The 108,435-nt window shown below is 30.7% G+C and carries 105 protein-coding genes and 1 tRNA gene; 50 read left to right on the forward strand and 56 right to left on the reverse strand.

Going from position 1 to position 108,435, the window contains the following annotated elements; translation table 11 throughout:
• Positions 1 to 239: 239 nt before the first annotated feature.
• Both ABD771_RS13780 and ABD771_RS13785 read right to left on the reverse strand, forming a co-directional pair.
• On the reverse strand, positions 240 to 761 hold the full coding sequence (locus ABD771_RS13780; RefSeq protein WP_345095594.1) for a hypothetical protein: 522 nt from the start codon (positions 759 to 761) through the stop codon (positions 240 to 242).
• Between the two features lie 4 nt (positions 762 to 765).
• Complete coding sequence (locus tag ABD771_RS13785) at positions 766 to 1,278, reverse strand: hypothetical protein (protein ID WP_345095596.1); 513 nt, start codon at positions 1,276 to 1,278, stop codon at positions 766 to 768.
• 480 nt (positions 1,279 to 1,758) lie between these two features.
• On the opposite strand from ABD771_RS13785, the gene ABD771_RS13790 reads away from it, so the two are divergent.
• Positions 1,759 to 3,126: a hypothetical protein gene (locus tag ABD771_RS13790; RefSeq protein ID WP_345095598.1), complete on the forward strand. Its 1,368-nt coding sequence runs from the start codon at positions 1,759 to 1,761 to the stop codon at positions 3,124 to 3,126.
• A 23-nt stretch (positions 3,127 to 3,149) separates the two neighbouring features.
• Here the strand turns inward: ABD771_RS13790 and ABD771_RS13795 are convergent, their stop codons facing one another.
• From ABD771_RS13795 to ABD771_RS13815, 5 genes are all read right to left on the reverse strand, one after another.
• The gene (locus tag ABD771_RS13795; RefSeq protein ID WP_345095600.1) at positions 3,150 to 3,614 is read right to left on the reverse strand and encodes a hypothetical protein; all 465 of its coding nucleotides are present in this window, start codon (positions 3,612 to 3,614) and stop codon (positions 3,150 to 3,152) included.
• A 239-nt stretch (positions 3,615 to 3,853) separates the two neighbouring features.
• Positions 3,854 to 4,045: a hypothetical protein gene (locus ABD771_RS13800; protein ID WP_345095602.1), complete on the reverse strand. Its 192-nt coding sequence runs from the start codon at positions 4,043 to 4,045 to the stop codon at positions 3,854 to 3,856.
• A 120-nt stretch (positions 4,046 to 4,165) separates the two neighbouring features.
• Positions 4,166 to 4,558, reverse strand: coding sequence for a hypothetical protein (locus ABD771_RS13805; RefSeq protein WP_345095604.1), 393 nt, complete (start codon positions 4,556 to 4,558; stop codon positions 4,166 to 4,168).
• A gap of 315 nt (positions 4,559 to 4,873) precedes the next feature.
• The gene (locus tag ABD771_RS13810) at positions 4,874 to 5,242 is read right to left on the reverse strand and encodes a hypothetical protein (protein ID WP_345095606.1); all 369 of its coding nucleotides are present in this window, start codon (positions 5,240 to 5,242) and stop codon (positions 4,874 to 4,876) included.
• 138 nt (positions 5,243 to 5,380) lie between these two features.
• The gene (locus tag ABD771_RS13815; protein ID WP_345095608.1) at positions 5,381 to 7,159 is read right to left on the reverse strand and encodes an AMP-dependent synthetase/ligase; all 1,779 of its coding nucleotides are present in this window, start codon (positions 7,157 to 7,159) and stop codon (positions 5,381 to 5,383) included.
• 107 nt (positions 7,160 to 7,266) lie between these two features.
• Here ABD771_RS13815 and ABD771_RS13820 point away from each other — a divergent pair, with 107 nt between their 5' ends.
• From ABD771_RS13820 to ABD771_RS13890, 15 genes are all read left to right on the forward strand, one after another.
• Entirely contained in the window at positions 7,267 to 9,195 is a 1,929-nt protein-coding gene (locus ABD771_RS13820) for an LTA synthase family protein (RefSeq protein ID WP_345095610.1), read from the forward strand.
• Position 9,196: 1 nt separating this feature from the next.
• On the forward strand, positions 9,197 to 9,784 hold the full coding sequence (locus tag ABD771_RS13825) for a dual specificity protein phosphatase family protein (RefSeq protein ID WP_345095612.1): 588 nt from the start codon (positions 9,197 to 9,199) through the stop codon (positions 9,782 to 9,784).
• Between the two features lie 339 nt (positions 9,785 to 10,123).
• The gene (locus tag ABD771_RS13830; protein WP_345095614.1) at positions 10,124 to 10,477 is read left to right on the forward strand and encodes a cupin domain-containing protein; all 354 of its coding nucleotides are present in this window, start codon (positions 10,124 to 10,126) and stop codon (positions 10,475 to 10,477) included.
• Positions 10,478 to 10,537: 60 nt separating this feature from the next.
• Complete coding sequence (locus tag ABD771_RS13835; RefSeq protein WP_345095616.1) at positions 10,538 to 11,098, forward strand: helix-turn-helix domain-containing protein; 561 nt, start codon at positions 10,538 to 10,540, stop codon at positions 11,096 to 11,098.
• A 3-nt stretch (positions 11,099 to 11,101) separates the two neighbouring features.
• Complete coding sequence (locus ABD771_RS13840) at positions 11,102 to 13,858, forward strand: PAS domain-containing hybrid sensor histidine kinase/response regulator (protein ID WP_345095619.1); 2,757 nt, start codon at positions 11,102 to 11,104, stop codon at positions 13,856 to 13,858.
• On the forward strand, positions 13,858 to 14,292 hold the full coding sequence (locus ABD771_RS13845) for a response regulator (RefSeq protein ID WP_344816735.1): 435 nt from the start codon (positions 13,858 to 13,860) through the stop codon (positions 14,290 to 14,292). Before ABD771_RS13840 ends, ABD771_RS13845 begins: the two co-directional genes overlap by 1 nt.
• Positions 14,293 to 14,810: 518 nt before the next feature.
• Positions 14,811 to 15,839, forward strand: coding sequence for a glycoside hydrolase family 130 protein (locus tag ABD771_RS13850; RefSeq protein WP_345095622.1), 1,029 nt, complete (start codon positions 14,811 to 14,813; stop codon positions 15,837 to 15,839).
• Positions 15,836 to 18,220, forward strand: coding sequence for a glycosyltransferase (locus ABD771_RS13855; protein WP_345095626.1), 2,385 nt, complete (start codon positions 15,836 to 15,838; stop codon positions 18,218 to 18,220). Before ABD771_RS13850 ends, ABD771_RS13855 begins: the two co-directional genes overlap by 4 nt.
• A 31-nt stretch (positions 18,221 to 18,251) precedes the next feature.
• A complete protein-coding gene (locus ABD771_RS13860; RefSeq protein ID WP_345095628.1) occupies positions 18,252 to 18,722 on the forward strand; it encodes a Dps family protein in 471 nt (156 codons plus the stop codon).
• Positions 18,723 to 18,741: 19 nt separating this feature from the next.
• On the forward strand, positions 18,742 to 19,215 hold the full coding sequence (locus ABD771_RS13865; protein WP_345095629.1) for a universal stress protein: 474 nt from the start codon (positions 18,742 to 18,744) through the stop codon (positions 19,213 to 19,215).
• A gap of 113 nt (positions 19,216 to 19,328) precedes the next feature.
• A complete protein-coding gene (locus ABD771_RS13870) occupies positions 19,329 to 19,484 on the forward strand; it encodes a lmo0937 family membrane protein (protein ID WP_345095630.1) in 156 nt (51 codons plus the stop codon).
• A gap of 38 nt (positions 19,485 to 19,522) precedes the next feature.
• Complete coding sequence (locus tag ABD771_RS13875; protein ID WP_345095631.1) at positions 19,523 to 20,164, forward strand: porin family protein; 642 nt, start codon at positions 19,523 to 19,525, stop codon at positions 20,162 to 20,164.
• 11 nt (positions 20,165 to 20,175) lie between these two features.
• Positions 20,176 to 20,514 carry a YtxH domain-containing protein gene (locus ABD771_RS13880; protein WP_344816727.1) on the forward strand — a complete coding sequence of 113 codons (339 nt, stop codon included), beginning with the start codon at positions 20,176 to 20,178 and terminating at the stop codon, positions 20,512 to 20,514.
• Between the two features lie 67 nt (positions 20,515 to 20,581).
• On the forward strand, positions 20,582 to 21,040 hold the full coding sequence (locus tag ABD771_RS13885; protein WP_345095632.1) for a sll1863 family stress response protein: 459 nt from the start codon (positions 20,582 to 20,584) through the stop codon (positions 21,038 to 21,040).
• Between the two features lie 5 nt (positions 21,041 to 21,045).
• On the forward strand, positions 21,046 to 21,471 hold the full coding sequence (locus ABD771_RS13890) for a hypothetical protein (RefSeq protein WP_345095633.1): 426 nt from the start codon (positions 21,046 to 21,048) through the stop codon (positions 21,469 to 21,471).
• Between the two features lie 143 nt (positions 21,472 to 21,614).
• On the opposite strand, the gene ABD771_RS13895 is transcribed toward ABD771_RS13890, so the two are convergent.
• The 7 genes from ABD771_RS13895 to ABD771_RS13925 form a co-directional block, all read right to left on the reverse strand.
• Positions 21,615 to 22,256, reverse strand: coding sequence for a hypothetical protein (locus ABD771_RS13895; protein WP_345095634.1), 642 nt, complete (start codon positions 22,254 to 22,256; stop codon positions 21,615 to 21,617).
• A 47-nt stretch (positions 22,257 to 22,303) separates the two neighbouring features.
• Positions 22,304 to 22,693: a hypothetical protein gene (locus ABD771_RS13900; protein WP_345095636.1), complete on the reverse strand. Its 390-nt coding sequence runs from the start codon at positions 22,691 to 22,693 to the stop codon at positions 22,304 to 22,306.
• Positions 22,694 to 22,871: 178 nt separating this feature from the next.
• On the reverse strand, positions 22,872 to 23,354 hold the full coding sequence (locus ABD771_RS13905; protein ID WP_345095640.1) for a hypothetical protein: 483 nt from the start codon (positions 23,352 to 23,354) through the stop codon (positions 22,872 to 22,874).
• A 669-nt stretch (positions 23,355 to 24,023) separates the two neighbouring features.
• Positions 24,024 to 25,472 carry a hypothetical protein gene (locus ABD771_RS13910; protein WP_345095643.1) on the reverse strand — a complete coding sequence of 483 codons (1,449 nt, stop codon included), beginning with the start codon at positions 25,470 to 25,472 and terminating at the stop codon, positions 24,024 to 24,026.
• Between the two features lie 446 nt (positions 25,473 to 25,918).
• A complete protein-coding gene (locus ABD771_RS13915) occupies positions 25,919 to 26,362 on the reverse strand; it encodes a hypothetical protein (RefSeq protein ID WP_345095645.1) in 444 nt (147 codons plus the stop codon).
• 235 nt (positions 26,363 to 26,597) lie between these two features.
• On the reverse strand, positions 26,598 to 30,287 hold the full coding sequence (gene purL, locus ABD771_RS13920; RefSeq protein WP_345095647.1) for a phosphoribosylformylglycinamidine synthase: 3,690 nt from the start codon (positions 30,285 to 30,287) through the stop codon (positions 26,598 to 26,600).
• Between the two features lie 195 nt (positions 30,288 to 30,482).
• Positions 30,483 to 32,090 (reverse strand): hypothetical protein, encoded by a 1,608-nt coding sequence (locus tag ABD771_RS13925; protein ID WP_345095649.1) that lies wholly within the window; start codon positions 32,088 to 32,090, stop codon positions 30,483 to 30,485.
• 131 nt (positions 32,091 to 32,221) lie between these two features.
• Between ABD771_RS13925 and ABD771_RS13930 the strand changes: the two genes are divergently transcribed.
• From ABD771_RS13930 to ABD771_RS13945, 4 genes are all read left to right on the forward strand, one after another.
• Positions 32,222 to 32,650 (forward strand): hotdog fold thioesterase, encoded by a 429-nt coding sequence (locus ABD771_RS13930; RefSeq protein WP_345095651.1) that lies wholly within the window; start codon positions 32,222 to 32,224, stop codon positions 32,648 to 32,650.
• Positions 32,647 to 33,705 (forward strand): isochorismate synthase, encoded by a 1,059-nt coding sequence (locus ABD771_RS13935; protein WP_345095653.1) that lies wholly within the window; start codon positions 32,647 to 32,649, stop codon positions 33,703 to 33,705. The genes ABD771_RS13930 and ABD771_RS13935 overlap by 4 nt, the downstream gene beginning before the upstream one ends.
• Before the next feature lie 29 nt (positions 33,706 to 33,734).
• Entirely contained in the window at positions 33,735 to 34,451 is a 717-nt protein-coding gene (bshB1, locus tag ABD771_RS13940) for a bacillithiol biosynthesis deacetylase BshB1 (protein WP_345095656.1), read from the forward strand.
• Between the two features lie 62 nt (positions 34,452 to 34,513).
• Positions 34,514 to 34,587, forward strand: a tRNA-His gene (locus tag ABD771_RS13945).
• Between the two features lie 61 nt (positions 34,588 to 34,648).
• On the opposite strand, the gene lpxD is transcribed toward ABD771_RS13945, so the two are convergent.
• Positions 34,649 to 35,638 (reverse strand): UDP-3-O-(3-hydroxymyristoyl)glucosamine N-acyltransferase, encoded by a 990-nt coding sequence (lpxD, locus tag ABD771_RS13950; RefSeq protein ID WP_345095658.1) that lies wholly within the window; start codon positions 35,636 to 35,638, stop codon positions 34,649 to 34,651.
• A gap of 120 nt (positions 35,639 to 35,758) precedes the next feature.
• Between lpxD and ABD771_RS13955 the strand changes: the two genes are divergently transcribed.
• Positions 35,759 to 36,220 (forward strand): hypothetical protein, encoded by a 462-nt coding sequence (locus ABD771_RS13955; RefSeq protein ID WP_345095660.1) that lies wholly within the window; start codon positions 35,759 to 35,761, stop codon positions 36,218 to 36,220.
• A 43-nt stretch (positions 36,221 to 36,263) separates the two neighbouring features.
• Here the strand turns inward: ABD771_RS13955 and ABD771_RS13960 are convergent, their stop codons facing one another.
• Complete coding sequence (locus ABD771_RS13960) at positions 36,264 to 37,295, reverse strand: M28 family metallopeptidase (RefSeq protein WP_345095662.1); 1,032 nt, start codon at positions 37,293 to 37,295, stop codon at positions 36,264 to 36,266.
• 3 nt (positions 37,296 to 37,298) lie between these two features.
• The gene (locus ABD771_RS13965) at positions 37,299 to 38,414 is read right to left on the reverse strand and encodes a DUF3667 domain-containing protein (protein ID WP_345095664.1); all 1,116 of its coding nucleotides are present in this window, start codon (positions 38,412 to 38,414) and stop codon (positions 37,299 to 37,301) included.
• A 108-nt stretch (positions 38,415 to 38,522) separates the two neighbouring features.
• On the opposite strand from ABD771_RS13965, the gene ABD771_RS13970 reads away from it, so the two are divergent.
• The 18 genes from ABD771_RS13970 (at position 38,523) to ABD771_RS14055 (ending at position 53,596) form a co-directional block, all read left to right on the forward strand.
• Positions 38,523 to 38,978: a DUF1801 domain-containing protein gene (locus ABD771_RS13970; protein ID WP_345095666.1), complete on the forward strand. Its 456-nt coding sequence runs from the start codon at positions 38,523 to 38,525 to the stop codon at positions 38,976 to 38,978.
• 2 nt (positions 38,979 to 38,980) lie between these two features.
• On the forward strand, positions 38,981 to 39,610 hold the full coding sequence (locus ABD771_RS13975) for a Crp/Fnr family transcriptional regulator (RefSeq protein WP_345095668.1): 630 nt from the start codon (positions 38,981 to 38,983) through the stop codon (positions 39,608 to 39,610).
• Between the two features lie 64 nt (positions 39,611 to 39,674).
• Entirely contained in the window at positions 39,675 to 40,484 is an 810-nt protein-coding gene (locus ABD771_RS13980; protein ID WP_345095670.1) for a sulfite exporter TauE/SafE family protein, read from the forward strand.
• Positions 40,485 to 40,540: 56 nt separating this feature from the next.
• Positions 40,541 to 41,959: an MBL fold metallo-hydrolase gene (locus tag ABD771_RS13985; RefSeq protein ID WP_345095672.1), complete on the forward strand. Its 1,419-nt coding sequence runs from the start codon at positions 40,541 to 40,543 to the stop codon at positions 41,957 to 41,959.
• A gap of 133 nt (positions 41,960 to 42,092) precedes the next feature.
• On the forward strand, positions 42,093 to 43,499 hold the full coding sequence (locus tag ABD771_RS13990) for an MBL fold metallo-hydrolase (RefSeq protein ID WP_345095674.1): 1,407 nt from the start codon (positions 42,093 to 42,095) through the stop codon (positions 43,497 to 43,499).
• A 10-nt stretch (positions 43,500 to 43,509) separates the two neighbouring features.
• Complete coding sequence (locus ABD771_RS13995; RefSeq protein WP_345095676.1) at positions 43,510 to 43,707, forward strand: hypothetical protein; 198 nt, start codon at positions 43,510 to 43,512, stop codon at positions 43,705 to 43,707.
• Positions 43,708 to 43,709: 2 nt separating this feature from the next.
• Positions 43,710 to 44,012 (forward strand): thioredoxin, encoded by a 303-nt coding sequence (gene trxA, locus ABD771_RS14000; RefSeq protein ID WP_345095678.1) that lies wholly within the window; start codon positions 43,710 to 43,712, stop codon positions 44,010 to 44,012.
• Between the two features lie 9 nt (positions 44,013 to 44,021).
• Positions 44,022 to 44,288, forward strand: a complete 267-nt coding sequence (locus ABD771_RS14005) for a heavy-metal-associated domain-containing protein (RefSeq protein WP_345095680.1) — start codon at positions 44,022 to 44,024, stop codon at positions 44,286 to 44,288.
• Position 44,289: 1 nt separating this feature from the next.
• A complete protein-coding gene (locus ABD771_RS14010) occupies positions 44,290 to 44,487 on the forward strand; it encodes a DUF6132 family protein (RefSeq protein ID WP_345095682.1) in 198 nt (65 codons plus the stop codon).
• A gap of 97 nt (positions 44,488 to 44,584) precedes the next feature.
• Positions 44,585 to 44,770, forward strand: coding sequence for a hypothetical protein (locus ABD771_RS14015; RefSeq protein ID WP_345095684.1), 186 nt, complete (start codon positions 44,585 to 44,587; stop codon positions 44,768 to 44,770).
• 101 nt (positions 44,771 to 44,871) lie between these two features.
• A complete protein-coding gene (locus tag ABD771_RS14020; protein WP_345095687.1) occupies positions 44,872 to 45,207 on the forward strand; it encodes a hypothetical protein in 336 nt (111 codons plus the stop codon).
• A gap of 56 nt (positions 45,208 to 45,263) precedes the next feature.
• Positions 45,264 to 45,464 carry a hypothetical protein gene (locus ABD771_RS14025; RefSeq protein WP_345095689.1) on the forward strand — a complete coding sequence of 67 codons (201 nt, stop codon included), beginning with the start codon at positions 45,264 to 45,266 and terminating at the stop codon, positions 45,462 to 45,464.
• Between the two features lie 80 nt (positions 45,465 to 45,544).
• Positions 45,545 to 47,143: a hypothetical protein gene (locus ABD771_RS14030; RefSeq protein WP_345095691.1), complete on the forward strand. Its 1,599-nt coding sequence runs from the start codon at positions 45,545 to 45,547 to the stop codon at positions 47,141 to 47,143.
• A gap of 136 nt (positions 47,144 to 47,279) precedes the next feature.
• The gene (locus tag ABD771_RS14035; RefSeq protein WP_345095693.1) at positions 47,280 to 48,593 is read left to right on the forward strand and encodes a TolC family protein; all 1,314 of its coding nucleotides are present in this window, start codon (positions 47,280 to 47,282) and stop codon (positions 48,591 to 48,593) included.
• Between the two features lie 64 nt (positions 48,594 to 48,657).
• On the forward strand, positions 48,658 to 49,746 hold the full coding sequence (locus tag ABD771_RS14040) for an efflux RND transporter periplasmic adaptor subunit (RefSeq protein ID WP_345095695.1): 1,089 nt from the start codon (positions 48,658 to 48,660) through the stop codon (positions 49,744 to 49,746).
• 57 nt (positions 49,747 to 49,803) lie between these two features.
• On the forward strand, positions 49,804 to 53,034 hold the full coding sequence (locus ABD771_RS14045; RefSeq protein WP_345095697.1) for an efflux RND transporter permease subunit: 3,231 nt from the start codon (positions 49,804 to 49,806) through the stop codon (positions 53,032 to 53,034).
• Positions 53,035 to 53,039: 5 nt separating this feature from the next.
• Positions 53,040 to 53,345 carry a hypothetical protein gene (locus ABD771_RS14050; protein WP_345095699.1) on the forward strand — a complete coding sequence of 102 codons (306 nt, stop codon included), beginning with the start codon at positions 53,040 to 53,042 and terminating at the stop codon, positions 53,343 to 53,345.
• A gap of 59 nt (positions 53,346 to 53,404) precedes the next feature.
• Positions 53,405 to 53,596 (forward strand): YgaP family membrane protein, encoded by a 192-nt coding sequence (locus ABD771_RS14055; protein WP_344816746.1) that lies wholly within the window; start codon positions 53,405 to 53,407, stop codon positions 53,594 to 53,596.
• 53 nt (positions 53,597 to 53,649) lie between these two features.
• On the opposite strand, the gene ABD771_RS14060 is transcribed toward ABD771_RS14055, so the two are convergent.
• Positions 53,650 to 54,258, reverse strand: a complete 609-nt coding sequence (locus ABD771_RS14060; RefSeq protein WP_345095700.1) for an RDD family protein — start codon at positions 54,256 to 54,258, stop codon at positions 53,650 to 53,652.
• Between the two features lie 118 nt (positions 54,259 to 54,376).
• Between ABD771_RS14060 and ABD771_RS14065 the strand changes: the two genes are divergently transcribed.
• Entirely contained in the window at positions 54,377 to 54,658 is a 282-nt protein-coding gene (locus ABD771_RS14065; RefSeq protein ID WP_345095701.1) for a hypothetical protein, read from the forward strand.
• Between the two features lie 243 nt (positions 54,659 to 54,901).
• Here the strand turns inward: ABD771_RS14065 and ABD771_RS14070 are convergent, their stop codons facing one another.
• Positions 54,902 to 56,524 carry a hypothetical protein gene (locus ABD771_RS14070; protein WP_345095702.1) on the reverse strand — a complete coding sequence of 541 codons (1,623 nt, stop codon included), beginning with the start codon at positions 56,522 to 56,524 and terminating at the stop codon, positions 54,902 to 54,904.
• A 133-nt stretch (positions 56,525 to 56,657) separates the two neighbouring features.
• Between ABD771_RS14070 and ABD771_RS14075 the strand changes: the two genes are divergently transcribed.
• Positions 56,658 to 57,356 carry a DUF1826 domain-containing protein gene (locus ABD771_RS14075; protein ID WP_345095704.1) on the forward strand — a complete coding sequence of 233 codons (699 nt, stop codon included), beginning with the start codon at positions 56,658 to 56,660 and terminating at the stop codon, positions 57,354 to 57,356.
• 43 nt (positions 57,357 to 57,399) lie between these two features.
• Positions 57,400 to 58,380 carry an HNH endonuclease gene (locus tag ABD771_RS14080; RefSeq protein ID WP_345095706.1) on the forward strand — a complete coding sequence of 327 codons (981 nt, stop codon included), beginning with the start codon at positions 57,400 to 57,402 and terminating at the stop codon, positions 58,378 to 58,380.
• Between the two features lie 50 nt (positions 58,381 to 58,430).
• On the opposite strand, the gene ABD771_RS14085 is transcribed toward ABD771_RS14080, so the two are convergent.
• From ABD771_RS14085 to ABD771_RS14110, 6 genes are read right to left on the reverse strand one after another with little or no spacing between them, the layout of a single operon-like run.
• Entirely contained in the window at positions 58,431 to 60,479 is a 2,049-nt protein-coding gene (locus ABD771_RS14085; protein WP_345095708.1) for a beta-L-arabinofuranosidase domain-containing protein, read from the reverse strand.
• Positions 60,480 to 60,484: 5 nt separating this feature from the next.
• Positions 60,485 to 61,405: an alpha/beta hydrolase gene (locus tag ABD771_RS14090; protein ID WP_345095710.1), complete on the reverse strand. Its 921-nt coding sequence runs from the start codon at positions 61,403 to 61,405 to the stop codon at positions 60,485 to 60,487.
• A gap of 3 nt (positions 61,406 to 61,408) precedes the next feature.
• Positions 61,409 to 63,562, reverse strand: coding sequence for a GH92 family glycosyl hydrolase (locus ABD771_RS14095; RefSeq protein ID WP_345095713.1), 2,154 nt, complete (start codon positions 63,560 to 63,562; stop codon positions 61,409 to 61,411).
• Positions 63,553 to 64,917 (reverse strand): sugar porter family MFS transporter, encoded by a 1,365-nt coding sequence (locus ABD771_RS14100; protein ID WP_345095715.1) that lies wholly within the window; start codon positions 64,915 to 64,917, stop codon positions 63,553 to 63,555. Before ABD771_RS14100 ends, ABD771_RS14095 begins: the two co-directional genes overlap by 10 nt.
• Positions 64,910 to 65,803: a TIM barrel protein gene (locus ABD771_RS14105; RefSeq protein WP_345095718.1), complete on the reverse strand. Its 894-nt coding sequence runs from the start codon at positions 65,801 to 65,803 to the stop codon at positions 64,910 to 64,912. The genes ABD771_RS14100 and ABD771_RS14105 overlap by 8 nt, the downstream gene beginning before the upstream one ends.
• The gene (locus ABD771_RS14110) at positions 65,754 to 66,581 is read right to left on the reverse strand and encodes a phytanoyl-CoA dioxygenase family protein (protein WP_345095720.1); all 828 of its coding nucleotides are present in this window, start codon (positions 66,579 to 66,581) and stop codon (positions 65,754 to 65,756) included. Before ABD771_RS14110 ends, ABD771_RS14105 begins: the two co-directional genes overlap by 50 nt.
• A gap of 254 nt (positions 66,582 to 66,835) precedes the next feature.
• Between ABD771_RS14110 and ABD771_RS14115 the strand changes: the two genes are divergently transcribed.
• Positions 66,836 to 67,678 (forward strand): AraC family transcriptional regulator, encoded by an 843-nt coding sequence (locus tag ABD771_RS14115; protein WP_345095722.1) that lies wholly within the window; start codon positions 66,836 to 66,838, stop codon positions 67,676 to 67,678.
• 210 nt (positions 67,679 to 67,888) lie between these two features.
• Here the strand turns inward: ABD771_RS14115 and ABD771_RS14120 are convergent, their stop codons facing one another.
• The 3 genes from ABD771_RS14120 to ABD771_RS14130 form a co-directional block, all read right to left on the reverse strand.
• On the reverse strand, positions 67,889 to 68,227 hold the full coding sequence (locus tag ABD771_RS14120; RefSeq protein ID WP_345095724.1) for a 7(1) septoil knot domain-containing protein: 339 nt from the start codon (positions 68,225 to 68,227) through the stop codon (positions 67,889 to 67,891).
• Between the two features lie 5 nt (positions 68,228 to 68,232).
• The gene (locus ABD771_RS14125) at positions 68,233 to 69,042 is read right to left on the reverse strand and encodes a YqiA/YcfP family alpha/beta fold hydrolase (RefSeq protein ID WP_345095726.1); all 810 of its coding nucleotides are present in this window, start codon (positions 69,040 to 69,042) and stop codon (positions 68,233 to 68,235) included.
• Between the two features lie 74 nt (positions 69,043 to 69,116).
• Complete coding sequence (locus tag ABD771_RS14130) at positions 69,117 to 70,202, reverse strand: AAA family ATPase (RefSeq protein WP_345095728.1); 1,086 nt, start codon at positions 70,200 to 70,202, stop codon at positions 69,117 to 69,119.
• A gap of 321 nt (positions 70,203 to 70,523) precedes the next feature.
• On the opposite strand from ABD771_RS14130, the gene ABD771_RS14135 reads away from it, so the two are divergent.
• Positions 70,524 to 71,522, forward strand: coding sequence for a helix-turn-helix transcriptional regulator (locus tag ABD771_RS14135; RefSeq protein WP_345095730.1), 999 nt, complete (start codon positions 70,524 to 70,526; stop codon positions 71,520 to 71,522).
• A gap of 152 nt (positions 71,523 to 71,674) precedes the next feature.
• Here ABD771_RS14135 and ABD771_RS14140 read toward each other — a convergent pair whose 3' ends face one another.
• Genes ABD771_RS14140 through ABD771_RS14150 form a run of 3 tightly spaced genes read right to left on the reverse strand, consistent with a single transcriptional unit; the run spans position 71,675 to position 73,472 of the window.
• On the reverse strand, positions 71,675 to 72,445 hold the full coding sequence (locus ABD771_RS14140) for a hypothetical protein (protein ID WP_345095732.1): 771 nt from the start codon (positions 72,443 to 72,445) through the stop codon (positions 71,675 to 71,677).
• Positions 72,446 to 72,451: 6 nt separating this feature from the next.
• Entirely contained in the window at positions 72,452 to 73,039 is a 588-nt protein-coding gene (locus tag ABD771_RS14145) for a GIY-YIG domain-containing protein (protein WP_345095734.1), read from the reverse strand.
• Position 73,040: 1 nt separating this feature from the next.
• Positions 73,041 to 73,472 carry a hypothetical protein gene (locus ABD771_RS14150; RefSeq protein ID WP_345095736.1) on the reverse strand — a complete coding sequence of 144 codons (432 nt, stop codon included), beginning with the start codon at positions 73,470 to 73,472 and terminating at the stop codon, positions 73,041 to 73,043.
• A 97-nt stretch (positions 73,473 to 73,569) separates the two neighbouring features.
• On the opposite strand from ABD771_RS14150, the gene ABD771_RS14155 reads away from it, so the two are divergent.
• Genes ABD771_RS14155 through ABD771_RS14175 form a run of 5 tightly spaced genes read left to right on the forward strand, consistent with a single transcriptional unit; the run spans position 73,570 to position 76,217 of the window.
• Positions 73,570 to 74,190 (forward strand): hypothetical protein, encoded by a 621-nt coding sequence (locus ABD771_RS14155; RefSeq protein WP_345095738.1) that lies wholly within the window; start codon positions 73,570 to 73,572, stop codon positions 74,188 to 74,190.
• A 3-nt stretch (positions 74,191 to 74,193) separates the two neighbouring features.
• Positions 74,194 to 74,676, forward strand: a complete 483-nt coding sequence (locus tag ABD771_RS14160) for a GNAT family N-acetyltransferase (protein ID WP_345095740.1) — start codon at positions 74,194 to 74,196, stop codon at positions 74,674 to 74,676.
• A 22-nt stretch (positions 74,677 to 74,698) separates the two neighbouring features.
• Positions 74,699 to 75,082, forward strand: coding sequence for a hypothetical protein (locus tag ABD771_RS14165; protein ID WP_345095742.1), 384 nt, complete (start codon positions 74,699 to 74,701; stop codon positions 75,080 to 75,082).
• An 18-nt stretch (positions 75,083 to 75,100) separates the two neighbouring features.
• Positions 75,101 to 75,301, forward strand: coding sequence for a hypothetical protein (locus ABD771_RS14170; RefSeq protein WP_345095744.1), 201 nt, complete (start codon positions 75,101 to 75,103; stop codon positions 75,299 to 75,301).
• Complete coding sequence (locus tag ABD771_RS14175) at positions 75,291 to 76,217, forward strand: ADP-ribosylglycohydrolase family protein (RefSeq protein WP_345095746.1); 927 nt, start codon at positions 75,291 to 75,293, stop codon at positions 76,215 to 76,217. The genes ABD771_RS14170 and ABD771_RS14175 overlap by 11 nt, the downstream gene beginning before the upstream one ends.
• 51 nt (positions 76,218 to 76,268) lie before the next feature.
• Here ABD771_RS14175 and ABD771_RS14180 read toward each other — a convergent pair whose 3' ends face one another.
• The 8 genes from ABD771_RS14180 to ABD771_RS14215 all read right to left on the reverse strand — a co-directional run bounded on the left by ABD771_RS14180 (position 76,269) and on the right by ABD771_RS14215 (position 87,386).
• The gene (locus tag ABD771_RS14180) at positions 76,269 to 77,483 is read right to left on the reverse strand and encodes a hypothetical protein (protein WP_345095748.1); all 1,215 of its coding nucleotides are present in this window, start codon (positions 77,481 to 77,483) and stop codon (positions 76,269 to 76,271) included.
• A 20-nt stretch (positions 77,484 to 77,503) separates the two neighbouring features.
• Positions 77,504 to 79,507 (reverse strand): penicillin-binding protein, encoded by a 2,004-nt coding sequence (locus ABD771_RS14185; protein WP_345095751.1) that lies wholly within the window; start codon positions 79,505 to 79,507, stop codon positions 77,504 to 77,506.
• 44 nt (positions 79,508 to 79,551) lie between these two features.
• A complete protein-coding gene (locus ABD771_RS14190) occupies positions 79,552 to 79,893 on the reverse strand; it encodes a DUF3127 domain-containing protein (RefSeq protein WP_345095752.1) in 342 nt (113 codons plus the stop codon).
• A gap of 64 nt (positions 79,894 to 79,957) precedes the next feature.
• Positions 79,958 to 81,046, reverse strand: a complete 1,089-nt coding sequence (locus ABD771_RS14195) for a reverse transcriptase family protein (RefSeq protein ID WP_345095754.1) — start codon at positions 81,044 to 81,046, stop codon at positions 79,958 to 79,960.
• Positions 81,047 to 81,212: 166 nt separating this feature from the next.
• The gene (locus ABD771_RS14200) at positions 81,213 to 82,184 is read right to left on the reverse strand and encodes a DnaB-like helicase C-terminal domain-containing protein (RefSeq protein ID WP_345095757.1); all 972 of its coding nucleotides are present in this window, start codon (positions 82,182 to 82,184) and stop codon (positions 81,213 to 81,215) included.
• 71 nt (positions 82,185 to 82,255) lie between these two features.
• On the reverse strand, positions 82,256 to 85,264 hold the full coding sequence (locus ABD771_RS14205) for a hypothetical protein (protein ID WP_345095759.1): 3,009 nt from the start codon (positions 85,262 to 85,264) through the stop codon (positions 82,256 to 82,258).
• 9 nt (positions 85,265 to 85,273) lie between these two features.
• Positions 85,274 to 86,056, reverse strand: coding sequence for a hypothetical protein (locus ABD771_RS14210; RefSeq protein WP_345095761.1), 783 nt, complete (start codon positions 86,054 to 86,056; stop codon positions 85,274 to 85,276).
• Position 86,057: 1 nt separating this feature from the next.
• On the reverse strand, positions 86,058 to 87,386 hold the full coding sequence (locus tag ABD771_RS14215; RefSeq protein ID WP_345095763.1) for a reverse transcriptase family protein: 1,329 nt from the start codon (positions 87,384 to 87,386) through the stop codon (positions 86,058 to 86,060).
• Positions 87,387 to 87,765: 379 nt separating this feature from the next.
• Here ABD771_RS14215 and ABD771_RS14220 point away from each other — a divergent pair, with 379 nt between their 5' ends.
• The gene (locus ABD771_RS14220; protein ID WP_345095765.1) at positions 87,766 to 88,782 is read left to right on the forward strand and encodes a helix-turn-helix transcriptional regulator; all 1,017 of its coding nucleotides are present in this window, start codon (positions 87,766 to 87,768) and stop codon (positions 88,780 to 88,782) included.
• Here ABD771_RS14220 and ABD771_RS14225 read toward each other — a convergent pair.
• The 17 genes from ABD771_RS14225 to ABD771_RS14305 all read right to left on the reverse strand — a co-directional run bounded on the left by ABD771_RS14225 (position 88,771) and on the right by ABD771_RS14305 (position 108,325).
• Positions 88,771 to 89,706 (reverse strand): DNA-processing protein DprA, encoded by a 936-nt coding sequence (locus tag ABD771_RS14225; RefSeq protein WP_345095767.1) that lies wholly within the window; start codon positions 89,704 to 89,706, stop codon positions 88,771 to 88,773. The two genes, ABD771_RS14220 and ABD771_RS14225, sit on opposite strands and share 12 nt — an antisense overlap.
• Entirely contained in the window at positions 89,706 to 90,962 is a 1,257-nt protein-coding gene (locus tag ABD771_RS14230; RefSeq protein ID WP_345095769.1) for a hypothetical protein, read from the reverse strand. The genes ABD771_RS14225 and ABD771_RS14230 overlap by 1 nt, the downstream gene beginning before the upstream one ends.
• A gap of 5 nt (positions 90,963 to 90,967) precedes the next feature.
• Positions 90,968 to 93,946 (reverse strand): type I restriction endonuclease subunit R, encoded by a 2,979-nt coding sequence (locus ABD771_RS14235; RefSeq protein ID WP_345095771.1) that lies wholly within the window; start codon positions 93,944 to 93,946, stop codon positions 90,968 to 90,970.
• 4 nt (positions 93,947 to 93,950) lie between these two features.
• Positions 93,951 to 94,406 (reverse strand): hypothetical protein, encoded by a 456-nt coding sequence (locus ABD771_RS14240; RefSeq protein WP_345095773.1) that lies wholly within the window; start codon positions 94,404 to 94,406, stop codon positions 93,951 to 93,953.
• A 70-nt stretch (positions 94,407 to 94,476) separates the two neighbouring features.
• On the reverse strand, positions 94,477 to 94,734 hold the full coding sequence (locus tag ABD771_RS14245; protein ID WP_345095775.1) for a hypothetical protein: 258 nt from the start codon (positions 94,732 to 94,734) through the stop codon (positions 94,477 to 94,479).
• A gap of 9 nt (positions 94,735 to 94,743) precedes the next feature.
• Positions 94,744 to 96,072, reverse strand: coding sequence for a restriction endonuclease subunit S (locus ABD771_RS14250; protein WP_345095778.1), 1,329 nt, complete (start codon positions 96,070 to 96,072; stop codon positions 94,744 to 94,746).
• Positions 96,072 to 97,814: a type I restriction-modification system subunit M gene (locus ABD771_RS14255; RefSeq protein ID WP_345095781.1), complete on the reverse strand. Its 1,743-nt coding sequence runs from the start codon at positions 97,812 to 97,814 to the stop codon at positions 96,072 to 96,074. Before ABD771_RS14255 ends, ABD771_RS14250 begins: the two co-directional genes overlap by 1 nt.
• 58 nt (positions 97,815 to 97,872) lie before the next feature.
• Positions 97,873 to 98,862 (reverse strand): hypothetical protein, encoded by a 990-nt coding sequence (locus tag ABD771_RS14260; RefSeq protein ID WP_345095783.1) that lies wholly within the window; start codon positions 98,860 to 98,862, stop codon positions 97,873 to 97,875.
• A complete protein-coding gene (locus ABD771_RS14265) occupies positions 98,862 to 100,514 on the reverse strand; it encodes an AAA family ATPase (protein ID WP_345095785.1) in 1,653 nt (550 codons plus the stop codon). Before ABD771_RS14265 ends, ABD771_RS14260 begins: the two co-directional genes overlap by 1 nt.
• Positions 100,515 to 100,646: 132 nt before the next feature.
• Positions 100,647 to 101,204 carry a hypothetical protein gene (locus ABD771_RS14270; RefSeq protein WP_345095787.1) on the reverse strand — a complete coding sequence of 186 codons (558 nt, stop codon included), beginning with the start codon at positions 101,202 to 101,204 and terminating at the stop codon, positions 100,647 to 100,649.
• A 69-nt stretch (positions 101,205 to 101,273) separates the two neighbouring features.
• Positions 101,274 to 102,002: a vWA domain-containing protein gene (locus ABD771_RS14275; RefSeq protein WP_345095789.1), complete on the reverse strand. Its 729-nt coding sequence runs from the start codon at positions 102,000 to 102,002 to the stop codon at positions 101,274 to 101,276.
• Positions 102,003 to 102,021: 19 nt separating this feature from the next.
• The gene (locus ABD771_RS14280) at positions 102,022 to 103,371 is read right to left on the reverse strand and encodes an ATP-dependent DNA helicase (RefSeq protein WP_345095791.1); all 1,350 of its coding nucleotides are present in this window, start codon (positions 103,369 to 103,371) and stop codon (positions 102,022 to 102,024) included.
• A 102-nt stretch (positions 103,372 to 103,473) separates the two neighbouring features.
• A complete protein-coding gene (locus tag ABD771_RS14285) occupies positions 103,474 to 104,604 on the reverse strand; it encodes a hypothetical protein (protein WP_345095793.1) in 1,131 nt (376 codons plus the stop codon).
• A gap of 2 nt (positions 104,605 to 104,606) precedes the next feature.
• Entirely contained in the window at positions 104,607 to 106,229 is a 1,623-nt protein-coding gene (locus tag ABD771_RS14290; protein ID WP_345095795.1) for a DUF3696 domain-containing protein, read from the reverse strand.
• A gap of 217 nt (positions 106,230 to 106,446) precedes the next feature.
• Positions 106,447 to 107,601, reverse strand: coding sequence for a hypothetical protein (locus ABD771_RS14295; protein WP_345095797.1), 1,155 nt, complete (start codon positions 107,599 to 107,601; stop codon positions 106,447 to 106,449).
• A gap of 55 nt (positions 107,602 to 107,656) precedes the next feature.
• Complete coding sequence (locus tag ABD771_RS14300) at positions 107,657 to 107,986, reverse strand: DUF6717 family protein (protein ID WP_345095799.1); 330 nt, start codon at positions 107,984 to 107,986, stop codon at positions 107,657 to 107,659.
• 15 nt (positions 107,987 to 108,001) lie between these two features.
• The gene (locus ABD771_RS14305) at positions 108,002 to 108,325 is read right to left on the reverse strand and encodes a hypothetical protein (protein ID WP_345095801.1); all 324 of its coding nucleotides are present in this window, start codon (positions 108,323 to 108,325) and stop codon (positions 108,002 to 108,004) included.
• Positions 108,326 to 108,435 lie beyond the last annotated feature (110 nt).

The raw sequence follows: 108,435 nt of genomic DNA on the forward strand, positions 1-108,435 counted from the left end.
AAACCAAAATAAATCAAAAATTAACTTAGCTTAAATCGAAGTAATATAAGTTGTGTGTTTTGATTTTAAAATGAAAAAAGAGTTTTTTCACAGCCTGACGTTCCGCCGCTTGGCGAGGTTGCGAATTTCGTAACCGTTTATTTTCCAATAAGATAAAATTTCTTGCAGAACGCAAACGTGAATTTACCACTAAATTCGCAATCTTGCCAAACGGCTGTTGTGAGTTCGTTGTTCTTTGATTATGTGGAAATTTTCAATTCGTTTGATTCGATATCACCATATTTATTTGTGTTAATTATGAAACTTACATAATTAACATTTTTATTTTTTATTTCATTTAAGATGATTTTATCTTTTAAAATATATTTTCCGCAAAAATTATGTTTAAAATTCATTTTTTCATTTTGAACATAGAACCTGCCAGTTTTTCCATAAATACCTTCACCAAGTGTTGGATTTGATGGAACATTACCTTTAATGTTTTCAGGTATTTTGAAATAAATATAATTAATAGACATTTCGTCACTATTAGTACAATTTATTTCGAAATTGAAAACAATTTTTTCTACTAAACCCTCTCCTGATAATTGTTTTGCATCGATTTTTAAGAAAACTTTAAATTCTTGAGTTAAATAATTTCTCCAATTAAAACGATGAGTAAATAAAAATCCAATAGTTGAGATAAAAATTCCAGAAATAATACCCAAAATTATTTTTAAAGTCCCCCAACTACCTTCGTTATCATTAATATATTCAATCATTTAATTAGTCCTTAATTTTTATTGTTTTTATAGCCCATCTAACCAAAATAAAAACAAACCTGATTGGATATAATAATACAAAAAATATAATTGATAAAATCCCTACTTTATCGGTTATTTCGTATCCTTCTAAAATTTTTAAAGAAGTTTTATTTAATTCATTAGTTATTACTTTTTCCTCTTTTTTTAGTTTTTCTAATTTTATTTTTTCATTTAAATTATATTTTATACCAAATCTCTTTATAAAAGCATCTTTCATAGCTAAAATATCTTCTTTGGAACTGCCAGATTCAAACATTTTTTTAGCATTTTCATTTAACTTTTTTAATTTATCAGCATTTAACAAAGGTTTCCTTAAAGTGTGTAACCGAACAATTTCTTGGTTATAGCTAATTACCTCATTTTTATAATAACTATTTTGAATTTCAATAAACGCCCAAAATATTAATATTATGATAATTCCGATAAAAAAATACAATATTTCTTTAGCAATAGTCTTTTTGGTTCTTAAGTTCATATTTTGTCTATTTATTGGTTTTTTCACAATGACTCACAACTAGTGTATAAGCCTGACGTTATCATCCTAATACACCCAAATTAGGTATGATTAGCGCTACTCGTTCTAGTTTTATTCTGCTAATGTAATAAATTTTCCGTTATAGAAACCCCGTACTTCTACCTAATTTTAATAAGGGTAAAACGTCACTGTTATACTATTCTTTTACTTTTTTGAATTTTGTTTTGGCTTTGTTTGGCGCTTGTTCGATAAAGGCTTCTTTTTTGCGAAACGCTTTGGTACGATCTACGAACCACTAAGAACAAAAAAAACTATAAAATGGGTAGCAACCATTCAAAAGTGTTTATTCTATCTCAAAGCTTGTTAAAAGCATTCAAATCACTTCACATCGACCAAATTTTTCTGAGATGAAGAGTGTTTCATTTTTTCAATTAGTGATTATTTTCGTATCATTGTGGTAAGCGATTTATTCTACAAAGTATGAGTTTTATTCATTGTTATCAATATCTAAAGAAGTTACATCCTCAGTCATTTTCGCATTTGGATTCGGAAACGATTGTCAAATATGAAAAGTTATTGAAGACTGAAGTTCGTATTGATAGCTCAAAATTCAATACTAATGACGTAGAGCGTTTTTTGGAAGCACTCAAAAATAACAGCGCTTTACTTCAGTTTTTGCCAACCAATGAAGAATTTTATTCGTTGCTTTTTGAACGGTTTAATTTCTTGAAAGACTATGGCGTTCCCAATTTTGATGGCTACAATTATAGTGCTTTAAAACAAGAAATTTCGGCTAATTTATCGAACGAGTTGAATCAATTTGTCATCACACGATTGGAGCAACAAGATTTTCTTGCTTTGAAAGTATTGCTAAAATACATAGAAATTCTTCCTGAGGAAGTTACCGATTTATTGACGCATCGATTAGAGTTCAAACTGGATGGCTACATTGGTGAAATGACTCGCAAAGGAAAGTTAAAACACGATGACGAATTTAAAAAAGTATCGGAATTAATTGCGCTTGTTCCTGCAGAGATTTTGGTTAAGAAAGAAGCTAAGGTAAAACAGTTGATGTATCAAGAAATGCTGGAGATAGCTAGTCATATTGACAAGCCAGGAATAGTGTTCTTCTTTGAAACCATGTTTAAAGGTTTGCATTATTTGTTCTATGTACCAACCGATGCCTACGAATTAAAGATTCGGAATAGAGTAATGGGCGATTTTAAATTCATGTCAGGGCTTCTAGGAATTGTGCTACTTGTTATAGCTTTTGGAATTATGTTTTTAAAGAAAGACAATCCTGGAAGAAAGAGTGATTCAGAACCAAAAGGTTTCTATGAAAGTTTTGTTCGACCTACTCAAAATGATGTGTTGCTTATGGGCAATTATTCCGATACTTTAAAAACAGGTTTTGATTTTGTGAGTTCAAGTTATGTGGCAGCAAAATCAAAAGAAACTGTTACTATAGAAAACAAAACCGATTATGATTTAATAGTTTTCTCCGATTTTGAAATTGTAAAAGAATATACAAACCTCTATAAGGATAATGATTTTAAAGGTCGTTATTTTTACATCAAAAGCAAGGATTCCTTAACAATGGATAGTGTTTTTTATTCGATGCATTTTTACTTTGGGCAGACGTTGTTTAGTACCCAAGCACCCAATCAAGCACCACCTAATTTACCACGATTTTTTCATGCTCATAAAAACACAGGAAATCTGGTTAGGAAAACATTTGAATTAAAGAATGCTAAAGTAACTTTTGAAGGTGATAGCAAAAGCATTGTACTTCGTTCGGATAAAGGAGTTTTTATGGATGGGGTTTTGGTTATGCGTTTAGAGTTATGAGTTATTTTTTAACATTTGGGATTTTACATAAACATCCTCCATGTATTTGTAAATTCTATTTGTAAAGGATATTCTGTTGAACTGACATAGATAAATTTATACTTTTTTAAATCATCTGCTGTAATGGTGATTTTTTCTTCACCAGTTGATTTGAAGAAAATTAGTTCTAAACTCTTCTGATTGGATATTGGTTGGATAGATCTCACACTTGTACTATTGACAGAGAAACGATCTTCTTTTAGAAATTTTCCGCCACTAACAATCTTGATGGAATCTTTAGATAGCATATAAAAAATTAGCAAAGATTTGTTTTCATTTTCGGCTTTGAATGCTTTTAGATAGTCTAAGTTTTTTTTACTTGCATCATAAAGCAAAAAGGGTTTATCTGTTTTATAAACATATTTTACGTTCTCCATATTTTTGGAAACGTTTTGACTGTATGTTTTTGATGCCGAGAAAAGGAGTAAAAATAATAGTAGGTTTTTCATTCGTATGATGTTTTTTATTCTTAATTCTATAATTCAAATCCAAATAATATTGTTGTCACTATTCTTGGACTCTAAAACCATAATTTACTATTTGGTTTTTATATGAAGACTAGTTGCTGCTAATCAATCTATTTATTTATTTATTTATTTATTTATTTCTAAATTTCTTATGGACTCAATGTCCAAATTAGTGCTTTTTCTTTAGTTGCACGATAGATGGTCTGGTGTTCTTCTTTTGTTTAATTAGAATATTGAAAAGTTATATTTTTATTGTTTTCAGTAGTCCAAACGTTTATAGTTCTTTTTTCTCCAACTTGTTTAGAATCAATAGTAAAAGTATCATGAACTGGAAATGGATCTTGTTGTTGCGCTTGATTATTACAAGCGGCCAAAAGAATACTAAGAAAAAGAAGAAGATATTTTTTATTCATAGCTTATTACACAATGTGAAAAACAAATATATAACTTTTGTAAGAGAAGTTTTGCCATAGGAAAATATATCAAAAAAAACCACGAGATACTACTCGTGGTTCTCTATTTTTTATCAAATTTTATTTCATTTTTCCGTTTACAATACCAATTACTGCACCAACAATAGCACCACAAAAAACAGTTAAAACTATATCAATAGCCATTGTTTGGTAATCAGGAGTTAATGTATTGCTATTGTGAAAAAAGTTGTTGAATAAGCTTAAAAACAGCGCAATTACAGCTCCAGCTTTGGCACCAGAAATAGCTGTTGAAATCGAAGCCCATTTGGAAAAAATATAAGAAATAAAAAATCCAAAAGTCATGCAACCTAAAAAGATGAAAGGCATGTTCATTTGGCTTTCGTCTTTAGGAGGAAAAACGCTTGCAAATAAAATGCCCCAAAGCAGCCAACCCAAAAGGAAGTCGACTATTCCGCCAACGATTCCTCCGATAATAAAGTTTTTTACATTCATAATTAAATAGTTTTATTGGTTAATAGAATAAAAATACTAAAAATTAAGAATTGTTTAATGTGGTATTGGTTTAATTATTAACCATTTAAGTATAGGAATTGTTTATAATTAAGGATTTTGTTTTCAAAAGCACTCAAAGTAATGAAGGCTTAACTTTGATTGTTTTGTGTGATTAGCGAGTGTGATTAGCATGTGTGATTCCTCCGTTGTCGGAATGACAAAACTAGTCTTTTTTGTCATTCCGTAGGAATCTCAATAGTTATCAACGTATTGTTATTCTTTATTGATTTATAGTAGCTATTTATGATTAAATATTTACAATTGTATTTCATAGAAGAAAACTTCGCCTGTTTTTTCATCAACAAAATACATTGAACCTTGAGTAATTCCTTTCTCTATATAAACTTTTTGACCAACTTTAGGTGCGAACCATTTTGGTGCATCGTATGGCATACTATAATTTCCAGTTGCTATTTGCAAATCATTTAGTTTTATAAAATCATCAATCCAATTAGTTGGAGCTTTGAAATGCAAAAAAGTAATGTATTCATAACTCCAATGCGATGATTTCCAGTATTGACCATTATAAATTTTGAAGTCGCTTGGAACTTTATGATTAGACCAAAGTTCAAATGATTCATCTGCCTCAGATGATTCTTTGCCACATGATAGGAAAGTCATCATTAAAAAGAGTTGAAAAAGACGTCTAATTTTCATATGTTTTATCAAAGGTTTCATACAATTTATGCTATAAAACAAATCATTCAATCCATCAAAGATACAATTAAATAAAAAAACACCTCGTAAAAGGTGTTTATCAATTTATTCCGTTCTATAAATTTTGTCGTAAAGGTCTTTGTATTTTTCTCTTACTACCTTACGTTTTAGTTTTAGAGTTGGTGTAAGTTCTCCACCATCGATACTCCAAATGTTGGGTGTTAATTCGAAACGTTTAATCATTTCCCAATTTCCAAATTTTTTATTGATTTCATTTACTTCTTCTTGAATTCTTGCTATTACTTTTGGGTTGGAAGCCATTTCTTCGTTTAGGTCACCAATGTCTTCGTGGTGGCGTTTTGCCCATTCTCTAAGAAAATCAAAACTTGGTTGTATGAAAGCTGCTGGCATTTTTTCGCCATCGCCAATCACCATGATTTGCTCTATAAACAACGATTGCTTCATAGCGTTTTCAATCAATTGTGGTGCAATGTATTTTCCACCAGAAGTCTTGAACATTTCTTTCTTTCTGTCGGTAATTTTCAAGAAACCTTGTGCGTCAATTTCACCAATATCTCCAGTATGAAAATAGCCGTTTATTATCACTTCATCGGTTAGTTGTTGGTCTTTGTAGTAACCCATCATTACGTTTGGTCCTTTGCAAAGGATTTCGCCATCTTCAGCAATTTTTACTTCTACATTATTAATGACTTTACCTACGCATCCTACTTTAAATCCGCCATTTCTCATGTCGTTTACAGAGATTACTGGAGAAGTTTCGGTCAATCCGTAACCTTCCATAACTGGCATTCCAGCTGCTGCAAAAACTCTAGTCAATCGTGGTTGTAAGGCTGCACTTCCAGAAACCATTACGGTTAGATTGCCACCCAATCCTTCTTGCCATTTACTAAAAATAAGTTTTCTTGCGATTTTAAGTTGGGTTTCATACCAAAATCCGTTGGCTCCATAAGGTTCGTATTTCAAACCTAAATCGATAGCCCAAAAGAACAATTTCTTTTTGATGCCGGTCAATTCGGCACCTTTAGCGTAGATTTTATCATACACTTTTTCAAGCAGTCTTGGTACAACCGAGAAAACAGTTGGTTTTACTTCTTTAATATTATCGGAAAGTTTTTCAATAGATTCTGCAAAATAAATCGCAACCGAATAGTATTGATAAATATATAAAATTACACGTTCAAAAATGTGACAAATAGGCAAGAAGCTCAATGCTCGACTGGTTCCTTCATCAAAAGGAATTCGTGGCGAACTGTCTAAAACATTGGAAACAATATTGTTGTGAGAAAGCATTACGCCTTTAGGTTTACCGGTAGTTCCAGAAGTGTAAATTATTGTTGCTAATTCTTCTGGTTTGACATTGTTTTTTCGGTCTTCCACCACATCTTGATTGGAAGTATCTTCACCTAATGTAAGCACTTCTTTCCAATTTTTACAGTCTTGAATTTCGTCAAAGGAATAGACTTCTTTTAGAAGTGGCACATTTTTTTTAATGGATAATAATTTTTGTAATACCACATCGTCAGAAACAAAACAATAAGTTGCTTCTGAATGGTTTAAAATGTATTCATAATCTTCGGCAGCGATGGTTGGATATATAGGAACGGTTTGTGCTCCAGTTTGAAGCGTTCCAATATCCATAATGTTCCATTCGGTTCTGTTGGCAGAAGAAATGATGGCTATTTTATCGTTTTTCTGAATTCCCATGCGCAATAAAGCACGTGAAATAGCATTCGATTTATCTATATATTCCTGCGTAGATGTTTTTACCCAAACACCATTGTATTTAGTGACAAGACAATCTGGAACATTGTTCTTTTCTAATTGATAATATGGGAAGTCAAACAGACGCGTAATTGGAATCATTGGAGTTAATTTTGATGCAAATTAATTAATAAATTACAGATTAACAATTTATTTTTAAATATCCTTTTTCAATTTAGTAGTTTTGCACAAAATTGTAGTATTGATAGATGAATAAATTTCCAAGACTTAACGAATATAAAGTGCTGTTTTACAGAATAGGTTTGGCCTATTTGTTTTATATGATGGCCCGAATTTTGTTCTATTTTTACAATCAAAATTTAATTAAAATAGATTCTTTTGTTGCCTTTATAAAATTGTGTTATCATGGTTTAGCATTCGATACTACTACGATTCTCTATGCTAATTCGCTGTTTATAATTTTATCGATTTTGCCCTTATTAATCAATACAAGAAAAGGATTTCAGAAGTTTTTATTTTACCTCTATTTTACGGTCAATCTGATTTTTTATACGGCCAATTTTATTGACTTTATTTATTACAAATATACCTTTAATAGAAGCACAAGAGCATCTTTAGATACGCTTCAAAATGAGAGTAATAAAGGTTCGTTGTTCTTGAATTTCTTGGTTGGTTATTGGCACGTTTTCTTATTATTTTTCTTAATGGCTTTCTTGTGGATTTATTTGTACAAAAAAGTGAAAGTAAAACACCACGAATCTAAACCTAATTTCAAGTATTTCTTGGCTTCAATTTTTAGTTTTTTATTGATTGCCACACTTTGTATTGGTGGAATAAGAGGTGATTTTAGAAAAAGTACACGACCAATTAATCTGCTTGATGCCAGTAGGTTTGTTACTGATGCTTCTCAAGCTGATTTTGTTTTAAACACACCTTTCGCAATTATCAGAACTTGGAATACCAATACGTTTAAGAAAGTAAATTTAGTAGACAAAACGACAATCGATTCGTTACTTGTTCCTATAAAATACTATAAAAACAATCCGAAAACGAAACCCAATGTGGTGATTTTGATTTTGGAAAGTTATGCTAAAGAATACATTAGCGCTTTCAACAAAGACATGAATATTCGCAACTATAAAGGATATTCTCCTTTTGTAGATTCCTTGGCACAGCATAGTATGATTTACACTAATGGTTATGCCAATGGTTATAAGTCAATTCACGGAATGTCGTCTGTAATTGCCGGAATTCCTTCCTTTAAAGATGCATTTACGTCTTCGCCTTATCCGAAGCAAAAGATTGAATCGTTAGTTTCTGTTTTGAAAAGTGAAGGATATGATACTTCGTTTTTTCATGGAGCGCCCAATGGTTCGATGGGTTTTTTAGGTTTCGGAAACATATTGGGCTATGATCATTATTATGGTAAAAACGAATACAACAACGATGCCGATTTTGATGGTGTTTGGGGTATTTGGGACGAACCCTTTATGCAGTATTTCAATAAAACGATTTCGAAGAAAGAGCAACCGTTTATGGCGACTTTGTTTTCGGTTTCGTCTCACGAGCCTTATATTGTTCCTGATAAATACCAAGGTAAATTTCCGAAAGGCGATAATCCTATTCATCAATGTATTGGATATACTGATTATGCTTTAAAGCAATTTTTTGATGCTGCTAAAAAAGAGAAATGGTATCAAAATACTATTTTTGTATTGGTTGCCGATCATGATAATTTGATTTATTATGATGACTATTTGAAAGATCAAAACTTTCATACGGTTCCGATTTTGTTTTTTAGTCCGAATAAGAAATATGTTGGCGTAAATAAAGATTGGGCACAACAGATTGACATTTATCCTACATTGCTTGATATGATGGGTTATGATAAACCCTTTAGAAGTTGGGGCAGAAGCTTGATAAGCGAGAAAAAAGTGCCACCATTTGTAATGCGTTATTCTTCTGATCATTATCAGATGATGAGTGGTAATTATATTTGTACCTTTGATGGTGAGAAAGCAGTTGGTTTCTACAAAAAGGAAGATAAAGATTTAAAAAACAATTTAATAGGTCAGCGCAATGCCGAAATGAATTTGTTAGAAAAACGTTGCAAAGCGTTCTTACAAGATTATATGGAACGCATTATTGATAAAAAACTGACATCAAAAGATAAATAAAATGAGTACAAAAAAGAAGATACTAATTGCTTTGATTGTAGTGGTTTTGGGTATTACAGGAAAGTATGTTTATGATAGACATATCAACCATAATTTCATGACTATTACGGAAGGTAAAGTCTATAAAAGTGGTGTTATTCCGCCAGATGAAATTGCAGATTATGTGAAGAAATATAAAATTAAGTCGATAGTTGATTTACGTTTTCCTGGAACTGGCGATGATGTAAATAACCCTGAAGTTCCAGCAGAATTGATAGCAGAGAAACAAGCAGTAGAGAAAATTCCTGGAGTAAATTACTTCAATAATGGTTCTGATCAAGTTCCAAAACAAGAGAATTTGGATTCTTTTTTTAAGATCATGGACAATCAAGATAATTATCCAGTTTTGATTCATTGCTATCACGGAATTGGTCGTGCGCAAATGTATTCGGCACTTTACAGAATTGAATACGAAGGTTTTTCTAATGAAGAGGCTAGAAGCAAAGCAGCTTTTCCGGTTATGTTCAGTTCTTTTGATGATGGAAAGCCCAAAGGCGAATATCTAAAAGCCTATAAGAGCCGAAAGGAAAAGGACATTGAGAAAAAATAAAGTAATAGCGATTCGTAAGAGTCGCTTTTTTTTATGTTAAATTCTTTACCAATTAAAATTATAAATGGAACATATCCTTTTATTTAGACTATCTTTATAATGAAATACTTTTATTGAGTATAACTCCTGCTTATAACCTCATAGAATCAGCTTAAATAATAACTGATTTTCTTCTCAATTACTTTAATACTTACTAGATATGCACGGGTAAAAGTGTGATTTATGTAAGTTATACAAGCCTAAATGTAAACTACAATTTAATAAGTTATTACAACTTTGTAGTATATGTTTTTTTAACAATTGTTTGATTAATAAATATAATATAAAAAAACAAAAAAAATGAAAAAAGTCAATGACAATGGTGAATTAGATAAATCCAAGATTCATATCATTGTTGAAATTATCGAATACATGTTAAACGCTGTGGTAAGCAGAACAATAATAAAAAAAACCACGGGTAATGTAACCGTTACTTCCTTTGATGCAGGAGAAGAATTGGACGAAAAGAGTTCAGCATTCGATACCTATATTCAAATAATTGATGGCGTTGCTGAAATTATCATTAGTGGTAAAAAATACAAACTAAAATTAGGCGAAGGGATTATAATTCCTGCACATTCAAAGCATCAATTTAATGCTAATGAACAGTTTAAAATGATTTCTACCGTTATCAAAAGCGGTTATGAAGAATAAAAATTTGTATTAGACTTGTCTTTTACATAATTTAACTAATACAATGCAAATAAGAACTATATGAAGCTCTATATCAAATACATGGTTAGCACTCGATGCAAAATGGTGGTTAAGGAAGAGTTGAGGAAAATGGGACTTCATTTTGTGTTGGTAGATTTGGGTGAAGTAGAAATTATGGAAGAGTTAAATGCTGAAAAATTATCAGAACTTAACAAAGGATTATCAGTCTATGGTTTAGAATTGATGGATGATAAAAAAGCGGTTTTAATAGAAAGAATTAAAAACGTAATTATTGAAATGGTTCATTACACTGACGAAGTTCCTAAAGTAAATTATTCAGATTACATTAGTGAAAAACTCAGCCATGATTATACTTACTTATCAAATATTTTTTCTGAAGTAAAAGGAATTACCATTCAACAGTTTATTATCAATCATAAAATAGAACGTGCTAAAGAATTGATTTTGTATGATGAATTAAATCTTACAGAAATATCGTATATATTGAATTATAGTAGTGTTGCACATTTATCTAATCAGTTTAAAAAAGTTACAGGATTATCACCATCACATTTCAAATTACTTAAAGACAAACGAAGATGTCCTATTGAAGAAATTTAAAGTATGAAAAATCAAGAAAATCAATATGCTCGTAGTTTAATAGAAGCAAGTTTAGATCCATTAGTGACCATAAATATTGATGGTAAAATTATGGATATGAATCAAGCTACAATAAACATTACAGGATTATCACGTGAGGAACTAACAGATTCTGATTTCTTCGATTATTTTACAGAACCTCAAAAAGCAAGAGAAGTTTATCAAGAAGTTTTCGCTAATGGTTCGGTAGCCGATTCGCCATTGACACTTCGCCACAAAAAGGGAAAACTTACCGATGTTTTATTTAATGGTTCGATTTATAAAGATGAAAACCAAAAAGTGCTCGGTGTTGTTATTGTTGCTAGAGATATTGCCGAACAAAAATGGGCTTTAGATTTAAAAAACGCCAATAAAGAACTTGCATTTCAAAATAAAGAAAAAGAAAAACGAGCAGCCGAATTAGTCATTGCTAACAAAGAACTAGCTTTTCAAAATGAAGAGAAAGAAAAACGAGCTAACGAACTAACTATAGCAAATAAAGAATTAGTGTTTCAAAATCAAGAAAAAGAAAATAGAGCAAGTGAATTAACTATTGCCAACAAAGAATTAGTTTTTCAAAATAAAGAAAAACAAAATCGCGCGGATGAATTACTAATTGCTAACAAAGAACTTGAATTTCAAACTCATGAAAAACGAAATCGTGCTAACGAATTAGTTATAGCCGGAAAAGAACTTAATTTTCAAAACCAAGAAAAAGAAAAAAGAGTAGTTGAGAGCAAAGAATTAGAAGCTTATAATTATTCTTTAAAATTGGCATCACAATATTCGTTAAGCTTAATTGAAGCAAGTCGTGATCCATTATTTACAATCAGTTTAGAAGGAAAAATTACCGACACCAATCAAGCTTCAGTTAGAGTTACTGATGTATCTAAAGAAGATTTAATAGGTTCCGATTTTATCAATTATTTTACCGAGCCAGAATTAGCCAAGAAAGGTTATGAAGAAGTTTTTGCAAAAGGTTTTGTGGTAGATTATCCTTTAGTTTTAATTGATGGAAAACTAACAAGCGTTTTATTTAATGGTTCTGTTTATAAAGATGCCGACGGCAATGTTATTGGAGCAGTTGTGGTTGCAAGAGATATTACTGAGCAAAAAAAAGCAGAAAAAGAACTAATTGAAGCCAAAGCATTAGCAGAGAATGCAACAGGAATTGCAGAAGAAGCTCTAATAAAAGCAGAAAATGCTACACGTGTTGCCGTAGATTCTGTTAAAGCTAAACAACAGTTTTTATCTAATATGAGTCATGAAATTAGAACTCCAATGAATGCCATAATTGGATTTACAAAAGTGGTTTTAAAAACAGATTTATCAGCCAAACAAAGAGAATATTTGCAAGCTATTAAAATTAGTGGTGACGCATTAATTGTTCTTATTAATGATATTTTAGATTTAGCAAAAGTCGATTCGGGTAAAATGACTTTTGAAAAAGTGCCTTTTAAATTGGAGGTTTCTTTATCGGCGATGATTCATTTATTTGATATCAAATGCCAAGAAAAGAATATTTTATTAATAAAAGAATATGACAAAAATATTCCAGAGGTTTTACTTGGCGATCCTGTTAGATTGCATCAAATAATTCTCAACTTGGTAAGTAATGCCGTTAAATTTACATCTGAAGGAAAAGTTGTTGTTAGCGTAAAATTGGTAGAAGAAAACAATGATAACGTAATTATTGAGTTTGCAGTTTCCGATACAGGAATTGGTATTCTCGATTCAAAACTTAGTACCATTTTTGAAAATTTTCAACAAGCTTCAAGCGGAACGTCAAGATTGTATGGAGGAACTGGATTAGGATTAGCTATAGTAAAACAATTAGTTGAAGGACAAAACGGAACCATAAAAGTGCAAAGTATTTTTAATGTAGGTTCTGTTTTTAGTTTTCAACTTTCTTTTCAAAAAACAAATTTGGATGCAGATTTATTAGTTGAAATTGAAGAAGTTACTGATGAAGTTCAAAATATTAATGTTTTAGTGGTCGAAGATATTGCTTTAAATCAACTACTAATGCGAACGCTTTTAGATGATTTTGGTTTTGGATGCGATATCGCTTCTAATGGTCAAATAGCTATTGATAAGATGTCAAAATCGCATTACGATATTATTCTAATGGATTTGCAAATGCCGGTAATGAACGGATTTGAAGCCACAAAATACATTAGAAATACTTTGAAATCAAACATTCCAATTATTGCTTTAACGGCTGATGTAACTACTGCCGATTTATCAAAATGTAACGCAGTTGGAATGAATGATTATATTGCTAAACCAGTCAATGAAAGATTGTTATACAGCAAAATAATAAAAATATTAGACAAAAAAAATAAAGAAACCAATGAAAAAGTAGTTCAAAGAATCAATCAAGCACGTTGCACCGATTTGAATTACTTAATGCAGCGAACAAAATCCAATCCGGCTTTAATGTCTGAAATGATTTTATTGTATTTAAATCAAACACCACCATTAGTTTCAACCATGAAACAAAGCTATATTGATAAAGATTGGAGCATGCTTTATGCCACTGTTCATAAACTAATTCCTTCTTTTTCTATTGTAGGAATTCATCAAGATTTTGAAATTATAGCTAAAAAAGTACAAGAATTTGCCAATCAACAACTAGATGAAGTCACGGTTTTAAAAATGGTTACTCAACTAGAAACTATCTGTTTACAAGCTTGTAAAGAATTGGAAGAAGAGCTAATTACCATAAAAAATTCAAAATAATGCTAGACGAAAAAAAAATAAAACTGTTCCTTGTAGATGATGATGCACTTTTTTTAAAGTCACTACAAATAGAATTCCTCGAGAGCGCCGACTTTGAAATATTTACATTTTCAACAGGTGAACTTTGCCTTGATAATTTAAATCTAAATCCAGATATCATAATTCTTGATTATCATCTAGACGGAATCAATAAAGGAGCCATGAATGGATTGGAGGTTTTGGATAAAATCAAGCTGGAAAATCAACAAGTTCCGGTCATTATGCTTTCATCACAAGATAAGATTGATGTAGCCATTAAATGTATTCATCACAAAGCAACAGATTATGTGGTGAAAAGCGAAACTGCTTTTTTGAGATTGAAACAAATTATTGTTAAAGTGTTACATACTCAAAAAATTGATAAGCAGTTACATTGGTACATGAGTAAAATGTAGAAATTAAACAAATTAAATGAAAAAGGCATCACTACAATAGTGGTGCTTTTTTTTGTTCTTATATTTCTGTTAATGTGTGAATTATGTAATTTATGGTTGTAACCTTATAACACTTTTATAGAATAAGTATCGCACCTTTGATATATCAAAAAGAAACAATTTAATCTATAACAATCATGGAAGCAAAAAACAACAAAAGTACCGAAGCACTAAAAATTTCAGGAGATTGGAGTCAACAAGCAGACGATTTGAAAGAGAAGTTTCCACAGCTTACAGATTCCGATTTAAAATTTTGAAAGAGGTAAAGAAGATGATTTGATTAAAAGAATGGAATTGCGTCTTCACAAAAAAAGGGAAGAAGTAATTAACATCATTAGAAAAGTACAACCTGTAACAACATAATTAGGCTTGATTATATGGGCAACGTAGAGTTTACGAGATACTACGAATACATGTAAGAGCCAATAAAAAGGTGTAGCGTTTATAATGTTGCACTTTTTTTATATAAAAAAAAAGTCATGATTGAAGTAAAAAAACACGGAATTGTTTTAAAAAAAACAGACTTAGCATTTGAAAATGACAGTGTTCTAAATCCTGCTATTATGCAAGAAGGAACTACAATACACATGTTGTATAGAGCGGTTAGAAAGGGCAATTATTCAACAGTTGGTTATTGCAAATTGGATGGACCATTAAAAGTTGTTGAGCGAAATAACACGCCATTACTGATTCCACTGACAGAGGATGCATCAAAAGGTGTTGAAGATCCTAGAATTGTAAAAATTGATGGTGTTTATTATATCACTTACACGGCTTACAACGGAATAAATGCGCTTGGAGCCTTAGTAACTTCAACCGATTTAAAAACGTTTGAAAGACAAGGAATTATAGTGCCAAAATACACTTTTGATGAATTCAAACGATTGGCAGAATGTAATAACTTGGTGAATGCCAAATATTTTAGACACGTTCGACATTTTGATCCCAACGAACAAATTTATTTATGGGACAAAGATGTTACTTTTTTTCCAAGACGTATTGATGGTAAATTGGCTTTTTTGCACCGTATACGACCAGGAATTCAATTAGTTAAGGTGAATGATTTGAAAGAATTAACTAAAGATTTTTGGGATCACTATTTTTTACATTTCAATACACATATTATCCTCGATCCAGTTGGTGTCAATCATGAGTCAGGATATATAGGAGCAGGTGCGCCACCAATTGAAACCGAACTAGGTTGGCTTCTAATTTATCACGGAGTTTATGATACTTCCGAAGGCTATATTTATTCAGCAGCTGCAGCCTTATTGGATATCAATGACCCAACAAAAGTTATTGCCAGATTGGTAGACCCATTGTTTATTCCTGAATTTGATTATGAATTGAACGGCGTTGTAAACAATGTTGTTTTTCCAACAGGTACAGCACTATTTGACGATGAATTATACATTTATTATGGTGCTGCAGACAAGTGCATTGCTTGTGCATCGGTTAGTTTGAAAGGATTATTAAAAGAATTATTACTAAATAAAATTAATTTATGAAAACTAACATTTTTCCTATATATAACAATAGTTTGATTGTTTATAAAGAATCATTAAATAATTTAAGTGGCATTAACTTATTTAAAATTCCAAAAGTTGAAAATATAAACTTAATTCCTTTCGACAAGAAAGAATTACCCGAAATTCTATTCATCACCACCTATCCACCAAGAGAATGTGGTATAGCAACTTACACGCAAGATTTAAGAAATGCTATTCAAGAAAAATTTGGACATAGTTTTTCTTTAAAAGTTTGTGCATTAAATGCAACAGAATCTGATATTAACTATAATGATGAGGTAAAATATAGTATTCAAACGGATGACCAAGAACAATTTATTCAATTAGCTAATCGCATCAATGCGGATAAAAATATAGCAATGATTTTCTTGCAACATGAATTTGGCTTGTTTGGAGGTGAAAATGGAAACTATTTACTTAAGTTAATGGCAAATTTAAAAAGACCAATAACAACTACCTTTCATACGGTTTTACCTAATCCAAATTCAAAACTTAAAAAAATAGTTCGCAAGATTATTGATTGTTCTGACTCGGTTATTGTAATGACTAAAATTTCTGCGGCATTATTGAAAAGCGATTATGGAATTGCAAGTCAAAAAATTACTGTAATTGCTCACGGAACCCATTTGGTCAACTCAGGTGAAGTTTCTGAAAATAAGACAAAAATTCACTTAGCCGACAGAATTGTGCTTTCCACCTTTGGTTTATTGAGTGAAGGAAAAAGTATAGAAACTGCAATTGAAGCTTTACCAAAAATCATTGAAAGATTTCCTAATGTTATCTATTTAGTAATTGGAAAAACACATCCAGAAGTTCTTAAACGTGACGGTGAAAAATATAGAAATTCGCTTTACGAAAAAGTATTTGAATTGGGATTGCAAAATAATGTTCGTTTCATAAACCGATATTTATCACTCCAAGAATTAATGGATTATTTGCAACGAACAAAGATTTATCTTTTCACTTCAAAAGATCCCAATCAAGCTGTGAGCGGAACTTTAGCTTACGCTTTGGCTTGCGGTTGTCCAGTCATTTCAACACCAATTCCGCATGCTAAAGAATTATTAGATGGTTCCGGAATTAACTTTGATTTTCAAAATTCAAAGCAATTAGCAGAAGCAACCATTAAATTGCTTTTTGATCCTAAATTGTTGAAAGAAATGCGACTTAATGCGTTGCATACCATAAGTTCAACTTCATGGCAAAATGCTGCTATTGCTCATATTGAATTAACAAAAAGTAGTTTAGCAAAACATAAAGTGGAATTGAAATATGAATTACCTAAAATATCATTAGATCATATAAAAAGATTGACTACAAACGATGGAATGATTCAGTTTTCACAAATATCAGTACCCGATTTAGATTCAGGTTATACTTTAGACGACAATGCTCGTGCTTTAATTTCTGTATCAAAACATTATGAACTGACTGGTGATGTTGATGATTTAGAGTTAATTACAACCTATCTTGATTTCATTGTTTTTTGTCAGCAAGAAGATGGAAGTTTTTTAAATTATGTCGATAGAGAAGGAAATTTCTTCCTGAAAAACCAAAATGAAAATCTTGAAGATTCTAATGGAAGAGCTATATGGGCTTTGGGAGAGTTTAGTTCTTATAAGAGCTTATTTAGTGAAAAGTTGATTAATATTGCTATCACGACCTTAGGGAAATCTTTGAGAAATATTGCTACTTTTCATTCTCCTAGAGCCATTGCCTTTACTATAAAAGGTCTTTATTTTTATAATTTAGGTAATGATAATGAAATTATTAAAGTTATAATTACTCAGCTAGCAGATAATTTAGTTTCTAAATTCAGAGGTGTTTCTGATAAAAATTGGAAATGGTTTGAGAATTATTTAACCTATGCCAATAGTCTTTTACCCGAAGCGATGTTATATGCTTCTATGAGTTCGGGTAGTTTACTGTATAGAAAAATTGCTAAGACTTCTTTTGACTTTTTATTATCAATCATTTTTAGAGATAATCAAATTAAGGTAATATCCAACCAAGGTTGGCATCATAGAGATAAAAGAGCTAATGATTTTGGCGAGCAACCAATTGATGTTACCTATACTATATTGGCATTAAATACTTTTTATAATTCATTTAATGAAGCAAGATATTTAGAAAAAATTGAAACCGCATTTAATTGGTTTTTGGGAAAAAATCATTTGCATCAAATAGTTTATAATCCTTCTACAGGTGGATGTTATGATGGATTGGAAGAGCATCATGTGAATTTAAATCAAGGAGCAGAATCAACAGTAAGTTACTTATTGGCTCGATTGGTTTTTGAAGAAATTCAAAATTCAAAAGTTGAAGTGCAATTGTATGATGAGGTATTTCAAACTTCTTAATTATAAATTTTAATTTTTAACAAATATAAAAATGAAAGCACATATCGGAATTACAGAAAAAAATGGTCAATCGGTTGTTGATGAATTGTCAAAAATTTTAGCCGACGAGTTTGTACTTTATACTAAAACAAGAAAAGCGCATTGGAATTTAGAAGGTCCAGATTTCTTTGAAAAACACACCTTTCTCGAATTACAATACAGACAATTAGAAGGATTTATTGATGAAGTTGCTGAGCGTATTCGCAAATTAGGTTTTTATACACCAGCAAGTTTAGCTGACTTTTTGAGTTTAACACAGCTTACAGAAGTTGCTAGTGAGAAAAACGATAGTAAAGGTTTTATAAAAGAGTTACTGGTAGATCATGAAAGTGTGATTATAAACTTGAGAGAGAATATTTCCAAATTTGATAAAGAATTTCACGATGCTGGATCAACCGATTTTATAACAGGATTGATGGAAGAGCATGAAAAAATGGCTTGGATTTTACGTTCTCACTTATAAAAAGATAAAAATGGACACAATGAAAAAAGTATTATTGGCATTGGATTATAATCCAACAGCAACAAAAATAGCAGAAATTGGTTTTTCGTTTGCAAAAGCCATGCATGCTGAGGTTACTTTGCTACACGTAGTTGAAAATGAAGTGTATTATACCTCTTTTTTGACCTCTCCTTTTACAGGAATTGGCGATTTTGATAGTGCCACTTTCTATCAATATATGAATGCTGATGGTATGAGTGATGCAGCAAGTTATTATTTAGATAAAATCAAAAAACATCTAGGTGATTCAAAAATTAAAACCTTAGTTGAAAATGGTGAGTTTGCAGAAGTAATTCTTAAAACTGCAAAGCATTTAAAAGTAGATTTGATTGTTATGGGTTCACACAGTCAAAAATGGTTAGAGCAAGTCCTTATTGGAAGTACTACAGAAACTGTCTTGAATCAAACTTCAATTCCGTTACTTATTATTCCAACAAAATATAAACATAATTAATGTGGTAAATGTGTAAAATGAATAGTTGATAATGTAACACAAAAGCTTTATCACCATAGTACCTTTGAAGTATAATAATGGAGTTAAATAGTAACTAAAAACAAACAAACATCATGAACAATTTACTATATCTAATAGCGGTGATTTTAATTATTTCTTGGGCTTTAGGATTTTTTGTTTACAATACAGGAAGTCTAATACATATTTTATTAGTAATAGCAATTGTAGCTATTCTACTTAGAATAATTAGCGGCAGAAAGGTTTTATAATATAATGAATAATACGCATATAACTTAAATAAAAAAAAATGAAAAACGCAATCATAATGATCGCATTTGTTGCTTTTGCAACGACAAGTTTGAAAGCACAAACAACTACTACAACTGACAATCGCGCCAAATTGACTTTAGGTGTAAAAGCAGGTACTAACTACTCCAATGTATATGATTCAGAGGGAGAAGATTTTGTAGCAGATGGAAAATTCGGATTAGCAGCAGGAGCATTTGTAGTAGTTCCTTTAGGAAAAATATTTGGCATTCAACCAGAGGTTTTGTATTCTCAAAAAGGATTCAAATCTACAGGTACTTTTTTAGGAACCAATTATGAAATGACAAGAACAACAGATTTTATTGATGTGCCAATTTTAATTTCTATTAAACCAGTTGAATATGTTTCTTTATTGTTCGGTCCTCAATTTTCTTTCTTAATGAAACAAACTGATGATTTTACTGGTGGTTCTTTATCTACATCACAACAAGATGAATTTGATAACAGTAATTTACGTAAAAACATTTTTGGTTTAACTGGTGGTGTCGATTTTAATATTGACCATTTAGTTATCGGATTAAGAGGAGGATGGGATGTTAAGAATAATGATGGTGATGGAAATTCTACAACGCCACGTTACAAAAACATGTGGTATCAAGCAACAATAGGATATAAATTTTAAATAAAATAAAAATGGACAATTCAAATAACACAGGAAAAATAGTTGGTTCTTTAGTAGTTGGAGCATTAGTTGGAGTAACTCTTGGAGTTTTATTTGCTCCACATAAAGGAACAAGAACAAGAAGTATGATTGCTGGTGGAGCAGAAGATATGGCTAAAGATTTCAAGAAAAAAATGAGTCGTGAAGCCAAAGATTTCAAAAAAATGGTTTCTAAAGATGCTAAAATGTTGAAAGACAAAGCAGCCGAATTAGAAGGTATGGTGGAAGGAAAATTCGAAAGTGTTTCTTCAAGTTTGAAAGAAAAAGCCAATGCTCTTTTGCAAATGAATTCGGATCACGTTACTAAATAATATTTTTGCTTTGGCCTTTAGAGTTGGTTAGTATAAAGGCCATTGCAAAATTTTAAAATCTCAAAAAATGAAAAAACATATATTAAAATTAGTGGTTTTAATGAGTTTTATGGGCTTGCTTTTAGTAAGTTGTAATAATTCTCCAAAAGCTAAAGAAGGCGAACTAGAAAACGCACAAGAAGATGTTGTAGATGCAGAAGCTGCTTTGCAACAATCTAAATTAGATTCTGTTAGCGATTATAATACTTTCAAATCTAGTATCGAATTGAAACTTGATGAAAATCAACGACAAATTGATGATATGAAAGCGACTATCAATGCTTCAAAAGATTCTAACAAGGCAATGTATACAGAACAGTTAGCCAAATTAGAAGAGAAAAATGAAGAACTGAAAGCTAAACTTCAAGACTATGATCAACAAGGAACTTCAGAAAAATGGGAATTGTTTAAAGTAGAATTTAACAACGATATGGATGATTTAGGTAAATCTATTTCAAATATGGCGGCGCGTAACATGAAAAAATAACCATCATGAAAACAATAAAATTTTCAATAAGTATTAAACAAGTAATTTTGATTCTTTCGATTTTGTTTTTAGTATTAAGTGTTTCATGTGCTAAGAAAACCGTTTTTAATAATTCACCTATAACTCCTGCTGCAAGAGGCGAAGTTTCGGTAAAAAAAGATAAAAACAACAATTATAATATTGAATTACAAATTTCGTATTTGGCAGAACCAGAACGATTGAATCCACCAAGAATGACGTATGTTGTTTGGATGTTGACTGAAGATGATAATCCTATTAATCTGGGACAAATTATTAGCACATCAAAACTTCATGTAAAATTTGAAACGGTTTCATCCTCTAAACCGAAACTGATTTTTGTAACAGCAGAAGATGACCCAAGTGTTCTTTATCCCGGAAACCTGAGGGTTTTGGAAACCGATAAGTTTTAAAAGTTTTTAGTTTTACTTTTTGTATTGTTGGTTAGTTTAGGAAAACTGCTTTAGGGCAGTTTTTTTTTATTTTTTTTAATCCAAAGTCATGATTTTACCACAAAATTCGGAATCTTGCTAAACTTCTGTTAGGGTTTCTTTTTTTATTTTCCACCAATAAAGACTTTACCTTTAGGTACATAATACAGATAATCTTTTCCATATTCATCTTCTGTCTTTACTTTAGTATAATTTTTATTTTGTAATTTTTTCAATAGTTTTTTGCAATAATTGTAATCTTCTTCACTATAATAATAGCTTTCTGGAGACAGTAATTCTTGTTCACTATATATATCATCATCTAGATGAGTTTTCCACTTAAAATCAGAACTTATTATTTTTTTAAAATTTGACAAGCTATTATCCTTATCCGCAATACGAAAGAAATTTTTATAATATTCGATTTTTTCTTTTCCAATTGCACAAATAACTTGTGATTTTGAAATTCGAGGCTCAAATAAATAAATTTTTAAAAAATATGGTTGATTCAATTTATCAAGTTCAATTTTCCAATTATTATATATTTCTTGTAAACCTAATATAATTTGTTTTCTAGTTTCTTTTTTTGGTTCTGGAATATTACTATCATTAACTGAAATGTTAAAATAAGGATTCAATGAAACATAAGTATAACAATATTTGTTTGCCAAAAAGTCACTAATATTTATAGTTCTATTTTGTTCAATCCAATTTTGAATTTTTTTCTGAATTTTTTTGTGACCTCTTATTTTTTTAATTCTATTCATTTTTTTGTTCAGACAGAATGACGCCAAACGGCTGTTATTAGCTACCTTTATTTTACTAGGCGGTTAATTTTTTCCATTATTAAATATCTAACTTTTTTTATTGGATTGAAATTTACTTCGTAAGCAACTTCAACAATCCTATTTTTCGGTTTATATATTTTTCCCTTTTCGTCTTCCAAAAATGGATAACAATATACAATAGGATTTGTATTTGGAGAATTGAATGGAATTTCAAAACGCATTTTTGCAATTGTAATAAAAGACATTTCAAAGCCACAACTTTTCAGTTCTGCTTGGATTATATTTTTCAACTTTTCCAAGTCGGCAATTAGCGGTTGTATATTAACTTCTGTTGGAGTTACCTTCTTATTCAAAATGTCTATTTCAATTTCTGAAACATTTTTTTTTCTAGCAATATAATTTATCCAATCAGCCATATATCCCTCGCTACCGCGCGAATCCTTTCGCGTGTCATATATTGTAAATAAAGTATTTTTTTCTAAAATATTTTAATATGGTTTTTATTTCTCAATACTGCTTTAGCTTATTTAGTTAACACGAGAAGGGATTCGCACGGTAGCGTGGTTTTAAAAGCATCTCGTGGCTATGACCGGATTAAAACTTTTCAACGCCATCATTATCGTAAAGTTCCATTAAATAAGAAAATGCATTTTGTAATCTCAAAATCAAATTATTCTGTTCAATAGAACCCCACAATTCAATAAAAGTATAATCACCAATTTGACCACAAGATTTGTCTTCACTTTGATACCAAATTATTTCTTCACTATTTTTTGTTTCAAAGTATAAAAGATGATTCGTTGCCTCCGCAAATCTAATATGTTTAATTTTTTTAATTGGAATTTGTACAATATCGCATTTATCCGAACATATGCCCGGTGACTGAACCAAATAAAGAATTGGTTCACCTTTTACATAAACAATTTCTTGAAATAAGAAATTTTGATCTACCCCTTTGTCCCTTAATTTATTATTTATCCATGAAATTGTTTCTCGCATTTCTTTTTCTCTATCTTGTTTTTGTGAAAAACAAATAAATTGAGTAAGTAATATTAATGTAACTAAAATGTGTTTCATTTCTGCTGCCTATTTCAAATTGAACTTAAATAATTAATTGTACATCTTCAAACTAAATTTGACTTTTCCAATGAGAGTATTTAGTTAATAATTCAAATATAAATGTTTTTTTTGATTTTTGTTAATTTTAATTTTTGGTACTCATTTCTAAAGTTAATAATCGCCATTTTCTTTAATCGTTCTCGTTCTTTTAAAACATTTCCTCGATAACGTCCGAATCCTTTCGCGTGACATGTATTGTAAATATAGTTTTTTGATAAAATAATTTAATATGTTTTTTACTCCTCAATTACTGCTTTAGCTTGTTTAGTTACCACGCGAAGGGATTCGCGCGTTAGCGTGGGACCCAAGTGTTCTTTATCCCGGAAACATTAGGGTTTTAGAAACCGATAAGTTTTAAAAGTTTTTAGTTTTACTTTTTTGTATTGTTGGTTAGTTTAGGAAAACTGCTTTAGGGCAGTTTTTTTATTTATTGTTTTACAATCCAAAGTCTGGTATTCTTCGATACCTCGCGAATCCTTTCGCGTGTAATGTTTTGTAAATTTAGTATTTTTTGAAAATATTTTAATATGGTTTTTATTTCTCAATTACTGCTTTTGCTTGTTTAGTTCCTATGCGAAGTGATTCGCATGGTAGCGTGGGGTAGTAATTATTTTAAATTATATTTTTTTATGATTTAGCAGCAATAATTATTTGCTCAATCTCATTAATTAGTTTTTCATAATCGAATCCATGCGTAACTTCAATTAGAGTTGAGTTGTTGACTTTAAAAAGCTCTTTTTTTCTCAAGTCACGTTCTTGATTTTTTATAAATGCTTCAATTCCTCCAAAGTGTTTTACTGGTTCGTAGTGTTGTTTTCCATGAAATTCTACGCCTATATTAAGTTGAGGAAACCAAATATCAATGTGTTGTTTACCTAACCATTTTGTTTTACCATGTTGTTGAACTTTGTAGGAACTAAAATGTTTTTTAAGATTCTGATAAAGTTCCGTTTCTGATAACCAACCCTCACCAATTTTAGGCAAACCTTTAGAAACTCTGTATTCATTTTGATTTGAAATTACGAAAATGGAGAAGATTGATAATATGGAATTTTCAATAAAATAAATAAATGAGTTTTTATCTATTCCTGTACTTTCACATAATGTAAGTTTGTGCTCGTTGTATCTTAGTAAATATTTTGCCGTATATCCTGAAAATTGATATTCGATTTTGAATTGTTTTAATGCTGAAAAATATTTATAGAAAGGAGTGTTGTTTTTATTTTTGTTTATTATTTCATTTACACTTTTATTTATTTCAAAGTAATCTAATTGCTTTCTCTTGTCTATTTTATAATTTGGAAATTCGCTATTAAGTTCTTTAACAGATTTAAGTTCATTAAATATTGAATGAAAAAACGAGTATTTATTTCCATATAGCTCTTCTAACTTTTTATCAATAAATTGAAAAAAATCATCTGAGTTTTCAGTTATGTGATTGTTTAATTCACTTGGATTAAAACATTTTCTCACAAGATATTTTCCAGTAACGAATCGCTTTTTGTTATCTAATTCTAGAGAATGAATCTCAGAAAAATGTAAATTATTTGATTGTCCCCATTCTTTTTTTTGGTTCAGTTTAGATATATTTGAAGTGTCTTTATCATTCCAATATCTAACTTTTCCCTTAATAATTATTTTTGAAATTGATATTTTTTCTAACCGTTTTGGGAGAAATAGTTCACCTCCGACAAATTGCAAATTATTTAGATTTGTGATATTCGTGTCTCTCAAGGAAAGCTTTCCATGAACATGAGTGAGCTCTCCTAAATATTCAATTGACGAATATCTTAAATTGGCTTCACCATTAATTTCAATTAAATTATTTAAGGATTTTAGATTTTTACAAGTGGATAACCAAAAATTTCCATTTATTAATTCAAGTCCTCCTAAATCAATTAAATCATCAGAATCTATACTAAGATTACCATTAATAGCTTTTACATTCTTTAGACTTAGAACTTTGTCTTTTGAATTAGATTGTCTAATACAAATGTCACAATTGATGACATTATTAGAATCTATCAATGATTTTAATTTTTCGTTGTCATAAATATTGTGATATTCTTTTTCCAATCTAGATGCTATATTATTATTGGTAACTTGTATATAAGCTCCACAAACAAACATTTACAAATGCCTAGTAACTGTTTGTAAGTATTCGTAAATATATAAAAAAATCCTTAATTGCTTTAACACAATTATGGATTTCAAATGTCTTATAAAACCCTCGCTAAAGCGTGAATACTTTCCTTAGCTACCGCGCGAATCGTTTCGCGTGTCATGTATTGTAAATAAAGTATTTTTTTCTAAAATATTTTAATTTGGTTTTATTTCTCAATACTGCTTTAGCTTATTTAGTTATCACGCGAAGGGATTCGCGCTGTAGCGTGGGATGTGGCATATTAAGGAAGCATAAACTAATGGTTAAAAACTGATTTTGCAAGTATAAAACCAATTTTAAATTAAGCCTAAATCCACCATATTGCCAAACTTTTGTTGTACGATGGCTTTATTTTTAACTATTTAGTACTTTTTCCAAAAACTTTATTTATTTGTTTTAAATTCATTCTACACATTCCAATAACACCAGCTTTATCGATATGATATATTGTAATGTATTTACTTCCCATTGATTTATTAAATTCAATATCTAAGCGACCTCCATCTTCTAGTTCTATAGTCTTTTTCGTTCCTTTTTCTTGTTCAGATGTTAATAAGTTATAAATGGTTTCAATGTCTGATTCTCTGAATAAGAACGATTTATAATTTGTAATTTGAGTAAATTTTTCATCTATATATGTTAATTCACATATTCCATTGTCTTTAGTAAGACTTATGTTTAATTTACCCATTAATCTAATTTCTCCAATCAGTTCTGGTACTTTTGTGTCTGATACTTTTACTTGTGATAGGCAGTTTGTCACTATAGCTAAAAATAATAATGCATTAATAATTTTCTTCATAATAATTTAATTTAATTGTTTTTATAGTTTTAATTTTTTTTATTTTATTGTATTTACTTTATACTAAAAAATTTTTATGCATCCCATTTTCAGAATTTTGCATACAACTTATGTATATGTTTCACAAACAAACATTTACAAATAATTATAACTGTTTGTAAGTACTCGTAAATATATAAAAAAATCCTTAATTGCTTTAACACAATTAAGGATTTCAAATGTTTTATAAAACGAGTTATTGTTTTTCAATCCAAAGTCTTGCATTGATAAAAGCTTCAATCCATGGTGAAACTTCATCCTTTTTATCAGTTGGATAGTAAGCCCAATTCCAAGGAAATGTTGAGCGTTCAATGTGTGGCATCATTACCAAATGTCTTCCAGTTTTGTCGCACATCATCGCTGTGTTGAAATCAGAACCATTTGGATTGGCAGGATAACCTTCGTAAGCATATTTGGCTACAATGTTGTATTTATCTTCAGCATAAGGCAATTTGAATTTTCCTTCACCATGCGAAATCCAAACACCAAGAGTTGTCCCAGCCAAAGTATTCAACATCACAGAATGATTTTCTTGAATCGTTACCGATGTAAATCCGCTTTCGTGTTTGTGCGAATCGTTATGAAGCATTTTTCCATGAACTTCATGTTCTGGATTTACCAATTCTAATTCCATAAACAACTGACAACCATTACAAATTCCAACAGAAAGTGTGTCTTCACGTTCAAAGAATTTTTTCAGAGCAATGTTTGCTTTTTCGTTGTATTTGAATGCTCCAGCCCAACCTTTAGCCGAACCCAAAACATCCGAATTGGAGAATCCACCAACAGCACCAATAAACTGAATGTCTTCCAAAGTTTCTCTTCCCGAAATCAAATCGGTCATGTGAACGTCTTTGACATCAAATCCAGCTAAGTACATGGCATTAGCCATTTCACGCTCAGAATTACTTCCTTTCTCACGAATAATAGCTGCTTTAGGGCGAGGTTTTGTTGCATCAATTACAGGTTTCAATCCTGTAAAATGAATAGGAAATTTATATTGTAAAGCTTGTTGCCCTAAATTATCAAAACGCTCTTTAGCTTTATTATTTTTAGTTTGTTTTTGGTCGAGTAGGAAAGAGGTTTCAAACCACATTTCTCTATAACTTGAAACTTGAAACTTGAAACTATCAATTTCTAAAACATCAGAACTTTCAACAGAACCAAGTTTATAGTATTCTAAACCTTCAAATGCTTTTTCAAAAACAACATCGTCTTTTGCTTGAAGAACAATTCCAATATTTTCTGCAAATAGAATTTTGACTAAATCTTTTTCTTTGAAAACATCAAAAGAAATTTTAGCACCCAAATTCACATCAGCAAAACACATTTCTAATAAAGTTGTGATTAATCCACCACTTCCAATATCATGTCCTGCAACGATTTGTCTGTCTTTAATTAACCATTGAATTATATTAAATGCGTTCTTGAAAAATTTGGAATCTTTGATTGTTGGAGTTTCAGAACCAATCTTATTTAAGGTTTGAGCAAACGAACTTCCACCCAATTTAAAATCATCTTGCGATAAATTGATGTAGTAAATTGAACCTTTATTTTTTTGCAAAACAGGTTCCACTACTTTAGTAATATTCGAACAATTTCCAGCGGCCGAAATAATAACTGTTCCTGGAGCAATTACTTCATCATTTGGATATTTTTGTTTCATAGAAAGCGAATCTTTTCCAGTTGGAATATTGATTCCCAATTCGATAGCAAACTCTGAACAAGCTTCAACAGCTTCATACAATCTAGCATCTTCACCTTCATTTTTACAAGCCCACATCCAGTTGGCAGAAAGTGAAACGGATTTTAAGTTATCTTTTAAAGGAGCAAAAACGATATTTGATAACGCTTCGGCAATAGCATTTCTACTTCCAGCTTTAGGGTCAATCAATGCCGAAATAGGAGCGTGCCCAATTGATGTTGCAATTCCTTCTTTGCCATTATAATCCAAAGCCATTACACCAACGTTATTCAATGGCAATTGCAATGGTCCAGCGCATTGTTGTTTGGCCACTTTTCCACCAACACAACGATCGACTTTATTAGTTAACCAATCTTTACAAGCAACAGCTTCTAGCTTTAAAACTTCTTCTAAATAAGCCGGAATATTTTCTTGCGAATAGTCTAAATCACTATAATTTCTAACAATAGTTTTGTCAGTTATAATGGTTTTTGGCGAACTTCCGAAAAAGTCTTCTAGCGCATAATCCATTGGTTTTGCACCAGTAGTTTTCGACTCAAAAGTAAATCTATGGTCATTAGTAACATCACCAACTTGATACATTGGAGAACGTTCTCTATCAGCAATTTTTTGAAGTGTTTCGATATCTTTTTGACCAATAACCAATCCCATTCGTTCTTGCGATTCGTTACCAATAATTTCTTTAGCAGAAAGCGTTGGATCACCAACTGGCAATTTATCTAAATCGATTAATCCACCAGTTTCTTCCACTAATTCTGAAAGACAATTCAAATGCCCACCAGCACCATGATCGTGAATAGAAACAATTGGATTGTTATCGCTTTCTACCAAACCACGAATGGCATTGGCAGCACGTTTTTGCATTTCAGGATTCGAACGTTGAATAGCATTCAATTCAATTCCTGAACCAAAAGCTCCAGTATCTGCTGAGGATACTGCTGCACCACCCATTCCAATTCTATAATTTTCACCACCAAGAATCACGATTTTATCGCCTTCTTGTGGTTTCTTTTTTAGGGCTTGATCTAACTTTCCGTAACCAATTCCACCGGCTTGCATGATTACTTTGTCGTAACCTAACTTTCTTACTTGCGCTGAGCTTGTCAAAGTGTCGGAGGCTGAGGTACTCGAAGCCTCACTATGTTCAAATGTCAAAACCGAACCAGTAATCAAAGGTTGTCCAAATTTATTTCCAAAATCGGACGCTCCATTGGATGCTTTTATCAAAATATCCATTGGAGTTTGGTACAACCATGGACGTTCTGCCATAGCTTCTTCATATTTTCGATTGTTGGTTAATCTTGAATAAGAAGTCATATAAACTGCAGTTCCAGCTAAAGGAAGCGAACCTTGTCCACCTGCTAATCTATCTCTTATTTCACCACCAGAACCAGTTGCAGCACCATTGAAAGGTTCAACAGTTGTTGGGAAATTGTGGGTTTCTGCTTTTAAAGAAAGTACGGAATCAAATGCTGTTTCTTGGTAAAAATCGGGTTTATCTGCACTTTTTGGAGCAAATTGAGTCACTTTCGGACCTTTTACAAAAGCTACATTATCTTTGTATGCGGAAACAATATCGTTCGGATTTTCAGAGGATGTTTTCTTAATCAATTTGAATAAAGAAGTTTCTTTTTCAACGCCATCAATGATAAAAGTTCCGTTGAAAATTTTATGGCGACAATGTTCAGAATTAGCTTGTGAAAAGGCAAAAATCTCGGAATCAGTTAATTTTCTGTTTAGTTTTTTAGATAGATTTTCTAAATAAATTACTTCTTCATCGTTTAGCGCCAAACCTTCTTGCTTGTTGTAAGCGGAAATATCTTCAATTTCAAGAATAGCTTCTGGTTGAATATTGATGGTGAAAATATCTTGATTTAATTCTAAATATTTTTGCAAAAGCATTGGATCAAAATCGGAGAAATCACTTGAAACTTTTTCAAATTCTTCAATTCTGATGATGCCTTCGATTCCCATGTTTTGAGTAATTTCAACTGCATTGGTGCTCCAAGGAGTAACCATAGCGGCACGTGGACCAACAAAAAAATCCGCAAGTACGGATTTATCTATTTTATGTGCGTTGCCAAAAAGCCAATTTAATTTTGAGGTAGTTTCTGCGGATAATTTGTTGTGTGATTGCACAGCAAATACAGTAGCGGTTTCGTTTCCGAAAAAGTGAATCATTGTGTTGTTGTTTAATCTGAACTTGTTTCAGATTCTAATCTGATTAAGGTTCAATTTTAGTTGTGGTGCAAATTTAAGTCAAATAGTGTGGAGTGCCAAAAAAGAAGCAAATAGTTTTTAACGAGTTTTTGACAATTTTGTAAAAAAAAAGGTTTCAATTAAAATAACTGAAACCTTTTAAATTTATTTGGTTTTTTAAGGAACAAATTGATAAGCACCCAATGCAACATTAGAACTTCGTGAATTGCCAACAATATCATTGAAAGAGCTAAATACAGCATCATTTGTCATTGCTGTATTCCAAGCTTCGCTTAACCATAATTTATTTTTAGCCACATTCTTAAACTTCGGATTGAATGTAGAAGAATTAGTTGCGATATAACAAGAAGTATAGTCAGTTGTATTAGTTGGTGGATACAAAGGATTGTTTGAAAACTGGTTGTTGATGTTGTTGAATTTAATCAAACAATGATTGAATTTGTAATTAAATAGTGAAGGCGCTTCTGTTTTTTTATCAAGGAACATTTCTATTTGATTACTTCCATAAATAATACAATTGTTAAAGTTTGCTGCATTCAAATCACTAATATAAAGCGTAGTAGATGTTTCTAAATAATTACTCAAAAGTACAGCAACCTGACTTGAGCTATTCCAATTATTGTTAAAGGTACAATGTGTGAAATTATAAGAACCACCAAGAGTTGCCGCCAAACTTGCTTCACCACAATAGTTGACAACTAAGTTAGAACCAGTAATTTGCGCATCTCTACCTAAGATACCTACGTTGGAACAATTGTATATTTGAGAATTGGTTATTGTAACTTTAGGTTGATGTGTGTCGTCTTCATCTACAGCTAATCTTTTTTGTGCTAATAATCCAACAGTAGCATTTTTTATAGTAAGATAATTAATGGTGTTACTATTTAACTCCGATAAAATTATTATTGATCCCCATTGTCCAGGAACATTTGCAAATGAAGGTTCTAATCTGTCTCCTTCAAAAATCACTTCATTGGTTATATTCTCTGGATTATTGGCAGGTGGATTTCCTCCATTTACTTGAATGGATGCATTTTGATTGACTATCAAACTTGAATTGGCATGAAAATGTACTCTGGCTCCTGAATCTACAACAAGAGTTTTTCCATTCGGAACTAAAGCATTGCCGTAAACTACATAGGGTTTTGCACTGGTCCAATGGAGTTCATCACCATTTACAGGATCGGTTTCACTTAAATTACTTCCTATGAGTTTAATTTCATTTCCGTCAGTATCTAGTCCTAAAGAAATATTTTCATAGGTATATGAATTATCAATATTCTGAGTACGATTTGGATAGATGAAAATAGCATCTTGAATTAAAGTCACCAATTCCACAGTTTGCGGCGCACCAGTGACGTTTGTGAATTGTATTTGGTCTGTGTAAAGGAAATCAGTAGGATTAGCACTTGCAACATCACTTGTAACTTCAATGAAAATGAACAAACTGTCTTTAGCAAGCAATTCTACATTACTAAAGATTTTACCTTGAGCACCAGCATCTCCAGTCATTCCGTCAATCATTAATCGGTACTTAGAGTTGATGCCTTTTCCTAATTGAACTTTAGGGATTGAGATGTCTTTGTCACTTTTGTTGTAAACTTTTAATCTGTAGGTGCTTGAACCAATGTTAGTAAAAACAGTATCAAGATAAACGGTGTCTTTTGAAAATGATAATCCGCCAGTATTCGGTTCAAATTCAAAGTCTTTTCTACAAGAACTTAGAGCAATAGTTATAAATAATAAAAAAAGTAATTTACGCATGGATCACTGAATTTTGGTAAATGTATGTAATAATTTGAAATTTCAAAAATAGATAACGTCAAAAGTTACTTATTAGTTTACTTCCTAATCAAGTAATTTAAAAATGACTAATTTTGTATAAAATTATTGCTATGTCATTTGATAAAGAGAAGATGTTACAACTATGTAACGAGTGGTCTAAAAATACTTTGATGCAAACATTAGAGATTGAATACATCGACGCTGGTGAGGATTTTCTAGTGGCAACGATGCCTGTAAATCCTAGAGTGCATCAACCCATGGGATTGTTGCATGGTGGTGCTTCTGTTGCTTTAGCAGAAAGCGTTGGAAGTGCAGCATCCATTATGTTTGTTAATCCAGAAAAACAAGAAGTGCGCGGTATAGAGATTTCTGCCAACCATGTTAGAAGTAAACGTGAAGGAATGGTAACAGCGACAGCTAAAATTCTTCACAAAGGTGCGAGTATTCATCTTTGGGAAATTAGAATTGTAGATGAAACCGATAGATTAATATCGTTGTGCAAACTAACTAACATGATTTTACCAAGTAAAGGACGATGAGTTTCTTATTTCTAAAAGTAAAAGAGCAGTTCAAAAACAAACTTCCATTTGTTTGTTATTGCAAACCTAATTCCGACAAGATAATTGCTTTTCTTCAGAAAAATGATTCGCTATTTGAGCTTGAAAATGATAAAAGTGGTTTTGCATTTGTATCTTTTGATAATCAAAAAAGGTATTTAATTCCTGAAGAGAATTCGGATATTTATTTCGAAACAATATCAAATTCGGATTTTATTTTTGAAAATAATTTTAAATCAGAAACCAATTTAGAGGATAAAGTTAAGTTTGAGAGTTTGGTAAAAAAAGGAATTGACTCTATTCAAAATGGAGCATTTGAAAAAGTAGTTTTATCAAGAAAGGAAACCACACAAATTGATAATTTTGATATTGAATTGGTTTTTAGAAAACTACTATTTAATTACAAATCGGCATTTAAATATTGTTTTTATCATCCTAAAATTGGTTTTTGGATGGGTGCAACACCGGAACAGTTTTTAAAAATAGATGAAAAATTGGTTAAAACAGTTTCTTTAGCTGGAACACAATTAAACACTGGTTTAGAATTGATTAAATGGCAGGATAAAGAAATTTCAGAACAGCAAATAGTTACCGATTTCATTGTAAAGAACTTAAAATATTTTTCAGAAAATGTAACTTATTCAAAACCGTATAATCAACAAGCTGGAAATTTAGTACATCTTAAAACAGACATTCAAGCTGAAATTGAGGATAGGAATAGTATTCCGAATATTATCGATTCGTTACATCCAACACCTGCAGTTTGTGGATTTCCAAAAGAGGTTGCCAAACAATTTATTTTAGAAAACGAAGGTTATAATAGAGAATTTTATTCAGGTTTTTTAGGAGAATGGAATAAGGATTTTCAAACCTTTAAAGAAAAACAAACGGATTTATTTGTGAACTTGCGATGCATGAAAATTGAAAATAAAGAAGTAAATTTATATATTGGTTGCGGAATTACAAAAGATAGTAATCCTGAAAAAGAATTTATAGAAACACAAAATAAGGCTTTGACTATTAAAAGTGTATTATAAAATTAGATAATCATTATACAATATTAAAAATGAAACTAGATATATTAGCATTTGGCGCTCATCCAGACGATATCGAATTGGGTTGTAGCGGAACTATTGCAAAAGAAATTTCTCTCGGAAAGAAAGTCGGAATTATCGATCTAACTCGTGGTGAATTAGGAACTCGAGGTTCAGTTGAAATTCGTAATTCGGAATCAGCTAAGGCTTCTCAAATTCTGGGTGTTTCTGTTAGAGAGAATCTTGATATGCGCGATGGTTTCTTTGTAAACGATGAAGCACATCAGTTGAAAATCATAGAAATGATAAGAAAATACCAACCTGAAATTGTGCTTTGTAACGCTATTGATGATAGACATATCGATCATGGAAAAGGAAGCAAATTAGTTTCTGACGCTTGTTTTTTATCAGGTTTACGAATGATTGAAACCGAAAGCAATGGTGAAAAACAAAATGCTTGGCGACCAAAAGTAGTATATCATTACATCCAATGGAAAAATTTGGAACCCGATTTTGTAGTAGATATTTCAGGTTTTATGGAAGTTAAAATGCAATCAATTTTAGCTTATGGCTCACAGTTTTATGATCCAAATTCTAAAGAACCAGAGTCTCCTATAAGTTCGAAAAATTTCTTAGATAGTGTAAAATATAGAGCCCAAGACTTAGGAAGAATAACAGGTGTTGCTTACGCTGAAGGATATACTGTAGAAAGATATTTGACAGTCAATAGCTTAAGTGATTTGAAATAATTTTTTTAATTTTTTCTTTGTAAAATAAAACTTTTGCAATACATTTGCACTCGTTAAAAATGGTGGTTGTAGCTCAGCTGGTTAGAGTATTGGTTTGTGGTGCCGAGGGTCGCCGGTTCGAACCCGGTCAGCCACCCTTAATTAAAAAGCCTTGAAGAAATTCAAGGCTTTTTTTGTTTATATAGTTTAATTAATAGTTATTCTGTAGCCATTCGCTTTAAAATTGCCCATTGTTTTAAGGCTGTTCGTGCATCAACTGCTGGATATCCTAAAACAGTTTTTCCTGCCTCAACATCGGCTGCAACTCCAGAACCTGCTCCTACAATAGCTCTATCACCAATAGTTAAATGGTCTTTTATAGAAGCACTTCCTCCAATCATTACTCCATTTCCTAAAGTAACAGAACCTGCTAAACCACTATTTCCTGCCATAATACAGAATTTTCCAAGTTTACTATTGTGTCCAATTTGAACTAAATTATCAATCTTACATCCATCACCAAGAATTGTCGAACTGAATTTGCCTCTATCTACAGAAGAGTTTGCACCAATTTCTACATTATTTCCAAGAATTACATTACCAATTTGTGGAATTTTTGCCAATCCTCTTTCTGGACATGGTCTAAAACCAAATCCATCAGCGCCAATGGTACAGTTGGGATGCAAAATACAATAGGCTCCAACATGACATCTTTCACGTAGTACAGCTCCAGGCCAAATCACCGTATTGTTTCCAATAGTCGATTCGTCAAGAATGGTTACATTTGGATATAAAGTAACATTTTCGCCTAAAACTACATTTGGACCAACATAACATCCAGCTCCAATTCTAGAACCATTTCCAATTTTTGCAGACGCATCAATGGTAGCTGTTGGGTGAATTTCGTGACTAAATTGTGGAGTAGGAGGTGCAAACATCTCAAGAACTTGAGACATTGCTAAATCGGCATTTTTTACTTTTATAAACACTCGATTTTCACCTGGTTCTATTGAAATATCTTGGTTTACTATAGCAGCACAAGCTTTTGAAGCTGCCCAATATTTTTCGTATTTTTTATTTCCAATGAAAGAAATTTCATTTTCAGTAGCTACTTCTAATTGCTCTGGAGCAGTTATGGTGTTGTTGGTAGTTCCGATAATTTCACCATTTAGAATGGCATTAATTTCCTGAATTGTATAATTTTTCATTTTAGTAGGTTTGGTTATAGCTTTCAAATTAAGTAAATAGTTTTCATATTCACTAATTATTAGTTAAATGCCTTATTTATTTTTGAAAATATTTTACTTTTGTTTCTATAATTTTAAAAGATGAAATATTTATTAATATTATTTTTAGCTCCAATCTTAACCTTTGGACAGATCGAAAGAGCAATTAAGCTTAAAGTTGCTGTGATGCAAAATTTTGTTGCCAAAGGTGCAGAAGGTGAAACTATGTTCTGGCAAACAAAAGGTAGGATTACTTTCGGAATTGTAAATTATACTGAAGAACAAAATCCAATTTTCAAGGATTTATTCATCAGTCAATATAAAGAATTGTTAGTTATTTACAATAAGATGAATGTTTCTGAAGATGAAAGAGATACGACTCTATATATTAAAACTTTGATTCGTCAAGAGCAAGATTATAGAAATCTATTAACTAAAGAACAACTGAAATTATATCTAGATAAATTAGCTGATTTCGAATTAAATAATCCACAAGCGCACGATTCTTATTCGTCTTTATTTTTTTCAGAAAAATTGTTAAAGGAATTTATTTCAAAATTTTAATATAAAAAAAGCTCCGACATTAATCGGAGCTTTTTTTTATAATCTATTTACCATCTTTATCAACTACAAGTCGAGCTTCTCTGTTGGCTATTTCCCAAGCAATTGCAAAAGCATATTGAGTTCTTTTAGTTAGAGCATCAAATTCAATTTTATCAACTTCATCTGTTGCTTTGTGGTAATCAGCATGAACTCCATTAAATAAAAATACCGATGGAATTCCATTTTTAGCAAAATTGTAATGATCTGAACGATAATAAAAACGGTTTTTGTCTTTTCTGTCGTTGTATTTGTAATCTAAGTTTAGTTTAGTGTATTTCGTATTTACAGCTTCACAAATGTTATATAAATCTGTAGAAAGATAATCGGAACCAATCACATAAACATAATTATTACTGTCTTTATGAGCTTCATCACGACGACCAATCATGTCAATATTAACATCAGCTACTGTATTTGCCAAAGGAAATAAAGGATTTTCAGAATAATATCTTGAACCATGTAAGCCATGTTCTTCACCGGTTACATGAAGAATAAGGATTGAACGTTTTGGTCCGTGACCTTCTTTCTTTGCTTTCTGAAAAGCTTGTGCTATTTCTAAAAGTGCTACAGTTCCTGAGCCATCGTCATCGGCACCATTGTAAATTTCTCCGTTTTTCATTCCAACGTGATCGTAATGAGCTGAAATAACAATGATTTCATTTGGTTTTTCTGAACCTTCTATGAAAGCCCAAATGTTTTCTGAGTCTGGTAGGTTTTCATTTCTTTTTTCGTTCAAATAAGCTGCTGGAACTTTTTGATAATAACTATCAGCGCCTTTCGGAAAAGGAATTCCGTTTTTCTTATATTGTTCAATAAGATATTGTCCAGCTTTTTTTTGTCCTTCACTTCCAGTTTCTCTTCCTTGCATTTCATCAGAAGCAACAATGGTAAGACTTGTTTTAAGTTCTTCAGAAGTTATTGAGTTAATATAGCTATTAACATCTAAGGGTTTAGTCGTTTTGGTAGAAGGACTATTTTGCGCTCCAGAACAAGATAAAAGTATTAGCGCTAAACCTGTAATTATTATTTTTTTCATATTTTAATGTATGGTTATGAATGAATAGATTATAAAAAAGAGTAAAACAAAAAACATCAAAATTGTATTTAAAAATAGCAGCAAACTACTTTTTATGAATGATGTTATTCGAGTACCTTGATAGAAATTTTTACTTGCTCTGTAAAAGTAATATATAAACCAAAAAGGAATAATTAAGTTTAATATAAAATCAATAGTTTCTGTAACTCCATTTTCTCCAAATAGATAAATAAATCTAATTAAAAATGTTGAAATTAAAATTATTAAAAGCATGAAAGAAAAATAATGTAAAGTAAAAATACCGTGATCAAAATAGTACCATTTCTTTTTGTCATGAAACAACCATAATAAAAAGGCAAATAGTGGCATATAAACAAATAATGCTTTTGGAATGTTGTGCTTGAATGATTCTATAAATGCAGGAATTATTTCATCGGAGTTTTTGTTTTGTGTAACTTTCATCAACTTTTTTGCAAACCAATAGCTTATTGGGCTTAACTTGTTTTTACCAAATTTTTGAATAGAATCAAGCTCTTTTATTGATTTATACTTGACACTTCCAAAAGAAAAAGCACCTTGTTTTTCAATTGATTTTTTTGTATAATCAACTAATGTATCATATTCTTTTTTCGTTATTTTACCTTCTTCAAATAAAGATTTTAATTTTAATTCTTGAGGAGAAGCGTCAACAGAATCTTCTTCAATCTTATTTCCTTCTTTAATTTTGATTAATCCGCCAGCAGCCTTAGTTTGCTTTTTTTCTGTTTTGGCTTCTTCAGCTTTAATTTCTTCTTCAATATCACTTGGTAAAAGTGATATTAGAAAAAACGTAACGAAACTTATAAAAATATACAATCTTACAGGAGCAAGGTAAGACAAACGTTTCCCTGATAAATATTCTTTTGTTAATGAAGCAGGACGTAATAAAAGATTTTTAATCGTTTTCCAAAAAGCATTTTCATAATGTGTTAAATCCTCAAAGAAGTGTATAAACAAATGATGAAAAGTTTTACGAGATTCAGTGTTTTCTTGACCACAATTCGGACAAAAGCGACTTGCAACAACGTGATTGCAATTCAAACAAGTTTTATCTTCTCTTAAAGGACTTTTGTGCGACATAAAGTAAACGATATTTTATGTTGTAAAACTATTAAAAAAAATTAGTTTTACTTTTGATACTATTAATTAGTTATAAAATTTTATTTTTGTTACAAATACATTTAGAATATGCAATCAAAAGCAACAACTCCTGAACAATATATAGCAGAACTTCCAGAAGATAGAAGAGAAGCTATGTCAAAACTTCGTGAAGTAACGTTACAAAATCTTCCAAAAGGTTTTGAAGAACAAATGATTTATGGTATGTTGGGTTATGTTGTACCACATTCTATTTATCCAAATGGATATCATTGCTCACCTGAATTGCCTCTATCATTTTTTGCCATTGCTTCACAAAAAAACTCCATAAACATCTATCATATGATGGTTTATTCTGATAAAAAGCTACACGATTGGTTTGCGGCTGAATATCCTAAATATTGTAAATCAAAATTAGATATGGGAAAAAGTTGCATACGCTTTAAGAAAATGAATGATATTCCTTATGATTTAATTGGAGAATTACTTTCAAAAGTTACTGTAGAACAATGGATTTCTGAGTATGAAAAAATGCTAAAAAAATAATAATGTTAGATATAGTAAAGGAAAATTACAGTGCCATTTTTGAAGAAAAACTTCTTGATGAAATAGCTCAAGTAGCCAAAATCTATGATTTTAAAGAAGGAGATGTGTTAATAGATTTTGGTGATTATATCAAAAACATGCCTTTGTTATTGAAAGGCGCAATCAAAATTCTAAGAGAAGATTTTGATGAAGGTGAACTATTATTATACTTCATAGAAAAAGGAGATACTTGTGCTATGACAATGGCTTGCTGTCTTGGAGATACTAAAAGCGAAATTAAAGCTGTTGCCGAAACTGATGTAAAACTAATCATGATTCCAGTTAACAAAATGGAAGAATGGTTGGGTAAATACAAATCATGGAGAAACTTTGTTTTTAGTAGTTATAATAATCGATTGAAAGAAATGCTAACAGCAATTGATAATTTGGCATTTATGAATATGGATGAACGTCTATTAAATTATCTATTTGAGAAAGCAAAAATCAATAAAACAAATCACGTTCAAAATACGCATCAAGAAATTGCTTACGATTTGCATACTTCACGTGTAGTAATTTCAAGATTGCTAAAAGCTTTAGAAAACGAAGGAAGAATAAAGTTACACAGAGCTTCTATTGAAATTGTTGTATAATTGTAACAATAGTTACTCAATTTAAAAGTATAAATACGAACCTTTGTTTCACAAAATTTAGTAAATGGAAATATCTCATATAATTGGATACATTTTAGCGGTTTTTGTCGGAATTACTCTTGGTTTAATAGGAAGTGGAGGTTCTATTTTATCGGTTCCCATTTTAGTTTACATTATGGGTGTTGAACCTATTTTAGCAACTGCCTATTCTTTATTTGTAGTTGGAACAACAGCATTATTTGGTGGAGTTCAAAAAGCAAAACAAAAATTAGTCGATTTTAAAAAAGTAGTTTTATTTGGTGTTCCCACAATTCTAGCAGTTTTCTTAACGCGAAAATTCATTGTGCCCAATATTCCTGAAGTTATCTTTTCTACAACTTCATTTACATTACATAAATCGGTTTTGATAATGGTTGTTTTTGCCATTGTTATGATTGCTGCATCAATCAGAATGATAAAACCTTTAAAAGAAAAAATAGTTAATGATGATGCCAAACTAAACTATATTGCAATTTTTTCTCAAGGACTTTTTATCGGATTGGTAGCAGGATTTGTTGGCGCTGGTGGCGGATTTCTTATCATTCCAGCGTTGTTGTTTTTAGCAAAAACTCCTATGAAAATGGCCGTTGGAACTTCTCTTTTTATAGTTTCAGTTCAATCGTTAATTGGATTTATTGGTGATATTCGTCCAGAACAAAATTTGGATTGGAATTTAATTTTAATCTTCACAGTTTGCTCTATAATTGGTGTTTTAATAGGAAGTTATCTCTCTAAAAAAATCGAAGGAGAAAAACTCAAAACAGGTTTCGGATGGTTCGTTCTCGCCATGGGAATTTATATCATAATCAAGGAGACTTTCTTCGGTAACATCTGATATTTATCATATTTTCTAATTTATTGTTACTCTATTTTTGATAAAATTTTTATCTTATGAAACTAGAGCAAATTTATACTGGATGTATCGCAGAAGCTGCCTATTATATCACTTCCAATGGAGAAGCTGCAATTGTTGATCCTTTAAGAGAAACCCAACCTTATTTAGATAGATTAGAACGTGATCATGTAAAATTGAAATATATTTTTGAAACCCATTTTCATGCCGATTTTGTTTCAGGTCATATAGATTTAGCAAAGAAAACTGGAGCTACAATTGTTTACGGACCAACTACAATGAAAACAGGTTTTGAAATGCACGTTGGAACGGATGGTGAAATTTTTAAAGTTGGCGGAATTGAAATTAAGTTAATCCACACGCCAGGTCACACCATGGAAAGTTCTTGTTTTTTGGTTTCTGATGAAGATGGAAAAGAGCAAGGTTTAATTTCTGGTGATACTTTATTTATTGGTGATGTTGGTCGTCCTGATTTAGCACAACATGTCATTGCCGATTTAACGCAAGACAAATTAGCACGCCATTTGTATCATTCGCTTCGGAATAAAATTATGCCTTTATCAGATGATTTAATTGTCTATCCAAATCACGGTGCAGGAAGTGCTTGTGGCAAAAACATGAGTAAAGAAACTACCGATACTCTTGGTAATCAAAGGAAAACCAATTATGCTTTACAGGATATGACCGAAGACCAATTTGTAGAAGCAATTTTAAGTGGATTAACAACGCCACCACAATATTTTCCGAAAAATGTATTGATGAACATTCAAGGTTACGATTCGTTAGATTCAATCATGGAGAAAGGTCAAAGAGCTTTTACAATTAAAGAATTTGAAGTTCTTATTAACGAAACGAAAGTTTTAATTCTGGATACCCGTAGAGCCGAAATTTTCGCAAAAGGATTTATTCCAAACAGCTTGAATATTGGTTTAGAGAGCAATTTTGCTTCTTGGGTTGGTGAATTAATATTGAATATCAAACAAGAAATTATAATTGTTGCAGAAAATAACAAAAAAGTAAAAGAAGCCATTATTCGTTTATCAAGAGTAGGTTACGACAATGCCATTGGATATTTAGATGGCGGATTTGAAGCATGGCAAAACGCAGGAAAAGAAATTAATATCGTTCACAGAATTACTGCCGAGCAACTTGAGCAACATTGTAACGAAGAAAAACAAGTTATTATTGATGTTAGAAAAGTTAGCGAATTCCTATCGCAACATTTGGTTGATGCAATCAATATTCCTTTAAATGTTTTACACAATCATTTAGCAGCATTTCCAAAAAGCAAAGCATTTATTTTGCATTGCGCTGGTGGTTATCGTTCAATGATTGCGGCTTCCATATTAAAGGAAAAAGGGTTTAATAATTTTGTTGATGTTATAGGTGGTTTTGCAGCCATAAAAGACACCAATTTGACAAAAACAGATTACGTTTGCCCATCAACATTGTTGTAAAAAAGTAGTTATTTACTTAATTTTTATAAAGCACTGAGCAATCGGTGCTTTTTATTTGTTAAAATGTAACAAAAGTTACTTTATTATCGTTCAAAACTGATTAATTTTACATTATCAAATTAATGATATAGGTATGATTATAGAACAAATTTATACAGGTTGCTTGGCACAAGGTGCTTATTATATTGAAAGTAATGGAGAAGTAGCCATTATTGATCCACTTCGTGAGGTGCAACCTTATGTTGATAAAGCGACTGCTAATGGAGGCAAAATAAAATACATTTTTGAAACCCATTTTCATGCTGATTTTGTTAGCGGACACGTTACGTTAGCTGAAAAAACTGGAGCTCCAATTGTTTTTGGACCCAATGCAAATCCAACTTTTGAGGCGCATATTGCTATAGATGGTGAAGTTTTTCAACTAGGAGAAATTACAATTACATGTCTTCATACGCCTGGTCATACCATGGAGAGTTCGTGTTATTTATTGAAAGATAAAGACGGAAAAGATTACGCACTTTTTAGTGGAGACACCTTATTTTTAGGTGATGTTGGCCGTCCAGATTTGGCTCAAAAAGCAGCTGACATGACACAAGAACAATTGGCCGGAACTCTTTTTGATAGTTTGAGAACTAAAGTAATGACTTTAGCAGATGACGTAATTGTTTATCCAGCGCATGGTGCCGGAAGTGCTTGCGGAAAAAATTTAAGTAAAGAAACGGTTGGAAGTATTGGCGACCAAAAAGCTACCAATTATGCGCTTCGTGCCGATATGACTCGTGAGGAATTTATTTCAGAAGTTACTGATGGTTTATTGCCACCGCCAGCTTATTTTCCTATGAATGTGAAGTTGAATAAGGAAGGCTATGGTAACGTTGAAGATATTATAAGAGAAGCAAAAGCTTTTGATGCCAAAACATTTGAATTAGTTGCCAATGAAACTGAGGCTTTAATTTTAGATGTTCGTCACCAAGATGATTTTGAAAAAGGACATATTCCAAAATCAATTTTTATTGGTATTGACGGACAATTTGCTCCATGGGTTGGTGCTTTGATTTTAGATAGCAAACAAGAAATTCTTTTAGTTACACCAGAAGGTAGAGAAGAAGAAACCATCAAAAGATTAGCAAGAGTAGGATATGACAACACTTTAGGTTATTTAAAAGGCGGATTTGAAGCATGGAAAAATGCAGGATTAGAATATGATACAGTTACTTCTGTTACAGCACAAGTTTTGGAAGAGAAAATAGAAGAAAAGGTACCAGTTTTTGATGTAAGAAAGCCAGGTGAATACGCTTCTGAACACATTTTAGATGTTCCTTCTACACCTTTAGATTTTTTAAACGAACATTTTGCAGAGTTTCCTAAAGAAGAAGATTTTTACTTGCATTGCGCTGGAGGTTATCGTTCTATGATTGCTGCATCGATATTAAAAGCTCGTGGTTATCATAATGTAATCAATGTTTTAGGAGGTTTTGCTGCCATAAGAAATACAGGAATTAAAACAACAAATTACGTTTGTCCTTCTACATTGAAATAATAGTTTAAAAATGAAACAACTACTGTTTACCAACTGGCATTTCATGCGATTTCTTAGAGTGGCATTAGCATTATTTTTATTTTATAATGCTTATCAAACGCACGAATGGTTTTTTATAATTTTTGGAATTTTCTTTTTGTTTCAAGCCATTTTTAATATGGGTTGCGGACCAAGTGGATGTAATGTAAATTACAATAAAAATAAATAGTTATGAACAATTCATTTAAAGATATTATCAATTCTGACAAACCTGTTTTAATAGACTTTTTTGCCACTTGGTGCGGACCATGTCAAATGCTTGGACCAGTTTTGAAACAAGTAAAAGATAGTTTAGGCGATAGAGTTTCTATCATTAAAGTAGATGTAGATAAAAACCAAGAATTAGCCGCTATACAACAAGTTCGTGGTGTTCCAACAATGATGTTGTATCAAAGAGGGCAACAAATTTGGCGTCAATCAGGAGTTTTATCTAAAGAAGAAATTATTCAAATTATTTTAGAAAAAACAAATTAATAAATAAAAATGGAAACAATTTTTGAAGTTGAGAATATAAAATGTGGTGGTTGTATGAACAGTATTAAAACAGCTTTATTAAAAATTGATAACGTAGAAGAAGTTACCATTGATAAAGAAATTGATACAATAGTTGTAAAAGGAACCGTGAAAAGAGAAACAATTATTGCTAAACTAAACGAACTAGGTTATCCAGAAAAAGGCGATAATACATTACTTCGTCAAGCCAAATCCTATGTGAATTGTGCTATAGGAAGAATGAGTGAAACGAAATAAAATGAGTAAAAAAGCAATAATTATATCAGTAGTTGGAGTTATCGTTGGAGCAATTGCAGGATATGCCTACTATCATTATGTAGGTTGTGCTAGTGGAACTTGTGCCATAACGTCTAAACCAATAAATAGTACTTTGTATGGTAGTTTAATGGGTGGATTATTATTTAATTTATTCGTAAAAGAAAACAAGAATAAATAAAAGTTAATTTATTTTTGTTTAATAAATAAAATACTATATTTGGAACACTATTTGATATAAATAAGTATAGAAACATTAATTTTAAAAATATAAAAAAATGAAAAAAGTAGCATCAATGTTAGCTGTAGTAGCGTTTTTATTTTCAATGAACGTAAACGCTCAAGAGCCAAAACAAAAAAAGAAAAAAGCTAAAACTGAAAAAGCCGCTTCAACAGAAGAAAAAAAATCTTGTAGTGAAGGTGAGAAAAAAGGTGGATGTTGTGCATCTAAAAAAGCAGCATAATTAGCTAAAATATTTTTAAAAAAGCGTTCAAGAAATTGGACGCTTTTTTTTATGTAACATTTGTCACATTTTAATTTATTTTTATTGAATAAATTTGTTCTATGAAATATTTTGCAATTTTATTATGCTTCTATTTTAATGCTTTAACTATACTTCCATCAGTTAAAGCACTCAAAATGCAATTTGCTAAAAAAGAACTAGTTTCATGCAATAAATCTAATTCTGATTGCGAACCAACAAAAGGATGCGAAAAAGAGAAATGTTTTTTAAATTTTAACTTTACTAGTTCAAGCTTTATTGTATTTGCAACAGCTTATAATTTCACAAATAATATAATTTTCATTCCCAAAAAAGAAAATAGTTTATACCACAAAAACTTTATTTCTAATTATAATGTAACTATTTGGCAGCCGCCAGAATCACTTTTATGTTTTTAAATCAATGTTATTTAATGAATTACAAAAAATCAATTTAAAAATTTAATACTTAAAAAATGAACAAATTAGTTTCAATTATAGCAACAGTAGCTTTATTATTTTCAATGAATGTAAACGCTCAACAAGAGCCAAAACAAAAAAAGAAAAAAGCTAAAACAGAAAAATCATGTTCTTCAGAAGAGAAAAAATCTTGTGGCGAAGGTGAGAAAAAAGGAGGCTGTTGTTCTTCTAAAAAAGCAGAAGAGAAAAAAGCGTAATTTTTTAATGTAATAGTGATGATTAGTGTCAGTTTTTAATTGACACTAATCTTCTATTATACAATTTTAAAAATCTTAAAATGAAAACATTATATAAAATTGTATTGCTTTTAATCTCAAGTTTTGCCATTTCGCAAACTACTTTTGATTATCAGGTGCAATTAAATCCGATAACCATTCCGAATTTTCCCGGAATACATTCGTATGCATTTGCTCAACACAATGGTAAATGGCTCATTATTGGTGGTAGAGTAGACGGAATACATGCGCGTCAACCTTTCAATGCTTTTCCAGCTGCAAGTAATAATACCAATATTTATGTGGTTGATATTGCTACCAATCAGTTTTGGTCGGCTTCTGTAAATTCTTTGGCAACTGCTTTAAAAGAACAATTGCAAGCAACTAATTTCAATTTTTATCAAGATGATACAACCCTTTATTTAATTGGAGGTTATGCTTTTTCGGCCACAGCCAATGATCATATCACGTTCAATAAAATGACATCAGTTGATGTGCCAAATTTGATAAACGCTGTAATTGCAGGAACTCCAATTGCAAGTTATTTCAAACAAATGACGGATGAAAATCTAGCGGTCAATGGTGGACATTTAGCCAAAATTAATAATACGTTTTATTTAGTTGGTGGGCATCGTTTTGACGGACGCTACAATCCAATGAACAATCCCACTTTTACGCAAACCTACACCAACAGTATCAAGAAATTTCAAATTGACAATTCAGGTTCGCAATTGAGTATTTCAAATTACCAAGTCGTTACGGATGCGGTTCATTTACACCGACGTGATTATAATTTGTTGCCTCAAGTTTTTCCTAATGGAGAATTGGGTTACACGATTTCATCAGGAGTTTTTCAAATTAATGTCGATTTGCCTTTTCTTTATCCTGTAGATATCAAAGAAACAGGTTATTTTCCGCAAACCACATTCAATCAGTATTTGAGTAATTACCACAGCGCTGTTTCTGCTTTGTATGATGCGACTGAAAATAGAATGCACAATTTGTTTTTTGGTGGAATGAGTCAGTATTACTATAACGGAACCACTTTGATTCAGGATAATGCGGTTCCTTTTGTAAATACAATAAGTCGCACAACACGCTTTGCAGATGGTTCTTTGCAAGAATATCAATTGCCAGAAACAATGCCGAGTTTAAAAGGTGCTAGTGCCGAATTTATTCAAAACAAAGCATTACCACATTTTTCAAATGAAGTAATAAAGTTAGATGAAATCACAGCAAATGAATTTGTAATTGGTCATATCGTAGGTGGTTTGAGCAGTCCGACGCAAAATCCTTTTAGCGTGAATCAAACTAGTACAACTTCGGCAAGTGCAACCATTTATGAAGTAAAATTGATTCGTAATCAACCTTTGGGAGTTCAAGAAATCAACGGAAAAAATCCATTTTCTATGTCGGTTTCTCCAAATCCAACTCAAAATGGTGTTGTAAAAATCAATTTTAATATGGCTTATGAAACAACAATTGATTATTTCGTAACTTCATTAGACGGAAAAATAATTACTGACGGTGAAGTTTCAGATGCCAAACAAGGAGAAAATTCAATGAATTTTGAAATCGATGGCGTTGCAAATCAAACTGTTATCATAACTTTTATCTTTAATGATAAATTCTATGTTTCTCAAAAGGTAATAGTTAACTAAATAAATCATACTATTTATTCAAAAAGCGTTCAAGAAATTGGACGCTTTTTTTGTAACATTAGTTACTCTGTAACATTTGTAACTGTAAAGCCATTTTTACCGTTCTACTTTTGCTTTATAATTCAGATATAAAATTATGAAGAAAATAAGTTACATCATTTTTACAGGAACAATTTTGAGTTCGTTTTTTGGATTTAGTCAAGATACTTTGGCTATTTCTAAAAGCGAATTATCTCAGAAACTATCCGAAAAGAATTTACAAATAAAAATTGCTGAAAAAACCTATCAATCCGCAAAGGCAGATTACAATCAATCCAACGCACTCTTTTTGCCCAACATCAATGTGTCGCATACCGGAATTTCTACCACCAATCCATTGATGGCTTTTGGTTCTAAATTGAATCAAGAAATTTTGACTATGGCAGATTTCAATCCAGCGTTGTTAAATGATCCAGCTAAGACTCAAAATTTTGCTACCAAATTTGAAATCCAACAACCTTTAATTAATGTTGATGGTTTGTTTGAAAGAAAAGCTGCAAAATCTAAAATAGAAGCCTATCAATTGCAAACCGAACGTACTAAAGAATATTTAGAATTAGAAGTTTCAAAAGCGTATATGCAATTGCAATTGGCTTACAGAGCTGTGAAAGTTTTAGAAAAAGCCAATGTAACAGGAAAAGCCAATTTGAAATTAGTTGATAATTATTTCAAACAAGGAATGTTGCAAAAAACCGATTTGCTGAATGTTCAAGTTCGAGTAAATGAAATAGCCAACCAATTGCAATATGCAAAAAGTAACGTGCAAAATGCATCCGATTATTTAGCTTTTTTATTGAATGAGGATAGTAATGGAAAAATCTACAAACCATCGGAAGAATTAGATAATATAATTGTAATCGAAGAAATAAACATTTCATTATCAGATAATAGAAAAGATATTCAAGCGATGAGCAAATCATCTGAAGCTTATGCTAAAATGTTACAGTCCTCTAAAATGGCTTTCTTACCAAGATTAAATGCTTTTGGAAGTTATGAATTGTACGATAAAAACTTTTTAGGAACTTCGGCAAAAGGCTATTTAGTTGGAGCACAATTATCATGGAATGTTTTTGATGGATATAAATCGATTGGAAAATTTCAAAAAGCTAAAGCAGAATTTCAAAAAGCTGATGTTGAAAAAGACCAATACAAAAAGCAAAGTCAGTTGGAGCTAAACAAAACCAATCGTCAATTGAAAGATGCTGAAAACAAAGTAAATCTGACAAAATTAGCATTGGAACAATCCCAAGAAGCTTATAGAATTCGCCAAAATAGATTCACACAAGGATTAGAAAAAACAACCGATTTGTTGCAATCAGAAACTCAAATGATTCAAAAAGAAATGGAGCATTTGCAATCGGTTTTCGAGTATAATTTCACTAAGCAGTATTTGCAATTTTTAACTAAGTAAGAGAATAGATAAAAGAGTAAAGAAGAAAGAATAAAGAAGAAAGATTTAAATCAATATCAAAGACATGAAGAAAATAATAACCATCCTAACACTTTCAACTATCTTATTCGTATCATGCGGAAAAGAAACGAAAGAAGCAACCAATAACGAACCAGCCATTGCAGTTCAAGTAAGCGGAATTTCAGCAGATAATAACGGCGAGTTTGTAACCGCAAGTGGTAAAATTGAAGCCGAAAATAGTGCTAATGTTTCTACCCGAATGATGGGTTTTGTGACAAAAGTTCACGTAAAAGTGGGACAAAAAGTAGGAGCAGGACAACTTCTAGTTAGTGTAAACAACACTGATTTGCAAGCCAAAAAAGCACAAGTCGATGCCTCAATTCTACAAGCAACTGTAGCTTTCAATAATGCTAAAAAAGATTATGAAAGATTTACAGCTTTATTCAATCAGCAAAGTGCTTCTCAAAAAGAATTGGACGATATGACTTCGCGTTACGAAATGGCAAAAGCAGGTTTAGAAGGCGCCAAACAAATGCGAAACGAAGTAATGGCGCAGTTTTCTTACTCTAATATTACGGCTCCATTTTCTGGAGAAGTTACTAATACGTTTGTAAAAGAAGGTGATATGGCAAACCCAGGAATGCCTTTGGTAAGTGTTGAAGGAGTTTCAAGAATGCAAGTTACTGCAATGGTTTCTGAAAGTGATATTGCTCAAATAAATAACGGAATGGCAGTTAAAGTTTTAGTGAAATCAATCAACAAAGAAGTAGCAGGAAAAGTTTCTGAAGTAAGTGGTTCAGCTAAAAATACAGGCGGACAATATTTAGTAAAAGTAACCTTGAATGCAACAGATAAAGCTATTTTATCAGGAATGTTTGTAAATGTTCAATTTCCAATTGCTAACAAACCAAAAGCAGAAACAAATGTGAAATCAGATAAAGTAATGGTGCCAGAAAGTGCTTTGGTAAAACAAGGACAACTTACAGGAATTTACACCATAGCCAACGGAAAAACAGCCATTTTAAGATGGATAAGAACAGGAAAATCATTCGGAAACCAAGTAGAAGTTTTATCAGGATTATCGGCTAACGAGCAATACATCGTTTCAGCTGAAGGTAAATTGTACAATGGTGCTAAAGTGTTAATAAATTAGATTTTAATTATTAGAATTCTAAAAATCTAAAGATCCAACAATCTAAAAATCTAAAAAATGCAAGAAGGTATATCAGGTAAAATAGCCCATTTTTTCATCAACTCTAAATTAACCATTCTATTGATGGTTGGATTGATGATAATTGGTGTATATAGTTCGTTCTTAATTCCTCGTGAAGAAGAACCGCAAATCAATGTTCCAATGGCCGATGTTATGATTGGTTATCCAGGAGCAAGTCCGGCTGAAGTGGAAAGCCGTGTTATAAAACCATTGGAAAAAGTATTGTCTAATATCAAAGGTGTAGAGCATTTACATAGTATGGCTATGAATGGTCAAGCCATGATTATTGTGCAATTTTATGTAGGCGAAGATTCAGAACGCTCGTATGTGAAATTATACGACGAGTTGATGAAAAACGAAAATATGTTCCCAAAAGGAGTTTTCAAACCTATGGTAAAAACGCGTTCGATTGATGATGTTCCTATGTTGGGATTGACACTTTGGAGCGAAACATTAAACGATTTCGAAATTCGTCAAATTGCTGAAGAAGTAACTTCTGAAATCGAAAAAGTAAAAGACGTTGCCATTACCAAAGAAATTGGTGGAAGAACTCGTGAGCTAAAAGTAGTTTTAGACAAAGATAAAATGGCCGAAAATGGTGTGGATGCTTTGGGTGTTATGCAAATGATTCAAGCCAATAATGGAAGCTCGCAATCGGGAAGTTTTGTTTCAAATGATAAAGAATACTTGCTTACTACTGGACAATTTCTATCCACTTCAGAAGATGTTGAGAATTTGGTTGTGGGTGTAAATGCAAACATGCCAGTGTATTTAAAACAAGTAGCTGCTGTTCAAGATGGTCCTTCAACACCAAGAAGTTATGTATCTTTTGGTTACGGAAAAGCTAATGAAAAATATACTAAAAACAAATCAGAATATCCAGCCGTTACTATTTCTATCGGAAAAGTAAAAGGCGCTGATGCAATGAAAATTTCTGAAAAAATCATTGAAAAAGTTGAAGGTTTAAAGAGAACAATAATTACTGATGATGTTCATGTTGAGGTTTCTCGTAACTATGGTGAAACCGCATCTGATAAAGTAGGTGAGTTGTTGATGCACTTGGGTGTTGCTATTATTGCAGTAACGCTTTTAGTAATGCTAGCTATGGGTTGGCGTGGTGGTTTAGTGGTATTCTTTTCTGTGCCATTAACGTTTGCTTTGACTTTGTTTGCTTACTATATGTTGGGTTATACGCTTAACAGAATCACGCTTTTTGCCTTAGTTTTCGTGGTCGGAATTGTTGTGGATGATAGTATTATCATTGCCGAAAACATGCACCGACATTTCAAAATGAAGCGATTACCATTCAAACAGGCGGCTATTTTTGCAATTAATGAAGTAGGAAATCCGACGATTTTAGCAACGTTTACCGTTATTGCAGCTATTCTTCCAATGGCGTTTGTGTCAGGAATGATGGGACCTTATATGAGTCCGATGCCTATTGGAGCTTCTATTGCGATGTTATTGTCGTTGTTTGTAGCTTTAACGGTTACGCCTTATTTAGGTTACCATTTATTACATGAGAAGGAAGAACAAGAACACAAAGCCGAACAAGGATTAGAAACGTCTTGGATTTATAGAATGTACAACAAATTGGAACGTCCGTTTTTAGAAAATTCTACCAAACGTAGAGTGATGTTAGGAATTACGGTTGTACTATTAGCAGGTTCAGTTTTAATGTTTTTCACCAAATCCGTTTTGGTAAAAATGTTGCCTTTTGATAACAAAAATGAATTCCAAGTAGTGGTTGATATGCCTGAAGGAACTACGTTAGAAAGAACGGCAGCTGTGACACAAGAAATAGCTCAATATCTTACCACAATTCCTGAAGTTGTGGATTATCAAAATTACATCGGAACTTCTGCACCTATTACGTTCAACGGTTTGGTTCGTCATTACGATTTACGTGGCGGAAGCAATATGGCTGATATTCAAGTGAATCTGTTACACAAAGAGGATAGAGATTTGCAAAGTCATGATATTGCTAAAATTGTTCGTCCTGAAGTGCAAAAGATTGCTAAAAAATATGGTGCGAATGTCAAAATTATCGAAGTTCCACCAGGACCACCAGTTTTATCAACGTTGGTTGCCGAAATATATGGACCAAATTATAAAGATCAAATTGCAGTTGCCAATCAAGTAAAAGGTATTTTAGAAAAAACGTCTGATATTGTTGATGTCGATTGGATGACTGAAGATAATCAAACCGAATATCGATTGGAAGTGGACAAAGAAAAAGCAATGCTTAACGGAATTGCACCACAACAAGTAGTTGGAAATTTAACTTATTTGTTGAAAGAATATCCAGTTTCCAATTTGTATGATGAAAATTCTAATAACAGTGTTGGAATCGTACTTTCTCTTGATGACAAAGACAAAACATCGTTGCAAGACATTCAAAATTTAAAAATTAAAGGAAGTCAAGGCAATGTTGTTCCAGTTTCGGATTTGGTAAAAGTGATAGCCGATACTTTGCAAAAAACAATTTACAGAAAAGACCAAAAACGCGTGGTTTATGTAACGGCTGATATGGCAGGAACATTAGAAAGTCCGGTGTATGCGATTTTGGGAATGAACGATGAATTGCAAAAAATGAAATTGCCAAAGGGATACAAAGTCAACGAATTGTATATGGATCAACCATCAGACGAAAGTGATTTTACGGTAAAATGGGATGGCGAGTGGCAAATTACTTTAGAAGTGTTCCGTGATTTAGGAGTGGCCTTTGCAGTTGTAATAGTGATTATTTATATGCTGATTGTAGGTTGGTTCCAAAATTTCAAAACGCCTATGGTTATGATGATGGCAATTCCGCTTTCGTTGGTCGGAATTGTATTTGGACACTGGTTATTAGGAGCATTTTTTACAGCAACTTCTTTTATTGGAATGATTGCCTTAGCAGGAGTAATGGTCAGAAACTCGGTCTTGCTCATCGACTTTATCGAAATCCGACTTAATGATGGAGTTCCATTAAAACAAGCTATTATCGAAGCAGGAGCAGTGCGTACAACCCCAATTTTACTAACAACTGGAGCTGTTGTAATTGGAGCTGTAATCATCCTATTCGATCCAATTTTCCAAGGATTAGCGATTTCATTAGTATTTGGAGCCATCGTTTCAACAATTCTAACTTTGATTGTAGTGCCATTAATCTACTACATCACTGAAAGAAAAAAATGGGAAAAACCAACAGAAGTTATCGAAGAAAAACTCACAACTCATAACTAGAAAATATGAAACTATTACTAATAACAGCTATTGCCGAATTTGAAAAAGAAGTAAAACAAATTCTAAAAAAAGCACAAGTCAAAACGTTCTCTTATCAAGAAGTTACAGGCTACAGAAATACATCAGAAGACGCCATAGAAAGCAATTGGTTTGGTAACGAAATGAACGAAAACGAATCGATACTTTTTTATGCATTCCTACCCAAAGAGAATGTTGATTTGGTTTTTAACCTAATAACAGAATTCAATAGCCAACAAGAAACATTATCTCACATTCATTCCGTCATTTTAAACATCGAAAAATCTAATTAAACGCATCTTTGCCAAAGTTTCAAACTTTGGCAAAGATTAAAAAATATCTAAAATCTAATATTAAAATGAAAACAAGAATTATTCATGCCGTTGCAGGAACTTTTATCCTTATCAGCATTCTTTTATCTTTATATGTAAATCAGAATTGGTTGTGGTTTACTGCCTTTGTCGGTGCAAATCTTTTACAATCATCCATTACAAAATGGTGTTTGATGGCCGATATTTTGACTAAATTAGGAGTGAAAGATTAAACAAATTAATTGCTTTAAACATAAAATGGTTCTCTAAGTGGCAACCATTTTTATTATTTTTTCATAACTTCCTTTATTTGTTTCAGATAGTATTTCTTTACCACAGCGGTATCTCCACTTAAATCAGAAATACTTCTTTTTCTTTCATTGAGCATAAAAATAATAAAACTGGTAAAGAAGAAAGCGTTAATACAAATCATTTGAATGGAAAACATGTTTGAGTTTAGGCTTTGCAAGTATTCCGATTGCTTTATCCAACTCAAATCATTGTAATGATTTGCATCGGCTTTACTTACAGCAAATAGAGTATTAATTATCGCAATAAGTCCAAGTAGTAAATTGGGTAAGTACCTTCTAAAGGCGTCACTATAGGTTATAGTATCACCATTCATTTTTAATATATGCAATCCCAAAGCAAGTTTGCCTGGTGTAGCACCAAATCGGGTAGGAAAGTAGATGTGATAAAAAATATTGATTACATTACTAACTAGAATACCAACATAAACATTATTTAAATTCAAGCTGTTGTAAAAAAGAAATCCAATGGTCATTGGAGCCAAAATAATACCGTCTAACAATAAAGCAGCAAATCGATAGCCAAAGTTACCATATATACTATCGAAACTTCCTTCTAAATGAACAGGTAATTGCTTGTCTTCCATGAGATTGTGGGTGTAAATGAAATAGTTTTTTTAGTACTATTGTGTACCTCAAACCTATTTATTTTTTTTGAATAATACAACATTTGTTTTTTGTATCTTTAGTTTTTAAAAATTAGCAATGAGTAATTTTATTTCTATCATGAACTTAAGAGCCAATAGAGCCATGCCTTTGAAAAGCGTGCTCCAGGATACGAAAAAATTCACGCTATTGCATTTCGAACCTATGAAAGAAAACCCATATCCAGAATGTATTAAAATTAGCATCACAGAAGAAGACAATAGCGAAGAATTTACTACTTATCTCAATTACAATGCAACTTTAAAAGCTTATGATTTCCATCAAGTCAATAGAACTTTTTATCCGAAATATCAATCAATAAAAGTAGAGGTTGTTAAATGAGGAAGATTTAAACAAAGACCTTAAATACAGTTTTACTTTAATCATAAAAGAAGATAGCGACGATGACGGCGATGGTTATTTTATCAAAAGACCAAAATCTTCACCAGGAAAAATAGTAAGTTCTAAACTTTTGGAAAAAGTTTTTTACTTATTACTATTTTTATAGTATTGCTATAAAAAGGTATGGCATAAAAAAAAGGATAACACTTTCGAGTTATCCTTTTTTTAATTTATCTAAACTTATTATTTACATTCGTCAAGAGCTTGTGCAAACGATAAGATACTTTCTAAGTTGTTTTTAAACTCTTTTTTGTCGACTCTAGCTAATAGTTCCGGACAACCTGCAGCTAATTCTTCAAAACGTTTTTTCGGACCTAACATCCAAGAGGCAGAGGCATTTGATTTTCCTTCCGATTCGTTGGCGGCTTTTACTATAATTTCTCCATTAAAATATTGATAAACCGACATCTTTTTACCAGCATACATTTCTTTAACGAATTTTTTGCTAGCTCCAGAAAGCGTTACACCACCATTATCAGTAGAAACTTTGAAGGTAACTGTAGCAAACTCTTCACCATTACTTAGTATTAGTTTATTAACTTCATTCGCTTTAAAACTTCTTTCAGAGAATTTTCCTTGAAAATCTTTAACAGTAACCATCACCGCATCGCTTAAATTCAAACCTCTGCTTTTTGGCATATAACCAGTAATAGTATCTTTTTTAATTGTTAAGATGTACGCAAGAGTATAGTTTGGATCCGTTTCAATACTGTAAGGTGCTGATTGCGAATAAGAAGGATTTGAATTGTATACTTGTTGTTGAGGTACATTTTCTTCAAATATAAAATTCTTAGTATCAACAGGAAAGTGTCTTGTTTTTAATTGATTAACATTAAATAACGCAATATTGTTGTCATTTTCTTTAATCATTGTTTTTCCATCACCTGGATCGTAATCGTTGGTCACTAAGATATTAGCCCATTCGTTAGACTTAGCTGGTTGGTCTAAATAGTTGTAGATTTTAGCTAAATTGTAGTAAGCACTATAACGTATTTTTCTATCAGCTTTAGAATCAGTAGTATATTTGTTAGACAACGATTTGAAATAGTTGATTGGTTCTTCCAATTCTTTTTCAAAACCATCTACTGGTTCAGCAAAGTTCATTTTGTCAAGTACAGCTTTTGCTTGAATGTAAGCATTGTATTCAGCTGCTTGCTCTGGATGTTTTTTATTCGCCAAAATCCAAAATTGGTCCTTACCTGTTTTTACTGGGTAACCAAATTCGTTATTTAGTTCGTTATTCAAACGGTTTACTACTTCATTCAAATAGTTATTTACAATAGAACTTTGTAAAGAGTACTGACCATTTTGTGCTTGGTTGTAATTCTCAGTTTCTGTTCCTTTTATGGTATTAGAACCATTGAAACTGATGATTTTATTAATCTTACCATCACCACTTACCACTTTTGCATTTCCTTGTTGGCTATAAGAAACCACAGGAGTGTAATAGTATCTAGTAGATTGAACACCATTTCTATCTTTGCTCGTAACCGTTCTAGTAGTTACTTCTTTTTTGGTAACCACTGGGTTCTGAAGCATTACTTCGACACTCATGTAACCATTTTTCTCTCTTTTTTCTAAACCAGAGATAGTCACTTGATTTTCAATAAAGTACTTCGATTTGTTGTACAACAAAGAGCGGTCAAAAGAAATTAAAAACGAATAGTTTCTATTCTTCTTATCCAAGATAGGTTTCGTAGGTAGTTGTACATACGAGTAGTTGATTTCAAACGGATCTAAATCGGTAGATTGTGCAAAAAAACTACAGGTCGTAAGCAGGAATAATGCTAAAAAAACTTTTTTCATAAGTAAGATTTAATTTTTACAAATATATAAAAAGTTCGTTAGTTACAACCCACCAATGTTTTTATTAAAAAACTAATTTTTAGAGGGTTTATGCACTAATTTTGCAATCTAGTATTCAACTTTTTAACCTTCAATGAACGCTACATTTTCTAACAGCAAACAAATAGGAACCGTAACTACTTTTTCAGAACTGGTGCAAACCGATTTTGAAGGAGTACGCAATGCCCTATGCTGGTTGCGAAATTTGGAAGGCGATTTTAAAGAGCTAGTAAGCAAACTCCAACTGAAAGAAAATATAACAGAGATTACTCCCAAAGACCTATTGGCACTTCAACTGTCAGAACAAGGGAATAGCGCTAGGGAAATTATCTTAAAGGATTTACAATTACTAACCGATTTCGGAGCAGCTCCTGTGCTCAACTTACTGAAATACTACGAACGCGATACCTACTTCGATTTCATTACTACCGATGTCTATTCCTTTCATGTGGATTGTTCTCCCATAACCACCGACACTTTTTTGTGTACCTATCACGGAGCAGCAAGCGACCTCATTGCCAACGATGAAGCCCAGCAAAAGATACTCGTTCCCGAAATTAGACAACAATTAAAAGACCTCCACGATGGCCCAGAAGCTGAATTTGAAGACTTTTTAAAAGAAAATTATTTCGATTTGCATTACCAAGCGCAACCCAACGCCACTCCAATTAACTTAGGCGTAGGTCATCTGTGGCGACTGGCAGTTGACCATCCAACACAAAAAGTACCACCATGCATTCACAGAGCACCAATTGAAAAGGAGGGTGAATATCGGTTGTTGTTGATTTGTTAGATAACCTAAATAACACTATTTTTATGCAATCATTTAAGATAGTATGACAAACGAGCAAGTAAAAAATACTTACATAAAATATTTAACCAAATTAAACAGAGCGACCAATAATGGAGTAAAGGCACCACACAAGCCAATTCTTTTATTGTCTATTTTGCAGCTAATAAGAAAAGGTGAAATTACTTCCAATCGAATATTTATTACTCCAGAATTAGTACTTGCATTTAAAAGCAATTGGAATACTCTTGTTACTACAAACAATATATGCACATTTGCTTTACCATTTTTCCATTTAAAAAGTGAACCTTTTTGGCATTTGACTTATTTAAGAAGTGGAGCAGGAGCATTAAAAAGTATAAGTACATTAAAAAGCTTAAACGATACTATAGCCTTTGCCGAAATCGACCAACCTCTTTTTCTTTTAATGGCAGATGCTGTTACTAATACTATGTTAGAAAATATACTTTTAGAATTCTATTTTCCATCAAGCACAGCGTCTTATTTAAAGGAAGCATCCGATTTGCAATATACTTTAGAGTTAGAAATAAAAAATCAAATAGTAAATGATACTAAAGAAGAATATCTAACCAAAATGCAATCACTTGAAGAAGTTTTAACTGATGAAGAAATTCAAGAAGAACGTTTCATCAGAGGTGGAATATTTAAAAAAGAAATCCCACGAATTTACAACCACCAATGTTGCATTTCTGGAATGAAGATTCAAACCACTAGTAATGCACAAATGGTAGATGCCTGTCATATTATTCCTTTTAGTATTTCTAATGATGATACTATTTCGAATGGTATTTGTTTATCTCCTAATTTACATCGTGCTTTTGACAGAGGCTTATTTACTATCAACGAAGAGTACATAGTTAGAATATCACCATCAGTTAATGAATCTAATAGTCCTTACGGAATTACTCAATTTGCAGGAAAACGTATTGACTTGCCCAAAGAAATTAAACTTTATCCTTCAACTCAAAATTTAAGTTGGCATAGGAAGGAATGTTTTGTGTTGTGATTATTTTATTGATTAGTAAATGTTTTACTTCAAAATTTAATATTTTCTTTTTACAATTTGATTATTTTAAAACTTACTTGTCTCAAGATGGTTTTGCCAAATGGAATAAGCGTGATGTTTTCTATTTGTTGCGTTGTTTTATTTTTTGCTTTGATTGTAATTTGACCCTTATTGAAGGAAGCTTGGTTTTCTTCAATAAATTCAAAACGATGGTTTTCTTTTGGTTTATAGGTTAAATCATCAAAATTGGTGAAATAAGATTTACCTTTTTGTTCAAAAGCTTCGATAGGTTTAGCATAAAATAACGCACCATAGCTGAAATAGTTTTCGTTGTTCAAGTCTTTTTTTATTTCAACTTCGGCTTTGAATTCTAAAGTTAGCGCCTCTTGTTTTTTAAATTTTCTATTAAAGACAATAAAGTCGTTTTCAATGGTATATTTTTCATTCGTTACAATTTGTTTTACCCATGATGGTTTTCTAATTTTTAGAACAAATGAAGCTAGCTTTGGATTTGAAATTTTGAAAACGAATTTGTTCTCATAAGGATATTCCGTTACCGTCTCTATGGTGATGGGTTTATTTTGAATCTTAGTGGCAACACTATTGGGCATTAAAAGCACATTTACTAAGGTGTTTTTATTTTCTTTCAACCAAGCTTTTTCAATAAAGTAAGGCGTAATTCGTCCTGCATTAGGATTGCAACAAACCGCCACATCTTTGTGTGCAGGAGAATATTTGTAACGTGTTTGTTTTCTGTCTGCTTCGATTTCGCCATTTTTTGTGCCTTCCATTTCAAAGGAATTATCGGTTTTAAGATAAGCAATACAAGAATGATCTGGGTTTCGTGAACCTTGAGCTGCATTGTAAAAAATAGTTTCAATGGCTTCAGCAGTTTTCGGATTTCCTTGCTTTTGAAACACTACAGTATAGCTATCTAATAATTCTTGAAGAGAACAATATTCATAACCTGTATGAGTAGCATCGGCAGTTCGTTCAGCAATCCATTCGTCTCCAATAGCACCTCCAGTTAGGGTTGTAGTATTTTCAATTCTTTGAATGTAAATTTGAAGTGCTTTTTGTAGTTCTTTATTATCAGAAGCATAAGCAGCAACTAGTAGTGGTCGCAAATGCTCATAAGTATGCACACCATGCGATTGTAATTTGTAATTAGGATTTAAAATATTACTCAATTGCACATCTTTTTCTGATTGATAGGTTTTGCTAAAATCTTGATATAGAAACAGCGCATAATCGGTATATTTTGTATCGCCTGTAATTTGATACATTTTATCCAAAACATCGGTAAAAGTCAATCCGTGAGAAACACCACCATTAAATGCAGTACCAGAAGAAAACGGACTGGATGTTCCAATAGGATAATTGGTCATTACATTATCAACTGCTTTCACAATAGCGTTCCACAATTTTTTATCTTTTGAGTATTCGTAATAGGCAAGTAAACCTCTATACATCGTTGCTTTAGACCATAATTCACCATTTTCAGAGTTGAATTGGTAACGTAATTCCTTATCGTAAATGCCAATATAACCGTCTTCATCTTGCGTTTTCAAAACCTCTTGAATGTACTTTTCTACTTTTTTAAGACCTGCTTTATCGTTGATTAAAATTACGTTTCTAATGTAACCATCCCACCAATTGGATTGGGTTTCGCTGTTCCACCATTTGTATTGTTCACTGCCTTCAGCATCGCCTTCTTTATTGTTTCCTAAATCTTTAACTGTGCTATTTTTGTGCAATCTACCTGTGCTGTAAATAGGGTCATTGATTAAGTCAGGTACCAATTTATCCAAATTACCTACAAAACCATCGACATCTTTTTGCATTTGTTCTTTAATCCAGCCAGTGGGTTTTATGCTTCCAAAAGGTAATATCTGATATTTTTCTTCCGTTTTAGTTGCGTTTTTTTGTTGTGAATTCATTGTGAATGACGCTAGAATTGCTATTGTTAAATATAAATTTCGCATAGAATATATTATTGGTTTGTCATTTGAAAATTTAGTTTGCCACCAGTCATGATTTCTGAATAGGTTATAAATGGTTTTGGAAATAAGAGTAGTACAATATTTTTTTTCTTTCATAACGTTTATTTTTTTAATAGAAACAATAATGGAATATCCAACCTTTCATGCCATGCTTTCTCGGAATGATCTTTTCCAGGGAAAAATTTAGTTAACCAATTTTTTGAAGTGTATCCTTTTTCAATCATAATCAAATCAATTTTTTCTTGAAATGGTTTGTAAAAGCTGTCTAGTGTTTGGTCTCCATAATCGAAATATATTTTGTGTTTTTTTGGATTTGGAAGATTTATTATGAGATATTCTCTAAACTTTGATGCTACATCAATATCTGTATATTGTGAAATTTTTTCTTTCATAATCATCGGTGTATGTGTTGACAAGCACGCTGCACCACCAAAAACTTTTGGATATTCGCAAATAGCATATAACGAAATTAAACCGCCCATACTAGAACCAGCAATAAAGGTATTTTTCTGGTTTTTTTTTGTTGAAAATTTTTTATCAATAAATGGTTTTAATTCTTTGACTATAAACTTCAAATAGTTGTCGGCTTGTGGCTTATTTAGTAGTTGTTCTTCAACAATAATTTTTCTAGTTGCTTCAGGAATATCTTTAATTATTTTTTGAGGAAAATACTCAGAATGTCGATATTCATTATTGTTCCAAATGCCAACAACAATAAATTTTTGGGTTTTTGAATCAGCAATTAACCTTCCTGCAACTTCATCAACTTCCCAGCTCTGTTTATTCCATGTAATTTGAGCATCGTAAAGCATATTACCATCGTGCATATACAAAACTGCATATTTTTCTTGATCTGAATAACCATCAGGAAGCCAAACATCGATGTTATGCGCATCAACATATTGTGATTTAAAGTTTTCAAAACGTTGTATAGATCCATTTGTAACTTTTGGAATTTGTGCAGAAATGTTACTAGATGCTATTAGCAAATAGAAAATTATTATTTTTAAATTTTTATTCATGTTTTATTTACTTGTCATTTCAAAATTAAGAATGCCACCATACATAATTTCTGAATAGGTTATGAATGGTTTTGATAGTGATGTTTTATTCAGTTGGGCGTTTTCTTGATATATATTATCGTTAGAGAAGTTAGTTGGTTCAATGGTAAAAGTTTTGTTGTTTTTTAAATGCAAAGTTGCTTTCTTAACTTGTGGAGCACCAAGAACAAATTCACCATTGGCAGGATTTACAGGATAAAAACCTAGCGTAGACAAAATATACCAAGCCGACATTTGTCCGCAATCGTCATTTCCAATCATGCCATCAGGCGTGTTGTTGTGAAATTCGTTTATGATTTTATGAATGTATTTTTGACCGAATTTTGGGGTTTCCGAAAAAGCATATAAATATACAATGTGATGGCTCGGTTCGTTACCATGAGCATACTGACCAATCATCGCTTCCTGACCTAAAAATTTGTTTGGATTTAAACTTTCAATAGTAAAGAAATCATTCAGTTTTTTTGTGAATTCCTTTTTTCCGCCCAATAGATTTTTCATACCATCGATGTCGTATTGTGCTGGAGTCCAAAAATACTGCCAGGCATTGGCTTCGGTATAATCGCCAGGGTTATTCATAGGCGAAGTAGCTGTTAATGGATCAAATGGCGTTCTCCAATTGTCATTGGTCTCTTTACCTCTAAATAACTTTGTTTCAGTATCAAAAAGGTTTTTATAATAATTGGCTCTTTTTTGAAAGGTAACTTGATTTATTTTATTGTTTAAATTTTCAGCCATTTGCGCCACACACCAATCGTCATAACCACTTTCTAAAGTCCTTGAAACCGCTTCATTATCTAATTTATCAAAAGGATAATAACCGTATTGATTATACAATTCCCAATCGGAATTAATGTGACTTTTAGTTGAAGTTTCAATCATGGCTTTGAGCGCTTCGTCTTTATCAAAACCATCAAATCCGTTAGTATAAGCCGATAAAATCATAGGAATAGCATGATTGCCAATCATACAATAATTGTCTTGTCCCCAAGCCGTCCAAATGGGTAAAAATCCAGCAGCTTTGTGATGCAAAAGCAAGGTATTTACAATGCCATCAATTTTTTCGGGTGCAATAATTTGAAGCAACGGAAACGCACCTCTATAAATATCCCAAATGGATAGAGTAGAGTAGTAGGCTTTATTTGATGCTAATGCAATCTTATCATCAGCACCGCGATAGTTACCATCTACATCAGCAATATTGGAAGGTTGTAAAAGCAAATGATACAGCGAAGTGTAGAAGATTTCTTTTTGTTTTTGTGGTGCTTCAATGTCAATTCGATTGAGATAGTCGTTCCAAACTTTTTCGGCATTTTGCTTTATTTTTTCAAAGCTCCAATGCGGAATTTCAGACTTCAAATTTTGTTTTGCTCCAGTAACACTTACCGTTGATAAAGCAATTTTTAGCTGCAAAATTCTATTTTTTGACAAATTAAAATCCAAGATGTATTTGGGTGCATTTTGTTTTTTCTCTTTCGGAAGTTCTTTTGATGCTACAAATGGCGTTTGAAAATTAATAGTAAAGAAATACTTTTTAGTTACCCAACCTTTGGTTTTGCAATACCCAGAAATAGTGCTATTGTTTTCGATTATGATGTCGCTTTCCAAAACCAAACTATCGTTTAGAAATTGAAATCCATGTTGGAAATCTACTAACAATTTTGCGTTTTTACTTGGGTAAGTATATTTATGAAAAGCTACACGTTCTGAACAGCTTAATTCTACTCTGATATCATCTTTTTTGAGCAATGAATAATAGCCAACACTAGCTTTTTCAGAATTTTTATGATAACTATTTTTAAGTTTTGACTTTTTTTCATGGAATGGAAGCAACAAAATGTTACCCATTTCACCAATTCCTGTTCCGCTGAAACGCGTTTGTGAAAACCCCAAAAGCAAAGTGTCTTTGTATTGATAACCACTCGTATGATTCCAACCAGCGATATTGTTATCAGGTCCGGGTTGCACCATTCCAAAAGGCATTGAAGGTCCGGGAAATGTATGTCCTGTGCCATCCGTACCAATAAAGGTATTTACAAATTTGGCATTGTTTTGGGCATTTGTACTCCAAAAACAAATCAATACTAATCCGCTAAAGAGTGTTTTTCTTATTTCCATAAGGCATCCATTTGTTCTAGACTTTTATTTTTGGTTTCAGGTACTTTTTTCCAAACAAAAAATAGTGAAAATAAGCAAATTACAGAAAATAAATAAAACGGAAAAGCACCATTAAAATTATCTTTCAACCATTGGTTTTCAATCAAACTTGGAAAAACTTGTGTTACCACAAAATTGGCTACCCATTGAATAAAAACACTAATCGCCAAGGCTAAACTTCTTATCTTATTTGGAAAAATTTCAGATAATAACACCCAAACAATTGGTCCCCAAGAAATACTAAAGGAAGCCATAAATAGTAATAGAAAAGGTAAAACCCAATTACCAACAGCATCATAGTAAATAAATAATCCAACAGCTGCTAATGCAATAGTCATTCCGATAGAGCCTATATAGAGCAATGGTTTTCTTCCCATTTTATCTACCCATTTGATAGCTAATAAGGTGAAAATTAAGTTTACTACTCCAAGAATACTGGTTTCCAGTAGCGAAACATCGGTTGAACTTCCTAAGCTCTTAAAAATTTCAGGAGCATAGTATAAAATGGCGTTGATACCTGTTAATTGCTGTAAAATGGAAAGTCCGATACCTACAAAAAGCGCTTTTTTGACTATAGGATTTACTAAATGCTTCCACTGATTTTTATCTTCTTGGTGTAATGAACTTTCAATTTCTGTTTGAACTAAGACAGCATCTTCTGGAGCATTTAGTTTTTCTAAAACAGTAATTGCTTTTGCGGTTTCTCCTTTTTGAAATAACCATCTAGGACTTTCTGGAATTAGAAATATAAAAATTAGAAATAGGATAGAAGGAATGATTTCGGAACCAAACATCCAACGCCATCCAATGTTCAAATTCCAATGGGCATCACCTTGTAAAGCAATAAAGTAATTCACAAAATAAACCACAACAATACCAATAACGATGGCTAATTGATAGTTTCCTACCAAAGCACCACGTCTTTTTGGAGGAGCAATTTCGGCTATATACATCGGTACAACCATAGAAGCTATACCCACACCAATGCCGCCCACAATGCGAAATAGCACAAACATGGTGAATGAATTGGGTAGCGCCGTTCCAATAGAATTTAGAATAAAGAGAATTGCTGTAATTAGCATTGTGGCTCTTCGTCCCAATCGGTTACTCAAATAATCAGAGAAAAAGGCTCCAATTAAACAGCCAACCAACGCACTTGAAATAGCCCAGCCAGTTTCAACAGGAGTCAAATGGAAATATTCGGTTAGATTACCAATAGCTCCAGAAATTACGGCCGTGTCATAGCCAAATAATAAGCCACCAAGCGCAGCACTCAAAGCAATAAAAAGAATATAGTTTTTGTTGTTTTTATCCATTGGTTATAAGGTTTTGTTGTAAATAGTGTTTCATTTCAAGATTGATTTCCCATTGATTCGAAAGCGGTTTCTTTGTGAAAGGCTCTTGAGGCATATAAGGAAATGGTCCAAATTCGGGTGTAATGTTTATTTGAGAATAGTTTCTTTTCTTTTGAATTTCGATAATTTCTTTCCACCAACTTAAATACCGTTCTAAATGAGAATTCCATTCTGGTGCGAAAGGATGGTTCACTTGCGGACTTTGCTCAAAGCCAACACGAGCATGAATGTGTTTTATATTGGGATAAATTTTGGATAATAACTCTTTTTGGTCTTCCAAATTACTTTCTGAAACCACACAGAAATGAGAGAAATCAGCAATTAGTTTTAATTTGGGGTAGATATCAATATACTTTAAAAGCGTTTTTAAATGAAATGAAAATCGGCCGCGATGAATTTCATGCCAAATAGGAATTCCTGAATTTCGAGCAATATGTTCTGTGATTTCAATTATTTTACAATTATTGCTGAAATCATAAAAATCTTTTCCTGTATGAGAGTTAATGTAATTGGGATTTAAAGTGATTAAAAACTCCAATCGTTTTGTAATTCTTTCAATGTATTCTTCGACCGTTTCGTTTTTATTGGACAAGACTTGTTGCGCAATAAAAATAAAATTAGGATTAATGGTATTTCTAATATTTTCCAACTCTTCCATAAATTCAGTTATGAAATTTGCATTATCAGGAAAATTGATTTCCACACCTTCATAACCATTGTTCACAACATTGGATAGAAATTCTTTTGCCGATTGATGCTCACAACCCCAATAGGTACAGGTATATTTTACATCCATATTAGTTTGAATATAGAATTGGATTAATTGGAGAGTTGATGATTTCTCCAATTTTTGCACCCGGACACCAAGTATTCCAATCGTGTATTTGGTTTTTATTTTCAGGATTTTTCAATAGCATGTCTTTGTCCATATAAATGATGGTCATAACTTTTCGCATTTCGTCTGTTACATTAGCACCAGCACGATGAAACACCCAACCCGAATGAAAGCTAATCTCACCAACATCAAAAGGTTCAATCACATGTTTGAAATCAGTAACTCGTAATTTTTTTTGGATTACTTCTTCGCTTTCGTCTCCAATTTCCAATTCGCGTCCTTCTACTATAGTATGGCTTCCGGCACTAAATTCTAATGGACCCATTTCTAGAGGTGTTGCTTGTAACGGCATCCATGCAGTAACCGTTTTATCAGTTTCTAATGGCCAATAATATTGATCGGCATGCCAAGGAGTAATTCCTCCGCCACCTTCTTTGAACAAAGCTTGGTCATGGTATAAACGAACTCCGTTTACTTCCATTAAATCGGATGCGATTTTTGCTATTCGTTTACTAAAAATTAATTCTTTTACAACATCGTTTTCCAACCATAAATTGAATAATTGCAGAAATGCTTTTCCATACGTTGTTCTATCCTCAAGAGCTGTTTGCTCTTGATTCATTGCGTTTACTTGTTTTGTAATAGCAGCGTTAAAGAATAGAACTGTTTCTAGATTTAGAACTTCCTTCAATTTGATATATCTATTTTTTTGATAGAAATCAATTTGTTCTTGCGAAAGGGAATAAGGCGTTTCAAGAAATTCTGATATTGATTTTGGTAGTGTTTGCATATTCTAATTATTAAATTAAAGTAAATTAAAATGGAACATTCTATTTTAGGAATTTCAAAACTATTCATTCGTTTTGGTAAGATTTAACATTAATTTGTTTAATTATGACACTATATTGAATTATTTTTGAATGATTATATATTTTAAAGTTTATAATATATTATGAAATCGCCATAAACAAACTCGTTTGCTTGCAAACACCAATGAAAATAAAGCGATAACATATGACCTTTAAAAACAATAAATATTTTCATATGAAAGCTACATTAGAGAACATCCCATCAGAAAAAGGAACTTCGAGTTTTTATGCTTATCGTTTTCAGGTTCCCTTTTTTGAATTCAAATGGCATTATCATCCAGAATTTGAGTTGACTTACATTGTTAAGGGCAGTGGTTACAGAATTGTTGGGAACTCCTATGAATATTTTAGCAATGGCGATTTAGTTTTGTTGGGAAGCAATTTGCCTCATACTTGGTCTGGTAAATTAGAGGATGACGTAAAATCGGATGCTGTAGTAATTCAGTTTTCTAAGGAATTTATATCACCATTTATAGAACTTAATGAAAGTGTATTGATTAAGGACATGTTGCAACATTCTGAAAGAGGAATAAGTTTTGAGATTGATGAAGCGTTAGTTTCAGTAATTACTGATTTGACCGAAGCTAAAGGAGTGGATAGAGTATTAAAGTTGATTTCGATTTTGGATGTGCTGTCAAAAAAGCAAGCAAGGTTGATTGCACCAAATGCTTTTCATAATGTTGTATCTAAAAAAAATGAGCTACGGATTAATAAAGTTTGTTCGTTTATACAAAACAACTTTTATAATAAAATCTCTCTAAAACAAGCAGCAGACTTAATTTATTTGACGGAAAGTAACTTCTGTAAATTTTTCAAAAAGGCCACTGGAAAAACCTATTCTGATTACTTAAATGAGTTAAGAATAAACGAAGCTTGCCGCATGTTAATCCAATCAGAGAAAACGATTAGTCAAATATCTTTTGAATGTGGTTTTGAAACTCTGAGCTATTTTAATAGAGTTTTCTTCAATAAAAAAGGAATGGCACCTTCTACATTTAAAAAAGAAAAGCAAATTTGATATTCAATAAAGCTAATACACTTCGACTACTCAGAAGTTCAACGTTGGTTGTGGCAAACAGTCAACTATTAGATTATCTTCGTTGTTTCCAGATAGGGAATCCTGAGCAAAAGATAAACTTAATGGTTATTAGTATTTTATTTTGCAGAGAAGGAGGCTACTTAACCATTATTGAATAACAATCTTTTTCAAGGTTTTAAGCTGAATATATTAGTACATTAAATGTAACTTAGATTGATTAATCCACCCAGCTTGGTTGGCATACTTTACGAAGTAGATTTTCAAATCGGCTTGATTGGCATATTTAACGAAAAATATTTTTTTATCAGCTTGGTTCGCATAGTCTGTAAAAAACCATCTGCCTTCATTTTTGACTGCTTGATTTTGATATTTTACTTTAAAGACTTTTAAATCGGCTTGGTTCTCATAATCAACGACAAATACTTTTACGTTGGCTTGGTTAGCATATTCAACAGAATATACTTTTTGGGCTGACATGTTAAGCGATAATAAAAATAATGTGATAACTAATAAGTAAACTCTTTTCATAATTATTAGGGTATTAATTCATGTTTTATATTTTCTAGCAACTCATTAATAGTTTCAAATCGATGATTGGTGTCATAAAAATTCAACTTGTTAGGAATCTTATTGTCATTTATATAACTAATCATATCATCAAAACTTAATAATTCGTCAGCAGTAGCTAAATGCAAAGTATAATTAGTGCTATTGTAGTGTTTTAATTCTACTTTGCAAGATTTTTCAAAATGCGCTAAATAGTTTAGATGTGCATCCGTAAAAATCCAATTATCTTTTGTTTTTAAATTTACTTGTGCTTTATTGACTTCTTTTTTAAGTGATTGGCTTGGTGACCAACTTGGGTTAATGGCATGAACTTTTATTTGGTCTGTTTGATTCATTGCACGAACATAATTAGCATAGAATCCTCCCAAAGAGGTACCTATTACAATAATATTGCCATAGTGTTCTTGAATGATGCTGCCAATTTGTTTTATGGCTTCATTGGGATTGTAATTAAGTTGTGGCGCTATCAAATCAATGCAGTCTGATAAATTATTATCTATTAGCCATTGATTGATTACGGCTTGTTTATTTTCGGGAGCGCTATTGAAACCATGAAACAATAAAATAGTGGTTTTATGCTCGTAATTTGGAATAAGATATTCATAAGGTATTCCAATGGTTTGGTTGCGATACTCAACTACTATGCCCTTGATGGGATGAATTAGATTTTTAGTATCAGGAATTTGTTCAAGTATTGTTCCTACTGGTATATCCAAAGTTGACCATAGGTTTTGTTTGGCGGAAATTGGTTTTATGGTTTTGAATTGTTTGGACATTACTGACTTTTTAATTGTAATTCGTTAAATCAAAGGTAAGATAATCTTATTCTGTTAGTGATATAGCGACTGCTTTAATTTCCAAATCCAACTGCTTTTTTAAGCACAGGTCTGTATTGGTTATCTTTTTCAAAGTTAAAAATATCAGTAACAGGAAGTGGTTGATTAACCATTTTTGTAATACCTAATGTATTTAATAATTTGTTGGTTCTGTCAATGGACAAAGCTTTAAACTCATAAATTTGTGAAAGTCTGCCTTTTCTTAAAAGTGCTTTATCAATATTTTTGACATCAGTATTGAACGTAGCTATGATTTGTATTCCAAGGCTTTCACCAAGCAATCCATCTGTTAAATTTAGTAACATAGATAGATTGGAGTTTCTAACCTCTTCACGAGATGTAATTAATTCTTCTGCATCTTCAATAACAAAAACAGCATTTTTATTATTCAACAAGAAAGGGGTCATGTTCAAATTATCCAATTCACCTGCCATCTTAGGAGAAATAAAGATTACTTTTTTCTTTAGTTGGTGAATAAGGAATTTGATGTATGTGCTTTTACCTGTTCCTGGTTGTCCATGAAAAAGGTAAAGACCATTTGTGTCTTTTTTATTGAGTTGTTTTACAATTTCTTTATGAATGGGATGGAAATCTTCATTGTAATGAATATTGAAATCAATTTTTGGTTTCTTGATTTCAACGAGTTGCGTGTTTAACTCTCCGTTTTGATTATAGATTAAGCAAATATCGGTTGTTTTCTTATGGAGATACAAGAAGTCTTTGGCTCCTTCAAAAAGCTCATTTACCAATTCTAGTTGCTCTTCAGTATGGAAGAAATAAACTGAGGTATATTCAATACTCACAAGTATACCTTGTTGCAATAGATAATTGTGGTGCGCATTTTCTAAAACCTTTTTAGTCATATTGAAATCATGTGAATAATGTTGCTCAACAATATCGCTTTGGTATTTTTTTTCAAACCATTTTTTGAATGATTCAATATTCAAATCGTCAATAGTTATGATATTGGGTATTCTTTTAGAGTATGCAAAAAATAGTCTATAAGGGCTAACATAACTACTTGTGCTATTAAACAATGTTAAATCGTCAATAAGCAATGGGAACTTTGATGTTTGCGTTTCGTTTGTTTCTGATTTCATAGGTTATTGGAGTTAGTTGGATAAAATATGATTATGGTGAACATTGGCTTGCGATAAAAAATATAAAACGATAAAAATGATTATTGAGTATAAAAACCGAATGGGTTTTTCTTTACACCACAAAAACCAAGTATAAATAACTGCTACAATTATTAAAATCACGACCACTTTTTTTAACTGTTCAAAAAAACGATTTTCATTATTAGACATAGACAAGGGATTAATTTAAAATTAATTGGTTGGATTGATGGCGCAAAATTAGATTTGCATTTGGCAACTTTTGGCAAAGTTCTATATCTTTACCCTTCAAACGGAAATTCTATGGAAGACTTCAGTAAAAAAAGATTGTACAAAAAAATCATTGTAAAACTTCTGCGAGAAAAGAAGCTCTCTGTGGAAGAACTTATGAGTTCTCTGAATGATATACTAAAAAATGACTATGGTTTTGAACCCATATCCAGACGCACCTTTGATAGAGCTAAAGAGAGTTTGTTAGAGAATGGTTATCAAATCAATTCACGTAAGTTCAACGGGAGAAATTATTTTGTATTGGAAGGCTTTCCTGAGAATTTAACCCTTACTGAAGAGGAAAAACTGACCTTTCCTTTGCTTCTTGGGTTGCTAGATACTGAAAAGGCTATGAGTTCTGTAACATGGCTTAAATCGGCTTTAATGGATGAATTTGAATATAGTGAGAAAGATTTAAAAGTATATCCCTATTTTGTCAACGCACAACCTGCATTGAACCAACAAGACCAATTGCTGCTGCTTTCTGGACAAATTATAGATTACATCAAAAAAGGGCAAGCCATACGATTTCTTTATGAAAAGAAAGGTGTTGTTGCGATGCGCCAAGTAGCACCTTTACAGATACGCTATTATGACAACCGTTATTATTTATTAGGCAGCGCCATTGATGACGAATCCTACGAACCTACTAATTTGTTACAGACCTATACTATAGACAGGTTTGTGGAGAAAAAAGTATATCCAGCCATAAAAGAAACTGAAGAACTTCAAGAGGAAGATATCCCTATCTTCTTTGATTATGATACTTTGTATAAAGCCACACGATTGGAAGAATTGCTAAAGCACTGCCTTGGAATTTGGTACGATTGGAAAAACAACAAACTCAAAACCTACCGATTGAAATTTACCGATTGGGCGATGGGCATTATGGAAAATAAAAAAATACATCCTTCGCAATTGGTAAAAGAAAAAAACAGTGACTTCCTAATTGTAGAAATCACTGTTTGGGAAAACCATGAAATGGATTATTTCTTGGGAAGGTTTGGTGATAAGTGTGATCGGTTGAATTGATAGTAAAATTATTTATATTTTTAAAAATGAATGTTTTACAATGGTTTTAAAACATTATCTATACTAAAAAGCTCATATTTTTTATTTATTTAATGTTATTTTATTAGCTAGATAAATTAATAATTAGGTGTTTTCTAATAAGTTATTGGTTTTTAAAAATTAATAAGGTTAACACCATTTGCTGTAAGCCAATTATTATCAAGCCAACCAAAGTTAGGATTACGATTATGAACCCAATGTTTAAGTAATGCATTCATTCTTGGTGTTCCTCTTAAACCTTGTCCAGAAGGAGTAAAAATATTAGTCGTTAGTCTACCTGCTATACATTCGTGATTAATAATCAAATTCCATTGGGCAGCCCAAATACCTGTTGGTTGTCTTGTAAAGTAAATTGTTTTTATTTGGGGATTTTCACATAAGTATTTTATAATGTTTTTTGTATTCCAGTTGACTTGTCCTACTAGATTGAGTTGTTGTAAACCTCCAACATCATTATTCTGTCCGTCTTGAATTAAATTATATTCTAAACCATTAAAAATCACATTATCATTATTAAGTAAATGATAATTTGGATTATTTTTATGTAAAACTTCTAGTACTAAGTCGGAGAATGTTAATTTTAATTTAGTACAAAGATTAAAAATTTCTGGTAAGGTTGGGTTAAGTATTGCTGGAGGATTACCGTTAGGAGGCATTCTACTATTTTCTAATAAAACCCCATTGTGTAAAAATAAATTTTTAAAGCCTGTCCAAAAATAGTTCCTACCATAAAAAAAATCAGCAAAGTTAGCATTAGGTGTATTGGGATTAAAAGTCCCAACAATCATTACTTCAGGAGTGTATGGCGTTATATCAAGAATGGCATTATGTGTTTCAAATCCATTCCCGAAATTTGTTTGATAAAATTTATGTTGTATAGACATTGTTATTTATAATTCTTCTATAATTTGATTTAAAATATTAATCGCATTTTGATAAATAACAGGATTATTTTCAAAATTATTGACATGGTCATCATTCCATAAATGTGAATTTTGAATATTAATATTATCATTATTAAAACCCAACCAATAATTGTTAGCAGGATGTATGTGAGGATTGATAGTGCTATTTGAAATTAATTCAATAAATCTTGCCTCTAATTCCTTTAAATCATATAGATTTTGAACAGGTATAAACAAGTAAGGCAATACTCTAATATAATTTTGAATTTGTTCTTGATTAACACCTCCATTAAAATTATTTAGTGAATTAGAAACATGTTTACTAAAAACAGAATTAGATGTATTTCCATTTCTGTGAAAGACTAATCTCGTTTTCCCATTTACTTTAGATATTCCTATCCTCACAATTTTATAAAATCCATTTTCAAGAACAATATTTTCATCAAAAAAGAAATACAAACCAGGAATCTTAAAATCATTTGGGATAGGATTATTTAAATAGCGATAACCTCCCAAAACATTTAAATTTTGATTTAAAACATTGTATAATTCATTAATTAATTCTTCTCTCATATCATTTTTTTATCAATTCTCTTAAATATCCAGCTCTATTCTGAAAAAACTTTTTGTATTCAATTCCATGAAACACATCACTTTTATCATTATTACAAAAGTAACAGCATAAAACAGCATTGTTTCTGGAGTATTTTTCTTTAGGATGAATTCTATCCACTTCCAACCACATTCCTCTGCTTCTTCCTTGCATTATTTTACCGTTTAAAGGAAATCTATTAGAAGTCAGTAGGCCTTGAACCACAATTTGTTGAACCTCATGTTCTTTTACGCCACAATAATAGCATTTTTTATCTTGACTAACAAACCAGCCGTAAAAATCTTCAAAATCAGAAAAGCCATTTAGATTCTTACGTTTTCTTTCATTAAAATTAGATTTTAATTTTTGTTTTGGTTTTTCAACATAGCTGAATACAAGTTTTTCATTTTTCATAGTAGAAGATTTAAAGATTATTTTGGCAAAGTTACTTTTATACTTTGACACTTTTTGACAATGTAGTAATCTAACATTGCAGTCGATTTACAATACTATGATTTCAAAATCCTTAATAGAAGAAACAAAAAGCTTAAAGGAGACATGTCATCTTTTTGCGCCTATTATCACTCAACATCAAAAACAACAACAAATAGAAGCTGATGATTTTGAGAGTGTTCATTTGGTGTATGTTGTTCAAGATGACAAACCTTTGCTGTTTTATGTTCGATTTATAAACGGCACCACTAATTTACCCAAGCACAAATTTACAAGTTATCTATCACAAATCAATAAAGGTTCTTTTAACGAGTTGTTGTATTTGGTAAGTTACTATGGTTTCTTTAAAGAGAATGAAGATAACTTGTCTCTTTTAAAAGTTCTACGCACATCAAATAAGACTGGATGCTATTTTGAAAATACCTTTGGTAAACTATTGTACCATTTCCAGTTGGAGCAATTGTATTGTTCCTTAACCCAATCAAACATTGAAGAAGCTGTTGCATTTAGAAAAGCCATCAATATCAAAAGGCATAGTGCTTTTGAAAAAGCTAAAACGATTCTATTGCCTACAGGTGAAAGCTTGTTTGAAGTTATCACCCAATACCGACACCGAGATTTTACCTTATATCCGAAAATAAAAGAAGCGATTGCATTGTATAATTATTTAAACCTTTAAACTATGATAACAATTGAAGAAGCCAGACCCGAACATGTTCAAGCCATTGTTGAACATTGGAAAGCGTTAATGGAAATCCATAAAGAAATGGATGCAGAATTTTTTGAAGATACTGATTTGTGGATTGAAGAATATGAAACCACCATCTCAGAAACTATTGATGTAGCCTTTTCAGACAGGAAGGTTTATGTGGCTCTAGACAACGAAATTGTAGTTGGGTATGCAACCATTTATATTGAAAGATTCGCTATGCCGTTGTATAATTCTGAACCCTTGTGTGTTATTGGCGATATAATGATTGAAGAACAGTATAGAAAACAAGGTATTGGTGAATTATTTATAGAGGAAGCCAAAAAAATGGCAAAAGAATTTAGTGTAAAAAAACTGATGCTTAATGTATTTGTAAAAAATCAAATTGCTTATGGATTTTTTAAGCAACAAGGTTTTGAGGATACTATGTATCGAATGACAAAGACGATTGATTAACTATGTTTTAAAACTTATTTATATGAAAAGATTTATTTTAGGGTTGTTTGTTTTGAATACCTTTTTTGGTTTTGGTCAAGAAAAACCAATTAAGAGTTATGATTTGTTTGGGGTTAAATTTTCAGTTGATAAAAATTATTGGCTTAAAATTGAATCAAAACAAACCTTGAATTTTGGCGAACTAATTATCGTAGAAGCTCAAAAATTAAATTATGCTTACTTTGATGAGATTGAACCAACCAATATGAGCTATTCTCGCATGTGCGGCAGTAAGGTTTTTTTAAAATCAGGGCACCAAATAACTTCAGGAAGTTATCTTATTAGAGTAATTATAGCAATGAAAAAGGGAATAGATGATGAAAGTTTAAAAATCATTAAAATTGACGAAAGAGTAGTCAGATTCTAACTAATAAATTAATAACAAATGGAGTTTATCAAATGGTATTTTATCATAGGAACCATAATTGCGGTTCTTTTTGAGATAGTTTTATGGTTTTTAAAAGATGACTTGGATGAAAGAACAAAAAGGTACTACAGCAAATTTGGTGGATTTATTTATGTGTTTACTTGGCCTTGTATTTTTTATGTTATTTTTGAAAACCTCATAAAAAAAGATGAAAGCTAGAAATTATATCAAAGACATTCTATTTGGTGTTTGCGTTGGAGATGCATTGGGTGTTCCTGTTGAGTTTGAAAGCAGAGATTTCTTGAAGAAGAATCCAGTAATAAAAATGCAATCTGGAGGTGTACATGGCCAAGCAGATGGTGTATGGTCAGACGATAGTTCGTTGACTTTTTGTTTAGCAGAAACAATAGCTGAAGGATATAACATTAAGTTACTAGCTGAAAAGTTTATTGCATGGAAGTATAAAGCATATTGGACCGCAACAGGAGAAGTTTTTGATATTGGAAATGCAACTAGATTGGCTATTAGTAATTTGGGAAAAGGAATTAACCCCATTGAAGCTGGCGGGAAAAATGAGAGTGATAATGGAAATGGTTCTTTAATGAGAATACTGCCTTTAGTACTTTTATTAAAAGACCTACCAATTGAAGATAGATTTATGTTAACGAAAGAAGTATCTTCGATTACTCATGCTCATCCACGTTCTGTAATGGCATGTTTTTATTACTTGGAATTTGCATTAGAATTAATCAACGGAAAAGACAAGTTCAAGATTTATGAAGAATTAAAAGATGAAGTTTTGGATTTCTTTAATTCAAATACTGATTTTAAGAAAGAAGCGCATCATTTTGACAGACTTCTAAAAGAAAACATTCATGAACTAGATGAAGATTCTATCCAAAGTAGTGGTTACGTAATTCATACATTAGAGGCTAGCATCTGGTGTTTGTTGACAACAGCTAGTTATGATGAAGCAGTTTTAAAAGCTGTTAATTTGGGTAAAGACACCGATACAACTGGAGCAGTTACTGGTGGATTAGCTGCATTGTGCTATGGTTATGAATCAATTTCAAAAGAATGGATTAACACAATCAAAGGTAAAAATGAGATTGATAATTTGATTAATCGGTTTTGATGTTGTTTTGATTCACAACAAGCGAACAAATCTTACACTTCAGTATTGACCTTAAATTATCTCAAAACTATCAGTATCATTTTTAGTAATATCTCGGTCATCATTATTATCTCCATAAGATACTCCTTTTTCTAACTGACCTAAATTGGGTGCGTCATAAAGAAATGAATTTTTCCCGGGATTAAACGAATATTTTATAGTATCAGTATGAACGCCTCTTTGAGCCAAATGAAATTTAAGCGACGATTCATTATTTATTATACCATCATCAGTTGTTAAATTATAATCAATGTTGTGTACCTTATATTTCGCTAAAATTTTGTCATAATAGATTGTTATGATTTGATTGAACCGAAGGCAGTTTTTAAAATAGTCACTGCTTATGGAAATGTTTAGTTTTTTATCAATTTCTATAATTTTGGACTGTGGTGTTTTTTCATTAATAAAGAAATAAATGAAAAGCATCATATCCGCTTTTAACTTTTCATTTTCTGAAAGCCATTTCAGCAAATTCATTTCGTTATCAATTACTAATGTGTCAAATAATTCCACAGCACTGGTGGCCTCTTGTTCGAGAAGCATGAAGTCAACTATTTGTTTTGAATTAGAATAACAATGATAAAAAAGTTCTTCATTTTTATATCTTAAATGAAAGATGAATAGGGTACTAAAAAAATTAGCATAGGTGTTGACCCATTTTATCAGTTCTTCTTTAGGTATTGATTTTCCTCTAAATTCTTTAATTTCATTTAATGCTTTTACTGCTTTGGAATTAATATATTCAAAGTTAGCGTTAGGTATGAAATCGGCCTTTTCATCTTCATAAATTTTATAATATAGCGATTTCCCTTTTTTATGTCCGTCACTATCTGATTCGCAATGAAAATCATTACAATAATATAGGTCTTTAATATTATTATTCTCGTCTTTTTCGATAATTAACGGAAAGTTATTTCCTGATTTATTGCCACTAAACAACACCCCACATTTATTTTTATTTGGACATTCGTCAGATTGGCATTTTCCATCATTGATAGTCAAATAATCATCTGTCTTTTTAAGGTCCTTGAACAACTCGTTTAATTTGATCAGAAACACTTTTTTTGAAACATCTTGATAGGTGATACTTTCATCTAAAATCACTTCAAGAGCTTTCATATCCATATTGGAAATTGCTTTAACAATAGTCTCTCTATTTCTTTTAAAATAAGTAACATCGCCCAACTCTGCAAGTTGTTGTAATAATTTTAGTTGTTCTGGAGTCATGTTAAATAGGAGTGAGGCTTTTAATTAATGGCTAATTCAATTGTTGTGTTTTTAACTAAAGGATTTCCTGAAGTAATAGATTGACTTTTTACTTTTCCTATAATATTTCCTTTTAGTTTTACTTTAAGTCCCATATTCTCTAATAATGCGACGGCATCCATTCCTGGCATTCCTTTTACATTTGGAATGACATTTTTATCGTTTTGAGCTTTAGAAAAATACTCATTGAATTTATTATCCTGTTTATTCACCTTTTTGTTTACATCTTTAATTTCATTAGTTGTTGGTGAATCAGAAAATATCTTCTGAGCAATTCTTTTAAAAACAGGACCAGCAACATCAGCACCATAATAATTTCCTTTTACGGTACTAGGTTTATGGACTACAACAATACAAGTATACTTAGGTTCCTTCACAGGAAAGAACCCAACAAATGATGAAATATAGTGTTTATCAGCACCACCATTAATTCCATAATTACCTTGAGCTGTACCTGTTTTACCAGCTATTGAAAAATCTTTAGAGTAAATACTCTTTGCAGTTCCCTTCTTAACCACATTTTCCAGTAGTGCTTTTAATTTCTTAACAGTTTCTTTAGAACATATCTTGGGATTGATAATCTCTTTTTCAAATTTTTTGATGGTTTTATTTTTATCTCTTATTTCAGATACAAATTGTGGTTTTATCATTTCCCCATTATTGGCAATAGCATTATAAAGCGTCAAGGTTTGCATAGGAGTGACTTCTACACCATAACCAAACGCCATCCAAGGTAATGATATTCCATTCCACTTAGGGGTATTGGGTTGAGGAACAAAGGGTATTCCTTCTCCTTTTAAACACAATCCTAATGGTTTATTAAGGCCCATATTATTAATACGGTCAACAAATTGTTTTGGGTTGTTCTTATAGTTTTCATAAACAGCTTTAACTAATACTGTGTTAGAGGATATTTCAAAACCTTTGGCTAATGAAATTCTTTGTGGTCCATCTCTGTGTGAATCTACCACATCTTTTCCAAAATAAGTTATCAAGCCTCCATTACGATCATATACTTTACTAGTATCTACTTTATTATCATCCAATAAAGCAATCATGTCTACTAGTTTGAAAGTTGAACCAGGCTCTCCTTTTTCTCTAATGGCATAATTTAGTCTTTCTTTATAAATGGTGTCTTTCTCAGTTCTTCCTAGATTAGAAATGGCTTTTATGTGACCTGTTTTGGTCTCCATAACAATAACACACCCATGTTCTGCTTTGTTCTTTTGTAATGATTGCAATAAGGCATGATGTGCAATGTCTTGTATATATACATCAATTGTTGAAATAACATCATAACCATCTATGGGCTCAACTTCATTATCATCTTTTATAGGTTTATATTGACCTTTAGCAATTTTTTGTTTTAAAATTCTTCCATCTTTTCCGTTTAAATACATTCCAAAAACACCTTCTAATCCAACCCCATTTTTATTGCCATTTTTATCTAATCCTATATAGCCTATTGTACGTTGGGCAATCTCGCCAATAGGATGTTTTCTAACTTCTTTAATACTATCCATACGACCGCCTTTATAAATTCCTAATTTTAGAATTGGAAATGACTTTAACCTGGCATATTGAGTATAACTCAAATCTTTACCTATGAGCAAAAATCGATTTTTATTTGAACGGGCAGATTTTAATTTGAATTCATAAAAACTTCTTTTTTTACCAAAAAATGAAGCTAGTGAATCTGACAAAGCATTCAAATTTTCATTAAATACTTTATCTGATGGTGAAACCGCATCAAACCTAACAATATAAATAGGTACTGATACAGCCAATAAGCTACCATCAGAAGAATAGATACTTCCTTTATTTGCAGGAACAACAAATGTCTTGATGGTGTTTTGTTTTGCTAATTTTCTGTAATGTTCACCATGAACCCATTGAATGTTGGTTAACTTGAACACTATAGCACCTGCAAATATTAAAATTAGTAGGCCAACAAAATATATTCGATAAATAACAGCTTTCTCCATTTTAAAAAAATGTAATTTTCTAGACTATAAAAATATTCTTTTTTTTAAAAAGGTAGTCCATCATCTTCATAATTTTCTTCAGGAGTAAAATCTGACTTCATAGATTCAGTTACAATAATGTTATCTACAAGATCAATTTTCCCTGCTTTAACATCGGTATACCATTTACCATTAAATTCACGACTTTCTAATTCAAAATCAATACTAAGTTGATTACCAATTATTAATTGTTTTTCATTGATTTTATCACCCCAAATACTGATGCATATTTTTTTAGGATATTGACCTTCAGTTTCTACAATAATGTCTTGTTTTCTCCACTGCCCATTTTTTCCAAATCCTGTTTGTAAAGGGAGTAGTTGTGTTAATTTTGCTTTTATGTTCATACTTATAGTTTTATTTTAAGCAAAATAACAACTGATGTATGCAATTTTAGCACACAGATAGTTATTACTGTAATTTAAGAATCATTTTAAACTGCTCTTTGAATTTTAGTACCAAAGCATCTTCTTTTCCACGTACTTGAGCAATAAAATTAATATACCCTTCTAATCGATTTAAAAAGTAGGAGGTATGGGTGTGAGCATCCTTTTGATGAAATGAAAAATGCTTGCTTGCTGCTTTTGCAATACCATTTTTAGAAGCATCGTATAGCATTGCGCGGACCATTTTTAGCGTTTGTCTGTCTACATTGACTTTTTCATTCACCACAAGACCTGTAACGGTTTGTTTTCTATTATTAGATTTTAGCCGTGTTTTTTTAGTATTTATTTCAAACTGATTTTGTTTGATAATTTCAAAAATACTATTTATCATTTCTTTAGTAATTTCTTTATTAGAAGAGAAGGTCAAATCATCTGCATAGCGGCTAAAATTGATTTGATTTTCATTGCAAAACGTTATTAAATCAGCATCTAATTGCAAACAAATAAAATTAGAGATAACAGGCGATGTTGGAGCTCCAATAGGTAATTTACCTTTGTAAGTTACTAATAGGGCTAAAGCGTTAGCTATATCCTCATTAAATTTAAAATATTCGGATACAAATAATTCTTTGACTCTATAGGCTTCAATCGATGGAAAGAACTCTTTTAAATCAAGATTTAATAAGTGTTTTTGATTTACGTGGATTTTAGCATTATCCACAATATTACAAATCTTCTCTTTCTTATTGGGATTGATTACAAAACCATGAATTCCTTCAGGTCGTATCAAATGGTAATAGTTTTGTAAGTAGAAATTTAACCTTGATTGGATTCGCATTAAATTAGCATCAGGAGATTGAATCAAGCGATTACCACCTCTTTTCTTTGGTATAGAAAAAGTAATGTAGCTAGGCTTATTCATCAAATTACTAATTTTAGATAGTTGTGCCTTTAGCAGGATTCTCAAATCTGAAATTTTGACTACCGATAATAATTGAGAAACGAAGAACTCTTGTTCAAAGCGAAATATAACATCATATCGAGGCCCATAGAGGTACTTGTTGTAGTCTTCTAATTTGGAATGAATTTTATCTCGAATTAAATTAGGTTTCATGATTTAAAAAGCCGTTGGTTGATTATCTTTGAATATCATCTGTTTACGCAGGAAACAGATCTCTTTAGTACCTAGTAACACTATTGAGTGGATTGCGGAACACAACCTCTAAGTCATTTTTTATATAGGTTTGACTTCATAATTTTTCTCAACGGCTTTTGTATATTTAAAAAGGAACTTCATTATCATTATTTAATTCCTTGAAAGTTGGTTTTTGTAATTCAGAAAGGCGGTCTTCGTTAAATTCAAAATTATCACCTGGTTTTTTGATAGAATTGAATTCTGTAAAGTTATCATTTCGTTTAAAATAACTTACTCCAATTTTACCATTTTTGTTTTTGGCAACCACAAGCATTAAAATATACGCTGCAGGCGTAAATTCATCATCGTCTAGCTCCTCAATCATATAATATTCTGGGCGATACAACAACCAAACTTTGTCGGCTATTTGCTCTATCGAACCACTATCGCGTAAATCAGACAATTGAGGTTTTTTACTACTTCCTCTAACTTCAACAGCACGGCTTAATTGACTTAATAGTACAATACAAATATTAAGTTCTTTAGCACACATTTTTAACACTCTACAAATATGACCTATTTCTGCCTCTCTTCCTGTATTATATTTTCCTATCCCTAAGAGTTGCAAATAATCAATAACTACTATTTTAGTGTGGTATAGTTCCACATGTTCTTTGATTATATCGATTGTTTCGTTAATATTAGCTACTCCAATATCGCTTACCAACAATTTGCTGTTTTCAAGTTGTTTAGCGGCTAATTTTATCAAAGTAACATCAGAATCAATTAATTGGTTGCGAATCAGTTTGTCCACACTAATTCCTGTTCTATTCGATAGTATGCGAGAGGTGAGTGTAGTAGGAGTAAGGTCAAAGGAAAAAAACAAGATAGGCTCTCTATCACAAATGTTAGAAACCAGATTAATCACAAATTGGCTTTTCCCCATAGCAGGTCTTCCTCCAATTACCACTAACTCCCCTAAAGATAAACCGCCAAATTCTTCATCTAAATACTCAAAACCAGTGGGTATTACGTTGTTATTGCCGTCTTTGTTTTCTATATTTTGAACAATTTCTTTGGATAAGGTTCCTATTGGTGTGGATTGTTGGGTGTTCATAATGGATTTTTTTAATTAAGGTAAATAAATGAAATATGTGTGTGTTTTTGGTGCATTAAAAACGTTAAGTTTTAATTCAATTTTAAATTCCTAAAATAAATCACTCCATCATTTCCAAGTGACAATAATTTTGTTTCGTCTTCCGAAAAACTTACAAATTTTACCTTTTTCCTATTATTACTATCAACTACTTCACCATGAAAATAAAAAGAGTCAATAATTTTATTATTTTTTACATTTAAAATATGAACTGTTTCAGATTCTTGATGGCCAAAACCACCAAGAGATAAAGGATCATATCCTTGTTCTGAAAGGGCCATGTAATTTCCGGAAGGACTAAATGTTAAAAAGTTTTTACCTCTAATAAGTGCTACGTTTTCAATTTTATAAAAATTAATCAACAGATTTCTTAAATCATAATCTTTCATTGAGTGTAATTGAGATGCTTTGTTGAATAAATTATCATTACAATTAATTATGTATGTATCTGGATTGCTATCATATGTTGCGAAAACTCCTTTCCTAGAAAATGCACAGGTCCATGTTGCATTTTTTGGCAAATAACTTAAAAATCTATCTTCTTCACTTATTAAGTTTTTGGTATTGTCAAAATTTATTTTTATTATTAAAATCATACCATTAGAGGATGAAGAAGTTGTATTTCCAACAATGGAAAGATATTTATTGTCGAAACTAAATGCAGCATAATTATAAAACCAAGTATTATTTGGAATTTCAATATCTATTTTCACATCAGTTCCAACAATTCCAATTTTAATGAATTGTCTATATGATATGATTTTATGCCTATTTTTAAAAATTGAGGAATTATTTTCAACACCAATTTGCAGTAATTTATCTTTGTTTTGATTAAAATAACTTTCGTTATTCTCATTGATAAGTTTTTCTAATTTTAAAAATGTAATTTGGTCAATCTCTAAATTATCTAACAAATTTATATATAGTTTTTTAGGAGTTCTTGATTCAACAAATAACTTCCCATCTGGACTTTGAAATTCATATAAATCAGATTGACCATAACTTATTGTTTCAAATGTTTCTGGGTCAATTATTTTTATAGTTCTAGGCTCTATATCATTTATTTCTATTTGATTATTAGAATTAAAGCGTATAAAATTGTCACAAATAAAAACTTGTTCTGTTTCTTTCTGCACATCATAAATTACATATGAATTATCCTTTCTTCTAAAAATCATAAATTTACCATCAGGGGAGAGATAACTTTCTTTGTATAGATCTTCTTCTATCTTAATTTCATGTGTGCTTACTAAATTATTTGATAGATTTATTATTGTAAGATATAAATCCTCATTTCTTCGTGAAATTATTTTTTCAAAACTATTCGAAAATGAAACTAAATTGCCAATTAATGTATTTTTTAATGTCCCTGTAGAGGGATCGAAAATTTGCTTGATTGAGTTTATGAAGTAATACTCATGAAAATTATATATGCTAAAATGATTACCATTAAATGATATGTTTTTTTCATTTAATAATGAAAATCCGGTTATTTTATCATTTTCTGAATTTGAATACCATATAGTTTTATGTTTTGAAATATATGGTGTATTGTATATTGATTTCCCTTGTATTAAGTATTTTGAAGTATCATTAGAACTAAATAATTGAAATTCTTTGTCTTTATTAATTAATAAATACGATTTGTTTAATATAGGTAAATCTATGACTTTTGTTTTAATAACATTATTGGGTATTTCTAGTAAATCTCCATCACAAAATATTTCACACTTACCGAAGTATCTTATTATCAAGAAATCTTCATTTAATAATTCTATTCCTGTGCAATAGTTATTTCTAATGAAATTATTATTGGGATTAAGTAAATCAATTAATTTATATGTATTTATAATTGTGAAATCTGGTTTTTTAGAAATATCTCCATTTACAATATTATATTTTATATGAAGTAATTTTTTAATGGAATGAATTTCAAAAATCATAATTTTATTTCTCATAAAAATAATTTCGTGTTTAGTATTCTCAATACTAATTTTATCATCACTATTATTTAAATAAAATTTTTGATAGCTTATATTGCTAGAAATGCATTCATTGTGATTATTAACTATCCTTTGTACTCTTTCTTCAAAATCATTATCTTCATCATTAGATTTAAAACTATTTCCTATATGAAAAAGATAATTTAAATTTTCTTCAATATTTAAATTTAAAGTAATATCTACTTTCTTTTTGTCCTTTCCTTGGATTGGATTGGATAAATAAAAATTTGAGTCATTTTTTTCTAATAAATTTCCATTATTATCAATAAGGGTATTATCATTTAAAGGATAAATAAATGATTTATTTGTATTACAATTAACAAAAACAACATTTTCAAGTTGTTTAATAAGAAGATAATTTTTCGAATCATTTTTCACATAAGAAAGAATATTTTCATAAGTCAATATTGGAATTAATTTTAAATTTTTATTAAAATCGAAGCATTTAATAGAATTACTTTTTTTCTCAAACACTAATAGAAAATTACTCTTTTCGTCATAGTATATTTCTATAAAATTATCAACGAGTTCTGAAATAATACTAAAACTTTCTAAAGAAAATACAGCAAAATTGGATCTTTTGTTTTCTCCTATTCCCTTATGTGTTATAAATAAAAGATGTTTGTTATCAATTTTACAAATTTCAGAAGGACTTAATTTATTTTCTAAATAGGTAGTCTTTTTTATTTCGTCATAGATAAACATTCTGTCTTTCATTAAGTAGAAGGAATAATCAATATCATCAAAAACAAATGCTTTTTTGAACGTACTAGAACCCCATCTTAATAAGTCTTCAACTTTTAAGGTTTGACTAAAAATTTCCCCATTAATAAAGCATTTAGCAATATAATCTCCTGGTTCTTTCAGTTCTGTAATTATTATTGGGTTATTAGTTTTAGGATAAAAAGTGTTAATTTTTTCATTCTCTTTGAACAACTCTAAAGTGATGTTATTTTGAAATGCATGTAATTGGAATGAACTATTTTTAAAACCAATACTAGGAAATATTTTAAAGGGTATTTTTTTCTCAAATTCCATATTACAATTTTATTTTATTAATATTATAATTGCTTGTTTCAAATAATCTAAATATATCATAATAGATTTGAAATCTTGTTTTCTTCTTTCATGTATAAATTTAGCTTTAAAATATATATTCTGCTCATGTTTTTCAAATTCATTTAATTCTTGATAACCTTCTAAATTAAATTTTTTTAAGCTGGCAGTTGCTAATATAGAATCCTCATTATTTATTTGTAAGCTATTTCTATGGCTTATTTCATTTCTTAACTTACTTATAAAGTCTAAATAATATTTTAATTTATAATCCAATCCATTTAGTTTTATAAAAGCATTGAGTTTATAACTATATGGAATTGAATGGATATTTTTAGGTAATGAGGAAGGTGTGTAATCAGCATTAATTTTCAAAATTTCAACAACTTTACTAAGGTCTACATGTTTAGTAATATAAAAAAAATTCAATAGTTCTTCTGCTTGCATATGAGCATACCTGCAATACTCATCAAAATTGATTGTATTATTAATTTTACCTAATCTGTACTTAGACATTTCTATACAATCTCTATACAATTGATTTCTTACATTTTCATTTTTTATTTCCGAATAATCAATTACTTCTACACCATCAATCATTAAATATTTTTGAATAGCATTTAGCTTATTTACTATATCAGGATTGTTTAAATTACTCTTTATTGAAAATTTACTTTCCAATCTTTCTCTAAACCACAAATTCTCCTCCTGACTGCATATTTCATCAATCAAGAGGAGCAACTTTTCTAAACTCTCTTTACTATACTTAGCCATACTATTTTTTATAATGCGTCATTGCTTCATCAAGTCCAATATCAAATATCAAATCCACAATATTAACTTTTTCAGTATTGTTTTGAGGCGATGAACCCAATAACAAATCAAACCGATTTTTCAATTTCAAATAAGTACCATCATCATTCCCTTTAACCATTTTCAAATATAATAATTTACCATCAATAACCATAGCCATATTAGGTTTCTCAGATTTCACGTGCCCTTTATCAGCTAAATAATAATTAAGAAAAAAAGAATATGCTTTCTCATATCCATAACTTTCCCATAAATATAACCATTGTCGCAATTGCTTAATGTAACGTCTCGATACATTAATTTTATCATTAACTACCAAACCAGTTACTTCTTGACGATAGCCTTTTTTTTGCAATCGCACTTTACTTTCTTTAATATGAAAGTTTTGCTCACTAATAATTTTTCGTACTTCGCAATCAAAAGAACTACCAGCAACAAAAATCTTTTCCACTTTTGAGTCACTTACCTCATATGTATTGTGTTTACTACTAAACGTAATATCATCAGCATAACGGGTATAATTTAATCCAAATCGTTTGGCAACACCAGCTAGTCGTTTATCTAATTTTTCACAAATAATATTAGTCAAAGTAGGAGAGGTTGGAGCACCTTGAGGCAAAACAGATTTAGTTTGCATAACCCATTCATTGCTTACTAATCGTTCTACCGTCATGGGTGTAGAACAAATCGTTGCAATAAAATTAGAAAGTGTTCTCCGTTCATTAGAATTTCCTAAATTAAATGGCGCTACCAATAATCTTCCCCATACTCGAGATCTATCAATACTCGGAAAAAAATCTTTCAAATCAATATTATACACATAGGTTTGACCTACATGTTTTTTTGCATTATCAACAATTGATTTTCCCGTTACAAAACCTGTAGCAGCACTATGTGGCTCATATAAGCATTGCAAAATAATATTCAAAGCTTTCTGAAATTCTTTTAATCCTTTTACAGGAGCATGAATCGTTCTGTCTTTCCCAGATTTCTTTCTAATAGTAAAGGTGGTATAACAACTTTTTCTTTGTTGATTTTTCTTTTCAACAATCACATTTTCATTGATAACAGCTGTATCACCTGATAAGTCGATTTTAAAATCTATTTTAGATTTTAAAATGCTACTATCTTTTGTCAAATAATAATTGAATTGTTTTTCAGAAAAAGGAATTGTTTTTTCACCATAAATTTCTTGTTTAGCCAAATTTAGTAACGATAAAAAATCAGACTTTGACTGCATTCTTCCAAATGCCGTTTGAACTTTTTTCCGAAACTCTAAAGTAATTATCATTATTATGGTATAAGATAGTACTTTAAAAAACCGTAGTTGGTATTCTTTCTCTATGTAATCAATTATTTAACTAATAAACAATTAAATCATATATAAATAAATATAACACATTAGTAAGGGTTTTGACAAGAGAATTTAACTCTAAAATGACACCACTAACATTCAGTTTCAGATTGCTCTAAAACCACCAGCCGATATAAAATAATAAGATACTATTTCCAGCAGGCAAGCCTATCTTGCGATAGACAATTCAATATGGTAACTACGGTTTTCAAAGAACTTGTTGTTTGACTCTGCAAATCTATTGTATTACTATGCACATTAACTGCATATTTATTTTATCTTTGTTTTTTGATTTGTAAATATAAAAAAATCTACAATGGCTGTAACAAAAAATCCTCTTATTCGCTATAAAATTTTAGATTCCTGTTTTAGAAATCCTTACAAGAAGTTCACTAAAGAACTTCTATTAGAAACTATAAACAACAAACTTATCGAACTGTTTGATGATGAATCACATTGCATAAAACTTCGTCAAATGCAAGATGACATCGCTTTCATGAAAAGTGCTGAGGGATGGAACATTGAATTAGCTGAAGAATTTGAGAGTAAAAAAAGAATCTTTCGTTACGAAGACCTCAACTTTTCGATCAATAATGCGCCCTTAAATGAAACAGAACTTAACGAATTCCAATCAGCCATTCAAGTACTCTCTCAGTTTGAAGGCATGCCACAATTTGAAGGAATTCAGGAAATTATAGCCAAATTAAAATACGATTTAAAATCCGAGACTAACCAACAACCCTTTATAGGTTTTGATACCAATCAAGATTTAAAAGGAATGGAATATTTTAGCCTTTTATATAACGCAGCTCAAAAACAAATTCCTTTACAAATTACCTATCAAGATTTTAAAGCAGAACAACCCTACACTTTTATATTTCATCCCTACTATCTAAAACAATACAACAACCGTTGGTTTATTTTTGGATTGCATGAAGAAACCATGAAACCCGATTGGAATGTAGCCATTGACCGCATCGTATCCATAGAAGCAAGTAATGCAAAATTCATCCCTAATACTACAATAAACTGGACCGACTATTTTTCAGATATGATAGGAGTTAGCAAACCTATTGATGGAAAAATAGAAGAAATTGTATTACACTTCAATCAATTGACAGGAAAATACATGGAAAACAAACCCTTGCACGAAACCCAAAAACACAAATGGATTAATAACGAAACCCTAGAAGTCAAAATCAAAGTAATCCCAAATTACGAATTGGCACGCTTGATTTTAAGTTATGGGGATAGTGTTAAAGTAATTCAGCCTAAGTATTTAAGAGAACGAATAAAGAACAAAGTTGAAAATAATGCTAAACTATATGGTTAATACATCTTCAAATACTTTATAATCTTCATTTCTAGAAATTGGGATTATTTCTCTTGTCTTAATTAATTCTTTTGATTTAATATCACACATCTTTTGCAGGCCTTGATTTAATTCCGTTAACAAGAGTCTATTTCCACTAAATTCATCTGAATTATTAAATTCAGAATTAGTCTTAAAATCTATAACACCAATTGGTCTGTTTAATTCAGAAAATGATTTAAGTGTGTATTTTGAACCGCCGTTTCTACTACTCTGAACAAGAATTAAACCTTTTGACAACCCAGCTTGTATTCTACTTGCTTTACTTCCTGAAAATTGGTCTTCTTTTTTATTTGGTTCATTTTCAGAAAGCAAAAGTCCGTTTCTATCTAAAACTTTTTTTGCCAATTCTTTTGTAATTTTTGATGATGTTTTTTCAAAATTCAACCCTCCTGATATTATTCCAATTACATTAAAAAAAACCTCATCATCATTTGTAATACTATGTTTGTCAATTCCTTCAACAAGACCATTACAAATTGCCCAATGCTCTGAAAAATATTGACCTACTTTTTTGGCAATTTTATTACCTAATTCAGTAGACTTTCTTGTACCTATAACAGCTATTGCTTTGTGCAGCAATTCTAAATTTCCCTTTGCATATAAAACTGGGGGAGGATCTTTTATCTCTAATAAAAGTTTTGGATAATCTGCATCTAAATAGGAAATTATTTTAATACCATGTGTAGTACAATCGTTAATTATTTCTCTTGCTTTCAGAATATTAGAGTATAAGTCTTCTTCATTAATTTTATTACTTAAAGATGAAAGCATTTCTAAATTAGCTCTGTAAAGACTTATTAAATTTATATGCTGCTTCATAAAGGCAGCTCCAATTCCTTTAATATTAGCTAATGCAATTATGTTTTCAGTGTATTTTTCCATTAACTTATTCTTATTGATAAACCACATCCGCTATTATAGGGACAATTATAAAATTTTGCACCATCCCCTTTACGAATACTAATTCTCATATTCGAATTACATCTTGGACAGGTTTTAGCATGTATGGGTAAAATTAAATAAAATAAAGCAATGAATAAAATGTTTTTAGCTCCTTTATTTCTTAACTGAGTTGCAATTTCATAGGCAGTAGCTGAAGATGTAAACTGATCATCTATGATAATTATTGATTTATCTTTAAAATCAAAATTATCTGAAGTAAACAAATATTTGTTAATGAAAGCTCTTCTAGAAGCATAATCGGGTCTATTTCTTAAAGAGCCTTCAACATCATCTCGCCACTCAAATAACTTCACTTTTGGAATAGTTGATTCTACTAAATCAAATATCTCTTTCATTTTATTGGGTGGAGTTGTCGTTTTTTTATCGGACACATAAGTTAAATAATCCCAACTAAATTGCTTTTGATTTTCTACAGCATTAATATAATTATTAATTCCAGTAGCAAGAGTTTTTAAAAAATCGCTACTTCTATTTGGATTATCGATTTGATAATATTTGTCTGCTCTACCATAACTATCGCATTCACCATCTTCTTGACGAGCTAAACATCTAAAAGCAGTAAATCCGTTTTGGTATTTAACAAATTTAAAGGGTACAGCTTTATTTGAATTTTTATCCTGAAAAGCACTTTCAATGGCTAGCAAATTTTCAAGCGGATTGGCTACAATAGTACTAATATCATTATAAGACTTTGCATAATAAGTTGGCCCCATTTTTAAGGGTTTCCAGCCCTGACCAATCCCATCTCTTTCTTCAATTTCAGAAGCAACATAAAATTCAGTAAAAATAGTTCTTATGTTTAGCCTTCTTCCTAATTCAATATCAAGAAAACTATCACCAATTAATATAAAATTATCTCTGTCTATAAAAAGATTTTTTAGGTTTTCATCAGTATTAATATACTCAAGTGTTCTTTCAGGATTCGGCTTATCAGCAAGAAAAATAAAATCTGTATTGAAAATTTCAGTTGCAATTTTATTCACATATTTAGGATGAGAATCAGATGCTATAATAATTTGATTTCCTAAATTTTTTTGATGATTTATAAAATCAATGGCACCAGGAAATACTGGAATTAATGAAATTATAGTATCCTCCAAGCCATCTTTCATTTTTTTAAATTGAGGATGCGCTGTATTTGTCAATGTACCGTCTAAATCTACTAAAAGTACCATATTTATTAAATCCCCCTAACCCTCCTATTATACAAATCATCAAACCACATTTTCTTGAACATCAAGTTCACTCGATCCTCTGATAGTTTATTATAAAGTTCTAATTTTGTATTAATAAAATTTAACAATTCATTATCAATTTCTTCACTGAATTTATCTTGAATATTATCTCTAGAATTATTTCTATTAAAGAAACTCATTAGCTCTTCATTAGAATAGATTTTATCCTTCATTTTTTGAAATTCCACTTTATCTTCCTCAGTTAAGTCAATTCCAAAAGTATCGTTTAAAACTTTAATGATATTAGTTAACATATCAAATTCATCTTCTTCTTTTCCAGAAGCACCACCAGGTGTCATGCCATACATTTCGCCATTTTCAGAAACTAAAGCTAAATCTGTAGTATATTGATGTTGGATTTTGTAACTATCCAACTCCACCTCTCCTAAAACATCTAATGGAAGATTCGTTTTTATATAAGGAAGCATTTTAAGTAGAGCCGTTAAAAAAACATAATATTTTTCTAATTCAACATCTGTAAAAGTGATGATTTGACTTAAAAAACGATACAGTTTTAAAAAAGTTTGTACTTCCGATTTAAAATTAGTTTGGTCTTCTTCTGTAAGTTCGGCTATATAACGATTGGTTACTGCTTTTAAAATTGGGTTTAATTTTTCATAATTATTCCCTTTTCTAAAGAAAATATCTGCAAAAGCTTCAACTTCATTCTGATAAAACACATTAAAACTATCTATTTTATTCTGAACAGTATATAAACTATTAGGGTCGGTTTGATTGTCTTCTTCCATAAAGTTCTCTCCGTAATAATACTGAAAATCTTTTTGTACTAATTCAGGGTCATTTACAAAATCAAGCACCATTGTGCTTTCTTTTCCTCGCATGGTTCTGTTTAAACGACTTAAGGTTTGTACAGTAGATGCTCCTCCTAATTTCTTATCCACAAACATTGTATGCAACATAGGTTCATCAAAACCGGTTTGGAACTTATTAGCCACAATCAATATTCTAAATTGTGGTAATTTCAATGCTTCAGGAATAGAAATTTTTCCTTGTAGCTGATTCATACTTGTTTCTGTATATTCCTCGTTGGTTTCGCTATCTTTAACCGTTCCAGAGAAAGCAACTAAAGCACCATAAGGCAATTTCATTTCTTGCATAATTTCATCAAACTTTCGTTTGAATCGTACTGCGTGTAAACGTGATTTAGTTACTACCATAGCACGTGCTTTCCCTTGAATTTCATTTTGAGTTTGACTAACAAAATGCTCAATCATAATTCGGGCTTTACGTTCAATCGCATGGTCTTGTAAGTCTACATAAGAACCTAATAAACGAACCGTTTTTTTCTTTTCGTATTCTTTATCTTTTATTTCGGTACGCTTAATGATTTTATAATAGCGCTTAAACGACATATAATTTTTTAATACATCTCTAATGAAACCTTCCTTTATGGCTTGTTCCATAGTATAAGTATCAAATGCTTTAATTCTTCCATCGATTAAACGACCAAATAATTCTTCTGTTTTTGGTTTTGGAGTAGCCGTAAAAGCAAAAAAAGAAATATTGGGTTGCTTTCCTTTTCGTTTAATTTCCTCAGCAATAATATCATCTAAATCTTCAGATATATCTTCCTTTTCAGCTTCTTCAAGTGAAAGCGATTTCTTTAAATGTCTAGCTGATTCACCTGATTGCGAACTATGTGCTTCATCTATAATAACCGCATATTTTCGCTCTGGCATACTGGCTATGGTTTCAGAAATTACTGGGAATTTTTGAATAGTTGTAATAATAATACGCTTTCCTTCTTCAATCGCTTTTTTAAGGTCTTGAGCGGTTTTGTTTTCATCAATGTATGCTACTAATCCTGGCGTATTATCTAACTGACGTATGTTGTTTTGTATTTGTTTGTCTAATACTCTACGGTCATTAACCACTATTACAGAATCATACAAGGCTTTATCATCGTTTTCATTTTGATAAAATCCTGCCAATCTATAGGCCAACCAAGTAATAGTATTGGATTTACCTGAACCTGCCGAATGTTGTACTAAATAGTTTTTCCCAACTCCTTCTTCCTTCACAGCATATAATAATCGTTGAACAGCTCTTCGTTGATGAAAACGAGGAAACAACAACTTAGTAGATTTCTTTTCTTTTAATGATTTTGAAGTGGCATCGTATTCTTTTTCTACATCAGTTTGAATGTTGATGTAATTTTGAAGCAAATCTAAAAGGGAATCTTTTTTTAACACATCTTCCCATAAATAGGATGTAGCAAAACCATCTGGATTAAAGTTATCTAAACCTTGATTGAAAGGTAAAAAGAAAGTTCCTTTTCCTTTTAATTCTGTAGTCATGAATACTTTTTCTGTTCCTACAGCAAAATGAACCAAACAACGCTTGAATTCTAAAAACGGTTCTCCTTTAGGATCTCTATCTTGAATGTATTGTTTGATGGCATTGTGATGGTTTTGACCTGTTAACTCGTTTTTAAGTTCTAAGGTAACTGCAGGAATACCATTTACAAACAAAACCAAATCAATAGAATTGTTGTTTTTAGTAGAATACTTTAACTGACGCACAACAGCCAACCGATTTTTTTTATACCATTCCTGATGTTCTGGCGATTTATCATTAGCAGGTTGAAAATACACCATATCAAATTGTACACCTCTATCTTTGACTTTGTTTCGTAATAAATCTAAGGTTTTGTCTTTACTGTCTTTGTAGGTTTTGGAAATATTGGCTACAATTTTTTCATCTACTTTATTGCCATATTGTTCTAACTTTAATAGGTTATATTTCTCTGGTTGGGTTTCTTGTATAAAGGCAATAGCCTCACTAGGAATGAGGCACAATTCTTTATCATAAGCACTGGCAGAAACTTCGTGATAACCACCATACTCCACCAAATATTTAACAATGTGTTCTTCTAAATGAATTTCTCTTGTGCCTTGTGCCATATTATTAGCTTAATTTTTCCAGAAGCGCTTTGATTTCTTCTTTTTTAGTTTGTATTGCTTTGTAAATTTTGATTTGTTCCTCTAAAGTAGATTTTTCTGCCTTAAGTTCTTCTATTGCAATTTCTAATTCATTTTTTTCTTTTTCCTGAGATTCAACTATAAGTGCTTCTATTTCTTTTTTAGATAAACTGTCAAACTTATTTAAATAATCGATTACTAATTGGAAATTTGGGTTTTCATATCTAACTAATTCTGTGCCTTTGTAAGATATCAATAGAGTGACTTCTTTAAAACCTTGAGTTCCCCAATAAAAATCAACATCATTTGATAGTAATCGATAATTTTTAAGCCTTTCAGGATTTGGAGCATAATTTATTGAACCATCAACTAAGACAGCAGATGTTAAATCATATAACTCTTTAACAACATATCCGTTATCTTTAATAATGCATTTTCCCATTATATTAATTTTTTAGTTTTTTCCTAATCTCTCAAATCTTTTTACTCTTTTATCTCTCTAATGACATTAACTATTTAACATTAACTAAACAAGCATTATCATAATCTTCATTAATTACTTTAAATCGCATAGGCAGGTCAAAGTTAATATCTTGTTGGCATTTCCATCGGTGTTTACCAGCTGCTACGAATAGTTTACCGGTATTAGGGTTTTTTATAACTTCAGCTTTGTTAAGTTCAAAATAGACTTTGAATTCATCCCAAGTAAAATACTCTATAGTACTACTAGTAAATTTTGCATTATCTTGCGGATTTAATTTAGAGACCATAATATATCTTTAATTTATTTGCCAATCTCTAACATCTATTTTACCCGTTACCGCTTCTGATATTAACGATTGCCGGTAGGTTTGAACGTTTTTAATTTGGTTTTCAATCAATTTAATTGTTTTATCAATAATATTTATTTGATTTTGAATATAATTCATAATTTCTTCAATTTCATCATTTGGAGGTAAAGGCAATGAAAAATTTAAAATTTTTGTTTGCGAAATAGTTGGTATTGTACTTCCAATGACATTTGTTTCAACCTGATATTGAATATAATTTGTTCTTAATAAATTATATAAATAATCGGAATTAATTTTTACATCTTTAAGAACCAGTAATTGAGGGTTTATTGTTGCTTTTTTATTTAAATCTTTAACAATACCAACTTTTCCATAAGTTGAACCTGTTTTAACCATTAAAATATCATCATTATAAATTTTTATTTCTGGAGACTCTTCATATTTATCCCAACTAATATAAGTACAACTTTCAAAAGTCATATAATTTCCTTTCATATTTGAAGGACTAATAGTTATTGCTCCTTCATCTTCGCCTACAATATCTTCAGTTGTATAACCACGATAACCAATTCTTCCAAAAGCATTAGCTATTTGTTTAAGTCTTACAACCTCCCAATGTTCCGGAATTTCCCCCAACCATTCCACTCCACTATCTTTCATGGGGGCGTTTGGGTTTAAGCCTTTAGTAACCGCTTCGTTAATAACGGCTTGGCGTTTTTCTTTTAATAACTCAATTAAACGCTTTTTCTTTTCGATTGTGGCATCAATCAAATTGGTTTTGTAATCTAAAAATGCAGCTATTTGAGTTTGTTCTTCTAAAGATGGTAAAACAACTTCTAAATCTAAAAGCTTAGTTTTAGTAAGAATAGACAGAACGACACATGATGCGTTTTTTTGTAACTCTTCAATTGAAAAATAAAGTAAATATTTCAAAAATTCATCATCAACCTTTTTTATATCACCTTCAACTGAATGAATTTGCTGATTGGTTGTAATATCACAACCAGCAACTCCTAATTTCCCTATATCTCCAATACCACCAATAAGAATCGAACCTTTTCTAACTAATCTAGATTGTGATAATCCTTTTTCAGTTAAATATTGTTTAGAAGATGTAATTTTATTAAACTCATTTAAATCACTCGGTTTAACCCAAGGAATACCATATTCATCTGAAAAATAATCGTCTACAATTGTTGAAGGAGTATTTCCTGTAATAACATTAACAAAATATTTTAATTTTGATGAATTCCATTGTATAGGTATCTGTCCAATATATCCAATACCACAATCTTTATAACTATCGTATCTTTTCATTAGTTCAATAATTCAGTTAACAAAGAAGTAATTTCTGTTTCTAAGCTTACAATTTCTGTTTTCACTTCAGTAGCAGGTCGTAATCCTTTGTATTCGTAAAAATATTTAGTAAAGTTGATTTCATACCCAATACGGGTTTTGTCAAAATCAATCCAAGCATCTGGTACATGCGGAAGTACTTCGGTTTCAAAGTATTTTTCAATATCAGCAGTTAACGGCACGTTTTCTTTGTCGCGTTTTTTACTGTCGGCTTTAGGGTTCTTGTTTTTATCCAATACCTTTTTTCCTTTTTCATCATACACCGGTTGCTCCACTGTTAATTGGAAATAACCAAAATGCTCGTTATCAAAAATCTTAGAATGTTGCGTAGGTTTAAAATCGGTGTACAATTTCAAAATATCTGAAATGTGTTCTGCAGTAATTTCATTACGCTTGTTACCTAAACTTTTTTTATTGCTACGGCAATAATCAACCGCATTAATCAACTGTACTTTTCCTTTGCGTTGCTTTTCTTTTTTGTTGGTTAAAAACCAAATGTAGGTATTGATACCCGTATTATAAAACATGTCTTTAGGTAAAGCCACAATACACTCTAACCAATCATTTTCTATAATCCATTTACGAATGTCGCTTTCGCCAGAGCCAGCATCACCAGTAAATAAGGGCGAACCATTAGTTACTACACCAATGCGGCTACCTTCACGCTCCATTTTAGAAAGCATGTGTTGTAAAAACAGTAATTGTCCGTCAGAAGTTCGAGGCAATCCGGCATAAAAACGCCCAGCAGGGTTTAACGATTCATTTTCAATAAACTTCTGGTCTTTTTTCCAAGTTACCCCATAAGGCGGATTGGCCATCATGTAATGAAAATGCTTCCCTTGAAACTGATCTTCAGAAAAAGAGTTACCGTGTTTAATATTGTTAGCTTCTTCCCCAGTAATCAAGGCTTCTGATTTCGCAATAGCATACGATTGCTCGTTTAACTCTTGTCCATAAGTTTGAATAGTAGGTTTGTTCTTAGAATCTTTAAGTAAGGTATCTAAAATATAATTTTTACCCAAATTCACCATACCACCCGTTCCACAGGCTGGGTCAAAAATGGTACGTATAATACCTGGTTGGGATAACTCTTGTTTTTCATTTACAAATAAAATTGCATTCATTAAACCAATTACATCTCGTGGTGTAAAATGCTCTCCAGCTGTTTCGTTTGATTGTTCGTTAGAAATACGAATCAGTTCCTCAAAAACATAACCCATACCATGGTTATCGATTTTATCAGTATGCAAGTCGATTTTGCATATTGCATCAATCATTTCATACAACAACTTGTTTTTAATCAAACGCGCTACGATTTTATCAAACTGAAAGTTCTCTAAAATATCACGAACCTCTTGATTAAATCCGTTTAAATAGTTGTTGAAATTGATTTCTATGTTACGCGCATCGTCTTTCAACGAATGAAGTGTATGACGAGAAGTATTATAAAATTTCAATCCTCCTGCCGCTTTGCGAAGAATAGGATCTAATTTATCTTCTGCTACTTTATCTTTAAAGTTGTTATAAGTTTCTCGAACATTTTCATTTACTCCGTCTAAAATACAATCCAAACGACGGATAACCACAAAAGGAAGGACAACATCACCTATTTCATTTTTTCTAAAGGTATCACGCAATACATCATCGGTTATTTGCCAAATGAATCCTATATCTACTTTAGTACTATTGATTTGTTCGTTCATCGTTGTTTTTAATTTGTTTGTCAAAGGTATGGTTTATGTGTGTGGATTTGGTGCGTAGTTAGTTTAATAATGGATTATTTGTATTTCCAATATTAAAAATGACATCACTATCTATTTTCTGATTTTCTATGATTCTCTTTTTAACTAATTGAATATTTTGAAAATGTTGATGCTTTCTTATTTGTCCATAATATTTTTTTACATCTTTATACACCCAATTTCTGTCGCCTTTCGTAGACAGAATGATTTTTTTGTCTTTAAACACATTAAATCCTTTATCACTGTATATGTAATGAAAATTAGTAATAATAACTCTTTCATGCAGGTCATCTTTTACAGTATCAGTATGCGTAGATAATGAAATTTCTACATCTACTCCTGTTTTAGCTTTAAGATTCTTTACAATTTTGTTTAACTTCTCTATAAATTTTTTGCTCAGCAAACTTTTATTATTTGATGTAACGATAGACAAATGAAAAGGAATTTTTAATTTTTTTGAAATTAGATTTTCAAATATTGGGTACAAATTTTCAAGGTTTTCATTATGAAAATCATCTAAATTTTTCCATAAATAATTATCAATAACAATAGCAGAGTTTATAGGCTCGAGAGTTTTTAAATTAAAAACATCTTCCCAAGAATCAAAATCGTTTTTTTCGTCTTTTTGAAAACTATAACCAAAATGAAAATCAAGACTTTCGAGATATTCAATTTCATCTGGTTTTATGGCCAAAATTCCATAATCAGCTCTAATTTCATCAGTTTTAAAATTTTCATTTAAAACTAATATATCATTCAAATACGGTATAAAATCGTTGTTTTTAATATTATCCAAATCTACTTTGGCCGGAATAACACTGCCAATTTCTCTTTTGCTAAAACTTTTAAAAATTGGATTTTCTTCGATTAAATTTAGAATTTCTTCTTCGTCTAGGTCTAAATAAACATCGCAAAAATCATTCAAAATTTTCTCTAATATATCATTTGAATTGTTTACCAACAACTGGTTAAACTCATTAGAAAAACAATAAGCTCTTTGATATGCCATTATTTATTCTTTTTTAAGTTCAACTTATAGGTTTCAACTTCAAGTTCATCAGAATAATCGAAAAAACCTTTTCCAAATTTTCTATCAAATTTCCCGTTTTCTTGATATTTCATTTCATAAGGTCCGTTGTCAACATCAAAATAATACAACTTAAAAGGATGAGGATTTAACCCTTCATCGTTAGTATATTCCTCTTTAACTAAAATATTCTGAGATTTTCTAATTAAATATTCAGAGTGCGTTTCTATAATAAATTCTATACCATATTCTTTATTTACATCATGAAAAAACTTTGCTAATTCGCCTTGTAATGCGGGATGTAAATTGAGTTCAGGTTCTTCAACAACAACCGTAATATAATTCAAATTTTTTTTGTGCTTTCTTAAAAGGGTAGCCACACGAAGAATAATCATCATAGCTTGTAATGATCCCATTCCTTTATCGGCTAAATGAGCTTTTAATCCCTCTTTGTCGATAACATAAAATTCGTAAGCTTCTCCTGCATAAAACTCAATATCAAAGTCTACTCCAACTTCAAATTCATTCATCCAATATTTTACAAATTCATATTCTTTTTCTCCTTTTAGAATTTTAGATTGTTTAAAATCATGAATTGCTTGAGCTAAATTATTTTGTTTGTCTCTTAAGGAAAATAATGCAGACTGCTTACTTGGATTGGCACCCAAATAATAGACTTTAGTATTAGTGATTGATTTAATTGCATTACTGATAGAACTTTTTAATTCATTTTTATAATTATCAAAATCAACTAATACTTGTATTTTTTCTTCAAGCAATTCAAGATTTGATTTTTCACCTTGTCGAATTATCATATTTTTATCTAACGAATCAGAAACTATTTTTTCAAATGATTCATCAGAAATTTTGTTATGAGCATAATCATTTCGTAACTCTTTTATTTTTTTTAATTCAATTTCATTAAGATAAATTAAATCATTTATAAACTCTTCAACTCTTGAATCTGCGTTTATATATTCACTGAACAACAAAGGATAAGAAATATTGAAAACTTCATCAGTTTCATTTTCTTGATAATCTTCAACAACATTATCGCTTAACTTATTTAATTTATCACGCAAAAAATTATAACGATCAAGAAATCGAATCCCACTTAAAGATTTATTATTAAAATCCTTGCTCTTGATTTCCTTCTCCAATTCGTTCATTTCCTTGATTAGATCATTTAATGAATCGAATTTCTCAACAATTTCCGAATTGTACTTTACAACATTTAAATAATTTTCAAAATAATTTATTTCAATTTTCAATTTACTCTTGAAATCTTCAATCAATAAATTTGAAACATTTGCATTTGTATCATCACTATTTCCATAAATGCTGGTTGTAAATAAATAATCATCTATTTGCATCTGAAAAGAAATTTGTTCTTTAGATGAACCGCTTTTAATAGCCCTTCCAAATGTCACAATATTAGCATCTTCTAAAGATTTATTTGAAAAAGAAAACTCATTATATTGTTGATTTTGCAAGTAATCTAAAAACAACAAAAAAGCTTTCACCATAGTTGATTTTCCAGAATTATTTCTTCCTACTATAACAGATATTTTTCCTAATTCTAAAAGAGGAAAATCTTGAAAACGTCTAAAATTACTAAATGCTATTTTTTTCATATTGGCAGCAAAACTATATTTCAACTATGCATTTTAAGTGCGTAGAAAGTTTAAATTTATTGAATTACAATAATACAAAATATTTTTCTGAAGAATATATAATAAATAAAGCTGTTTAAGTTTGATTTTTCTTTAATTTAAATTGTAATATACTGAATCAATCAGTTCAGAAACATCCTGTTCTTTGGAATAGGACTCTATATAGTATGCTTCAACTTCAGAAAACCAATTTTTAAATGAGGTTAAAACCTCATCTACTTCATCAAAATCCAATTTGAATTGTTGCAACAAGCATCGAATTCGTTCCAATTCTCTAGTATAAGTAAATTTTGCGTCATTGGGTCTTACAGCTTTAAATAAAGCCATAATTTCATCACAAACGGCGCTATGTTGGCTATTGTTTCTCAACAGGTCTTTTGCTCTGGTAACTTTGGTATTTAAAATAAAGTATATTATATTGGATGATATCCTACCTAAATAATTATTTTGTTGATAACGCACACTCAAAACATAAAGCATTACTAATAAAGACGATAAAATAACCATAGCTAGAGCTATATATTTTAATCCAACAAGTATATAATCCATAGTAGTACAAACAAGAACAACTCCAAGAACAATCATATATCCCTTAACCAAATTGCCAATTTTTTGTTGACCTCCTAAAAATAAAATAAAGATATAAGGCATATTGTATTGCTGTGAAAAATTTATTACTTTTAAAATAAGACACTCAAGTTATTTTTAATCATAAGAGTTTTATTCCTTTTTGGATTTCCCAAATAGTACATCCCAAAAACTTCGCTTCTTTGTCAATTCTGGTTTTTTATCAGTAAGTGTCTTTTCTGATGCTTCTTCCTCATTAAAATAATTTTCTTTATAATTTCTTTTTGCATTAACATTAACACTATACCTTCTTCTACTTTCATATTCCCTCTCAAACATTGAACTGATTCCCGATTCATTTTTTTCAAAGCTCATAGAGTTTTTTATAGATAAATTGGCAGCCATTTTTTCAATATCATGGTCTGTACCAATATACGTAAACGTCCAATTACCCTCACTCAAAGTATCAATCATGTTTTTTATAGTACTTCCTGTATATTCTTTAGAAGCATTTTCTTCACCATCTGTAAGGATAGTAACCAAAACATTGTAGTTGGTTTGTGTTTCCAATGCTTGTTTTAATTTTGACAAACTAAATCCTATTGCGTCAAATAATGGAGTCATAGAATTCGGTTTATAGTTAGCAGCATCTATTTCGGTAAGTTTACTCACAGGATCCATAAAATGCAAGATTTTAGAACCAAACCCATTAAAAGAAACAATAGAAATAAAATGCTCTTGCTCTGGAAACTCTTGTTGAATTCCTTTTATTGATTGTACCAATTCATTAAATCCACTAATAATCATTGGCTTTATAGACTCCATTGAACCACTCTCATCTAAAATAATTAGGTTATGAATCTGCTGTTTTTCTGCTGTCATTTGTTTTAAAATTTATTGGTTAATATAATATTACATCCGATTTAGCTCTTGTAATAGCCGTATATTGAAACTTCATAGTAGGAATATGATAACTGTTTAAATATACTCTATTCCATTCTCCTCCCTGAGCTTTGTTGCAAGTAATGGAGTATCCATAACAAGCTCTAATAGCTCCAACATATCGGTCGTCAGAAGGAAAACCACTATCTCTATATTTATTATTTTTGTTTCTACGTTCGTGACGTAGCCTGTTTTCTTGTTCTTTAGTCAATCCGTCAATGTTGGTGACACTCTCTAAAATGAGATAATCTTCAATGATTTTTTCCTCATTTTCTCCTGTTTTATAGTTCAACTTTATTGGTACAAAATGCAATCCTGAAACTAGTTCCACACAATTCATATTAACTTCTTCCACTACTACATGGTCACCATTGTATAATTGTTCTCCATTTCTTTTCCATGTGGTAGAGATATACAATAATTCATTCTTTTCAATAATTTGAGAACTATTTTTATACAATCGTTCTCTTACCATAGTGTTGAATAATTTATTCATTGGATGAGTAGCACCAATAGAAATAATATTTTCAAATCCATTTTGTTCATATTCTTTTGCAAACGTAGTGGCAGCATAATTTTTAGATACTTTCGAAAATCCCTCTAAGGGTACCGAAGTAATGTTTGCGTCTATAGCATCCCTAGTTAAAGTAGCATTTTTTAAAATACAGCTCCCATCTTCCTGTCTTTTTACTTGTGTTAACTTATAAGACTTACCTTTAAGTTTATATTTTTCAGATAAATAATTAGCATCAAGCGCTTTGGAATCTTGTTCATGAATTGGAGCTAATTGATTGGTATCACCAAGAAATATGATTTTATTTTTACTATTACTTCTTTTAACATAATGAATCAAACCATCTAATAACGAATGATCACTACTAAACAGACTTCCTACTTCATTACTAGCTTTAGAAGCAATCATCGAAGCCTCATCAATAATATAAATGCAATATTCTTTCTCATCATTAGATTTTAATTTCCATACAATTTCTCCTGTTTTTGAGTTCGTTTCTGGAATATATATCATAGAATGAATAGTATTACTAATAGTTTGTGCTTTTCTACCTATTATCCTTGCAGCTCTTCCAGTAGGTGCTGCTATGGTATAACCGATATGATTAGCATTAAGATGCCCAATTAGAGCGGTAGTAATGGATGTTTTACCAGTACCTGCCGAACCACATAAGATAAGAAAATCATCTGTGTTGGTTTCTTTAACAAACTCACTCATTGCCCATAAAACATCTTTTTGTTCAGTTGTTGGGCAATCAAATTGTAAGTGATCTAAAATTGAAATAGCAGTTTCCATAAGCATCTGTTTTTGATTTCTGATGCAAAGGAACTACGGAAGTATGCGCAATAAGTGCATAGATAAATTAATTACATATAAATAATTAAAATCACTTTATTTTCATTTTTCTGAAGTTGATTTAATTTTTGAAATCCAATTATTAGGGCCTTCTTTTGGAAAGAATAAAAAAGGTTCTTTTCCTTTATTTTTTTTGTGTTCTTTTATAATAAATTTATTTTGTTCAATGATTAAATTATTGTGATTAATAATTCTATCATAGGTATATTTATTAAAAATAGTTTCAAATATTATTTGGCTATTTGAGGGGATATGAGGCATTAAATTAAAACCCTTTGTTGAATCAATAACTAAATAATTAAAATACATAATTCTATCATGAAAATCCATTTTTTTCAAATATATTTTTTCTTCTTTTTCTTCTTTTTCTTCTAAATTTGAAATTATTCCTATTTTATTATCACTTATTTTACTGTTTAAAAGGTTCCATTTTTCTTCAACATCTTTTAAAATTTCTGTAATAGATGGTTTTGATTCATTTTTTTTTCTTTGTATAAAGTTAGATGTATAAATATCAATTGTTATATTTTTTCTAGAAAATAAAATTTGATTTAAAAAAAGACCTAAATTTTTTTCAATTTTTTGGTTGTAGTTGTTTACCAAAATATATTTATCGTTGATAACAATTTTATTAAAAGTTAATTTATTTACAATATCTTTAATTGGATTCCATAAATTTCCAATGGTCTTTGGATATTCACCAATTTTAATATTTTTTAATTCGTAACTTAAATCAATTTTAATATGACAAATATCAATTATAGCCTGAATCTCTTTTACATAATTAGAATAATTGAAGCATAATATACCTTTTTTTTCTAATTCTTGAAAATTTCTTTTTTCATATGTAAAAACAAGCACTTGATCAATTTCATTTAGATTATTTAGTTCATTTTCTATAGAATCTACCCAATTGCTGTTAAATGAACTTATTTTTTTATGAATTTTACCTGGCAAACTTAATCCTCCTAAATCAAATATAGAACTATCATCATCATCAAAACCTAATGTTTCTAGTTCATCTTTAATACTTGAATCTTCTTCAATATATATATCTAAATGATCATAATTAGATAAAATATTGTCTATAATACAGAGACTATTAGTTTTTTCTGCTTGTTTTAGATCATTATCTATTTTTCTTAAAAAGGGTATATCAAAAAATAACTTCATATTTAATTTTGTTGAGTCTTTGTAATTTCTAATGATTTTAATTTTTCAAGTAATTTAAATTGCAATTGTACTGACTCATCAAAAAAACCTTCACCAAACCTACTTGATAGATTACCGTTCTTCTTTATTTTAATCTCTTTAACTTTTTTTTCATTTATGTTTAATCGGTTTCCCTTTTCATCCAATCGTTCTTCATTAAAATAATATATTATAGACTTATCAGGACTTATACTTTTTTCTAAATCTTCATTATTAGAACTTTCGTTAAGAGCAGTCAAGTATTGTAATTTTCTAATAAAATATTCACTGTGCGTTTCAATAATAAATCTAAAACTCTTGAATTTATTTACAGTTAGTACAAAAAAATCAGCTAATTTTGATTGCAGTTTTGGATGTAAATTAGCTTCAGGCTCTTCAATTATAATTATCGGAAAATATCCAGTTTCAGAATCATTATTTGGGTTTAAAGTACAATTATATATTTTCAATAATATAGGTACTAATTGGGAATATCCAAAGCCATATTCAGCCATACTTTTATCATTTATCTTTAACTCAAGTAAGGTGTTATCTTTTTCAATAATTGAATCTACTTTAATTTTACCAGGTAATTCAAATATTTTCTCTACATCTCTAAAATATTTTTCTAAATATTCAAAATCTTCATATTCTTTTGTTTTTTCAATATAAAATTTTGAAGTTTTCGAAATCTCAGAATTATTATTAGTATTTATTATTCTTTCCTGAATCCCTCGTGCTGGAGAAACATAATGAAGTGGACTAAAATCAGAAGGTTCTATTTCAGCTATATAATCTATTAACTTATTTTTATAAATAATTTCATCATTAAAAATATAATTTCCCAAAATATTTTCTTCGATTATAATATAATTTGATTTTGTTATTTTTTCTATTTCTTCTTTTATATATTTTTTTACTTCCTCATTTATTTGCTTAATATATTTTTTAAATTCTCTTATTTTGTCGTGTTCATTATGTACATCAAATTGAAATTTGATACGCTTAAATGCTTTATCTTGTATTTTTAATAACTTATCTTTAAATTCAAATGTTCTATCAATGTTTAGATTTTCATCTTTGATGTTGTATAAAAGATAATCATCTTCAAATTTACTTACATTATAATCAGGAAGATTTATTTCTTCTGCAAGAATCAAATCAATTAAATAATTAATATTAAATTCAAATTCAAATCCAAAACAATTTTCATTTTCCCATTCTTCCTCAGGTTCATAAATGTCAAATTTCAGTAATAAAATGTCATTATTTTTTATTGAAATTTCTTGTAAATTTCCGTATGAATAAGAATATTCAATTGAGTAAACATCACCAAATAAATCATTTTTTATAAATGTATTTATTTTTAACTTATTGTTACCTTCTTTATGATTATCTCTATTTATTATATCATTATAACTTTTTAAATTATGAATGTTAGTATTGAAATTCAGTTTGTTTTTCCCTTCGTTAAATAATAATAGTAACTTCGTTAAAGAACTTTTTCCGGCATTGTTAGGTCCTGTAAGTAAGGTAAGAGGTCTTAATTCAAATTCTGTATAGTCTTTAAATACTCTAAAGTTTTCAATGCCTATTTTATTTATCATAACGGTTTTTTTTAATTTTTTAGCAAAAATAAATAGTTTTTATGCAAAACAAGTGCATACTTTATTAGTTTATTTAAAAGCATATCAAAAGCATATCAAAAGCATATCAAAAGCATATCAAAGGCATATCAAAGGCATATCAAAGGCATATCAAAGGTATATCAAAGGTATATCAAAGGTATAGGTAAAGCATATCAACTTTTATACAATTATATAATTAGGTGTACATAATTAATTCCCTGTTCAACTTTATACTTTTCTTTTCGCCTCGTTCTCCTTTAATGCAATAGAAATCATATAAAGAATCACCAACGGCATTTTTGATTTTTCTATTGATTCTAGAAAGCACTACATTAATATCATTTTCTAAAGGATTTATCAATACGTCAATGGCTCTGTCAATAAGTTCTCTTTCAGATAGATTACTAAATTGACGGTAAAGTTGTTCTAAGTCGTTCCTATAATCAGACAAATGCGATATTCTTATTCCTTCTTCAAAGTTAAGAAACAAGAAATATATGGCTTTTTCCTTTGGGTTTAATGCCAATTCTAATCCACCTAAATCTGTAAAAAATATTTTTTTAGTATGACCTCTAATTTCCATTCTGCTAGGTTGTTGCAATAAAGTTGCACGTCCTCTAAAAGTCATGCTGTTTCGAATTCCATCTAAAATATCGAAAAATTGTCTGGAATATAACGTAGGAATGTCTCGTACAATAAATTTATTCATGCAACTTTCACATACATCAGCGGTTCGCATCTTTAAGATGATTTGAGATTTATCTTTACAAAAATCCATGATGCAACCAATCGATTTTTTATGAACCCCTTTTAGCGTTTCTTCTCTATCAGGAAACATATAATAACGCATCACCCATATGATGATTTCATAGGCAATTGGAAAACGGATATCAATAGAGTTTCCAAAAAAATGTTCCCAGTTGGATGTTTGGATAAAGTAGTTTTTCATAGAAGGAGCAACCCCACCAAACCAATTGAGTTCATTCCCTAAATCTGTTAGCAACACCACTATATCCTCATCAGGCAACGCTTTTGATTTTCTATAGTTATCACATTCAGCAAACAATTGCTCCCAAGTTTTCTTTCTCTCGATGTAAGGGAATGATATTTTGGGTCCACTTAACGAATAATAAGTAGAAGAAGATTTTCTAGATTCATTATCCATTACTGTTGATGTCTCAAAATCTTTTTTGCGTAGCCATGTTATTTCTTCGGCCTCATTGTTAAATTCTGAAAAGTCTTCTTCGCAAGCCATAAAGTGCATAGGACCTTGGAATTGCTGCAATAAATGCAGCACATTCCTATAGGTTTCTATTTTTAATTCGGGTGATCGTAATAAGTGTACATTCATAAAACTAAATTAAACTTTTTTTGGTAATTTCTTTATAATAATTAGTCTATTATTTTTAGTAAACTACTTTAAAATGTATTTGTCTTGGGAACAAACCATCAAATACAAATTTAGTTACGTTACACAACCAAACAGGAGTAAAGCCTAAATGATAAATACAACCGTTTGGTGGTGTTTTAACAATTCGCTTAAGGGTTTGAAATCCTGGAGTGCTAAATGCTTTGTCAGTTGATAAGGTTACATTTACAGTTGTACCATTATTTGACAATTGGTCTAATAGGGTATCTGCTCCTGCTACCATTTGTAATTCACCTTTTGTTCCAGTCCAATTCGGTAAATCTATGTACCAGTTTCCTTGTTCTTTATTAAACGTGTAATTTTTCATATCAATAGCTTTATGTTATCTTCTGTCTTTGTTTTTAATAAAATCTAAGAAGTCTTTTTTAGTAACACCCTCTGATTTACTTTGAGAATATTGTCTCATACCTTCACTGATGTCGTCCATCATATAATTCATATCTAATTTCTTAAAGGATACCACATTTTCTGAACGGATGTTTAACATTTTTGAGGTATGAATCGCATCAATATCAGCACCTAAAAACGTAAAATTCCATTTTTCAGTAGCTTCAAGTTCGGCAATAGTTTTGGCAATTTGATGGTAGGTAAATTCACGGCTGGCATTTTCCATTCCATCGGTTAGAATAACCATAACGATACTCATCTCATTATTTAACGTGAGTTCGATATAAAAGTGTAAAAATATTTGGGTAAAAAAGCAAAAGTTAGTATATTTAAAGTGTTGAATTTTAATATTTTAACTAAACTTTTGCT

Origin of the sequence: Flavobacterium chungnamense (genome assembly GCF_039539165.1) — a bacterium.
In the GTDB taxonomy this organism is placed as follows: domain Bacteria; phylum Bacteroidota; class Bacteroidia; order Flavobacteriales; family Flavobacteriaceae; genus Flavobacterium; species Flavobacterium chungnamense.

Excerpts from the sequence above, each read along its gene's own strand:
- ABD771_RS13780 (WP_345095594.1), bottom strand. The coding sequence starts at position 761 with ATGATTGAATATATTAATGATAACGAAGGTAGTTGGGGGACTTTAAAA.
- ABD771_RS13785 (WP_345095596.1), bottom strand. The coding sequence starts at position 1,278 with ATGAACTTAAGAACCAAAAAGACTATTGCTAAAGAAATATTGTATTTT.
- ABD771_RS13790 (WP_345095598.1), top strand. The coding sequence starts at position 1,759 with ATGAGTTTTATTCATTGTTATCAATATCTAAAGAAGTTACATCCTCAG.
- ABD771_RS13795 (WP_345095600.1), bottom strand. The coding sequence starts at position 3,614 with ATGAAAAACCTACTATTATTTTTACTCCTTTTCTCGGCATCAAAAACA.
- ABD771_RS13800 (WP_345095602.1), bottom strand. The coding sequence starts at position 4,045 with ATGAATAAAAAATATCTTCTTCTTTTTCTTAGTATTCTTTTGGCCGCT.
- ABD771_RS13805 (WP_345095604.1), bottom strand. The coding sequence starts at position 4,558 with ATGAATGTAAAAAACTTTATTATCGGAGGAATCGTTGGCGGAATAGTC.
- ABD771_RS13810 (WP_345095606.1), bottom strand. The coding sequence starts at position 5,242 with ATGATGACTTTCCTATCATGTGGCAAAGAATCATCTGAGGCAGATGAA.
- ABD771_RS13815 (WP_345095608.1), bottom strand. The coding sequence starts at position 7,159 with ATGATTCCAATTACGCGTCTGTTTGACTTCCCATATTATCAATTAGAA.
- ABD771_RS13820 (WP_345095610.1), top strand. The coding sequence starts at position 7,267 with ATGAATAAATTTCCAAGACTTAACGAATATAAAGTGCTGTTTTACAGA.
- ABD771_RS13825 (WP_345095612.1), top strand. The coding sequence starts at position 9,197 with ATGAGTACAAAAAAGAAGATACTAATTGCTTTGATTGTAGTGGTTTTG.
- ABD771_RS13830 (WP_345095614.1), top strand. The coding sequence starts at position 10,124 with ATGAAAAAAGTCAATGACAATGGTGAATTAGATAAATCCAAGATTCAT.
- ABD771_RS13835 (WP_345095616.1), top strand. The coding sequence starts at position 10,538 with ATGAAGCTCTATATCAAATACATGGTTAGCACTCGATGCAAAATGGTG.
- ABD771_RS13840 (WP_345095619.1), top strand. The coding sequence starts at position 11,102 with ATGAAAAATCAAGAAAATCAATATGCTCGTAGTTTAATAGAAGCAAGT.
- ABD771_RS13845 (WP_344816735.1), top strand. The coding sequence starts at position 13,858 with ATGCTAGACGAAAAAAAAATAAAACTGTTCCTTGTAGATGATGATGCA.
- ABD771_RS13850 (WP_345095622.1), top strand. The coding sequence starts at position 14,811 with ATGATTGAAGTAAAAAAACACGGAATTGTTTTAAAAAAAACAGACTTA.
- ABD771_RS13855 (WP_345095626.1), top strand. The coding sequence starts at position 15,836 with ATGAAAACTAACATTTTTCCTATATATAACAATAGTTTGATTGTTTAT.
- ABD771_RS13860 (WP_345095628.1), top strand. The coding sequence starts at position 18,252 with ATGAAAGCACATATCGGAATTACAGAAAAAAATGGTCAATCGGTTGTT.
- ABD771_RS13865 (WP_345095629.1), top strand. The coding sequence starts at position 18,742 with ATGAAAAAAGTATTATTGGCATTGGATTATAATCCAACAGCAACAAAA.
- ABD771_RS13870 (WP_345095630.1), top strand. The coding sequence starts at position 19,329 with ATGAACAATTTACTATATCTAATAGCGGTGATTTTAATTATTTCTTGG.
- ABD771_RS13875 (WP_345095631.1), top strand. The coding sequence starts at position 19,523 with ATGAAAAACGCAATCATAATGATCGCATTTGTTGCTTTTGCAACGACA.
- ABD771_RS13880 (WP_344816727.1), top strand. The coding sequence starts at position 20,176 with ATGGACAATTCAAATAACACAGGAAAAATAGTTGGTTCTTTAGTAGTT.
- ABD771_RS13885 (WP_345095632.1), top strand. The coding sequence starts at position 20,582 with ATGAAAAAACATATATTAAAATTAGTGGTTTTAATGAGTTTTATGGGC.
- ABD771_RS13890 (WP_345095633.1), top strand. The coding sequence starts at position 21,046 with ATGAAAACAATAAAATTTTCAATAAGTATTAAACAAGTAATTTTGATT.
- ABD771_RS13895 (WP_345095634.1), bottom strand. The coding sequence starts at position 22,256 with ATGAATAGAATTAAAAAAATAAGAGGTCACAAAAAAATTCAGAAAAAA.
- ABD771_RS13900 (WP_345095636.1), bottom strand. The coding sequence starts at position 22,693 with ATGGCTGATTGGATAAATTATATTGCTAGAAAAAAAAATGTTTCAGAA.
- ABD771_RS13905 (WP_345095640.1), bottom strand. The coding sequence starts at position 23,354 with ATGAAACACATTTTAGTTACATTAATATTACTTACTCAATTTATTTGT.
- ABD771_RS13915 (WP_345095645.1), bottom strand. The coding sequence starts at position 26,362 with ATGAAGAAAATTATTAATGCATTATTATTTTTAGCTATAGTGACAAAC.
- purL (WP_345095647.1), bottom strand. The coding sequence starts at position 30,287 with ATGATTCACTTTTTCGGAAACGAAACCGCTACTGTATTTGCTGTGCAA.
- ABD771_RS13925 (WP_345095649.1), bottom strand. The coding sequence starts at position 32,090 with ATGCGTAAATTACTTTTTTTATTATTTATAACTATTGCTCTAAGTTCT.
- ABD771_RS13930 (WP_345095651.1), top strand. The coding sequence starts at position 32,222 with ATGTCATTTGATAAAGAGAAGATGTTACAACTATGTAACGAGTGGTCT.
- ABD771_RS13935 (WP_345095653.1), top strand. The coding sequence starts at position 32,647 with ATGAGTTTCTTATTTCTAAAAGTAAAAGAGCAGTTCAAAAACAAACTT.
- bshB1 (WP_345095656.1), top strand. The coding sequence starts at position 33,735 with ATGAAACTAGATATATTAGCATTTGGCGCTCATCCAGACGATATCGAA.
- lpxD (WP_345095658.1), bottom strand. The coding sequence starts at position 35,638 with ATGAAAAATTATACAATTCAGGAAATTAATGCCATTCTAAATGGTGAA.
- ABD771_RS13955 (WP_345095660.1), top strand. The coding sequence starts at position 35,759 with ATGAAATATTTATTAATATTATTTTTAGCTCCAATCTTAACCTTTGGA.
- ABD771_RS13960 (WP_345095662.1), bottom strand. The coding sequence starts at position 37,295 with ATGAAAAAAATAATAATTACAGGTTTAGCGCTAATACTTTTATCTTGT.
- ABD771_RS13965 (WP_345095664.1), bottom strand. The coding sequence starts at position 38,414 with ATGTCGCACAAAAGTCCTTTAAGAGAAGATAAAACTTGTTTGAATTGC.
- ABD771_RS13970 (WP_345095666.1), top strand. The coding sequence starts at position 38,523 with ATGCAATCAAAAGCAACAACTCCTGAACAATATATAGCAGAACTTCCA.
- ABD771_RS13975 (WP_345095668.1), top strand. The coding sequence starts at position 38,981 with ATGTTAGATATAGTAAAGGAAAATTACAGTGCCATTTTTGAAGAAAAA.
- ABD771_RS13980 (WP_345095670.1), top strand. The coding sequence starts at position 39,675 with ATGGAAATATCTCATATAATTGGATACATTTTAGCGGTTTTTGTCGGA.
- ABD771_RS13985 (WP_345095672.1), top strand. The coding sequence starts at position 40,541 with ATGAAACTAGAGCAAATTTATACTGGATGTATCGCAGAAGCTGCCTAT.
- ABD771_RS13990 (WP_345095674.1), top strand. The coding sequence starts at position 42,093 with ATGATTATAGAACAAATTTATACAGGTTGCTTGGCACAAGGTGCTTAT.
- ABD771_RS13995 (WP_345095676.1), top strand. The coding sequence starts at position 43,510 with ATGAAACAACTACTGTTTACCAACTGGCATTTCATGCGATTTCTTAGA.
- trxA (WP_345095678.1), top strand. The coding sequence starts at position 43,710 with ATGAACAATTCATTTAAAGATATTATCAATTCTGACAAACCTGTTTTA.
- ABD771_RS14005 (WP_345095680.1), top strand. The coding sequence starts at position 44,022 with ATGGAAACAATTTTTGAAGTTGAGAATATAAAATGTGGTGGTTGTATG.
- ABD771_RS14010 (WP_345095682.1), top strand. The coding sequence starts at position 44,290 with ATGAGTAAAAAAGCAATAATTATATCAGTAGTTGGAGTTATCGTTGGA.
- ABD771_RS14015 (WP_345095684.1), top strand. The coding sequence starts at position 44,585 with ATGAAAAAAGTAGCATCAATGTTAGCTGTAGTAGCGTTTTTATTTTCA.
- ABD771_RS14020 (WP_345095687.1), top strand. The coding sequence starts at position 44,872 with ATGAAATATTTTGCAATTTTATTATGCTTCTATTTTAATGCTTTAACT.
- ABD771_RS14025 (WP_345095689.1), top strand. The coding sequence starts at position 45,264 with ATGAACAAATTAGTTTCAATTATAGCAACAGTAGCTTTATTATTTTCA.
- ABD771_RS14030 (WP_345095691.1), top strand. The coding sequence starts at position 45,545 with ATGAAAACATTATATAAAATTGTATTGCTTTTAATCTCAAGTTTTGCC.
- ABD771_RS14035 (WP_345095693.1), top strand. The coding sequence starts at position 47,280 with ATGAAGAAAATAAGTTACATCATTTTTACAGGAACAATTTTGAGTTCG.
- ABD771_RS14040 (WP_345095695.1), top strand. The coding sequence starts at position 48,658 with ATGAAGAAAATAATAACCATCCTAACACTTTCAACTATCTTATTCGTA.
- ABD771_RS14045 (WP_345095697.1), top strand. The coding sequence starts at position 49,804 with ATGCAAGAAGGTATATCAGGTAAAATAGCCCATTTTTTCATCAACTCT.
- ABD771_RS14050 (WP_345095699.1), top strand. The coding sequence starts at position 53,040 with ATGAAACTATTACTAATAACAGCTATTGCCGAATTTGAAAAAGAAGTA.
- ABD771_RS14060 (WP_345095700.1), bottom strand. The coding sequence starts at position 54,258 with ATGGAAGACAAGCAATTACCTGTTCATTTAGAAGGAAGTTTCGATAGT.
- ABD771_RS14065 (WP_345095701.1), top strand. The coding sequence starts at position 54,377 with ATGAGTAATTTTATTTCTATCATGAACTTAAGAGCCAATAGAGCCATG.
- ABD771_RS14070 (WP_345095702.1), bottom strand. The coding sequence starts at position 56,524 with ATGAAAAAAGTTTTTTTAGCATTATTCCTGCTTACGACCTGTAGTTTT.
- ABD771_RS14075 (WP_345095704.1), top strand. The coding sequence starts at position 56,658 with ATGAACGCTACATTTTCTAACAGCAAACAAATAGGAACCGTAACTACT.
- ABD771_RS14080 (WP_345095706.1), top strand. The coding sequence starts at position 57,400 with ATGACAAACGAGCAAGTAAAAAATACTTACATAAAATATTTAACCAAA.
- ABD771_RS14085 (WP_345095708.1), bottom strand. The coding sequence starts at position 60,479 with ATGAAAGAAAAAAAATATTGTACTACTCTTATTTCCAAAACCATTTAT.
- ABD771_RS14090 (WP_345095710.1), bottom strand. The coding sequence starts at position 61,405 with ATGAATAAAAATTTAAAAATAATAATTTTCTATTTGCTAATAGCATCT.
- ABD771_RS14095 (WP_345095713.1), bottom strand. The coding sequence starts at position 63,562 with ATGGAAATAAGAAAAACACTCTTTAGCGGATTAGTATTGATTTGTTTT.
- ABD771_RS14100 (WP_345095715.1), bottom strand. The coding sequence starts at position 64,917 with ATGGATAAAAACAACAAAAACTATATTCTTTTTATTGCTTTGAGTGCT.
- ABD771_RS14110 (WP_345095720.1), bottom strand. The coding sequence starts at position 66,581 with ATGCAAACACTACCAAAATCAATATCAGAATTTCTTGAAACGCCTTAT.
- ABD771_RS14115 (WP_345095722.1), top strand. The coding sequence starts at position 66,836 with ATGAAAGCTACATTAGAGAACATCCCATCAGAAAAAGGAACTTCGAGT.
- ABD771_RS14120 (WP_345095724.1), bottom strand. The coding sequence starts at position 68,227 with ATGAAAAGAGTTTACTTATTAGTTATCACATTATTTTTATTATCGCTT.
- ABD771_RS14125 (WP_345095726.1), bottom strand. The coding sequence starts at position 69,042 with ATGTCCAAACAATTCAAAACCATAAAACCAATTTCCGCCAAACAAAAC.
- ABD771_RS14130 (WP_345095728.1), bottom strand. The coding sequence starts at position 70,202 with ATGAAATCAGAAACAAACGAAACGCAAACATCAAAGTTCCCATTGCTT.
- ABD771_RS14135 (WP_345095730.1), top strand. The coding sequence starts at position 70,524 with ATGGAAGACTTCAGTAAAAAAAGATTGTACAAAAAAATCATTGTAAAA.
- ABD771_RS14140 (WP_345095732.1), bottom strand. The coding sequence starts at position 72,445 with ATGTCTATACAACATAAATTTTATCAAACAAATTTCGGGAATGGATTT.
- ABD771_RS14145 (WP_345095734.1), bottom strand. The coding sequence starts at position 73,039 with ATGAGAGAAGAATTAATTAATGAATTATACAATGTTTTAAATCAAAAT.
- ABD771_RS14150 (WP_345095736.1), bottom strand. The coding sequence starts at position 73,472 with ATGAAAAATGAAAAACTTGTATTCAGCTATGTTGAAAAACCAAAACAA.
- ABD771_RS14155 (WP_345095738.1), top strand. The coding sequence starts at position 73,570 with ATGATTTCAAAATCCTTAATAGAAGAAACAAAAAGCTTAAAGGAGACA.
- ABD771_RS14160 (WP_345095740.1), top strand. The coding sequence starts at position 74,194 with ATGATAACAATTGAAGAAGCCAGACCCGAACATGTTCAAGCCATTGTT.
- ABD771_RS14165 (WP_345095742.1), top strand. The coding sequence starts at position 74,699 with ATGAAAAGATTTATTTTAGGGTTGTTTGTTTTGAATACCTTTTTTGGT.
- ABD771_RS14170 (WP_345095744.1), top strand. The coding sequence starts at position 75,101 with ATGGAGTTTATCAAATGGTATTTTATCATAGGAACCATAATTGCGGTT.
- ABD771_RS14175 (WP_345095746.1), top strand. The coding sequence starts at position 75,291 with ATGAAAGCTAGAAATTATATCAAAGACATTCTATTTGGTGTTTGCGTT.
- ABD771_RS14180 (WP_345095748.1), bottom strand. The coding sequence starts at position 77,483 with ATGACTCCAGAACAACTAAAATTATTACAACAACTTGCAGAGTTGGGC.
- ABD771_RS14185 (WP_345095751.1), bottom strand. The coding sequence starts at position 79,507 with ATGGAGAAAGCTGTTATTTATCGAATATATTTTGTTGGCCTACTAATT.
- ABD771_RS14190 (WP_345095752.1), bottom strand. The coding sequence starts at position 79,893 with ATGAACATAAAAGCAAAATTAACACAACTACTCCCTTTACAAACAGGA.
- ABD771_RS14195 (WP_345095754.1), bottom strand. The coding sequence starts at position 81,046 with ATGAAACCTAATTTAATTCGAGATAAAATTCATTCCAAATTAGAAGAC.
- ABD771_RS14200 (WP_345095757.1), bottom strand. The coding sequence starts at position 82,184 with ATGAACACCCAACAATCCACACCAATAGGAACCTTATCCAAAGAAATT.
- ABD771_RS14205 (WP_345095759.1), bottom strand. The coding sequence starts at position 85,264 with ATGGAATTTGAGAAAAAAATACCCTTTAAAATATTTCCTAGTATTGGT.
- ABD771_RS14210 (WP_345095761.1), bottom strand. The coding sequence starts at position 86,056 with ATGGCTAAGTATAGTAAAGAGAGTTTAGAAAAGTTGCTCCTCTTGATT.
- ABD771_RS14215 (WP_345095763.1), bottom strand. The coding sequence starts at position 87,386 with ATGATAATTACTTTAGAGTTTCGGAAAAAAGTTCAAACGGCATTTGGA.
- ABD771_RS14220 (WP_345095765.1), top strand. The coding sequence starts at position 87,766 with ATGGCTGTAACAAAAAATCCTCTTATTCGCTATAAAATTTTAGATTCC.
- ABD771_RS14225 (WP_345095767.1), bottom strand. The coding sequence starts at position 89,706 with ATGGAAAAATACACTGAAAACATAATTGCATTAGCTAATATTAAAGGA.
- ABD771_RS14230 (WP_345095769.1), bottom strand. The coding sequence starts at position 90,962 with ATGGTACTTTTAGTAGATTTAGACGGTACATTGACAAATACAGCGCAT.
- ABD771_RS14235 (WP_345095771.1), bottom strand. The coding sequence starts at position 93,946 with ATGGCACAAGGCACAAGAGAAATTCATTTAGAAGAACACATTGTTAAA.
- ABD771_RS14240 (WP_345095773.1), bottom strand. The coding sequence starts at position 94,406 with ATGGGAAAATGCATTATTAAAGATAACGGATATGTTGTTAAAGAGTTA.
- ABD771_RS14245 (WP_345095775.1), bottom strand. The coding sequence starts at position 94,734 with ATGGTCTCTAAATTAAATCCGCAAGATAATGCAAAATTTACTAGTAGT.
- ABD771_RS14250 (WP_345095778.1), bottom strand. The coding sequence starts at position 96,072 with ATGAAAAGATACGATAGTTATAAAGATTGTGGTATTGGATATATTGGA.
- ABD771_RS14255 (WP_345095781.1), bottom strand. The coding sequence starts at position 97,814 with ATGAACGAACAAATCAATAGTACTAAAGTAGATATAGGATTCATTTGG.
- ABD771_RS14260 (WP_345095783.1), bottom strand. The coding sequence starts at position 98,862 with ATGGCATATCAAAGAGCTTATTGTTTTTCTAATGAGTTTAACCAGTTG.
- ABD771_RS14265 (WP_345095785.1), bottom strand. The coding sequence starts at position 100,514 with ATGAAAAAAATAGCATTTAGTAATTTTAGACGTTTTCAAGATTTTCCT.
- ABD771_RS14270 (WP_345095787.1), bottom strand. The coding sequence starts at position 101,204 with ATGCCTTATATCTTTATTTTATTTTTAGGAGGTCAACAAAAAATTGGC.
- ABD771_RS14275 (WP_345095789.1), bottom strand. The coding sequence starts at position 102,002 with ATGACAGCAGAAAAACAGCAGATTCATAACCTAATTATTTTAGATGAG.
- ABD771_RS14280 (WP_345095791.1), bottom strand. The coding sequence starts at position 103,371 with ATGGAAACTGCTATTTCAATTTTAGATCACTTACAATTTGATTGCCCA.
- ABD771_RS14285 (WP_345095793.1), bottom strand. The coding sequence starts at position 104,604 with ATGAAGTTATTTTTTGATATACCCTTTTTAAGAAAAATAGATAATGAT.
- ABD771_RS14290 (WP_345095795.1), bottom strand. The coding sequence starts at position 106,229 with ATGATAAATAAAATAGGCATTGAAAACTTTAGAGTATTTAAAGACTAT.
- ABD771_RS14295 (WP_345095797.1), bottom strand. The coding sequence starts at position 107,601 with ATGAATGTACACTTATTACGATCACCCGAATTAAAAATAGAAACCTAT.
- ABD771_RS14300 (WP_345095799.1), bottom strand. The coding sequence starts at position 107,986 with ATGAAAAATTACACGTTTAATAAAGAACAAGGAAACTGGTACATAGAT.
- ABD771_RS14305 (WP_345095801.1), bottom strand. The coding sequence starts at position 108,325 with ATGAGTATCGTTATGGTTATTCTAACCGATGGAATGGAAAATGCCAGC.